106 protein-coding genes, 2 tRNA genes, 2 pseudogenes and 1 other annotated feature (2 of these 111 only partly in view) are annotated in these 112,551 nt (G+C 60.9%); of the genes and pseudogenes, 68 read left to right on the top strand and 42 right to left on the bottom strand.

Annotation, left to right across the window (positions count from 1 at the left end; translation table 11 throughout):
- Together ACRCYW_RS12160 and ACRCYW_RS12155 are read left to right on the top strand one after the other, a co-directional pair.
- A protein-coding gene (locus ACRCYW_RS12160) for a DUF1272 domain-containing protein (protein ID WP_438550344.1) crosses the window boundary here: on the top strand, window positions 1-47 show its end. The gene continues 202 nt to the left of window position 1, outside the view; 47 of the gene's 249 nt are visible here — the last part of the coding sequence; its start codon lies off the left edge, out of view; it ends in the stop codon at window positions 45-47.
- A gap of 133 nt (window positions 48-180) precedes the next feature.
- Window positions 181-846 carry a class I SAM-dependent methyltransferase gene (locus ACRCYW_RS12155; RefSeq protein ID WP_438550343.1) on the top strand — a complete coding sequence of 222 codons (666 nt, stop codon included), beginning with the start codon at window positions 181-183 and terminating at the stop codon, window positions 844-846.
- 91 nt (window positions 847-937) lie between these two features.
- On the opposite strand, the gene ACRCYW_RS12150 is transcribed toward ACRCYW_RS12155, so the two are convergent.
- From ACRCYW_RS12150 to ACRCYW_RS12115, 8 genes are all read right to left on the bottom strand, one after another.
- Window positions 938-1,357, bottom strand: a complete 420-nt coding sequence (locus tag ACRCYW_RS12150; protein ID WP_438550342.1) for a cupin domain-containing protein — start codon at window positions 1,355-1,357, stop codon at window positions 938-940.
- A gap of 201 nt (window positions 1,358-1,558) precedes the next feature.
- A complete protein-coding gene (locus ACRCYW_RS12145) occupies window positions 1,559-1,933 on the bottom strand; it encodes a cupin domain-containing protein (protein WP_438550341.1) in 375 nt (124 codons plus the stop codon).
- 390 nt (window positions 1,934-2,323) lie between these two features.
- Window positions 2,324-2,800, bottom strand: coding sequence for a methylated-DNA--[protein]-cysteine S-methyltransferase (locus ACRCYW_RS12140; RefSeq protein ID WP_438550340.1), 477 nt, complete (start codon window positions 2,798-2,800; stop codon window positions 2,324-2,326).
- Entirely contained in the window at window positions 2,797-4,299 is a 1,503-nt protein-coding gene (locus tag ACRCYW_RS12135) for a DNA-3-methyladenine glycosylase 2 family protein (RefSeq protein WP_438550339.1), read from the bottom strand. The genes ACRCYW_RS12140 and ACRCYW_RS12135 overlap by 4 nt, the downstream gene beginning before the upstream one ends.
- 168 nt (window positions 4,300-4,467) lie before the next feature.
- On the bottom strand, window positions 4,468-5,946 hold the full coding sequence (locus ACRCYW_RS12130; protein ID WP_438550338.1) for a carboxypeptidase M32: 1,479 nt from the start codon (window positions 5,944-5,946) through the stop codon (window positions 4,468-4,470).
- Between the two features lie 115 nt (window positions 5,947-6,061).
- Complete coding sequence (gene smrA, locus ACRCYW_RS12125; RefSeq protein WP_438550337.1) at window positions 6,062-6,643, bottom strand: DNA endonuclease SmrA; 582 nt, start codon at window positions 6,641-6,643, stop codon at window positions 6,062-6,064.
- Between the two features lie 162 nt (window positions 6,644-6,805).
- Complete coding sequence (locus tag ACRCYW_RS12120; protein WP_434666082.1) at window positions 6,806-6,955, bottom strand: DUF3149 domain-containing protein; 150 nt, start codon at window positions 6,953-6,955, stop codon at window positions 6,806-6,808.
- 158 nt (window positions 6,956-7,113) lie between these two features.
- A complete protein-coding gene (locus ACRCYW_RS12115) occupies window positions 7,114-8,001 on the bottom strand; it encodes a TraB/GumN family protein (protein WP_438550336.1) in 888 nt (295 codons plus the stop codon).
- Window positions 8,002-8,087: 86 nt separating this feature from the next.
- Between ACRCYW_RS12115 and ACRCYW_RS12110 the strand changes: the two genes are divergently transcribed.
- The gene (locus ACRCYW_RS12110) at window positions 8,088-8,420 is read left to right on the top strand and encodes a DUF1904 family protein (protein WP_438550335.1); all 333 of its coding nucleotides are present in this window, start codon (window positions 8,088-8,090) and stop codon (window positions 8,418-8,420) included.
- 134 nt (window positions 8,421-8,554) lie between these two features.
- On the opposite strand, the gene ACRCYW_RS12105 is transcribed toward ACRCYW_RS12110, so the two are convergent.
- From ACRCYW_RS12105 to ltnD, 10 genes are all read right to left on the bottom strand, one after another.
- Window positions 8,555-9,385 carry an SDR family oxidoreductase gene (locus tag ACRCYW_RS12105; protein ID WP_438550497.1) on the bottom strand — a complete coding sequence of 277 codons (831 nt, stop codon included), beginning with the start codon at window positions 9,383-9,385 and terminating at the stop codon, window positions 8,555-8,557.
- A 111-nt stretch (window positions 9,386-9,496) separates the two neighbouring features.
- Complete coding sequence (locus tag ACRCYW_RS12100) at window positions 9,497-10,933, bottom strand: OprD family outer membrane porin (protein ID WP_438550334.1); 1,437 nt, start codon at window positions 10,931-10,933, stop codon at window positions 9,497-9,499.
- Between the two features lie 492 nt (window positions 10,934-11,425).
- Entirely contained in the window at window positions 11,426-13,360 is a 1,935-nt protein-coding gene (locus tag ACRCYW_RS12095; RefSeq protein WP_438550333.1) for a methyl-accepting chemotaxis protein, read from the bottom strand.
- A gap of 59 nt (window positions 13,361-13,419) precedes the next feature.
- The gene (locus ACRCYW_RS12090) at window positions 13,420-14,310 is read right to left on the bottom strand and encodes a DMT family transporter (RefSeq protein ID WP_438550332.1); all 891 of its coding nucleotides are present in this window, start codon (window positions 14,308-14,310) and stop codon (window positions 13,420-13,422) included.
- A gap of 85 nt (window positions 14,311-14,395) precedes the next feature.
- The gene (locus tag ACRCYW_RS12085; protein WP_438550331.1) at window positions 14,396-15,901 is read right to left on the bottom strand and encodes a GntP family permease; all 1,506 of its coding nucleotides are present in this window, start codon (window positions 15,899-15,901) and stop codon (window positions 14,396-14,398) included.
- Window positions 15,898-16,848 (bottom strand): D-erythronate dehydrogenase, encoded by a 951-nt coding sequence (denD, locus tag ACRCYW_RS12080; RefSeq protein WP_438550330.1) that lies wholly within the window; start codon window positions 16,846-16,848, stop codon window positions 15,898-15,900. The genes ACRCYW_RS12085 and denD overlap by 4 nt, the downstream gene beginning before the upstream one ends.
- Before the next feature lie 40 nt (window positions 16,849-16,888).
- Entirely contained in the window at window positions 16,889-17,662 is a 774-nt protein-coding gene (gene otnI / locus ACRCYW_RS12075) for a 2-oxo-tetronate isomerase (protein ID WP_438550329.1), read from the bottom strand.
- A gap of 61 nt (window positions 17,663-17,723) precedes the next feature.
- The gene (gene otnC / locus ACRCYW_RS12070; RefSeq protein ID WP_438550328.1) at window positions 17,724-18,356 is read right to left on the bottom strand and encodes a 3-oxo-tetronate 4-phosphate decarboxylase; all 633 of its coding nucleotides are present in this window, start codon (window positions 18,354-18,356) and stop codon (window positions 17,724-17,726) included.
- Window positions 18,349-19,599 (bottom strand): 3-oxo-tetronate kinase, encoded by a 1,251-nt coding sequence (gene otnK / locus ACRCYW_RS12065; protein WP_438550327.1) that lies wholly within the window; start codon window positions 19,597-19,599, stop codon window positions 18,349-18,351. Before otnK ends, otnC begins: the two co-directional genes overlap by 8 nt.
- On the bottom strand, window positions 19,596-20,504 hold the full coding sequence (gene ltnD, locus ACRCYW_RS12060) for an L-threonate dehydrogenase (RefSeq protein ID WP_438550326.1): 909 nt from the start codon (window positions 20,502-20,504) through the stop codon (window positions 19,596-19,598). Before ltnD ends, otnK begins: the two co-directional genes overlap by 4 nt.
- Before the next feature lie 244 nt (window positions 20,505-20,748).
- Between ltnD and ACRCYW_RS12055 the strand changes: the two genes are divergently transcribed.
- The gene (locus ACRCYW_RS12055) at window positions 20,749-21,531 is read left to right on the top strand and encodes a DeoR family transcriptional regulator (protein ID WP_438550325.1); all 783 of its coding nucleotides are present in this window, start codon (window positions 20,749-20,751) and stop codon (window positions 21,529-21,531) included.
- A gap of 26 nt (window positions 21,532-21,557) precedes the next feature.
- Here the strand turns inward: ACRCYW_RS12055 and ACRCYW_RS12050 are convergent, their stop codons facing one another.
- From ACRCYW_RS12050 to ppk2, 3 genes are all read right to left on the bottom strand, one after another.
- On the bottom strand, window positions 21,558-21,689 hold the full coding sequence (locus tag ACRCYW_RS12050) for an entericidin A/B family lipoprotein (protein WP_438550324.1): 132 nt from the start codon (window positions 21,687-21,689) through the stop codon (window positions 21,558-21,560).
- Between the two features lie 40 nt (window positions 21,690-21,729).
- Window positions 21,730-22,800, bottom strand: coding sequence for a PQQ-dependent sugar dehydrogenase (locus tag ACRCYW_RS12045; RefSeq protein ID WP_438550323.1), 1,071 nt, complete (start codon window positions 22,798-22,800; stop codon window positions 21,730-21,732).
- Between the two features lie 117 nt (window positions 22,801-22,917).
- The gene (ppk2, locus tag ACRCYW_RS12040) at window positions 22,918-23,742 is read right to left on the bottom strand and encodes a polyphosphate kinase 2 (RefSeq protein ID WP_438550322.1); all 825 of its coding nucleotides are present in this window, start codon (window positions 23,740-23,742) and stop codon (window positions 22,918-22,920) included.
- A 1,373-nt stretch (window positions 23,743-25,115) separates the two neighbouring features.
- Between ppk2 and ACRCYW_RS12035 the strand changes: the two genes are divergently transcribed.
- Window positions 25,116-26,402 carry a carbohydrate porin gene (locus ACRCYW_RS12035; RefSeq protein ID WP_438550321.1) on the top strand — a complete coding sequence of 429 codons (1,287 nt, stop codon included), beginning with the start codon at window positions 25,116-25,118 and terminating at the stop codon, window positions 26,400-26,402.
- 124 nt (window positions 26,403-26,526) lie between these two features.
- Here the strand turns inward: ACRCYW_RS12035 and ACRCYW_RS12030 are convergent.
- Window positions 26,527-26,603, bottom strand: a tRNA-Arg gene (locus ACRCYW_RS12030).
- 50 nt (window positions 26,604-26,653) lie between these two features.
- On the bottom strand, window positions 26,654-27,808 hold the full coding sequence (locus ACRCYW_RS12025) for a flagellar assembly protein FlgT (protein ID WP_332502471.1): 1,155 nt from the start codon (window positions 27,806-27,808) through the stop codon (window positions 26,654-26,656).
- A gap of 273 nt (window positions 27,809-28,081) precedes the next feature.
- Between ACRCYW_RS12025 and ACRCYW_RS12020 the strand changes: the two genes are divergently transcribed.
- A complete protein-coding gene (locus ACRCYW_RS12020; protein ID WP_438550320.1) occupies window positions 28,082-28,702 on the top strand; it encodes a FlgO family outer membrane protein in 621 nt (206 codons plus the stop codon).
- 13 nt (window positions 28,703-28,715) lie between these two features.
- Complete coding sequence (locus ACRCYW_RS12015; protein ID WP_438550319.1) at window positions 28,716-29,141, top strand: LPP20 family lipoprotein; 426 nt, start codon at window positions 28,716-28,718, stop codon at window positions 29,139-29,141.
- Between the two features lie 129 nt (window positions 29,142-29,270).
- Here the strand turns inward: ACRCYW_RS12015 and pheA are convergent, their stop codons facing one another.
- Window positions 29,271-30,443: a prephenate dehydratase gene (pheA, locus tag ACRCYW_RS12010; protein ID WP_438550318.1), complete on the bottom strand. Its 1,173-nt coding sequence runs from the start codon at window positions 30,441-30,443 to the stop codon at window positions 29,271-29,273.
- A gap of 38 nt (window positions 30,444-30,481) precedes the next feature.
- Window positions 30,482-30,604 (bottom strand) — a sequence feature (Phe leader region).
- Window positions 30,605-30,787: 183 nt separating this feature from the next.
- Here pheA and ACRCYW_RS12005 point away from each other — a divergent pair.
- The 18 genes from ACRCYW_RS12005 to galE all read left to right on the top strand — a co-directional run bounded on the left by ACRCYW_RS12005 (window position 30,788) and on the right by galE (window position 47,390).
- Window positions 30,788-31,387 carry an HAD family hydrolase gene (locus tag ACRCYW_RS12005; RefSeq protein ID WP_438550317.1) on the top strand — a complete coding sequence of 200 codons (600 nt, stop codon included), beginning with the start codon at window positions 30,788-30,790 and terminating at the stop codon, window positions 31,385-31,387.
- Window positions 31,388-31,513: 126 nt separating this feature from the next.
- Window positions 31,514-32,386 carry a hypothetical protein gene (locus ACRCYW_RS12000; RefSeq protein WP_438550316.1) on the top strand — a complete coding sequence of 291 codons (873 nt, stop codon included), beginning with the start codon at window positions 31,514-31,516 and terminating at the stop codon, window positions 32,384-32,386.
- 97 nt (window positions 32,387-32,483) lie between these two features.
- Complete coding sequence (locus tag ACRCYW_RS11995; RefSeq protein ID WP_438550315.1) at window positions 32,484-33,056, top strand: DUF3157 family protein; 573 nt, start codon at window positions 32,484-32,486, stop codon at window positions 33,054-33,056.
- 326 nt (window positions 33,057-33,382) lie between these two features.
- Window positions 33,383-34,012, top strand: coding sequence for an autotransporter (locus tag ACRCYW_RS11990; RefSeq protein ID WP_438550314.1), 630 nt, complete (start codon window positions 33,383-33,385; stop codon window positions 34,010-34,012).
- A 161-nt stretch (window positions 34,013-34,173) separates the two neighbouring features.
- A complete protein-coding gene (locus ACRCYW_RS11985) occupies window positions 34,174-35,133 on the top strand; it encodes a YbgA family protein (protein WP_438550313.1) in 960 nt (319 codons plus the stop codon).
- A 67-nt stretch (window positions 35,134-35,200) separates the two neighbouring features.
- Window positions 35,201-36,058: a MerR family transcriptional regulator gene (locus ACRCYW_RS11980; protein ID WP_438550312.1), complete on the top strand. Its 858-nt coding sequence runs from the start codon at window positions 35,201-35,203 to the stop codon at window positions 36,056-36,058.
- Entirely contained in the window at window positions 36,055-37,509 is a 1,455-nt protein-coding gene (gene phrB, locus ACRCYW_RS11975; RefSeq protein WP_438550311.1) for a deoxyribodipyrimidine photo-lyase, read from the top strand. Before ACRCYW_RS11980 ends, phrB begins: the two co-directional genes overlap by 4 nt.
- Before the next feature lies 1 nt (window position 37,510).
- Window positions 37,511-37,939 carry a nuclear transport factor 2 family protein gene (locus tag ACRCYW_RS11970; RefSeq protein ID WP_438550310.1) on the top strand — a complete coding sequence of 143 codons (429 nt, stop codon included), beginning with the start codon at window positions 37,511-37,513 and terminating at the stop codon, window positions 37,937-37,939.
- Window positions 37,936-38,652 (top strand): SDR family NAD(P)-dependent oxidoreductase, encoded by a 717-nt coding sequence (locus ACRCYW_RS11965; protein ID WP_438550309.1) that lies wholly within the window; start codon window positions 37,936-37,938, stop codon window positions 38,650-38,652. The genes ACRCYW_RS11970 and ACRCYW_RS11965 overlap by 4 nt, the downstream gene beginning before the upstream one ends.
- Before the next feature lie 14 nt (window positions 38,653-38,666).
- A complete protein-coding gene (locus ACRCYW_RS11960; RefSeq protein ID WP_438550308.1) occupies window positions 38,667-39,914 on the top strand; it encodes an NAD(P)/FAD-dependent oxidoreductase in 1,248 nt (415 codons plus the stop codon).
- Entirely contained in the window at window positions 39,911-40,648 is a 738-nt protein-coding gene (locus ACRCYW_RS11955; protein WP_438550307.1) for a DUF1365 domain-containing protein, read from the top strand. The genes ACRCYW_RS11960 and ACRCYW_RS11955 overlap by 4 nt, the downstream gene beginning before the upstream one ends.
- Entirely contained in the window at window positions 40,648-41,904 is a 1,257-nt protein-coding gene (locus ACRCYW_RS11950; protein ID WP_438550306.1) for a class I SAM-dependent methyltransferase, read from the top strand. Before ACRCYW_RS11955 ends, ACRCYW_RS11950 begins: the two co-directional genes overlap by 1 nt.
- A gap of 1 nt (window position 41,905) precedes the next feature.
- Complete coding sequence (locus ACRCYW_RS11945) at window positions 41,906-42,385, top strand: DUF2878 domain-containing protein (protein WP_438550305.1); 480 nt, start codon at window positions 41,906-41,908, stop codon at window positions 42,383-42,385.
- Window positions 42,382-42,600, top strand: a complete 219-nt coding sequence (locus ACRCYW_RS11940) for a TIGR02450 family Trp-rich protein (protein WP_438550304.1) — start codon at window positions 42,382-42,384, stop codon at window positions 42,598-42,600. Before ACRCYW_RS11945 ends, ACRCYW_RS11940 begins: the two co-directional genes overlap by 4 nt.
- A 241-nt stretch (window positions 42,601-42,841) precedes the next feature.
- A complete protein-coding gene (locus ACRCYW_RS11935) occupies window positions 42,842-43,309 on the top strand; it encodes a Dps family protein (protein ID WP_100860823.1) in 468 nt (155 codons plus the stop codon).
- Window positions 43,310-43,540: 231 nt separating this feature from the next.
- A complete protein-coding gene (hcp, locus tag ACRCYW_RS11930) occupies window positions 43,541-45,190 on the top strand; it encodes a hydroxylamine reductase (RefSeq protein WP_438550496.1) in 1,650 nt (549 codons plus the stop codon).
- A 107-nt stretch (window positions 45,191-45,297) separates the two neighbouring features.
- Window positions 45,298-46,293, top strand: coding sequence for an FAD-binding oxidoreductase (locus ACRCYW_RS11925; protein ID WP_438550303.1), 996 nt, complete (start codon window positions 45,298-45,300; stop codon window positions 46,291-46,293).
- An 83-nt stretch (window positions 46,294-46,376) separates the two neighbouring features.
- Entirely contained in the window at window positions 46,377-47,390 is a 1,014-nt protein-coding gene (gene galE, locus ACRCYW_RS11920; protein WP_438550302.1) for a UDP-glucose 4-epimerase GalE, read from the top strand.
- A 190-nt stretch (window positions 47,391-47,580) separates the two neighbouring features.
- Here the strand turns inward: galE and ACRCYW_RS11915 are convergent, their stop codons facing one another.
- A complete protein-coding gene (locus ACRCYW_RS11915) occupies window positions 47,581-48,330 on the bottom strand; it encodes a DsbA family protein (RefSeq protein ID WP_438550301.1) in 750 nt (249 codons plus the stop codon).
- A 198-nt stretch (window positions 48,331-48,528) separates the two neighbouring features.
- On the opposite strand from ACRCYW_RS11915, the gene ACRCYW_RS11910 reads away from it, so the two are divergent.
- Window positions 48,529-48,616, top strand: a tRNA-Ser gene (locus ACRCYW_RS11910).
- Between the two features lie 60 nt (window positions 48,617-48,676).
- Here ACRCYW_RS11910 and ACRCYW_RS11905 read toward each other — a convergent pair.
- Window positions 48,677-49,379 (bottom strand): annotated as a pseudogene (locus ACRCYW_RS11905) (IS3 family transposase); the annotation flags it as partial.
- A 326-nt stretch (window positions 49,380-49,705) separates the two neighbouring features.
- On the opposite strand from ACRCYW_RS11905, the gene hcp1 (ACRCYW_RS11900) reads away from it, so the two are divergent.
- The 12 genes and pseudogenes from hcp1 (ACRCYW_RS11900) to ACRCYW_RS11845 all read left to right on the top strand — a co-directional run bounded on the left by hcp1 (ACRCYW_RS11900) (window position 49,706) and on the right by ACRCYW_RS11845 (window position 61,965).
- Window positions 49,706-50,224 (top strand): type VI secretion system effector Hcp1, encoded by a 519-nt coding sequence (gene hcp1 / locus ACRCYW_RS11900; protein ID WP_438550283.1) that lies wholly within the window; start codon window positions 49,706-49,708, stop codon window positions 50,222-50,224.
- 326 nt (window positions 50,225-50,550) lie between these two features.
- The gene (gene tssI / locus ACRCYW_RS11895) at window positions 50,551-52,404 is read left to right on the top strand and encodes a type VI secretion system tip protein TssI/VgrG (RefSeq protein ID WP_438550300.1); all 1,854 of its coding nucleotides are present in this window, start codon (window positions 50,551-50,553) and stop codon (window positions 52,402-52,404) included.
- A gap of 9 nt (window positions 52,405-52,413) precedes the next feature.
- The gene (locus ACRCYW_RS11890; RefSeq protein WP_438550299.1) at window positions 52,414-52,821 is read left to right on the top strand and encodes a DUF1795 domain-containing protein; all 408 of its coding nucleotides are present in this window, start codon (window positions 52,414-52,416) and stop codon (window positions 52,819-52,821) included.
- Window positions 52,822-52,831: 10 nt separating this feature from the next.
- Window positions 52,832-57,283, top strand: a complete 4,452-nt coding sequence (locus ACRCYW_RS11885) for an RHS repeat-associated core domain-containing protein (RefSeq protein WP_438550298.1) — start codon at window positions 52,832-52,834, stop codon at window positions 57,281-57,283.
- Window positions 57,276-57,755 (top strand): hypothetical protein, encoded by a 480-nt coding sequence (locus tag ACRCYW_RS11880; RefSeq protein WP_438550297.1) that lies wholly within the window; start codon window positions 57,276-57,278, stop codon window positions 57,753-57,755. The genes ACRCYW_RS11885 and ACRCYW_RS11880 overlap by 8 nt, the downstream gene beginning before the upstream one ends.
- 260 nt (window positions 57,756-58,015) lie before the next feature.
- Window positions 58,016-58,237, top strand: a pseudogene (locus ACRCYW_RS11875) (RHS repeat-associated core domain-containing protein); the annotation flags it as partial.
- Window positions 58,238-58,258: 21 nt separating this feature from the next.
- Window positions 58,259-58,627 carry an AHH domain-containing protein gene (locus ACRCYW_RS11870; protein WP_438550296.1) on the top strand — a complete coding sequence of 123 codons (369 nt, stop codon included), beginning with the start codon at window positions 58,259-58,261 and terminating at the stop codon, window positions 58,625-58,627.
- On the top strand, window positions 58,627-58,812 hold the full coding sequence (locus ACRCYW_RS11865) for a hypothetical protein (protein WP_438550295.1): 186 nt from the start codon (window positions 58,627-58,629) through the stop codon (window positions 58,810-58,812). The genes ACRCYW_RS11870 and ACRCYW_RS11865 overlap by 1 nt, the downstream gene beginning before the upstream one ends.
- A gap of 47 nt (window positions 58,813-58,859) precedes the next feature.
- Window positions 58,860-59,129: a hypothetical protein gene (locus tag ACRCYW_RS11860; RefSeq protein WP_438550294.1), complete on the top strand. Its 270-nt coding sequence runs from the start codon at window positions 58,860-58,862 to the stop codon at window positions 59,127-59,129.
- A gap of 405 nt (window positions 59,130-59,534) precedes the next feature.
- The gene (locus ACRCYW_RS11855; RefSeq protein ID WP_438550293.1) at window positions 59,535-60,824 is read left to right on the top strand and encodes an RHS repeat domain-containing protein; all 1,290 of its coding nucleotides are present in this window, start codon (window positions 59,535-59,537) and stop codon (window positions 60,822-60,824) included.
- Window positions 60,825-60,826: 2 nt separating this feature from the next.
- Entirely contained in the window at window positions 60,827-61,249 is a 423-nt protein-coding gene (locus tag ACRCYW_RS11850) for an Imm26 family immunity protein (protein WP_438550292.1), read from the top strand.
- A 476-nt stretch (window positions 61,250-61,725) separates the two neighbouring features.
- Complete coding sequence (locus tag ACRCYW_RS11845) at window positions 61,726-61,965, top strand: hypothetical protein (RefSeq protein ID WP_438550291.1); 240 nt, start codon at window positions 61,726-61,728, stop codon at window positions 61,963-61,965.
- Between the two features lie 547 nt (window positions 61,966-62,512).
- On the opposite strand, the gene ACRCYW_RS11840 is transcribed toward ACRCYW_RS11845, so the two are convergent.
- The 5 genes from ACRCYW_RS11840 to phnR all read right to left on the bottom strand — a co-directional run bounded on the left by ACRCYW_RS11840 (window position 62,513) and on the right by phnR (window position 68,790).
- Entirely contained in the window at window positions 62,513-63,925 is a 1,413-nt protein-coding gene (locus ACRCYW_RS11840) for an FAD-dependent oxidoreductase (protein WP_438550290.1), read from the bottom strand.
- Between the two features lie 17 nt (window positions 63,926-63,942).
- On the bottom strand, window positions 63,943-65,631 hold the full coding sequence (locus ACRCYW_RS11835) for a putative 2-aminoethylphosphonate ABC transporter permease subunit (protein ID WP_438550289.1): 1,689 nt from the start codon (window positions 65,629-65,631) through the stop codon (window positions 63,943-63,945).
- 32 nt (window positions 65,632-65,663) lie between these two features.
- Window positions 65,664-66,728: a putative 2-aminoethylphosphonate ABC transporter ATP-binding protein gene (locus tag ACRCYW_RS11830; RefSeq protein ID WP_438550288.1), complete on the bottom strand. Its 1,065-nt coding sequence runs from the start codon at window positions 66,726-66,728 to the stop codon at window positions 65,664-65,666.
- A gap of 233 nt (window positions 66,729-66,961) precedes the next feature.
- A complete protein-coding gene (locus ACRCYW_RS11825) occupies window positions 66,962-67,981 on the bottom strand; it encodes a putative 2-aminoethylphosphonate ABC transporter substrate-binding protein (RefSeq protein ID WP_332502445.1) in 1,020 nt (339 codons plus the stop codon).
- A 101-nt stretch (window positions 67,982-68,082) separates the two neighbouring features.
- Window positions 68,083-68,790, bottom strand: a complete 708-nt coding sequence (gene phnR / locus ACRCYW_RS11820; RefSeq protein ID WP_100860834.1) for a phosphonate utilization transcriptional regulator PhnR — start codon at window positions 68,788-68,790, stop codon at window positions 68,083-68,085.
- A gap of 187 nt (window positions 68,791-68,977) precedes the next feature.
- On the opposite strand from phnR, the gene phnW reads away from it, so the two are divergent.
- From phnW to ACRCYW_RS11760, 12 genes are all read left to right on the top strand, one after another.
- Window positions 68,978-70,120 carry a 2-aminoethylphosphonate--pyruvate transaminase gene (gene phnW, locus ACRCYW_RS11815; protein ID WP_438550287.1) on the top strand — a complete coding sequence of 381 codons (1,143 nt, stop codon included), beginning with the start codon at window positions 68,978-68,980 and terminating at the stop codon, window positions 70,118-70,120.
- A complete protein-coding gene (locus tag ACRCYW_RS11810) occupies window positions 70,117-71,514 on the top strand; it encodes an aspartate aminotransferase family protein (RefSeq protein ID WP_438550286.1) in 1,398 nt (465 codons plus the stop codon). The genes phnW and ACRCYW_RS11810 overlap by 4 nt, the downstream gene beginning before the upstream one ends.
- The gene (phnX, locus tag ACRCYW_RS11805) at window positions 71,507-72,346 is read left to right on the top strand and encodes a phosphonoacetaldehyde hydrolase (protein ID WP_438550285.1); all 840 of its coding nucleotides are present in this window, start codon (window positions 71,507-71,509) and stop codon (window positions 72,344-72,346) included. Before ACRCYW_RS11810 ends, phnX begins: the two co-directional genes overlap by 8 nt.
- Window positions 72,347-72,876: 530 nt before the next feature.
- Complete coding sequence (locus ACRCYW_RS11800; RefSeq protein WP_438550284.1) at window positions 72,877-73,638, top strand: LuxR family transcriptional regulator; 762 nt, start codon at window positions 72,877-72,879, stop codon at window positions 73,636-73,638.
- Window positions 73,639-73,875: 237 nt separating this feature from the next.
- The gene (gene hcp1 / locus ACRCYW_RS11795; protein WP_438550283.1) at window positions 73,876-74,394 is read left to right on the top strand and encodes a type VI secretion system effector Hcp1; all 519 of its coding nucleotides are present in this window, start codon (window positions 73,876-73,878) and stop codon (window positions 74,392-74,394) included.
- 60 nt (window positions 74,395-74,454) lie between these two features.
- Window positions 74,455-74,673, top strand: a complete 219-nt coding sequence (locus tag ACRCYW_RS11790; RefSeq protein ID WP_438550282.1) for a hypothetical protein — start codon at window positions 74,455-74,457, stop codon at window positions 74,671-74,673.
- A gap of 138 nt (window positions 74,674-74,811) precedes the next feature.
- Window positions 74,812-76,854 carry a type VI secretion system Vgr family protein gene (locus ACRCYW_RS11785; protein WP_438550281.1) on the top strand — a complete coding sequence of 681 codons (2,043 nt, stop codon included), beginning with the start codon at window positions 74,812-74,814 and terminating at the stop codon, window positions 76,852-76,854.
- Entirely contained in the window at window positions 76,854-77,711 is an 858-nt protein-coding gene (locus ACRCYW_RS11780; protein ID WP_438550280.1) for a DUF4123 domain-containing protein, read from the top strand. The genes ACRCYW_RS11785 and ACRCYW_RS11780 overlap by 1 nt, the downstream gene beginning before the upstream one ends.
- On the top strand, window positions 77,708-81,145 hold the full coding sequence (locus tag ACRCYW_RS11775) for a toxin VasX (RefSeq protein WP_438550279.1): 3,438 nt from the start codon (window positions 77,708-77,710) through the stop codon (window positions 81,143-81,145). The genes ACRCYW_RS11780 and ACRCYW_RS11775 overlap by 4 nt, the downstream gene beginning before the upstream one ends.
- A gap of 420 nt (window positions 81,146-81,565) precedes the next feature.
- A complete protein-coding gene (locus ACRCYW_RS11770) occupies window positions 81,566-82,297 on the top strand; it encodes a hypothetical protein (RefSeq protein ID WP_438550278.1) in 732 nt (243 codons plus the stop codon).
- 62 nt (window positions 82,298-82,359) lie between these two features.
- Complete coding sequence (locus ACRCYW_RS11765) at window positions 82,360-83,532, top strand: hypothetical protein (RefSeq protein ID WP_438550277.1); 1,173 nt, start codon at window positions 82,360-82,362, stop codon at window positions 83,530-83,532.
- 303 nt (window positions 83,533-83,835) lie between these two features.
- Window positions 83,836-85,602, top strand: coding sequence for a hypothetical protein (locus tag ACRCYW_RS11760; RefSeq protein WP_438550276.1), 1,767 nt, complete (start codon window positions 83,836-83,838; stop codon window positions 85,600-85,602).
- A gap of 145 nt (window positions 85,603-85,747) precedes the next feature.
- Here the strand turns inward: ACRCYW_RS11760 and ACRCYW_RS11755 are convergent, their stop codons facing one another.
- Complete coding sequence (locus ACRCYW_RS11755; protein ID WP_438550275.1) at window positions 85,748-86,632, bottom strand: LysR family transcriptional regulator; 885 nt, start codon at window positions 86,630-86,632, stop codon at window positions 85,748-85,750.
- A 109-nt stretch (window positions 86,633-86,741) separates the two neighbouring features.
- Between ACRCYW_RS11755 and budA the strand changes: the two genes are divergently transcribed.
- Together budA and alsS are read left to right on the top strand one after the other, a co-directional pair.
- A complete protein-coding gene (gene budA / locus ACRCYW_RS11750) occupies window positions 86,742-87,521 on the top strand; it encodes an acetolactate decarboxylase (protein ID WP_438550274.1) in 780 nt (259 codons plus the stop codon).
- Between the two features lie 27 nt (window positions 87,522-87,548).
- Window positions 87,549-89,195: an acetolactate synthase AlsS gene (gene alsS / locus ACRCYW_RS11745; protein WP_438550273.1), complete on the top strand. Its 1,647-nt coding sequence runs from the start codon at window positions 87,549-87,551 to the stop codon at window positions 89,193-89,195.
- Window positions 89,196-89,321: 126 nt separating this feature from the next.
- Here alsS and ACRCYW_RS11740 read toward each other — a convergent pair whose 3' ends face one another.
- Both ACRCYW_RS11740 and ACRCYW_RS11735 read right to left on the bottom strand, forming a co-directional pair.
- On the bottom strand, window positions 89,322-89,897 hold the full coding sequence (locus tag ACRCYW_RS11740; protein ID WP_438550272.1) for a DJ-1 family glyoxalase III: 576 nt from the start codon (window positions 89,895-89,897) through the stop codon (window positions 89,322-89,324).
- A 32-nt stretch (window positions 89,898-89,929) separates the two neighbouring features.
- Window positions 89,930-90,877 carry a ketopantoate reductase family protein gene (locus ACRCYW_RS11735; RefSeq protein ID WP_438550271.1) on the bottom strand — a complete coding sequence of 316 codons (948 nt, stop codon included), beginning with the start codon at window positions 90,875-90,877 and terminating at the stop codon, window positions 89,930-89,932.
- Between the two features lie 212 nt (window positions 90,878-91,089).
- Between ACRCYW_RS11735 and ACRCYW_RS11730 the strand changes: the two genes are divergently transcribed.
- Entirely contained in the window at window positions 91,090-91,572 is a 483-nt protein-coding gene (locus ACRCYW_RS11730; protein ID WP_010673357.1) for a YajQ family cyclic di-GMP-binding protein, read from the top strand.
- A 117-nt stretch (window positions 91,573-91,689) separates the two neighbouring features.
- On the opposite strand, the gene ACRCYW_RS11725 is transcribed toward ACRCYW_RS11730, so the two are convergent.
- The 6 genes from ACRCYW_RS11725 to ACRCYW_RS11700 all read right to left on the bottom strand — a co-directional run bounded on the left by ACRCYW_RS11725 (window position 91,690) and on the right by ACRCYW_RS11700 (window position 96,877).
- Window positions 91,690-92,505, bottom strand: a complete 816-nt coding sequence (locus tag ACRCYW_RS11725) for an outer membrane protein OmpK (RefSeq protein WP_438550270.1) — start codon at window positions 92,503-92,505, stop codon at window positions 91,690-91,692.
- A 157-nt stretch (window positions 92,506-92,662) separates the two neighbouring features.
- Entirely contained in the window at window positions 92,663-94,066 is a 1,404-nt protein-coding gene (locus ACRCYW_RS11720; protein ID WP_438550269.1) for an AmpG family muropeptide MFS transporter, read from the bottom strand.
- Window positions 94,067-94,151: 85 nt separating this feature from the next.
- Window positions 94,152-94,517, bottom strand: coding sequence for a hypothetical protein (locus tag ACRCYW_RS11715; protein ID WP_438550268.1), 366 nt, complete (start codon window positions 94,515-94,517; stop codon window positions 94,152-94,154).
- A 75-nt stretch (window positions 94,518-94,592) separates the two neighbouring features.
- On the bottom strand, window positions 94,593-95,144 hold the full coding sequence (locus ACRCYW_RS11710; RefSeq protein WP_438550267.1) for a peptidylprolyl isomerase: 552 nt from the start codon (window positions 95,142-95,144) through the stop codon (window positions 94,593-94,595).
- Window positions 95,145-95,159: 15 nt separating this feature from the next.
- Window positions 95,160-95,732: a YajG family lipoprotein gene (locus tag ACRCYW_RS11705; protein WP_438550266.1), complete on the bottom strand. Its 573-nt coding sequence runs from the start codon at window positions 95,730-95,732 to the stop codon at window positions 95,160-95,162.
- An 11-nt stretch (window positions 95,733-95,743) separates the two neighbouring features.
- Window positions 95,744-96,877, bottom strand: coding sequence for a methyltransferase (locus ACRCYW_RS11700; protein ID WP_438550265.1), 1,134 nt, complete (start codon window positions 96,875-96,877; stop codon window positions 95,744-95,746).
- Between the two features lie 208 nt (window positions 96,878-97,085).
- Between ACRCYW_RS11700 and ACRCYW_RS11695 the strand changes: the two genes are divergently transcribed.
- The 9 genes from ACRCYW_RS11695 to nqrM all read left to right on the top strand — a co-directional run bounded on the left by ACRCYW_RS11695 (window position 97,086) and on the right by nqrM (window position 105,001).
- Window positions 97,086-97,394 carry a BolA family protein gene (locus tag ACRCYW_RS11695; protein ID WP_438550495.1) on the top strand — a complete coding sequence of 103 codons (309 nt, stop codon included), beginning with the start codon at window positions 97,086-97,088 and terminating at the stop codon, window positions 97,392-97,394.
- Window positions 97,395-97,822: 428 nt separating this feature from the next.
- Window positions 97,823-99,166: a Na(+)-translocating NADH-quinone reductase subunit A gene (locus ACRCYW_RS11690; RefSeq protein WP_438550264.1), complete on the top strand. Its 1,344-nt coding sequence runs from the start codon at window positions 97,823-97,825 to the stop codon at window positions 99,164-99,166.
- Between the two features lie 3 nt (window positions 99,167-99,169).
- Window positions 99,170-100,399, top strand: a complete 1,230-nt coding sequence (locus ACRCYW_RS11685) for an NADH:ubiquinone reductase (Na(+)-transporting) subunit B (protein WP_438550263.1) — start codon at window positions 99,170-99,172, stop codon at window positions 100,397-100,399.
- Window positions 100,389-101,177, top strand: coding sequence for a Na(+)-translocating NADH-quinone reductase subunit C (locus ACRCYW_RS11680; RefSeq protein ID WP_438550262.1), 789 nt, complete (start codon window positions 100,389-100,391; stop codon window positions 101,175-101,177). Before ACRCYW_RS11685 ends, ACRCYW_RS11680 begins: the two co-directional genes overlap by 11 nt.
- Entirely contained in the window at window positions 101,170-101,802 is a 633-nt protein-coding gene (locus ACRCYW_RS11675) for an NADH:ubiquinone reductase (Na(+)-transporting) subunit D (RefSeq protein ID WP_100857978.1), read from the top strand. The genes ACRCYW_RS11680 and ACRCYW_RS11675 overlap by 8 nt, the downstream gene beginning before the upstream one ends.
- 3 nt (window positions 101,803-101,805) lie before the next feature.
- The gene (gene nqrE / locus ACRCYW_RS11670; protein ID WP_438550261.1) at window positions 101,806-102,402 is read left to right on the top strand and encodes an NADH:ubiquinone reductase (Na(+)-transporting) subunit E; all 597 of its coding nucleotides are present in this window, start codon (window positions 101,806-101,808) and stop codon (window positions 102,400-102,402) included.
- 17 nt (window positions 102,403-102,419) lie between these two features.
- Window positions 102,420-103,643 (top strand): NADH:ubiquinone reductase (Na(+)-transporting) subunit F, encoded by a 1,224-nt coding sequence (gene nqrF, locus ACRCYW_RS11665; protein WP_438550260.1) that lies wholly within the window; start codon window positions 102,420-102,422, stop codon window positions 103,641-103,643.
- A gap of 3 nt (window positions 103,644-103,646) precedes the next feature.
- A complete protein-coding gene (locus ACRCYW_RS11660) occupies window positions 103,647-104,684 on the top strand; it encodes an FAD:protein FMN transferase (protein WP_438550259.1) in 1,038 nt (345 codons plus the stop codon).
- Window positions 104,685-104,776: 92 nt separating this feature from the next.
- Window positions 104,777-105,001, top strand: coding sequence for a (Na+)-NQR maturation NqrM (gene nqrM, locus ACRCYW_RS11655; RefSeq protein ID WP_438550258.1), 225 nt, complete (start codon window positions 104,777-104,779; stop codon window positions 104,999-105,001).
- A gap of 79 nt (window positions 105,002-105,080) precedes the next feature.
- Here nqrM and ACRCYW_RS11650 read toward each other — a convergent pair whose 3' ends face one another.
- Window positions 105,081-105,287, bottom strand: coding sequence for a hypothetical protein (locus ACRCYW_RS11650; RefSeq protein ID WP_438550257.1), 207 nt, complete (start codon window positions 105,285-105,287; stop codon window positions 105,081-105,083).
- Window positions 105,288-105,416: 129 nt separating this feature from the next.
- Here ACRCYW_RS11650 and dinB point away from each other — a divergent pair, with 129 nt between their 5' ends.
- The 6 genes from dinB (at window position 105,417) to rlmM (ending at window position 112,021) form a co-directional block, all read left to right on the top strand.
- The gene (dinB, locus tag ACRCYW_RS11645; protein ID WP_438550256.1) at window positions 105,417-106,469 is read left to right on the top strand and encodes a DNA polymerase IV; all 1,053 of its coding nucleotides are present in this window, start codon (window positions 105,417-105,419) and stop codon (window positions 106,467-106,469) included.
- A 66-nt stretch (window positions 106,470-106,535) separates the two neighbouring features.
- The gene (locus tag ACRCYW_RS11640) at window positions 106,536-108,677 is read left to right on the top strand and encodes a methyl-accepting chemotaxis protein (RefSeq protein WP_438550255.1); all 2,142 of its coding nucleotides are present in this window, start codon (window positions 106,536-106,538) and stop codon (window positions 108,675-108,677) included.
- Window positions 108,678-108,973: 296 nt separating this feature from the next.
- Window positions 108,974-109,894: a transcriptional regulator GcvA gene (locus ACRCYW_RS11635; RefSeq protein ID WP_349921331.1), complete on the top strand. Its 921-nt coding sequence runs from the start codon at window positions 108,974-108,976 to the stop codon at window positions 109,892-109,894.
- The gene (locus ACRCYW_RS11630) at window positions 109,887-110,522 is read left to right on the top strand and encodes an alpha/beta fold hydrolase (RefSeq protein WP_438550254.1); all 636 of its coding nucleotides are present in this window, start codon (window positions 109,887-109,889) and stop codon (window positions 110,520-110,522) included. Before ACRCYW_RS11635 ends, ACRCYW_RS11630 begins: the two co-directional genes overlap by 8 nt.
- 25 nt (window positions 110,523-110,547) lie before the next feature.
- Window positions 110,548-110,934, top strand: a complete 387-nt coding sequence (locus ACRCYW_RS11625) for a DUF423 domain-containing protein (RefSeq protein WP_438550253.1) — start codon at window positions 110,548-110,550, stop codon at window positions 110,932-110,934.
- Window positions 110,927-112,021 (top strand): 23S rRNA (cytidine(2498)-2'-O)-methyltransferase RlmM, encoded by a 1,095-nt coding sequence (gene rlmM, locus ACRCYW_RS11620; protein WP_438550252.1) that lies wholly within the window; start codon window positions 110,927-110,929, stop codon window positions 112,019-112,021. The genes ACRCYW_RS11625 and rlmM overlap by 8 nt, the downstream gene beginning before the upstream one ends.
- Before the next feature lie 91 nt (window positions 112,022-112,112).
- Here the strand turns inward: rlmM and ACRCYW_RS11615 are convergent, their stop codons facing one another.
- On the bottom strand, window positions 112,113-112,551 hold the 3' portion of the coding sequence (locus ACRCYW_RS11615) for a hypothetical protein (protein ID WP_438550251.1). The gene runs 5 nt beyond the window's last position; the window shows 439 of its 444 coding nt (coding positions 6-444); its start codon lies beyond the right edge, outside the window; its stop codon occupies window positions 112,113-112,115.

Raw genomic sequence — 112,551 nt, 5'->3', positions numbered from 1 at the left:
CCGTCAAGCGGGTATTCAACCCGGCGCTGCGGGAGCGAAACAGCTAATCCCCTTTCCCGCCCTATGGCCGTGCCCAAGTCCCACTGGCCTGGACGTAGGCACGGCAGTGATCACCCAGATAGGGCTTTACCTTCTCCCAGCTAGAGCCCTTATCACAAGGGTTCAACCAAGGAGTGAGAGATGACGGAGCGATTCGAAGGGGGGGGGGCGCTGGCCTATGACCAGCGCATTCCCTTGCTGGTGCCGGGTTATGAGCTGCTGCATCAATTGAGCGCAGCCCAGCTGATGACGCGGCTCGGGGAAGAAGCCAAGGTGCTGCTGGTGGGGGTGGGCACGGGCAGTGAGCTGGTGCTGCTCGGCAGGCTCTGCCCGGATTGGCACTTTGTCGTCCAGGATATCTCGGCGGACATGCTGGCCCAGGCGCGTCAGCGGGCCGACGAGGCCGGGATGGGAGACAGGGTTAGCTGGCTGCTGGGGGAACTACCCACAGCCTCTCTGCACTGCAATGCCGCACTCTGCCTGCTGGTATTGCACTTTCTGGAAGAGGATGCCAAGGCGGCATTGCTTGCCGCTATCTCTTGGCAGCTCAAGGCTGATTCCCCGCTGCTGCTGGCGGATCTCATGGTAGCGGCGGATCCCTGGGAGCGCGCCATCATGGGCCAACAGTCGCGGCTAGCCGGTCTGCCGATGGCGGCCAGCGAGCGCATGATGCAGCGGCTCGCCGATGACTTTATCCCCCTCGATGAGGGGCAATTGCAGCGACTGTTGCAAGAGGCCGGGTTCACCGCTGGGCAGCGCTACTTTCAGGCCCTGGGGTTTCACGGCTGGCTGACGATGCGGCGCTGAGGCGGCCGCCAGTCGGAGGGAATGAGGGAGAGGAAGCGCAGGGAAATCGGAGTCCGGCGGGCCCCGAGGGCCCCGCCGTCGATCATACCGTTTATTTCTCAATCACCACATTCCAGGGACCGTCCGCTTGGATGAAGAACAGCGCCGGTTCGGTGCCCTCCACCTTGGCCACATGGGGCACCTTGTCGGTCAGGGCGAAGAAGTCGCCGGGGCCGAGGCGGTGCTCCTTGCCCGCCACCGTCAGGGTGACAGCCCCCGACACCAGGGTCACATAGTGATCCGCGTCGTGGTGATGATTTGGCGTCACCAGTCCCGCCGGATACCTCAGGAAGAAGCGGCTCGGCCCGCTGGCCATGTCGCCGGACACCGGGGCGGCGGCTATGCCGTTGCCCATCTCCTTCCACTTGAGATCGGCCTGGGTCATCACCTGGGCGCCGGCGGTGGCCCAGGAGGGGGTGCCGACCACCAGCAGTACCGACAGCGAGAGGACGACTGCATGCATGAATTTCATCTGCTCTCTCCTTTGCGAGTTGAAAAACCTGTTCAATGCACGGCGAGGCCAAGGTGCAGCCCCGCTCCTCAATCATAGAGCCTGGGAGCTGGTGAAACGGCATCGTGGAAGAGGGCAAGGTGGGCGCTGCGGGTCTGTCTGTGCCGGTGGGCGGGCGCCCACCGGCGGTTCGAGGGCAACGAATGCGTTGCACTCGACACACTAGGGCTTGGCGTATTGATCGGCGCTCAATACCTCGATGCCGACGAACGGCTGATCCCCCTCGACCCAGGCATCGTGCCCCGGCGGTATGGTGTAGGACTCGCCGGCGTTGATGGTCTTGAGGGTGCCGTCCGTCAGGCGGACCGTGATGGACCCCGAGACGGCGTAACCCACGTGGGAGAGCTGGCATTGGTCCGTCTTGACGACAGGTTTGACGCATTCAGACCAGCGCCAGCCGGGGGCAAAGTTGAACCGACCTATGGTGTAGCCATCGAGTTTGACGACCTCAACCCGGGTCTTGTCCGGGGTGCGGACCTCGTCAGGGGAGCCGTGGGATCTCACCTGGAATTTCGTGACGGAGACTGGAGTGGCCATGTTTCCTCCTCGTTTCAAGCAGATCGCAGCCCATGGGCCGCGACCGGATCGCCGGGAAGCAAGCCGTGGGCTCGACAGACTAGCCCGTTGCGCGCGCACGGTGTCATCCCGGTACTCGAAGTATTCGCCCAAACGCTCGTTCTCACCTCGCTTTGATGCCCGTCATGGGCAAGTTTTTACCCCATATGGTCCCCCCCGAACCACGGGTCTGGGACTATCGCGAGAACGTCTTGGTATTCAACCGGTTATGTCCAGGAGCTCGAGGCTATCTGGCCAGGGCGCTTCCATTTGGTGCGGGTGTGGCTGGGGATTGACAGGACCTGTGGCGAGGGACCTGGCCCCTCGCCGATGCGGAGCAATGAACTGCGTGGTGGATGATTGCGTGCGAGATCAGACGGCGATCCCCTCGAGGCGCAGCAGCGCCTGCTTGATGGGCAGGCCCCCGGCATAACCGGTCAGGCTGCCGTTCTGGCCGATCACCCGATGGCAGGGGACTATGATCGACAGCGGATTACGGCCGTTGGCGGCCCCCACCGCACGGCTCGCACTCGGTTTGCCGATGGCCGTTGCAATCTCGCCGTAACTGCGGGTCTCCCCATAGGGGATGTCGCACAGCGCCTGCCACACCGCGCGTTGAAACGCAGTGCCCTGGGCGGCCAGCGGCAGGGTGAAACGTTGCAGCTCCCCCGCGAAGTAGGCCCGGAACTCGGTTAGGTATGGGGCTAGCGCATCCTTGTCTTGCCGCCATTCTGGCCGAGTGGGCAGGGGGCGCAGACCGTCCACGAAGTCCACGTAGCGAAGGCCTGTCTCGTCGATGGCCACCAGCAGCGGGCCATGGGCCGTGTCTAGAAAATCGTAGCGGATCATGATGTTGTCTCCTCGTTGTCCCGTGATATCAGCAGCGCTGGCTGCTCGCTCATGGCATGCCACAGCCAGCTCGCGGCATAGGCGCGCCAGGGCTGCCAGGCATGGCTCAGGCTCTCCACCTCTTTGACCGGCAGCTTCACACCGCCCCCGAGCGCCTTTTGCAGCACCAGATCGGAGGCGGGGAAGGCGTCCGGATCCTGGCCGGTGCGAAGCCGCCAGTACGCGATCGTCCAGGGGCCTATGCCCGGCAGCGCCAGCAACTGTTCATCGCTCGCGGTGCTCAGCATGAGTGCACCGCTCGCGAGCGCCCGGGCCAGGCCCTGCAGCGTGCGGATGCGGCTGCCGGGCATGCCGATGCCATCCAGATCGAGCGTACACAGCTGAGCCGGGGTCGGCAGCGCGCTGACCCCGAACTGCGCCTGAGTGCGCGCCACCAACCGCCCCATGATGGTGATGGCGCCCTTGACCGACACCTGCTGGCCGACGATGGCCCGCAGCATCACCTCGTACTCGTCCCAGCCCCCCGGCAACCGCACCCCGGGCCAGCGTTCTTGTATCCGCGCGAGCCGCGGATCCTGGCCGAGCCGCTCGCCGATCTTCGCCATGTCCGCATCGAGATCCCACATGCGGCGCACCCGATACAGGATGTCCGGCAGCGCCCCCGGCGGGAGGTCGCGCAGCGTCAGCCGCAGCTCGTTGCCCACCCCGGGTTCGATACGGATCCAGCCTTCCTGCTCGCCGACCCGGTGGCGCCGCTCATAGCCCTGCTCGTCGACCCGCTCCAGCCCAGGGATGGCGCGCAGCCGATAGAACGCCAGCATGGTCTGCACATCGAACGGCGGCCGATACGGCAGTTGCAGGGTGAGCGTGGCCCCAGGCTCGGACTGATTTTGCGAGGGCTGAACCCCTTCTCGCTTGCGCAGCGCGCTCGGGGAGAGGCCATAGGCGTGGCTCCAGGCATCGTTGAAGCGGCGGATGCTCGCGAAGCCCGCCGCGAACGCGACGTCGGTAACGGGCAGGTGCGTCTCCGTCAGCAGCCGTTTCGCGAGCAGCAGGCGGCGCGTCTGCTCCACCTGCTTCGGCGAGGCGCCGAGGTGTTGCTCGAACTGGCGCCTCAGCGTGCGCTCCGTGATGCCCGCCTCGGCCGCGAGCATGCCGAGCGTGCTGTCCGCGAGCTCGCCGCGCTCGATGCGCGAGAGCACCCGGGTGACCATCTCCGGCAGATCCTCCCCTTGCGCCGGTGCCAGCTCGGGCCGGCAGCGCAGGCAGGGGCGCAGGCCGTACTGCTCGGCGGCGGCCGCGAAGCGGAAGTAGTGCACGTTGTGCTCGTGGGGTGCGCGCGCCGGGCAGATGGGGCGGCAATAGATGCCGGTGGAGAGCACGCCGGTGAAGAAGCGGCCGTCGAAGCGCGCATCCCGGGCGAGGCGGGCGGCGTGACACTGCTCGCGGGTGAGACCTGGGATGATCTCGTCTTGCTGGGTTGGCTGCTCGCTATGCATGGGTGACTCCACAGGATCGGGTGATGCCCTGAGACTAAGCGGGGAGGCGGAGGCTGACTAGCCAAAAACGGACAGGGATAGGAAAAATAATCGGCGGCGGGATATCGCGGGAAAGAGGGATAAAAACGGCGCCCTCGTTCGGGGCGCCGTTTTTGTGCCGAGGCAAGCTTACTTCAGATAACGCTGCTCGAGGTGCTTGCGCAGCCACTGCGGGTTCAGCGCCTCGCCGGTCGCGTTGCGAATGAGCGTGTCGGTGTCATGCACGCTGCCCTGGGACCAGATGTGGCGGCCGAGCCACGCGAGGATCTCCGGCAACCGGCCCGCGGCGATCAGGTTGCCCATCTCGCCGAGCTCCCGCTCCAGCGCGAAGCGCAATTGAGCGGCATACATGGCACCGAGCGTGTAGCTCGGGAAGTAGCCAAAGGAGCCATCCGTCCAGTGGATGTCCTGCATGCAGCCATTCTGGTAGTTGCCCTTCGTGGACAGGCCGAGCCACTGCTGCATCTTCATGTCCCACAGCTCCGGGATGTCGGCCACCTCGATGCACCCTTCCATCAGATCGCGCTCCAGCTCGTAGCGCAAAATCACGTGGGCGGGATAGGTCACCTCGTCCGCATCGACGCGGATAAGGCCCGGCTCGACGCGGTTGTACAGCTTCACGAGGTTCGCGGGATCGAGTGCCGGTTGATCGCCGAAGTGCGCGCGGATGCGCGGCGCTATCAGCGACAGGAACGCCGGGGAGTGACCGAGCTGCATCTCGCAGAACAGGCTCTGGCTCTCGTGCACGCCCATGGAGCGCGCCTCGGCCACCGGTTGGCCCAGCAGCTGGCGCGGAAGCCCCTGCTCGTAACGGGCATGGCCCGTCTCGTGGACGATGCCCATCAGACTGGAGACGAACTCGGCCTCGCTGTATCGCGTGGTGATGCGCACGTCCGTCGGCACGCCGCCACAGAAGGGGTGGCTGCTCACGTCGAGCCGACCGTGCGCAAAATCGAAGCCGAGCAGCCCCATCACCTCCTGGCCGAGCGCCTGCTGGGTCGCGACTGGGAAGGGGCCTTGCGGGATCAGCAGGGTGTCGCGTTTTTGCTGTTCGCTCACGCGCTGGATAAGGTCGGGCAGCCAGCTCGTCAGATCGCCGAAGATGCCGTCCAGCCGGGCGCTCGTCATGCCGGGCTCATACAGCGCCAGCATGGCGTCGTAGGGGCGCACGTTCAGTGCCTCGGCGCGCAAGGTAGCGACCTCCCGCGACAGTTTCACCACCTCCTTGAGATTCGGGGCGAAGCCGGCCCAGTCGTTCTCCTTGCGCTGACGGCGCCAGGCGTGCTCGCACTTGCTGCCGGCCAAGGAGAACGCCTCCACCAGCTCGCCGGGCAGCAGGCTCGCATCCTGCCAGTGGCGCTTGATCTCCGCGAGATTCGCACGCTGGATAGCGTCCAGCGACTCGCTTTCTGCTTTGGCTATCCAGTCGCCGAGCTCGGGGGCTATGCGTTTCTCGTGGATGAGCACGCCGAGTTCGGCCATGGCCTCGGCTCGCGCCTCGTTGCCCCCTTCCGGCATCATGGCGGCCTGATCCCAGCCGCAGATGGCGGAGAGGTGGGAGAGCCGGTGCAACTGTTGCTGATGTTTTTCAAGCTTTTGATATGACATGGGATTGTCCTTGTTATCGTCCCTGAGAGTATGCACCCCGTACCTGGCATGATCGGGGCGTCATGATGCTAGCACCGGCTTCGGGTGCCTCGCCACTCCAGGGTGTGCAGGGGGCTCAGGGGAGGCGCTTCTGGTGGCGCTCGCGGTTCTCGGCCTTCTTGCGCTCGCTCTTTCGCAGCAGCACATAGAGCGCGCCACTGCCGCCGTGGCGGCGCTCGGCGCTGTGCATGGCCATGACCGCCGGCAGTTGCGGCAGCCAGGCGCTGACGTGGCTCTTGAGCATGGCGCGCGGGGTGCTGCGCTCCCCCTTGCCGTGCAGGATCAGCAGGCAGCGGATGTCCCGCAGTTCGCAATCCGCGATGAACTGCGCCAGGGCGGTTCGCGCCTCGTTGAGGCTCTTCTGGTGCAGATCCAGGCTCGCCTGCAGCTCGTATTTGCCGAGCCGCAGCTTCTTGTAGACCCCCTCCTGCACCCCGTCGCGCTTGAAGCCGGCGATCTCGTGGGGATCCAGCAGCGGTATGGCCTCCATGCTGAGCATGTCCTGGGGCAATGGGCCGGCGCTGGCGGCCTGGCGGCGCGCAAGCTGGGCCTCGGTCGGGGCGCTGTCGCCCCCCTGGGGCGTGATCCGGTCGCTGCGAAGGGGCCGCACATCGGCGACCTCCTGCAGGAAGAGTGAGTATTCGTCGTCATGTGGCACGGCAGGCTCCCCCCATGAAAATGAGGGGGCATTATAGCGGGCTAGGCCCGCGCTTAGAATGACGGCACGGGGGAGGTGGCGCCTGCAGATGGGAGAGGGCGCCCGAACGAGCGCCCGGACCCGTACTTCCCTCGGCGAGTGTGTATCACCCGCATCGCGGGATTACTGCTCTTCCGTCGGCGGCTTGGCGTGCATCACCTTGTAGATGAAGTAGACGGCGTAGGCGCTGATCAGCAGGAAGGTGCCGATTATCACCAGCATGGACATCAGGCCCACGCTGTTGCCAAACATCAGGTTCATCCAGAATTCCATCACATCCACTCCTGTCATCCCTTGGTGACAGGCATGATAGATACCTCTTTGGATGGAAGGAGATGATCCCGATCAAGTCCCGTTGTGGTTATTTAACCGGCAATCCGTTCTGTGAGCGGCCTCTCACTCGGGGCGAGGGGAGGCCGCGGTAAGAAGGTTTATTGGGCCGCGGGCGGGGTCGGCTCGGTGAGGGGGGTGATGCGCCAGCCTTGCCGCTCCAGCAGGGCCAGCAACCCCTGCTCGCCGTAAAGATGCAGGGCGCCTACCACGATAAAGCTCTCGTTGGGCAGGGTCGACCACTTCGCCACCCAGTTGTGGTTGCGCTCCGCCAGCAGGGTCTGCTCCAGCCAGGCCTGCAGCTTGGGTGGCGCCATCTCCTCTTTCAGCAGGTTGATCAGGGTCGCCTGATCGCCGTTTTGCCAGGCGCTCATCACTTCGCCAAAGCCCTTCTCCAGCTCCGGCAGTTCGTCCAGGGTGCTCTCCAGCATCAGGGTCTGGTTGTCGCCGACGCTGGCGAGGTAGCCGAGCTGCTCCAGCAGGGTCTCCAGGCCGACGATGGGTTTGCCCCCCTCGCTCGCCCGCTTGGCGAAGTGTTGATCCACCCCGTATTGGCCGCTGAAGCCGGTGCGTTCCAGGGCCGCCTGGGTCAGGGTGATGGCCGCAAACCAGGGGCGCAGCGGGGTCAGGATGGCTTCATTGAGGCCGTTCTGGCCGGCGGCGATCAGGGTGCGTCGGTAGAGGTCGATGGGCAGGTGATCCTTGAGGGTCTTGCCATCGACGAGCCGGGTGATGGCCCCCATCTCCTGCCACTGCGCCTGGCTGACATGGGTCATGTCGACCTCCATCACCAGGGCGCGGCTCTGTTGCCAGGCGCGCTCCACGGGATCCGGCAAGGGGTAGAGGGAGGGTTTGCCCGCGTGGATGGAGCCCAGCAGCCAGTGTTGTTCACTGCCTTTCTCGATGCGATAGAAGGCCGGGTCGGCGAGGGCCTGCAGCGGCAGCAGCAGGCAGATCAGGAAGGAGAACAGCGGTCGATGGAATCTCATGGGGCTCCTTATATGAACGGATGACTTGGCTTCATGGCAATAAACCCTATGATAAGTCCTCATTCGTCACAGCCAAGAGGTTTCCCATGCCCCACCTTCGCTTTCGGGCAGTTTCTGTCGACACCCTGCAGCAGATAAGCGCCCCTCTGACGGCGGATCTCTGCGCCCTCACCGGCGGCAAGCCGGAGTTTGTCACCCTGGAGTCTGTGCCGAGCCAGTGGGTGCGAGACGGCCAGGTGGAGGCGGGTTTCCCCTTCGTGGAGCTGGTCTGGTTCGAGCGTCCCCAGGAGATGCAGGATACCGCCGCCGCCCTCATCACCCGCCATCTGAAGGCGGTACTGGGGGAGCAGACCTATGTGGTGGTGCAGGTGCTGCCTATCGTCAAAAGCCAGTACTACAGCAACGGTCAGCACTACTGAGCGGGGGACGGGAGAGGGATCCCAGGTGGTACAGGCCCTCTCCATCCTTGTCAAAAGCCAGTGTTACAGCCAGGGCGAGCACTACTGAATGATGCCAGGGTGGACTGGGTTGTGGGCCCAATCCTTGCCCGGAGTCAGGCGGATTTTATCAGCAGCTTGTCCAGCCAGCGGCTCGGCAGCAGGCGGCGCAGCACGGTGAACAGCCTGGTCGGGAAGGTGACGGGGTAGCGGTGTTTCGGCCGCTTGCTCCTGAGTGCATGCAGCAGTGGCGGGATGCAGGCCTCGCTTGGCAGGGTGAAGCCGCGGGCCCCCCCTTCACGTTCCAGCCGGCTCAGGGTCTGCTGATAAGCGGCGCTGTGGCGGCTAGTGTCGGGATCGATGTGGCGCAGGAAGGCGGCGCGGGCATTGGCGCGAAAACGGGTGTCGATGGGGCCGGGCTCTATCAGGCTGACCTGTACCCCGGTGCCCGCGAGTTCGAGGCGCAGGGTATCTGTGTAGCCCTCTATGGCGAACTTGCTGGCGTTGTAGGCGCCGCGAAATTTCATGGCTACCAGGCCGAGCACCGAGCTGTTCTGTACTATGCGCCCCTCTCCCACCGCCAGCATGGCGGGCAGTACCTCGCGAATGAGCTGATGCCAGCCGAACAGGTTGGTGTTGAACTGTTCCCGCAGCGCCGCCGTGGGCAGGTCTTCGAGCGCTCCCGGCTGGCCGTAGGCCCCGTTGTTGAACAGGCCGTAGAGGCGACCGCCGGCCAGGGCCAGCGCCTCGGCGGCCCCCCGGCTGATGCTGGCCTCATCCGCGAGATCCAGTTGCACCGCCAATAACCCCAGCTGTTGCAGCCGTGCCACATCCTCCTGCCTGCGGGCCGAGGCGATGACGGTGAAGCCCTGGTCGCCGAGGGCCCTGGCGGCGGCGAGGCCGATGCCGCTTGAGCAGCCTGTGATGAGCACGAAGGGGTGGGGCATGGGCAGGTGTCCTTGATGACGGTCGAGTCCTGTGATGGGCATGGTAGCCTGCCCCGCCCAAAAACAAAACCGGGCCCAAGGGCCCGGTTTCCGGATGATTCACGCTCCCGATTACAGGATGGTGAACGGCATGATGATGTGGAACTTGACGTCATGCTCGGAGCTGAACATGTTCGGGTAGTACCAGCTGCCCTTGTCGTCCTGCTCGTTGTTGTAGTCGGTGTAGTGCAGCTTGAACAGGGTGCCCTTCAGCTTGCCGTCTTGCACCGTGTACATGACGTCGAAGTTGGCCGCCCACTCTTTGCCGCCTTCCAGGGAGCTGTCGCCGTTGTTGGCATCCCAGCCGTAGGCACCGGATACGCCGACTGCCCAGCCAGGAGCTCCCACCAGATCGTCCAGGGTACGGGTTACGCCGAAGAACAGCGCCTTCTCGTCGTTGTGGTTCCAGTCAGAGCGGGAATCCCACCAGATCTCGTTCGCGCCCTGGGAGTTGCCGTAGCCACGGGTCAGACGGGGCAGGTAGTTGCCCAGATCCCCTTCGGCCTTGGTCCACAGACCTTCCAGACGGAAGCCGTACTGGGCGTAGTTCCAGGAGGCGGTCAGCGCTTGCTGCCATGCCAGGCCATCGTAATCGCTGTTGTCGGTGTCGGAACCGTAGAACTGGTAGCTGGTGGAGAGGCCACCCAGCACGTCAAACTTGTGAGCCAGCTTGAAGTGGTAGCTGTCCATGTAGCCTTCGGACTGACCGAAGCCACCGGTGACCGCGGTGCCGTTCTCGAAGGTGTAGCGAGCGGCCAGACCGTGGATGTAGTCGATCTTGTTCGCGTCGGTGAAGGGATCGCTGGCATAGGGGCTGCTCTTGGAGAAGCCGGCGGTGTTCTTGAACCAGGGCGCCTTGTACTCATCGGCGATGGCATAGGTCAGGTAGAGACCACCGAAGTTGCCTTCGATCTGGCCACCGCGGTAGGTACCGGGTTGATAGGACCAGTTGACGCCGAGGATACCGGGAACGTAGAGCTGGGTGAAACCACCCTTGGCGGTGACAGCACCATCGAAGAATTTCAGTTTCAGGGCGGCGGTGGAGAGGCTGAAGCCATTCTCGGGAACACCGTCACCACCTGAACCCCACTTGTCGCCCCAGAAGGAGAATTCGTTCTCTTCGTTGACGCCGTTGCTCTCGTCGACGGCCAGGTCATAGGCGCCGAAGCCGCCCACGTCGATACCGACCACATCCCAGGCATAACCGGAGTTGAAGTTAAGGGCGGCTTGGGTGGTGGCATGGCTCAGGTTGGAGTGGTACTTGCCATCTTGGGCTGGCACATACTCGCCCTTATCGTTGTAATGGGCATCTTGTGCTTGTTTACGGTCACGTTCACGCTGGAAGTAGAACAGACCGCCGGTGACTTTGGCGTCTTCGGCAAACGCCTCATAGGATTTTCCGTAACCCGGACCCATAGTGTCTTGGGCGGCGAAGGCCATTCCCGGGGCAGCCAGTGCGGCAACCACAGCGGCGCTCAAGGCGGCACGCTTGAAAATCACTTTTTCCATTTTGTATTGCTCCTGATTTTATGGACTTAGCTTTTTTTGTGTCCGGCAGTCAGGCATGGGCCCGCCGCTCGGTAATGGCATTGCAATCAAGGCCCCGCAGGGCAAAAAAGAGTCGTTTGTCTGTGCTGTGCCCCTCCCTGTATGCCTTGGCGCATCAGTGGGGGTATCTGTGTATTTACAATCTTTATTTTTTATGTCCAACCCTTGGCGGCCAGACACCACAAGAGTACGTTCGCGGTGCGAAATATCAACATGAAGTTCCATTGAAGTTTCAAAAATATGACCGAGTGCAAATAATCATGACCCTTGGTGTGGACACTGTGATCCCGCGCATATCGGCGATGACAGCGCTTTCATGGCGCAATGGCCGTTGCCGTGGATGAAACTCGGTGAGGAAGCAGAACTTTCTTTGTTAACCGGCCGGTAACAGATAATTTTGTGACACGAAAAAAGATGGGCCCCGCCAGCCCATGCCGGATCAGTGGCGAGGGATCAGGCCTGCCCCAGGATGCGGGGGATCTGCCGGGCCTGGTGGTGGATGTGCTCCGATACCTGCACCGAGAGCTGGCTGCCCTGACGGGCGTGCTGGCTGATGCGACCGATGAGGGCGGCGAAGCTGGCCAGCCTGTGCTCCTGGCTCCTGGCGTTGTCGGCTCCCTGCAGGGCGATGACGGCGGTGCTGCGGGCCATCTCCCGCACCGTCTGGGTGGTCTGGCGAAGCTGCTCGGCCTGGCGGCGCTGGCCGGCGGCCTCGCTGGTGATCCGGGTCAGCACGGTGGCGAGCTGATCCCCGGCCAGGGTCAGGCTCGCCAGGATCTCGGTGATCTGGCCGAGGGAGCGCTGGGTGTCGGCGGAGAGGTGGCGCACCTCGTCGGCGACCACGGCGAAGCCGCGCCCCTGCTCACCGGCCCGGGCCGCTTCTATGGCGGCGTTGAGGGCCAGCAGATTGGTCTGCTGGGAGATGTGGCCGATGACGTCGACGATGGCCGTGACGTCCTCCACCGAGCGTTTGAGCTGGGTCAGGGCACCGCTGCTCTCGTCGATGGCGAGGCCGGTCTGGGTGGTGGCGGCCAACATGCCCCCCACCAGTTGCTCGCTCTGGCTCATGGAGTGTTCGTTGTGCTGGGCGTGCTGGGCTATCTCGGCGGCGACCTGATGGACCTCGCTGGCGAGCTGGTTCAGCTCGCTCATCATGGTGCCGCTCTCGTCTACCACCTGCTCCGTGGTGCGGGTGCTGTGATGGATCTCCTGCACCCGATCCACCATCTCCTGCAGGCTCAGGGAAACGCTCGACAGCTGCCCCGCCTTCTGTTGCTGATCCTGCTGCAGACGCAGGATGAGGCGGTTGTAGCTCGCGACTATGTCGGCGAGTTCGTTGCGCTCCCGGCCCTCGGGCAGCATCTGCGCCTCGCCGGTGGCGTCGAGTCGCAGGAAGGCGCCGCGAAGTTGCAGCAGCGGCCTCACCAGCCAGCGTCGCTGCACCAGGGCAAACAGCAGGGCCACCACCACCAGGCTGAGGGCGAGGGAACCCAGGATAGCGGCGAGCTCCTTGTTCACTCCCTGACGCTTTGCGGCGAGCCGTTCTCCGAGCGTCTCCCCCTCTTTGAGCAGCAAACGGATGTCCTGCTGCACCATCTGCCGCGCCTCCTGCTGCCGTTGCAACGTCTTGCGGCTGTTTTCCAGCTCCTGGGGGTAGCGCTTGAGCAGGGAGACCAGCTCGGCTCTGGGCTGATCGCCGAGCTCCTTGCGCGCCGGCTCCCCCAGGGTGAACTCATCGGCGGGAGCCTCCTCGAACAGCTTCAGGCTCGGCAGGGTTGCCAGCATGTCCGCCTGCTTTTGCAGGGCGGCGAGCTCGAACTGCAAGCCTTCCAGCAGCTTGGGGCTCCCTTGCTCCATGTAGTTCTGACGCAGGTGGCCGAGGCCGGGCAGGGTCGCCAGCAGGTCGGCGGCCCCCTGCCGATACCGATCGGCACTGGCGGGATCGTCTCCCGTGGCGCCCTGCTGGCCATAACGCAGCAGGGCCTTGGCATGGGTGGTCAGCTCGTTCTCTGCGTTTTGCAGCAGCAACTGGCTGTTGCCGGAGAGCTTGCCCGCCGCCAGATAGTCCCCGTCGATGCGGGTGCCCATCTGTTCCAGCAGGGTGTGCAGGGGGGCGCTCTGCTCGGGATCCTGCTGCTCCAGCTGGCCGAGGGCCTGCTTGCGTACCCCCTGCGCCTCGGTCAGGCGCAGGGGATCGCCGCTGCCGAGGTAGTCGCGCAGCGCCTCTTGCAGGGGGCCGCTGAGCCGCTGTTGCAGTCGCTCGTGCTGGCGCTGGGCCAGTTCGGTCTCATTGAGCTGCTGCCAGCCATGGAACAGGGCCGCGGCCTGAGTGCCGGCGACCAGCAGCAAGACGAGGGAGGAGAGGGAGGCATAATGGGCAATCTTCACGTCAACATCCTGCTTGAACCACGCAATGGCTGCGAGCTTAAGCAGGAGTGATGGCGTTTTTATGACAAGGGTTTGGCAACCCCCTGACGCTTCGGGGATTTCACCAGCAGGCCGAGCAGGGCGCCCCCCATGATGAGGGCCCCCGCCAGCAGGTGGCGGGAGGTGAGTGCCTCGCCGTTCAGCCACACCAGCAGCAGGGTGCTGAGGAGCGGTGTCAGGTAGGCCAGGGCCCCGATGCGGCGGGGATCCCCGTCTCGCAGCGCCAGGTACCAGGTGACGAAGGCCGCCCCCATGGGGCCGAGGGCCAGCCCGGCGATGAGCAACCAGTCCGCCTGGGGGATCTGGTCGAGGGGTAGGGGCCCTTCCAATCCCCGGGCGAGCAGCAGGGCCAGGATCCCGGCGGGCAGGCAGGCGGCGGCGGTGACCACGGCGGGAGCGGGGGGCAGGCGGCGGGAGAGTACCGAGTAGGCCCCCCAGACGATGGCGGCGCCCAGCGCCAGCAGGTAACCGGGGAGATAGGCCTGCTGCAGTTTCAGCTCCCCATCCACCATCACCAGCACGGAGCCGGCGAGGCCCAGGGCCCCCGCCAGCAGGTGCTGGGGCCGCAGGGGATGGCCCGGCAACAGCAGCGGCGTGAACAAGATGATGCACAGGGGCCAGAGGTAGTTGATGAGATTCGCCTCCAGTACGGGGGCATGGCGAAAGCTCATGAACAGCAGGCTGTGATAGAGCAGCAGGGCCGCTATGGTCACCAGCCAGGTGACGGGGCGGGCCCGCCACTGGCGCCAGAACGGCAGGGCGCCCAGGCCACAGAAGGAGAGCACCAGCCCCACCAGCACTAGGGGGGAGACGCTGGTGACTCTGGAGGTGAGGGCGGCGAGGGAGGCCCACAGCAAGATGGTGAGCAGGGCCAGGGCGGTGGATCTATCCCACCAGGAAACAGCAGACATCCAGCACTCCTTGGCAGATGCATGAAAAAGAGGGCCAGTCTAGCAGACTGGCCCTCGTCACACAGCGTTCCCGTGTTCTGTTCGCTTATGACTCCCGGCTCGCCACCGCACCGGTCGCGGGGGCCAGGGACTGGCCCTTGACGTACCAGACGATGAGCGCAAGCACCAGCAGCGGCAGCACGGGGTCAAACCAGGTGCCACCGGAGCCGAACAGCAGGTTCAGCAGGGCGACGCCGGTGCCGCCGATGGCCCAGGCGATGGTGGTGGGGATGGACCAGACGATCATCTGCTGCTTCACGTCCGAGATCCCCATCATGCGGTTGACCACCCAGAACAGGCTGTCGTTGAAGTAGCCGAAGAAGAGGGACCCCATGGTGGCGGCCTGGGCCGCCAGCAGCATGTTGACCCCGGGGATCTGGGCCAGTATGGGGGCCGAGATGGAGGCCGCGGTCACCATGGCCACAGTGCCGGATCCCTGGATGAGGCGCACCAGGGTCGCGACGATGAAGGGGATCAGTATGGGGGAGATGGGCAGCTGGGCGATCTGCTCCGCCAGCTGCTGACCCGCCCCGCTGTCCCGCAGCACGGCACCGAGCGCACCACCGGCACCGGTCACCAGCAATATGATGCCGGCCGATTGCAGCCCCTCTTCCAGGCGGGCGGCGGTGGCGTGCCTGTCCATGTGCGGCACTAGCGTGTAGACCGCCAGCAGCACGCTGATGGCGAGCGCTATGATGGGGGCGCCGATGAAGTTGATGCCCTGCACCAGGGGGTTGGCGGCCAGGCTCTCCATGCCCTCCAAAGTGGCCAGGGTGGTGAAGATGGCCTTGAGGAAGATGAGCACGATCGGCACCAGGATCGGCAGCAGGGACAGGGTCAGGCTCGGCAGGGGCTTGCCTTCCTTCTCCTTGAGGTAGGTCTCATAGGTGGCCTGCATCTCATCCGGGGTCTGGGCGACCTGGGCACTGAACTCGGGGTATTTCTTGTCCAGCCACTGGGCGTAGAAGACGATGCCGAGTACGCAGGGGATGGCCAGCGTCATGCCCGTCAGCAGCATGGCGCCGATGTCCACGCCGAACAGGCCGGCGACGCCGAGGGGACCCGGGGTCGGCGGTACCGTGTGGTGGGTCACCACCAGGCCGCCCGCGAGCGCCACGCCGAGGGTGAGCAGGGAGCGCTTGCCGCTTTTCGCCAGCGCCTTCGCGACCGGGTAGAGGATGACGAAGGCGGAATCCACGAAGATGGGGATGCTGACGATATAGCCCGTGATGGCCAGGGCCCACTCCTCGCGGCGCTTGCCGAGCCACTTGATGAAGCTGTAGGCGATCTGCTCGGCCGCCCCCGAGACCTCCAGCAGGCGACCCATCATGACCCCCAGGCCGATGACGATGCCTATGCTGCCGAGGGTGGAGCCAAAGCCCTGGGTGATGACGGTGAGGGTCTTGTCGATGCTCATGCCGCCCGTGATGCCGGCGATGCAGGCCGCCGCCAGCATGGCGATCAGGGCGTGTACCCGGGTGCGGATCACCAGGAACACCAGCACGAAGACCGCGATGATGAGACCTATGATGGGGGTTGGGATGTCGCTCATGATGCCTCCTGCATGTCATGGGTGATGAAACTGTCGATGATGTCGGCAAACGTCCTGTCTGCTGTGAAGCCGAGGGCATGGGCCCGTTGGTTGTCGATGCGCCCCGGCCAGCTGGCGACGATACGCTCGACGGCCGCATCGGCGGCAAACTGCACCCGTTCCCGGGCCGCGGCGCCCCCCGCATGGCCGAGGGCGTCCAGCATCTCCCCCACGGTCACGCTGATGCCGGGCAGGTTGACGCTGCGCCAGTCACCTGTGGCCGGCAGCCTGGCCGCCAGCAGGAAGTTCGCCACCACGGTAGCCGGGCTGGAGAGCCAGAGCCGCAGTTCCGTGCTCACCGGGCAGATGGCCTGCTCTCCTTGCAGGGGCTCGCGGATGATGCTGCTGACGAAGGACGAGGCCGCCCGGTTCGGCTTGCCCGGCCGCACGCAGATGGTGGGCAGGCGCAGCACCAGACCGTCCACATAGCCCTTGCGGCTGTAATCGTTGACCAGGAGCTCCCCCATGGCCTTCTGGGCGCCATAGGAGGAGGTCGGGGTCAGGGCCGTGCCGTCATCCACCAGGGCGGGCAGGCGACCGCCGTAGACGGCCAGCGAGCTGGTGAAGATGAAGCGGATGCCGGGTTTGGTATGACGGCAGGCCTCCAGCAGGGTGCGGGTGGTGTCCAGGTTCACCTTCCAGCCGAGATCGAAGTCCTGCTCCGCATGGCTGCTGACGATGGCCGCCAGGTGATAGACGATGGCGGTCCGCTCGTTGATGAGGGACTCCGCCACACCGGGGGCGGTGAGATCAGCCTGCAGGCAGCGCACCCTGGCATCGGCGATGGGGGCCTGGGGCAGTTGAATATCCACCAGCAGCAGCTCGGTGAAGGGTTGTGTGCTCTGCAGCAGGGCTTTGGCCAGTTTCTGACCCAGGAAGCCACCACCGCCGGTGATGATGATTTGCATCTCGTTATCCTCAGACTCGTTCGTGTGTAGGGTGTCGTTGTTATTGTTGTGTGAGCCAGCCCAGCCCTTGGTGGGTGCCGGCTCTGGGGTTGTATTCGCAGCCTATCCAGTCGTGGTAGCCGACCCTGGCCAGCGCCTCGAACAGGTGGGGGTAAGCTAGCTCCCCCTCGTCCGGCTCGTGGCGATCCGGTACCGAGGCTATCTGGACGTGGCCGATGGCCGGGCCAAGCTTGCCGATGAGGCGGGTGAGATCCCCGTCCATGATCTGGGCGTGATAGAGATCGAGCTTCACAGCCACGTTGGGTCTGTCTATCTCCTGCACCAGGGCCAGGGCGTCGAGCTGATGGGCCAGGAAGTAGCCGGGCACGTCCCGATCGTTCAGGGGCTCGAGCAGCACACTGATGCCATCGGCGGCCAGGTAGTCGGCGGCGAAGCGGATGTTGTCGACCAGGGTCTGGCGATGGGCCGAGAGGCTATGGGCCGGATCGACGATGCCGCTCATGGCGTGCACCTTCTTGCAGCCGAGCGCCAGGGCGTAGTCCCGCACCCTGGGCAGATGGGCGCGAAATTCCTCCTCCCGCCCCGGGATGGCGGCCATGCCGCGCTCCCCCGCGCCCCAGTTGCCCGGCGGCATGTTGAACAGCGCCTGGGTCAGCTCCTGCTCGCGCAGCAGGCGGCCCAGCTCGGCGGCGGGCCAGTCGTAGGGGAAGAGGAACTCCACCGCCTCGAAGCCGGCGCGGCGCGCCTCGGCGAAACGCTCGAGGAAGGGGACCTCGGTAAACAACATGGTCAGATTGGCGGCAAACTTGCTCATGGCGTGATGTTCCTTCATTCGTTGAATTCGTATCGGGTCAGAGGGGCGCAGCGGGCTCGGCTCATGGCTTCATGCTCCGGAGTTCTTCTATCTCATGCTCACTCAGGTAGCGGATGGACTGGCCGTGCAGCAGCAGGGCGAGACGGGCCGTCTCCTCCAGCTCCTCCATGTTGTTGACCGCATCGACCAGATCCTTGCCTGTCACCACGGGGCCGTGGTTGGCGAGCAGGAAGGCCTTGCCATCTCGGGCCCGCTGACCCAGCTCCTCGGCGATGCGGGCATCCCCCGGCTTGTAGTAGGGGATGAGCGGCAACTGGCCGACCCGCATCACGTAGTAGGGGGTGAAGGGGCGGATGACGTTGGCCGGATCCAGCCCGTCCAGGCAGGAGAGGGCGGTGAGGTGGGTGCTGTGCAGGTGCACCACGGCCCGGCATTCGGGATTGTTGTGATAGAGCGCCAGGTGGAATGCCACCTCCTTGGAGGGGCGATCCCCATCCAGGTGCTCCCCCAGCAGGCTGATCCGGGAGAGGCGTTCCGCACTCAGGCGACCGAGGCAGGAGCCGGTGGGGGTGGCGATCAGGGTGCCGTCCGGCAGCAGGGCCGACAGGTTGCCCGCCCCGCCGGTGGCGTAGCCCCGCTGGAACAGAGAGGCCCCCAGCATCACCATGGTGTCGCGCAAGGCTTGTTCAGTCATGGAAGAACTCCTGTGCCTTGCTGAAGAAAGCCCCGTCACCGAAGTTGCCGGACTTGAGGGCCAGGGACAGGGGGGCATCCGTGGCCCGCACCCAGGGCACGCCGGGGGCGATCTGCGGGCCTATGTGAAACGCCTTCACGCCGAGGGCCTGGGTGACCCTGCTCGAGGTCTCGCCACCGGCGATGATGAAGCCGTCCACTCCGGCGCCGCGCAGCAGCCGGGCGAGCCGGGCGAAGCAGTGCTCTACCGCCCCGCTCGCCGCCTGCTGGCCGTGGCTCTGCTGGATGCGGGCCAGCTCCGCCGGGCTGGTGGTGGCATAGATCATTGGAGCGGGGGAGGAGGGCTGTGCCAGCACCCAGCGGGCGAGCTCCTTTGGGTAATCCGGGCGACCTAGGCAGGCATCTACCTCCAGCGCGAGGGAAGGCGCCTGCTTGCGGTAATGGGCCACCTGGCGGTTGGTCATCTCGGAGCAGGAGCCGGACAGCACCACGGCGCGCCGGGCGCTGGGCCAACCCGCCTCACGGGCACCCTGCAGATCGCCGCCGCCGAGGGCGCGGGCCAGACCGATGGCGAGGCCGGAGCCGCCGGTGAGCAGCGGCAGCGGCAGGCTGGCGGCGGCGATGTCCAGCAGGTGTTGCTCGTTGAGGGTATCCACCACGGCGTAACGTACCCTCTCGGCCTGCAGTTGCACGAAGGCGGTGGCGATGGCATCGGCACCCTGCGCTATGGTGGCGAAGGGCACCAGACCGGCACGGCCGGAGGCCTGGGCTTCCATCAGCCGCAGCAGGTTGCTGTCCTGCATGGGGGTGATGGGGTGGTGGCGCATGCCTGACTCGGCGAGCGGCTGGGGCCCCACGAACAGGTTGCCCTGATAGACGGTGCGGCCGTTGATCGGCAGGGCCGGGCAGATCAGGGTGAAGTCGTGACCCAAGGCCCCCAGCAGGGCATCGGTGACCGGGCCTATGTTGCCCTGGGCCGTGCTGTCGAAGGTGGAGCAGTATTTCTGGTAGATGCGCGGGCAGCCGCGGGCCTTGAGCCATGAGAGCGCCGCCAGGGAGTCGTGCACCGCCTCGTCCACCGGGCAGGAGCGGCTCTTGAGGCTGATGACGATGGCATCCACCTCGGGCAGGTCATGGTCTTTTGGGACGCCAGAGAGCTGCAGGGTGGAGAGGCCGTTCTCAACCAAAAATCCTGCTATATCGGTGGCGCCGGTGAAATCGTCTGCAATGACCCCGAGTTTCATGATCTCTCCTCCTGTCCCGGCAGCTGGATGCCGGAGAACGTCTTGATGACGGCGCTGTCGTCTTCATGTCCGTGGCCGGCATTGCTGGCGGCGAGGAACATGTTCAGGGCCGTGCTGGCCAGCGGCAGCGGGAAGTGCAGCGCCCTGGCGGTGTCTGCCACCAGGTTGAGATCCTTGACGAAGATATCCACCGCGGAGCGGGCCTGGTAGTCGCCGGTGAGCACGCGAGGCATGCGGTTTTCGAACATCCAGGAGTTGCCGGCGGCGTGGGTGACCACGTCATACATGAGATCCAGGGAGATGCCCGCCTTGCTCGCCAGCGCCATGGCCTCGGCGGCCACGGCGATGTGCACCCCGGCCAGCAGCTGGTGGATGATCTTCACCGTGCTGCCCTGGCCGGGGTCACTGCCGACCCGATAGACCCGGCCCGCGACCGCGTCCAGCACGGGGGCCAGCTTGTCGAAGGCGGCCTCGGCACCCGCTGCCATGACGGTCATCTCCCCCGCATCGGCCTTGATGGCGCCGCCGGAGACGGGAGCATCCAGCATCAGCAGCCCGAGTTGCGCCAGTTCGCCGGCGAGGGAGGCTGCATCCGCCGCCGATATGGTGGAGGAGATCATGACGGCGGTGCCCGGTTTGAGGTGGCGGGCCAGCCCTTCCTCCCCCAGCAGGATGCGGCGCACCTGGGCGGCGTTGACCACCAGCAGCAGGACGGCGTCCAGGGTCTCGGCGAGCGGTCTGGCGTCGGCCATGACGGCGGCGGCACCGGCCTGTTGCAGCTGGCTGCGGGCCGATTCACTGAGATCTATGCCGTAGGTGGTGAGCCCGGCCCGCAGGCAGGAGCGGGCGGCGCCCATGCCCATGGCACCCAGGCCGATGACGGCGACGTGGAAGGGAGTGCTCATCTGATGATTCCTCGGTAACGACTGATGAGTCGATAGTAGAGGCTTGCGGCGATGAAATATCAGGCGGTTGTCACAAAAATTAACTTAGTTTGTGTTAATTTTTGTTATTTCATTGAGATTGGATTTGTATGGGTCACACTTTTATGTGAATAAATGTGATTTGTGAGCCCCTTCGAGGTTATTTATCATTTTTTCCCAGATCACTGGGGTAGAATGACCCCTCTTTTCCCAAGGTGTGAACCCCATGATACCCGTAGAGCGACAGCAACAGATCCTGCACCTGCTGGCAGAACGCGGCGTGGTCAGCATATTGGAGCTGACCGAGTTGCTGCAGGTCTCCCACATGACCATACGGCGGGACATCCAGAAACTGGAGCAGATGGGGCGGGTACTCTCTGTATCTGGGGGGGTCAGCCTCTCCCAGCGGATCAAGAGCGAGCCCTCCCACGCTGCCAAGCGAAGCCTGATGCAGGGGGCCAAGCTCGCCATCGCCCGGCTGGCGGCCGCCCAGGTGGCGGAGGGCAGCAGCATCTATCTGGATGCGGGGACCACCTCCCTGGAGCTGGCCCGCGAGCTGGCGCTGCGGGAAGACTTGATGATAGTGACCAACGACTTCATGGTCTGCGCCTACCTCATCGAGCACGGCCGCTGCCGCCTCTATCACACCGGTGGTCAGGTCATTCGTGACAACCAGTCCTGCGCCGGCGAGGCGACCGCCCACTTCCTGCGCAACCTGCACCTGGACATAGCCTTCCTCTCTTCCTCTTCCTGGGACGGGCAGGGGATCTCCACCCCGAGCGAGCAGAAGGTGCCGGTGAAGCGGGCCGTGGTGGAGTCGGCGGCGAGCCGCATCCTCATCTGCGACTCGTCCAAATACGGCAAGGTGGGCACCTTCAACGTGGTGGGTTGGGATGCCATCGATCAGGTCATCACGGACGATCAGCTGCCGCAAAGCGCCCGGGAGCTGCTGGCCCAGCACGGGGTCAAGCTGACCATGGCGCCCCTGACCACGGTGGGCACAGATTAAGGGACTGTCTGGGGGCTGGTCGCTGCTTAGCGAGCGGCTTCGTCTGCCAGCTTGGACGAGTTCTGGATCACCTCGCCCCGACCCATGCCGTGGATGGTGTTGCAGCCCAGCAGCAACAGGCAGGCGCACAACACCAGCAGGTTTTGACACTTGTTCATACATCCTCCTTGTGGTGCCTCGGCCATCATCACATCCGGATCAGGGGGTGAGCTTCAGCAGCCGTCCCTTGCCCGAATCTGTCAGCAGATAGAGGGCGCCGTCAGGCCCCTCCTTGACGGTGCGGATCCGCTCCCCCAGGTCGGTGAGCAGCCGCTCCTGTGACACTATCTTGTCCCCCTCGAGTTTGAGGCGCATCAGGGCCTGGCCGCGCAGGGCGCCGACGAAGAGATCCCCCTGCCACTCCTTGAATAGCTCCCCCCGATAAAACGTCATGCCGGAGGGGGCGATGGAGGGCACCCAGATCCAGAGCGGCACCGTCATGCCGGGGGCACTCTGGCCTGTGCCAATCTTGCCGCCCCCGTACTCCTCGCCGAAGGTGACCCTGGGCCAGCCGTAGTTGTGGCCGGGTTGGATGAGGTTGACCTCGTCACCCCCCTGGGGGCCGTGCTCGTGGGTCCAGAATTGCTGGCTGCCCGGGCGCAGGGCGGCTCCCTGCATGTTGCGATGGCCCAGGCTCCAGATCTCGGGCAGCGCCCCGGCCGTCTTGACGAAGGGATTGTCGACGGGGACCCGGCCATCCCTGTGCAGGCGCACCGTCTTGCCGAGGTGATTGTCGAGGGTCTGGGCCCTATCCCGTTCCGTGTAGCGATCCCCCAGGGTGATGAAGAGGTAGTCATCCATCAGCACCAGGCGGGAGCCAAAATGAGCGCCGCCGCCGACCTTGGGCTGCTGGCGAAACAGCAGTTGCCAGTCTGTCAGCGCATCTTTTTGCAAGCGGGCGCGGGCCACGGCGGTGCCGGCGCCCCCGTCACCGGGCTCGCTGTAGCTGAGATACAGCCAGCCCTCTCCATCCAGGGCGAGATCCAGCAAGCCGCCCTGGCCCTGAGCGGCGATGGGGGGCAGGCCGGAAACCGGATGGCGCACCCCCTTTGCATCAATGCGCAGCAATCGGCCGGGGCGCTCGCTCACCAGATAACCCCCATCCGGCAGGAAGGCCAGCCCCCAGGGATGGGCGAGATCGGCCGCGATCGGGGTCAGGGTCAGTGCCCGCAGCGGGGCCGCGAGGCAGAGCAGTAACAGGGCAAGCAGTCGAACGGGCAGTGGAAACAAGGGGATACCTCCTCTCAATATGCTGGCGTGGTCCAAGCCATCTTGGCTGAAGTGTAGAGGGGAAACGGGTGACACCGGATAGGGCAAGCCCCTGCATGGGCAGGGGCTTGCCTTGGATCAGAACAGGTCGGGCACGTAGCGGAAGGGGTGATCGGTGGGCTTGGCCTTGCCAATCTTGCGCTTGGGCAGCTTGACGTGCTCCACCGGCAGATCCTCGTAGGGGATGTGGGCCAGCAGGTGGGAGATGATGTTGAGGCGCACCTTCTTCTTGTCCTCCGAATGAGCCACGAACCAGGGGGCCCAAGTGGTGTCGGTGGCGGCGAACATGGCATCCCGCGCCTCCGTGTAATCATCCCAGCGATCGAAAGACTTGATGTCCATGGGGGAGAGCTTCCAGACCTTGCGGCCGTCGTCGATCCTATCCCGCAAACGGCGCTCCTGCTCCTGTGGCGTTACCTCCAGCCAGTATTTCAGCAAGATGATGCCTGCATCGACCATGGACCACTCCATCTGCGGCGTGCTGGCCAGAAACTTGTCGCTCGCCTCCGGGGTGCAGAAGCCCATGATCCGCTCCACCCCGGCCCTGTTGTACCAGCTGCGATCGAAGATGACGATCTCGCCGGCGGCGGGCAGCAGGGGTACATAGCGCTGCATGTAGAGCTGGCTCTTCTCCCGCTCCGTGGGGGCGGGCAGGGCCATGACCCGGAACACCCGGGGGCTGACTCGCTCCGTGATGGCCTTGATGACGCCCCCTTTGCCCGCGCCGTCACGGCCTTCGAAGACGATGCAGACCTTGAGCCCCTTGTGCACCACCCAGCGCTGCAGCTTCACCAGCTCCACGTGCAGGCGGCGCAGCTCCTTCTCGTACTCCTTGGTGCCAAGGGGTTTGTTCTCTTGCGCTGGCGCGGCCTGTTCTGCCTTGGTTTTCTTCTTGTTACCCATGATGTTCTTCCTTGGTGCTGGAGTGGTTGAGCGCCGCTGTCCGTGGGCGGCACCGAATGCAAGCAACTGATGGGGAGTGTAACCCATTGATGCTGGGGTGACAGCGGGCGGGCACTGCGGTGGGATTTGGATCCATAAAAGACCCAAACTACGACGATATTCGTGGCTACCCGACTCTGGGAGCGTGTGGACTTAGCCTCTTTTCTCTACCCATTCCACTCCACTTGATGGATGGCTGTTACGGGAGGCTCTCTCAATATATTTGAACGACAGCGATAACAGCCTCTTTAGAGGCTCTTATTTAAGGTGATGACGTACATCAATTGAAATAACGGGTTTTAATAAGTGGGGAAAACGGTCTGATAACGGCCGGATCAATATGAGTCGCGGTGCTTGGCTCACAGGAAGAAGAGCAGTAGTATTGTCAATATATGAGCCTCATTCACCCTGTGTGAATTATCTTTGTTCAGTCACGATTCAATTAAGAATAGGTTCAGCTTTAACAAATTTTTAATTCAGTGCCTATTCAGTTTAAATATCCGCGATATTAAATTTAATATCAGCTTGAGTCCGCTTTAATAAATCATGGATGGAATTGTGTGAACCCGACTGCAAAAAGCAATCCGGCTTATGTAATCGAATACCTACCTTGATATAGTTCGATCCACTCAAGAGGGGTTCCCTTTTACAGATTGATGTCTGAATTGAATGCCATGGGTTGACGCCATCTTCTATCGGCACGCAAGAGTCGGGAATGGTCAAGTTTGCGAGTAACCCACTGCTCAGATGTCGTGCGGCTTTAGCGCTCGCGCGCTCAGCTGTCTGCCGGGTTGGAGAGCCAGCATTGCCAACCTGGTACAGGTTCGCCTTATGGACATTACCGCTCCTTGCGTCAGCCAATAGCACCGTTATTAATACATAGCCATGGGGCTATTTTGATTCCACGCTTGTTAAAAAGGAAAGCCATTACGCCGATTTAAATACGGTTCAGTCAGCCTGATGCTCGCGCTTTTATAATATTGTTTCATCACAATAGCTAGCTGCTTGTTGCGGTACTCCCGTGGGCGTATTTATCACCGATCGGTATGCTTGGTACAGCTTGTATTAATATTTTTGCACCAAGTGTTAATGCACTGAAAATAAATATCTCTCTCGCAACACAAGAGTGCTTATTAACGCGCTGATATGTCTGGCTTGGCTTAAAACCTCTGGTCAAGCGGTTATATAGAGTGACGTTTGAGCATAGTCACGCCCATGTTTTTATTTCCTCCGGCACAAAGAAGTGCCGGGTTTAACCGGTCATGGAGTCGACTCAGCGAGGCACTGATTGCCTTCGGTGTTTCCCAATCAATCGATGTTATAAGGAAGACATAATGAAAACCAAGTGGCTCCCAATTGCAGTCGCCGTCGTGTCGGCACTCTCCGCCCAAGCCGCCGTCTCTGCCGAAGCGGCCGGTTTTGACTACTACGGTTATTTCCGCTCCGGGGTGGGGACTGGCGACGACGGCTCCATGAAAGATGCCGTGGGTGGCAGCTTCCAGAAGAACAAGCTGGGCCGTCTGGGTAACGAATTCGATACCTATGCGGAAGTCGGGTTTGGCAAGGAGCTCAAAAGCGACGACTCCAAGTCGGTCTATATCCAGACCATGTTCAACATGTACGACGGGGACACCAACAGCAACATGGGAGACTCCAATTTCGGTTGGGAAAACCTGAACATGCAACTGCGCAACTTCATGGGGATGGGGGAGACCTCCTGGGTCGGTATTCGCCAGTACAAGAAAGACTTTGTCATCGACTCAAATGATTTCTTCTACTGGAACCAGACCAACGTCGGTGGCGGTATCGAAGACATGCAGCTGGGTCAGGGCAAACTCTCCGTGGCGGCGCTGCACCGTGACATCGCGGACACCTACAACAACAGCGTGGGCGAACCGATTGAAGACATGATCGATTCCAACCAGCTGGACTTGCTCTACACCAATCTGCCCCTGTGGGACGGCGCGACCCTGGCCATGGGATACAAGTTCCTGAAAGCCGATGCGACCGCCGAGCAAATCGACGCGGATCAGGGCAACCATGAGTATGCCGATGGCCATGCCGTGATGCTGGAGCTGAATCAGTCCCTGCTGGGAACGGGTTGGAACAAGACTACCCTCCAGTACTACGCCGGCGGCTCAGCCCTGCAGGGCGTCCTGTTCGGTGCGGCTGACACTCTGAACGGCACCGTCGAGAGCGGTAACGGCTTCGCCATCCGCAACTACGGCAGCATACCGCTGGGGGCTGACTGGGATCTGAGCCATGCGATCAACTACGCCGAGGCAAACGACATCAAGCAGTGGGATGGGGTCGAGGGGGATGTCACTGCCTTCGCCATGAACGCCAAGGTGACCTACCACTGGAGCGATATCACCCGCACCTATGTGGAGGCTGGCTACTTCGATGACGAGAAGACCGAGAACGGTGATCAGGGTTCCCGCAGCGGCTCCAAGTACACGCTCGCCCAGGCCTTCTCCCTCGGCCGTGGTGAGCCTGAGCTGCGGGTCTTCGCCAGCTACCTCGACAGCGACAACAGCGATTGGGATGGCTCCCACTCCTTCGACAACGGCACCGCCGATGACACCTGGACCGTCGGCCTGCAAGCCAACGTCTGGTGGTAAGGGCATCGCCAGGATCAATAGCTGACATCAGTGCTCGGCCCAGAGTAGAGCACTGAAAAAGGCAGGAAAACCGGAATAAAAAAGAAGGGGTTGGCATCTGACGATGCCAACCCCTTGTCTTGTATGGTGTTCCCGACTGGAGTCGAACCAGTGGCCTGTCCCTTAGGAGGGGACCGCTCTATCCAACTGAGCTACGGGAACCTGATGGCGGGCATTATACAAGAAGCGGCCACCTTTTAAACCCTTGATTCCTATTCCAATACGGCCAGATCGCCGACCTGGACGTTAAATGGCGAATATTTGTTCTGACTGCTGATGACGGCGCCATCCTCGAACACCTGCACCACCTCGAACAGGCCATCGGCCGGGTTGCGCATGACCCGGGACTTGCCGTAGGGATCGACGAAGTCGGCGCTGTGCTGGACGCGGAACTGATCCCCGAGCTTGACCCCGTTGCGCCGTCCCAGATTGATGTGGGGGCCGCGCTCGTGCTGGCCGACGATGCGGGCGGTGACAGGGGCGCAGTTCAGCTCGGCGATGATGTCTTGCGCCGCCTCCTGCAACTGATAATTCACCTCCTGGCCGTAACTCGATTGCCAGAACTGGCCGCTGTTGCTGCCCACCTGCTCCCGCTTGGAGAAGGTCCAGTTGGCGCGTCCCTGATACTCCTTGCGACCGAGCAGGCTGCCGTTGATACCGTCGAACAGGTAGAGCTGCATGCGAAAGTTGCGGATGGGATCCTGATACCAGCTGGTCAACTGGTTGCCCTGGGGCTCGAGGGAGAGATCGTCGATGCTGCCGAGCACCAGATACTGGCTGTCGGTGCGCAGGCTCAGGGCCTTGATCTCCTCGAGGGCGCTGCTGTCACCCTGTTGTAGATGGAGCGGGTCGATGCGCAGGTTCTCGTCCAGCCACTGGCGGGCAAGTACCCCTTGCGGCGCCTTGGCCAGGGTCTCGAACAGGTGGCGGGAGAGATCCGCCGGCATGTCGTCGAGAGCCCCCGTGCTGGCCTGATCCGGGTAGCGCATCCGCAAGCGGACCAGCGTCAAATCCTTGGCGTAGTGCTGGGTCTGGCAGATCTGGCGCTCCGCCTGGATGTCGGCCTGCACAGTGATGTACATGCGGCCGTTACGCACCTCTTCCCGCTTGAGCCGATACTGACGGATATCGCCACCGGAGCGGATCTGGATCTGCTCCGAGCGCAGGCTGCCGTTCTCTAGGCGCTGGATGCTGGAGACGGCGGCGCCACTCGCCAGCAGGGCCTGGCGCAGGGCATCCCGGGTCGCCTGCTCACGGGCATAGACCTCGTCGCCACCCAGGATGGCGGCGCTGCCCTGGGCCTCGATGATCTCGGCCCGAGCCGACAGAGTGATCAGCAGCAGGGTTAACGGCAGCACAACTTTCATAGCAAACACCTTGAATAAGCGGAGCTCATCGAACCCGCGCCAAGCGGCGGCAAGGGGCGATAGCAGTCCTGAACAGGGGGCGGTTTGTACCCATGCTGCAAATAAAAGCAAGATCCATGCCTCATTCCCGGTGCCGCCCCCGCCTGGCCCGGGATCCGCGCAGGGGATCCGGGATCCTGAGGGACGGATAACGAGATCCAGGGTGATTCACGCCTCAAGTGTTGGCCGCCGCGACCGATAACAGAGTCAGGTGTAGATACAGGAAAGGTATCCATGAACAGATTTATCACGGCGTTGGCTATCACGCTGGTGCTGACCGGCTGCGGTACTGCCGACCCCATCAACCGGGATCAGGGAGATCCCAGGCAAGCGGCCAAGGGCATGGAGCTCAACTGGCTGGTGGCGCGCATGACCGATCAGCTGATGGAGCGCAAGTCCCTTACCACCCTGAGCGAGCCCATCGCGGTGGCCTCCTTCGTCGATCTCGATACCCTCAAAGACACCAACTGGATGGGGCTGCAGATCGAGGAGAGCTTCATCTACGAGCTGAACCGGCGCGGGGAAGTGGTGGTGGACTTCAAGACCACGGGCAGCATTCAGGTGACCCCCAGTGGCGACTTCGTGATGAGCCGCAACTACCGGGATCTCTCCGCCCGTCTGCCTATTTCGCGCATCCTGACCGGCACCTTCAGCCGCAATTCCCAGGGGATCCTGGTCAACGCCCGCATCATCGATCTGCGCACCAAGATGGTGGAGACCACGGCCCAGAGCCTGATCCCGCAACAATACCTGTCCGGTGCCAGCAACTCGTTTGGCCGGGCATCCGTCAACCGGGGTTACCTGATGCGGGGCGGCCAGAGCGCGTCCGGACATCTGGTCAACCTGACCCCATGACAAGGAGCCATAGATGAAAATTTTACTGGGTTGCCTGATGGCAATGCTATTGACTGCCTGCAGCGGCAATCGGGTCGTGAACTACGACACGGCGCAGAAGCCGGACGATTTTCCTGTGCTCAAAGCGGTCGGCTATGCGGTGATCGACATCCAGCCGGGGCCCTCCCAGTCGGAGAAGATGCTGCAAGCGATCCGGGCCTCCAAGATGGATGCCTACCGGGAGCTGGCGGAGCAGCTCAACGGCCAGCAGGTGCGGGCCAACAGCAGCTACAAGGATCTGACCCAGACCGCCAACTCCCTGGACGTGTCGGTGGCCGGCGTGGTGCGCGGCGCCCGTGTGGTGGCGACCTATCCCCGTGGCAACACCTATGCCACCGAGATGGAGCTCGACACCCGCAACCTCTATAGCCTCAACCAGCTGATGGCGGGTCAGTTCTGACAAGGGGATCCATCGGCTTGTCCAGGCCGTGACAGAGGCTCTGGCCGGCAAAGAGGCAACAAAAAGGCGAACCTGAGGTTCGCCTTTTTATTTGTGCTCGGGGCCGTTGCGTTGCACATGGATCCCGGGTTATTTCCCCATCAGCACAGGCGGTACCGTGGTCGGCTTGACGTCTTCGCTCGGGTAGCAGCCCAGCACCTTGATGTAGCGGGTGATGGCGGTCAGCTCCAGCAGGGCGGCCTGCATCTCCGGATTCTGCAGGTTGGCGGAGACATCCAGGTAGAACATCTCCTCCCAGGGGTTGCCCTGCACCGGGCGGGATTCCAGCTTGGTCATGTTGATGTCATGGCTGCGCAGCACCAGCAGCGCCTCCACTAGGGAGCCGGGCTTCTGGGAGGTGGACATGATGAGGGTGGTCTTGGCCGGGATCTGGGACGCCACGTCGATGGGCTTGCGTGCCACCACGATGAAGCGGCTGTAGTTCTCCTTCTGGTTCGCGAGCTGCTCGGCCAGCACATCCAGGCCGTACAGTTCGCCGCCAGCGGCGCTGCCGATGGCGGCGGCCTCCGGGCTCCCCAGCTCCTTTACCTTCATCATGGCGCTGGAGGAGGAGTCGCAGATCTCGTGGCGCGCCCCGTCCAGCTTGCTCAGGTAGTGGGAGCACTGCTGGAACACCTGGGGATGGGCGTAGAAGGTCTTGATGCGGGACAGCTCGGTCGGTACCGCCGTCAGGATGCAGTGCTCTATGGGATAGGTCAGCTCACCGACGATGGAGAGGGTGGTGTGCTGCATCACGTCGTACACCTCGTTGATGGAGCCCGAGCTGGTGTTCTCGATGGGCAGCACCCCGAAGGCGGCGCGGCCGGACTCCACGCTGTCCAGCACCTCGCGGAAGTTCTGGCAGTTCACCTCGATCACCTGATCCTTGTAGCGTGCCAGGTACTTGCGGGCCGCGAGGCTGGAGTAGGAACCGCGCGGGCCCAGATAGGCGACGCTGGTCATGGGCTCCTGCTGCTCAGGGTTCAGCAGACTCTGCAGATAGGCCTGCTGGGAGAGCACAGAGTCTTCGATGATGGTGTGGTAGATGCGGGTGATGTATTGGGCATCCAGGGCGAGGGGGCGCCCCTTCTGGATGAGGGCCACCAACAGATCCTGTTCGCGCTGGGTGTCGCGGATGGGACGGGGGTTGGCCTGCTTGGCCCGGGCCACCTCGATGCTGAGGGCCTTGCGCTTGGCCAGCAGGGCGAGCAGCTCCTCATCCAACTGGGTAATGTCCTGTCTGATCTCGTCGAGCGTAGCCATTGTGGTTCCCTATCCAAGTATTCGGTGATGGTGAATGCAAAAAAAAGCCTCCGCTAGGGGAGGCTCGATTCGTCTTTGTTTTCTGTTCATGCGACGACAGGGCCTTCCCTCATGTGGGCCGGATAAACGAGAAAACGAAGAAGAATGGTGCGTGCATGGGCTTGTCCTTGAGGTAACGCCATAAGCATTAAGGGATTTGGCGGCGCGATGCAAGTAAAACTTGCCCGGGCCCCGCGTTGAAGGCAGGGTAGGGAACCAGGGGTGGGGCAGTATTGGCGCCGTAAAGGTCCCTTTGCAACATCCGATTTCATCGGTGCCCTATACCGAACGCAGGAGGTGAGACGATGGCGATTATCTTCGATCTGGGACGAGTGGTGGTGAGCTGGGATCCGGTGGCCATAGTGCGCTCCGTGATGGGCCCCGCGGATGCCGAACTGCTGGCCGAACGGCTGTTCAACCACCCGGACTGGCTGGAGGTGGACAGGGGCACCCTGTCGCTGCACACCATGGCGCGCCAGGCCGAGGCGCGCACCGGGCTCTCTGCGGCGCAAAACCTCGCCATCCTGCAGGCGGTGCCCGCCTCCCTGCTGCCGGATCCCGCCATGGTGCGCCTTATCGAGGAGCTGCACGGCGCCGGCCACGCCCTCTATGCCCTCTCCAACATGGGCCACGCCAGCATCGACTGGCTGGAGCAGCATCAGCCGTTCTGGCGCTTCTTCAGCGGCAAGGTGGTGTCGGCGCGGGTGCGCATGATGAAGCCGGAGCCGGACATCTACCGCTACCTGCTGGTGTCGTTTGATCTCAGGGCCGAGGATTGCCTGTTTATCGACGACAGCCCGGCCAATGTCAGGGCTGCCGAGGCGCTCGGCCTGCGCGGTCTGGTCTTTACCGACGCAAAGATGTGCCGCGACCACATGATTGAGCAGAAATTATTGCCGGCATGAGGTGGCGAGTGGGTCTTGTTGCGGTGCGTTCTCCTAGCATAAAAAGCATTGTCGATAAACCTTTTGGAAATAAAAAACGGTTTTATCCTTATTCTTTAAGGGTCTATTCAGCTTTCTAACAACAAAATGGCATCCAATTCATCATCCGGAGTTGTTGTAATGGATGCCAATGTTGTCGTGCTGAATCGGGGATACGATCAGACCTTTCAGGCCAGGGAGCAGCGCATCATCGAGACGCTGGCCGGCCATGATGAGCTGCTTGTCTCCTTCTCGGGTCGACTGGCATCTTGCTACAGCATGGAGCTGTGCCGGGCCAGCGGGGCTCGCATTCGGGCTATCACCCTGGACAGCCCGACCCTCAGCCGCCAGGCGGTGTCACGAGCCAAGCGCTATTGCCGTCATTACGGCATCGAGCAGAAGGTGATCAAGACCGACGAGATCCTCATCTGCAACTATCCCGGCCACTTTGGCAAGGTGCTCGACCCCATTCGCTACGTCTGCCAGCTGACGGCGCTGGAGAGCAACTGGGGCCACCAGCCCATACTGCTGCCCGCCTCCGCCGAGGAGCAGCGCTGTTATCTGCAGCGCTTCGACAGCCTGCCGACCAACACCCTCTGGTGTTTCGCCGAGCAGGGCATGACGGACCGGGATTTTCGCTACGGCTTTCACAAGCGGCAGCTGGATCTCTGGGGCAAGGGGGGCAATGGCTGCCTGAGCAGCCGCTTCCCCGACCCCGTCACCCTGGACAGGCGTCACCTGCGCATGGTGGACATGGCCGAGCAGATGCTGAGCGACATGGGGCTGGAGGAGGCGCAGGTCTTCTTCCACACCCTGGCGGACAGGGTCACCACCCTGGCCAGGGTACAGGTTCCCCAGCGGTTGCGAGCCCGGGTCTTCGACATGCAGAGCAGCATACTTCACGCCCTCAAGAGCACGGATTTCGATCTGGTGACCCTGGACATGGTATCGGCGGAAGAGCCGCTGCTGATGGCGACCTGAGCGGGCGGCGGGGATGATGACAACGTGAGTCGAGTCATAGGCAAGTCGGGGCCAACTCTTTATACTTGCCCATCCTATTCCTAGCGAGCACTCGCCCATGAAGCCCCTGTCCCGACTGCTGATCGCCCTCAGCCTCTCCCCCCTGCTGGCACAGGCCGCCCCCCTGACCCAGGTGACCCTGCCGGATGGGCGCCAGATCCAGCTCAACGATGACTACACCTGGGAATATCTGCTGGTCAAGCCGGCCGCCCCGGCCGAGTTGACGACGGGAGTCAAGGGCGCATCGGCCGCGGCCGTGGTGGCGGCCCCCGTGCTGACCGAACAGGCCCTGAGCAACCCGGAGCTGCTCTCTCAGGCGACCCGGGACGGCATCAACGTCAAGCTGGAGCTGGTGGAAGGGGATGATCCCCTGCAGCTGCATTTCAAGCTGAGCAACAGTGGCACCCGCAACGTGGTGCGGGTCAATGGCAGCGTCACCCTGTTCAGCGAGCAGGGCACCCAGCTGGGCACTCAGGAGGTCCGTTTCTGGGCCGGTGAGAACCGCCTGCCAGAGTCCTATCTGCGCAAGGGGGAGCAGCGCCCCTCCCGCGCCATCGAGGTGGCGCGTCCCGCCGGGCTGAACAGCAAGCCGCTGGTACGGGTGCAGATCGATGAGGTGGAATTCCGCTAAGGGCCTCCCTCATTGACCGCTGGTTCGCGCTTTTATAGCGATACCGACCACGGAAAAGGAACTGATGCCGATAAACCGCGGTCACAGTGTCACCCTCAGGCCGGGGAGATCGACTCCCGGCGCCTGAATAGGGCCTGGACTGCGATGAACCAAGGGGGCCGCCGGCCCCCTTGTTCGTGGATTGTTGCTCCGGTAACTGACTGCAATATTTGCTTACATCTGCAATGCTTTGGCAACAGCTTGCCGCTCGGCACCACAGGCTTTGCCCGTCACAATGACCCCATACCAGTTAGCGCATCGCTAGCTCAACAAATGGAGTCAATCTCATGCAAAAAGTCGCACTCTCAATCCTGGTTCTGGCCGGTCTCTCTTCCACCTCCGTCATGGCACAGGATGCGTTCAGCTACGCCAAGGGCGCCGCCACCTGGGCTCACACCAAGTCCGACTTCGTCGGTGGCAAGGACAGCAACAACCGTGATTTCGGCGGCCTGAGCCTGGATCTGTCCAAGAGCTTCGGTTCCAACTTCTACGGCCGTCTGGGCTCCGAGTACACCTCCCGCAACAGCGGCAACGACAGCATGGGCATCAGCAGCCTGGGTGTGGGTGTGTTCACCCCCCTCAGCACAGGCCTGAACCTGTACGGTGAAACCGGCCTGATGGGGTACAGCATGGAGCGCGAGCTGGCCAGCAACGTGAACGACTCCGGTTGGGACAACATCACCCGCAAGCAGAGCGGCAGCCTGTACGGGGAAGTGGGCCTGCGTTATGACATCGGCGCGGTCGAGCTCTCCACCGCCTACCGCTACGCCAACATGACCGACGACATGCACGATTTCAAAGTGGGCGGTGCCTACAAGCTGACCCAGAACCTGGCGCTGACCGCCGACTACACCTACCGCCACTGGGATCTGCAGCAGGGTTCCATCTCCAGCCTGGGTGTGAAGTACAGCTTCTAATCTTCCTTCCTGTAGTAGTGTCTTGGTTTTTGCCCATGGTTTCGGCCATGGGCTTTCTTGTTTATGCCTGCCCGCTTTTTTCTCTCGTTTAACCTTGTACAACTTTACCTATCTTGTACAACTGCTATAACTGATCCAATAGTTATACGCAGGGTGCATCTATGTACAAGATCAAGGTAGGGATCAGCGCCTGTCTGCTCGGTCAGACGGTCCGCTTCGATGGGGGTCACAAGCACTCCCACTTCTGCGAGCGCGAGCTCGGTGCCCACTTTGACTTTCACCCCGCCTGCCCCGAGATGGCCATCGGCCTCGGCGCCCCCCGCGCCGCCATCCGCCTGGTGAGGCGAGACGGGGAGGTGCGGGCCCAGAGCAGGGATGGCACGCTGGACGTGACCGAGCGGCTCATCGCCTTCAGCGAGCAGCAGGCCGGGCGCCTCGATTCTCTCTCAGGCTACATCCTCTGCGCCAAGTCCCCGAGTTGCGGCATGGAGCGGGTGCGCGTCTATGCCGTCAATGACAGGGCGCCGGGTGGGGAGGGGGGCGCCAAGGAGGGAGTTGGCCTGTTTGCCCAGGCCCTGATGGAGGCCAACCCCCTGCTGCCGGTGGAAGAGGATGGTCGCCTGTGCGACCCCGTGCTGCGGGAGAACTTCGTGCTGCGGGTCTTCGCCTACCACGACTGGCAGCAGCTCTGTGCCCGGGGCCTCAGCGCCGCCAGCCTCACCGGCTTTCACGCCCGTTACAAGTATCTAGTGCTCTCCCACGCCACCCGCCATTACCAGGACCTCGGCCGCCTGCTGGGAGGGCTGGGGCGAGAACCTCTGAATGAGATCGCGCAGCGCTATATCCAGGGGCTGATGGAGGCCTTGCACCTGCGGGCCAACCGGCGCGGTCACACCAATGTGCTGATGCACCTGCAGGGCTACTTCAAGCGGGTGCTGACCCCCTCCCAGAAGCAGGAGTTGTGCGAGCTCATCGACAAGTACCGCCTCGGCCTGGTGCCCCTGCTGGTGCCCCTGACCCTGTTGCGTCATCACCTGCGGGAGCATCCGAACCCCTATCTGGCCCGGCAGGTCTACCTCAACCCTCATCCGGAATCACTCAGGCTTCGATATGGCCTGTGAACGGCGGGCGCCCCATGGCCACCGGCCCAGCACCTGACCCCGGTTTCTCACATTGAACGGACTATTCATGCAACAACAGAACGATGACAAGGGGCTATACCCCATCCGCGAGGTCGCTCGCCTGACCGGGGTCAATCCCATCACCCTGCGGGCCTGGCAGCGGCGCTATGGCCTGGTGCAGCCTGCCCGCACCGAGAAGGGTCACCGCCTCTACAGCGAGCAGGACATCCGCCAGATAGGCGAGATCCTGAGCTGGCTGGAGCGGGGGGTCAGCATAGGTCAGGTCAAGGGGCTGCTGAGCGAGCCCCATCGCCCCCTGGCCGGGGATCACTGGCAGCAGACCCTGCAGCAATGTGGGGAGACCATGCTCGCCTTCAACCAGCGCAAGGCGGAGGCGCAGCTTCAGGATCTGCTCAGCAGCTACCCCTTCGAGCTGGTGCGCGAACGGGTGTTGCAGCCCCTGCAGGCGCAACTGCTCGGCCTGTGGCGCGAGCGTCCCGATGGGGAGTGGCTGCAGCGCTACTGGCTTGGCTGGTTGCAGGCTCACTTCGCCCGCCATCTCATCGAGCAGGAGAAGGGAGCCCCCATTTGTCTGGCGAGCTGGGGCCAGGTCGGCCCCCTGGATCTGCTCTGGTACGCCTATGAGCTGATCAATCAAGGCTATGAGGTGCAGCTGATCGGTCCTTGTGACCCCAGGGGGGCCGCCCTGCTGGCCGGACGGGTGCCGGATGACTGGCGGGTGCTCTTGGGGGCGGGGCTTGGCAAGGGGGAACTGGCCGAGCCCTGGCCTGCGTCCTGCCAGCTGTTCGGCCCCCTGGGCGCCCTCTATGAGCCGGACTGGCTCTTCGCTCACTCCTGGTCTCCCACCCTGCGCGCCCTCGCCGGGCAGGAGTCCGGGCGCGGTGAGCGCGGGAGGCAGCCATGAGGCTGGTCTGGTTTAGAAACGATCTGCGGCTGGCGGATAACCCGGCCCTGCGCCATGCCTGTGCCACTCCTGGCGATACGGGCGGAGAGGAGGGCGAGGGAGGCGGGGTCGCCGCGCTCTTCGTCATCAGCCCGGCCCAGTGGCGAGCGCACAAGATGGCCCCTATCCGTCAGCGTTTCCTGCTGGCCCAGGTCGATGAGCTCGGCAAGGGGCTGGCGGCCCTCGGCATCCGCCTGCACCTGCTGCGGGTCGAGACATTTGCCGAGGTGCCGGCCGAGATCTCAGCCCTGGCGAGCCGACTCGGGGTGCGCCAGCTCCATGCCAATCAGGCCATAGAGCTCGACGAGCAGCGCCGGGATCTGGCGGTGAGTGAGGCGTTGCAGGGGCAGGGAGTCCAGAGCCACTGGTTCAACGGCTGCTGCGTGCTGCCCCCGGGGCGGGTGCTGACCGGTAGCCAGGAGATGTTCAAGGTGTTCACCCCCTACTGCCGGGCCTGGCTCAAGGCCCTGGAGGAGGATGGCTTCGTCATCCATCGCACCCCGGCGGCGCGGGGGGCCCCCTTGCCCTGGGCACCGCTCGCCGAGACCGGCCTGATCGAGGAGATGACGCGGGCTCCAGAGGAGGTGGCGCGCTGGCCGGTGGGGGAGGCCGAAGCCCAGCGCCGCCTGCACACCTTCCTGGAAGAGGCCGTGCTCGACTATGGCCAGACCCGGGACTTCCCGGCCCTGGCCGGTACCTCGGTTATCTCCCCCTATCTGGCGGCGGGGATCCTCAGCCCGCGCCAGTGCGTGGCGGCACTGCAGCAGAGGCTCGGCTACCGACCCCAGTCCAGGGCACAGCCGGGTTTTGTCTGGCTGAACGAGCTCATCTGGCGGGAGTTTTATCGCCACCTGCTGATGCTGGTGCCGAGCCTCTCCATGAACCTGCCGTTCAAGGCCGAGACCCGGGCCCTACCCTGGGGCTGGGATCCGGCGGCGCTTGCGGCCTGGAGCGAGGGGCGTACCGGCTATCCCATCGTCGATGCGGCCATGCGTTGCCTCAATGCCACCGGCTGGATGCACAACCGGTTGCGGATGATAGTGGCGAGCTTTCTCACCAAGGATCTGCACCTGCACTGGCGGCTCGGGGAGGATTACTTCATGAGCCGGCTGGTGGACGGGGATCTCGCTGCCAACAATGGCGGCTGGCAGTGGGCGGCAGGCACGGGCGCCGATGCGGCCCCCTATTTTCGGGTGTTCAACCCCACCACCCAGGGCCAGCGCTTTGATCCGGACGGGGAGTTCATCCGTACCTGGGTGACAGAGCTCGCGGATGTGCCGACCCCTCAGTTGCACAGGCCCCACGAGTGGTTGCAGCAGCATGCTCGATATGATTACCCGGCTCCCATGGTGGATCATGCCGTTGCACGGATAAGGGCTATCGAGATGTTCCGGGAACTGGAGAGAAAATAGGATGAACGAACCGCTGGCCCACTTCATCGTCCTCTACCTACAGCTCGACAGGCAGCAGCTGCATCGGCTGCCGGAGATCTATGCGGAGCAGGTGGTGTTCATGGATCCGGCCCACCGGATCGAGGGGTTGGCGGCCCTCACGCGTTATTTCGCTTCCCTCTATCAGCGGCTCGATCACTGCCGTTTCGAGATAGTGAGCCAGCAGCAGCAGGGCAACGAGGCCTGGCTCAGCTGGATCATGACCTTCGCCCATCCACGCCTCGCCGGCGGCAAGCCGGTGCGGGTGGAGGGGGCGACCCGGCTGCAGTTCGACCCCTGGGGCAAGGTATGTCTGCATCGGGACTACTTCGATCTCGGCGCTATGTTGTACGAACAGTTGCCCCTGCTGGGGCCCCTCATCCGCGCCATCCGCGCAAGGCTGGGCGCATGAGTGGCCGGGTGCTGATCACGGGGGCCAGCTCGGGCCTCGGCCGCGCACTGGCCCTTGCCTACCGGCAGGCGGGCTGGCAGGTGTGGGGCTGCGGTCGTGACGCTGGGCGGCTGGCCGAACTCGCGGTTGCCGGCGTCACCCCGCTGCGCTTCGATGGCCGCGATGGCAGCGCCACCGCCGCGGCGGCTGTCGGCTTGCCACCCCTGGATCTGCTGATCCTCAACGCGGGGAGCTGCGAATACATCAAGGATGCCCACCATTTCGATGGCGCCCTCTTTGCCCAGGTCATCGAGACCAATCTGGTGGCCACCGGCCACGCCCTCGCCGCCTTCCTGCCCCTGCTCGGCAAGGGCTCACGGCTGGCCATAGTCGGCTCGGCGGTGAGCTGGCTGCCTCTGCCCCAGGCCGAGGCTTATGGCGCCTCCAAGGCGGGGCTCGACTATCTGGCGGCCAGCCTGTGCCTCGACCTGCGAGGGATCGGCATAGGGGTGACCCTGATCCGGCCCGGCTTTATCGATACCCCATTGACCGCCCGCAACCACTTTCCCATGCCCTGCCTGCTGCCGGTCGATGAGGCGGCGCGGCAGATCCTGAAGGGGCTGGCAGCTGGTCGGGATCAGATCCACTTCCCGCTTCGTTTCATAGGGTTGCTGCGCCTGCTTGGGGCGCTTCCCGTGGGCATCTGGCTACGCCTTGCCCGCCATCTCACTTAGCAAGGATGCCGAGCATGAAGAGAAGGATCGCCATCGTGGGGTCGGGGATCTCCGGGTTGACCGCAGGCTATCTGCTGCACCAACACCATGAGATCACCCTGTTTGAGGCAGCCCCCGTGCTGGGGGGGCACACGGCCACCGTGGACATCAGCCAGGAGGGGCGTCATCACGCCATCGACACCGGCTTCATCGTGTTCAACGACAGAACCTATCCCCACTTCCTGAAGCTGCTGGCAAGGATAGGGGTGACCCGCCAACCCACCGAGATGAGCTTCTCGGTCAAGAGCGAGGGGCTCGAGTACAACGGCCACTCCCTGGCCAGCCTGTTTGCCCAGCGCGGCAACCTGCTGCGGCCGCGCTTCTATCGCTTCATCGCCGAGATCTTGCGCTTCAACCGGCTGGCCCGCCGCTGGCTGGCCCAAGAACCCCGGGAGCTCGATCCGACCCTGGGGGACTTCCTGCAAGAGGGGGGCTTTAGCGACTACTTCGCCCGCCACTACATCCTGCCCATGGGGGCGGCCATCTGGTCATCCACCCTGGCGGACATGCGGGTCTTTCCCCTCGGCTTCTTCCTGCGTTTCTTCGAGCATCACGGCCTGCTCAGCGTCACCAATCGCCCCCAGTGGTACGTGATCCCGGGGGGATCACGCGAGTACATAGCCCCCCTCACGGCGGGCTGGCAGAGCGGGATCCGGCTGGCCTGCCCGGTGCAGGGGATCCGGCGGCAGGGGGAGGGGGTGCGGGTCTGCAGCCAACATGGGGAGGAGCAGTTCGATGAGGTGATCCTCGCCTGCCACAGCGATCAGTCGCTGGCCCTGCTCACCGATGCCAGCGAGCAGGAGCGGCAGATCCTCGGCGACATCGCCTATCAGGCCAACGCGGTCTGGTTGCACACGGATGTGGGCAGCCTGCCCAGCCGGCGCAAGGCCTGGGCCAGCTGGAACTATCGGCTCGATGACGATGAGCAGGCCAGGCCCCTGGTGACCTACAACATGAACATACTGCAGGGGTTGCAGGGGTCGACCCCCTTCTGCGTCAGCCTCAATCCCGCCGGCAGGGTGGATGAGCGCAAGGTGCTGCGCCGTTTCGTCTACCACCACCCCGTGTTTAACGGGATCGCGCTGGCGGCGCAGGTGCGGCGACACCAGATCTGCGGGCAGCGCCATACCCACTTCTGCGGCGCTTACTGGTACAACGGCTTTCACGAGGATGGGGTGCGCAGCGCCCTGGATGTGGCCAAGCGCTTCGGAGCCAGGCTATGAGCACCGCCCTCATCAGCGCCATCTGGCAGGGTTCGGTGCGCCATCGCCGCTTCACGCCGCGCCCTCACGCCTTCGCCTACCCGCTCTTCATGCTGGGGCTGGATCTGGACGAGTTGCAGGGCTTGCGGCTGGGGGGCTGGCTCGGGGTCGAGCGGATCGGGCTGCTCTCGTTTCGGCGAGCCGATTACCTGAGAGGCAGCGAGGGCTCCCTCAAGCAGGCTGTGTGGGACAAGGTGGCCGCCCTTGGCGGAGAGCAGAGGGAGGGGCGGGTGCTGCTGCTCGGCAATGTGCGCTGCCTCGGCTTCTACTTCAGCCCGGTCAATTTCTACTTCTGCTATCAGGGCAGCGATGCCCGTTACCTGCTGGCGGAGGTCTCCAACACCCCCTGGAACGAGCGCCACTACTACCTGCTGGACTTGGCGGCCCTGGTGCCCCACGACAAGGATTTCCACGTCTCCCCCTTCATGGCGCTGGCCATGCGCTATCACTGGCGTATCCGCCCTCCCGGGGAGGAGACCCTGATCCACATCGAGAGCCATCCCCAGAGCGGTGAGCCCAAGTTGTTCGACGCCACCCTGGCGCTGGCCCGCTCACCGCTCTCCAGACGTGGGCTCTGCGCCCTGCTGCTGCGCTGGCCCTGGATGACCATGCGGGTGTTGCTCGGCATCTATTGGCAGGCGCTGAGACTCTTCATCAAACGGATCCCGCTGTTCGCTCACCCGGAGACTCACTAATGGAACTGGTGCAATCCACGACATCTCTCTCCCTGCCGGACCGTTGGGCACGGCAACTGGTGATCAGGTTGCTCGGCCACCTGCAACAGGGTCAGCTGTCACTGCGTGACGGGGAGGAAACCTTGACCTTCGGGGTGGCGGGTACGGATCTGCAGGCCGAGGTGAGGGTGCTGGATCCCGCCTTCTACCGGCGCCTGCTGCTGGGGGGCAGCATAGCGGCGGGGGAGACCTGGGTGGAGGGGCTCTGGACCAGTCCGGAGCCAGTGACCCTGGTGCGGCTGCTGGCCCGCAACGTGGCACTGCTCGACAAGCTGGAGCGGCGCTTTGGCTGGCTCAGTCTGCCGCTCAACAAGCTGCGCCACTGGGGCAGCCGCAATACTCAGGCAGGTTCGCGGGCCAACATCGCGGCCCATTACGATCTCGGCAACCGCCTCTATCAGGGCTTCCTCGACAGCCATATGCAGTACTCCAGCGCCCTCTACCCGGCGGACGATGCCACCCTGGAGGAGGGGCAGCAGGCCAAGCTCAGAACCATCTGCGAGCGGCTGGCGCTGGGGCCGGACGATCACCTGCTGGAGATTGGCACCGGCTGGGGCGGGCTCGCCATCTACGCCGCCCGCCACTATGGCTGTAGGGTCACCACCACGACTATCTCCCAGGCGCAGTACGATCACGCCAGGGAGTGGATCGCGGCGGCCGGACTCGAAGATCGCATCACTCTGCTGCAACAGGATTATCGCAAGCTGGAGGGGCGCTACGACAAGCTGGTCTCCATCGAGATGATAGAGGCAGTGGGCCACGCCTTCCTGCCGGACTACTTCAGGCAGCTGTCGCGCCTGCTGAGACCCGGCGGCCGATTGCTGATCCAGGCCATCACCATCGCCGATCAGCGTCACGACCAGTATGTGCGCGGCGTCGACTTCATCCAGCGCTACATCTTCCCCGGTGGCTGCCTGCCGAGCGTCGCCCAGATGGCCGGCCTGCTGGCCCGGGAGACCGACATGCAGCTGGTGCGGCTGCACGATCACGGCCTGCACTACGCCCGAACTTTGGCCCACTGGTGCGAACGTTTCCTGGCGCTGGCTCCCGAGCTGCCGAGGTTGGGTTACAGCCAGGACTTCATCCGGCTCTGGCACTTCTACTTCGCCTATTGCGAGGGGGGATTTCGGGAGCGGGCCATCAGCCTGGTGCAACTGGAGGCGGCCAAGCCCGGCCCGGATGGCTGGTCGGGGGATGGCCCCGTGAGCCGGCGCTGAGATGTGGCCCTGGGCCCAGCTGCTCGGCTTCAACCTCTACTGGTGGCTAGCGGTGAAGGTGCAGCAGCCTGGCCCCCTGCTGCTGATGCTGGCGCTCCACCTAATCTGCTCCCCGAGCCGCTCTCGGGATCTGCGGCGCTGGCCGCTGGCTCTGGCGGGCTGCCTGCTTGATGCCCTGCTCTGGCAGCTTGGCATGTTTCGCTTCGATCAGGGGTTTCCCCTCTGGCTGGGATTGCTGTGGTTCGGATTTGTATTGACCCTGGGCCAGGGGCTGCGCTGGCTGCTGGCCTTGCCCCGCTGGCAGCAGGGAGTGCTCGGCATGGTGGGGGGAGCGGGTTCCTATGTGGCGGGAGCGACCATGGGATCAGTACACTTGTCTTGGGGCATCGGGATCAGCGCCCTCGTCCTCGCGCTGATCTGGGTGTGGTGGTTACCCGTACTGCTGTGGGTAATGGTCAAGCTGGAGGGTGAGCCAAGATGAGCACCTTTTCGACCGACACGCTGCTGTTTTCGAAGTGGACCAGGGAGGGCCAGCAAGGGCCGAATGCACACTTCTATCTGGTGGTCTCCTGTCAGCGGGATGCGCAGGGCCAGCTGGCTCGCGTGGTGCTGCAGGATATCAACACCCTGCAGGAACAGGAGCTGGATTGCCATGAACTGGAAGACGCGGCTCGCTGGCACATGGGTTGGAATTAGCCTGCTGCTGGCAGGCTCCCTGGCCCCGGTGCCAGCGAATGATGGGGTCCAGGCATCGTCACCTCCCTGGCTGCAACTGTTCGCGACCCTGTGGCCGGGCGTGAGTACTCGCTCGTTGCCCCAGAACCTCTATCGATAGGCATTCACTATGGATAAACAAGGGAAAGTCGATTGTCCTTTGAGTCTGTGCGGGGATATCCTAGCCCTGTTCCCGAATTTGATGCCCACCTGGAGGTGAATGATGAAGAGCCCAATCGGTCTTGATACCGTTCAATCACAAGCCCTGGCCGCCGAGCTGAACAAGTTGCTGGCCAGCTACCAGATCCTCTACATGAACGTCCGTGGTTTCCACTGGAATATCCGCGGCAACCAGTTCTTCGAGCTGCACCTGAAGTTCGAGGAGATCTACAACGACCTGCTGCTGAAAGTCGATGCTTTGGCCGAGCGCATCCTGACACTGGACGGCGTGCCCATGCACAGCTTCAGCGACTACCTGAAAGTTTCCGCCATCCCCGAGCAGAAGGGGCTGCACGACGGCCGTGCCTGCGTTGAATCCCTGCTGGACAGCTTCCGCGAGCTGCTGGTGGCCCAACGCCGCATCCTGGGGCAGGCCGCCGAGGCCGGTGACGAGGGGACGGCCTCCATCCTGTCTGACTATGTCCAGCAGCAGGAAAAATTGGTCTGGATGCTGCGCGCTTACCTGGCCTGATAGTTTGAACAGGGGGGAGCAGTGCGTCTATCCGGCCTGCTTCCCCGCCACCCGAATCCTGAGTTGTCTCTCCTTTATGCACCCAGTTGCCGCCCTTTCGGGCGGCTTTTTTGTTTTTGATCTGCATCAATGAAACCTTAATTGGTAAATTGAATGTCTATTAAGTTTTGAACCAGAAGCATAGAATCGCCACAAAACAAGCAACTGAAATGTCCAATTAGGAGAGGCATGATGTTTTGTGTGCAATGTGAACAGACAATTCGTACCCCGGCAGGCAATGGCTGCGCTTACGCACAAGGCATGTGCGGCAAGACGGCAGAAACCTCGGATCTGCAGGATGTGTTGATCTATACCCTGCAGGGCCTCAGTGCCTGGGCGCTGGCCGCCCGCGAGCACAACATCGTCGATGACGAGATCGACGCCTTCGTGCCCAAGGCCTTCTTCGCCACCCTCACCAACGTCAACTTCGACTCCGCCCGCATCGTGGCTTATGTGAACCAGACCCTGGCCTACCGCCAGCAACTGGCGGCCAAGCTGGCCCCCTTGGCCGTGCAGCAGAGCGAGCTGCCCGCCGCCGCTCGCTTCGAGCCGGGTAGCGAGCTGCTGGAGCAGCTGGCCCATGCCCCCCAGACCGCGGTCAATCGCGGCAAGAGCGAGGTCAACGAAGATATCATGGGGCTGCGCCTGCTCTGCCTCTACGGCCTCAAAGGGGCCGCCGCCTACATGGAGCACGCCCGGGTGCTGGATCAGCAAGATGCCGGTGTCGCGGCCGAATTCCACCGCATCATGAGCTGGCTTGGCACGGATCCCAGCGATCTGGATCCCCTGTTCAAGTGCGCCATGGACATAGGCCTGCTGAACTTCCGTGTCATGGAGATGCTGGATCTCGGTGAAACCACCGCCTTCGGCCATCCGGAACCGACCCAAGTCCGGGTCACCCCTGTGCCGGGCAAGTGCATCCTGGTCTCCGGCCACGACATGGTGGATCTCAAGCTCATCCTGGAGCAGACCGCTGGCACCGGCATCCATGTCTACACCCATGGTGAGATGCTGCCGGCCCTGGCCTATCCCTTCTTCAAGCAGTACCCGCACCTGGTGGGCAACTACGGCTCCGCCTGGCAGAACCAGCAAAAAGAGTTTGCGAACTTCCCCGGCGCCGTGGTGATGACCTCCAACTGCATCATAGATCCCAACGTGGGCAACTATAGCGACCGCATCTTCACCCGCTCCATCGTCGGCTGGCCGGGCGTGACCCACCTGGAAGGGGAAGACTTCTCCGCCGTGGTGGCCAAGGCGCAGGCGCTGGATGGCTTCAAGCACGTTGAGCTCGAGCACTTCATCACCATCGGCTTCGCCCGCAACGCCCTGATGCAGGCCGCTCCGGCGGTGATCGACAAGGTCAAGGCCGGAGAGATCAGCCACTTCTTCCTGGTGGGGGGCTGCGATGGCGACCGTGCCGAGCGCGCCTACTACACCGAGTTTGCCAAGGCCATTCCGCAGGACAGCCTGCTGCTGACCCTGGGCTGCGGCAAGTACAAGTTCAACAAGCTCGATTTTGGTGACATCGGCGGCATCCCTCGCCTGCTGGACGTGGGCCAGTGCAACGATGCCTACTCCGCCATCCAGCTCGCCCTGGCCCTGGCCGAAGCGTTCGAGTGCGGCGTCAACGATCTGCCCCTGACCCTGGTGCTCTCCTGGTTCGAGCAGAAGGCCATCGTCATCCTGCTCACCCTGCTGGCGCTCGGCGTGAAAGACATCCGTACCGGCCCGACCGCCCCCGCCTTCCTGACCCCGGCCCTGCTCAAGGTGCTGGAAGAGCAGTTTGGTCTGAAAGGTACCACCACGGCCGAGGCCGATCTGGCCGAGATCCTGGCGGCCTGATCCAGACTCCCTGTGCCTGACGTATTCAGCATGTTGTAAGCCTTTGGCGAGCCTGATGGCTCGCCTTTTTTTCAAGAAGATCGCTATCAGACAAGAGGAGCCTTGCGATGACCTCCACCTCTTTCACCCTCAGATGCATCGGTCGCCGGGCGGACACCCACGATGTGGCGAGCTGGCAGTTCGCACCGCTGGCGGGTGACCTACCTCCCGTGCTGGCGGGCCAGTGCATCACCCTGCACACGATGATCGACGGTCAGCCCCAGTGCCGTGCCTATACCCTCTCCTCCAGCCCGCAGGATGCCTACTGGCAGGTTACCATCAAGGACGTGGGCCTGGTCTCCCATCACCTGCACCAGAGCCTGCAGGTTGGGGACGAGATCCGGGTCGACGGCCCCTTCGGCGACTTCAACCTGAGTGCGCTCCCCTGCGAGCGGCCGCTGCTCTTGAGCGCCGGTTCCGGCATCACCCCCATGTGGGCCATGTTGCGGGACGAGCTTGCCAAGCGACCGGACGCCGACATCCGCTTCATTCACAGCGCCCGCTCGCCGGAGGATGTGATCTTCGCAGACGATCTGGTCGCCCTGGCCGAGGCCCACACTGGCGTACGCAGCGCCCTGGTACTGGAACAGGCCCCGGCGGCTCATCCCTGGGTCGGGCGCCTCAGCCCGGACATGCTGAGGGAATTGGCGCCGGACCTCCTGAGCCGCCACGTCTACCTGTGCGGGCCAACCCCCTATATGGCGGCGGTGAGCGCCATGCTGGCGGAGCTGAGGTTGCCTGCCGAGCAGTTGCATCAGGAGTCGTTCGGTCTGCCTGCTGCGGCGCCGGTTGCGGCTGGCAGCGACCACTTCTGGCTGACCCTGAAGAAGAGCGGCAAGAAGGTCAAAATACTGCCGGGTCAGACCCTGCTGGCGGCGCTGGAGGGGGCGGGGGAGACCATGATGGCGGCCTGCCGCGCCGGGGTGTGTGGCGCCTGTCGCTGTACTACCACGGGCGAAATCGAGCGTCAGAGCGTGATGACCTTGAGTCCTCAGGATCTCGAGAACGGAGTCGCACTGGCCTGCTCCTGCACCGCCAAGGGGGATCTCAGCCTGGATTATTGATGGTGTCATCGGAGCCTCGTGCTTTTCTCGCATCGGCCCGGCGGGTACACTCAGCCCAGTTTCATCAGAACACGGGATTAGACATGACAATATTGGTCACAGGCGGCGCCGGTTATATCGGCTCCCATACCCTGGTCGAACTGCTGGAGGCCGGTCAGCGCGTGGTGGTGCTGGACAACCTCTCCAACGCCTCGCCGGAGTCCCTCAAACGGGTCGAGCGGATCACCGGCCAGGCGGTCACCTTCGTCGAGGGGGACATTCTGGACAGGGCCAGTCTGCAGCGCCTGTTTGCCGAGCACAGGATAGAGTCTGTCATTCACTTCGCCGGCCTCAAGGCGGTGGGGGAGTCCAGCCAGATCCCGCTCACCTACTACCAGAACAACGTGACCGGCACCCTGGTGTTGTGCGAGGAGATGGCCAAGGCGAGCGTGTTCCGGCTGGTGTTCAGCTCGTCCGCCACCGTCTACGGCGATCCCGCCTCCGTGCCCCTGCGGGAAGATTTCCCCACCGGCGCCACCAACCCCTATGGCCGTTCCAAGCTGATGGTGGAAGAGATACTGCGGGACCTTTCCAAGTCCGACCCACGCTGGGCCATCGTGCTGCTGCGCTACTTCAACCCGGTGGGCGCGCACCAGAGCGGCCTCATCGGCGAGGATCCCAACGGCATCCCCAACAACCTGCTGCCCTACATCAGTCAGGTCGCGGTGGGGAAACTCAAAGAACTGGGGGTGTTTGGGGATGACTACCCGACGCCGGATGGCACTGGGGTGCGCGACTATATCCACGTGGTGGATCTCGCCATAGGCCACCTGAAGGCGCTCAAACGCATCGAGAGCGACACCGGCGTGTTCACCTACAACCTGGGTACCGGCCAGGGTTACTCAGTGCTGGAGATGGTCAAGGCGTTCGAGGCGGCCAGCGGTCGTCCCATCCCGTATCGGATCAAGCCCCGCCGCCCCGGCGACATCGCCGAGTGCTGGGCCGAGCCGACCCTGGCCCGGGACGAGCTGGGCTGGCAGGCAGAGCGGGGGCTGGAGCAGATGATGGCCGACACCTGGCGCTGGCAAAGCCAGAATCCGGACGGTTATCAGGCCTAAGCTGCGAAGCCGTGATCAAGGGTCATGCGCTGCTCGGAAACCTCATTTATTCATATAAACTCGGGTCCCTGCGCTGCTCTTCGCCTTGCTGACAGCTTCTCGCGACGGCTCATCAGGCCTGATGGTTTGCAGCATGAATAGCAAAACGCCCCGACATAGCGGGGTGTTTTTTTATGGGCGAGAGGCTGGCTTACTGGATGCTCTTGCCCGCGCGCACGTCTTTTACTATGGCCTGCAGGCTCGCCAGATCGCGGGGGGCGCCGCGCAGGATCTGGTCGCCGATGATGAAGGCCGGGGTACCGGAGATGCTCATGGCTTCCGCCAGGGCGCGGTTGGTGCCGAGGTTCTTGTCGATGCTGCCATCCTTGATCTTGGCCTCGACCTTGCTCCAGTCCACGCCGGCGGCCTTGGCGACCTCTTTCACCTGTGCCTCGTCAGACAGCGGGCCCTGATGGGCATACAGCTTGTCGTGGAAGGCCTGGTACTTGTCAGGCTGACCGAGCTGTACCGCCAGGGCGGCGCGGGCGGCGTAGTAGGAGGTCTCGCTCAGGATGGGGAACTGCTTGTAGATGTAGCGAATGTCCTTGTCCTCGCCGAGCAGCTGCTTGACCAGGGGATGGGCGCGCTTGCAGTAGCCGCAGTTGTAGTCGAAGAACTCCACCACGGTCAGGCTGCCCTTGGGATTGCCGCTCTCTGCATCGTTATTGCCATAGAGCTGCTTGGCATGGGCCTGGATCAGCGCCTTGTCACTCTCGGCCTGCTGGCTCTCCTGCTTGGCACGCAGGGCGTTGGACATCTCGACCAGTATCTCCGGATTCTTGACCAGATAGTCGCGCACAATCTGCTCGACATCGCTCTTGGTCAGCTCACTCGCCTGCAGCGGGGCGGCAAGCAGGGTTGCGCCGGTCAGAGCGGCGCACAGGGCATGTTTGATTCTCATAAGTCCATCTTGCTGGGGATATGGTAGTGGTCCCTATAGTGGGTGAGTCTGTTTTCAAGTCAAGTTATCCGGTTGAAAAAGCGCGGCTTATGCCCAGTTTGCAGGGTTTGTGCGTCATTTAGGCCAATAAATCGGCAAACGGACGGGGCGGGGATTTACAAGGGGGGTAGCGATGGGTAGTATTCGGCGCACTGCTGCGGAGGGGTGGCAGAGCGGCTGAATGCACCGGTCTTGAAAACCGGCGATGGGCGACCATCCGTGGGTTCAAATCCCACCTCCTCCGCCATCTATAGGGCCCAACTGATTTATTCGGTTGGGCTTTTTTATTTGCGTTTTTGGTGTGTCACTAGGGTTGATGTAGTGGTCCACTAAATCCGGATACGCAGTTAAGCCGCTTTTCGGCTTCTGCTGGCGGTATTCCACCCGGGTACTGCCAGTTGTAGCAATCCATCAGGTAGTAGCTGAATATCCCGCTTCGCTTCCCGCAGGCTCATGTAGCCCGTAGCCCGTAGCCCGTAGCCCGTAGCCGGGAGCCATTTCGTCTTGAAGCTTCTGAACAACCGTTCCATCGCCGCGTTATCCCAGCAGTTGCCAAGCCGACTCATGCTCTGGGTCATGCGATAGCACCACAGCCGTTGCCGAAATACCCGTCTGCCCGCTGAGCCTCGGCTCTTGTTGAACTGGCGCCGCAGCTCGCTTCGTTGTTGTATCCGCTCTCGGTCAATGGTGCGGATACGAGTCAGATAGTCGTAAAAACAGGAAGTTGGGATACCGAAAGCGCAACAGACCAGGGTAGTGGGGCTTGCTCCCTAATTCGGTCTATCAGCGCGTACATTCGAGCTCGTCCGCCATCAAGAGAGCAGTAGCTTTTTTAGAATTGCCTTTTCGCGTTCAGGTAGGTTGATGCGGGTTTCCAACTCCTGGATTTTCTGTTGCTCTGGGGTCAGCGCCTTGCTGATAGGGGTTGTGCCAGTTCGTTCGGATTGAAGTTGCTGAATCTATCGGCGAAGCACTGTTTCGCCGACATCCCGTGAGCGGGTCGGCTTCGGAAACTGATTGTTGAGAGACATACTGCAGATCCTTACTGGAACGTAGCCAGGAGTTCGATTCAATGAGATTGCATGAGTGGAAAACCAATAACGCTGGTTAATGATCCCAACTTGCGCAATGCATTGCCCTATCGTTAGTTTTAATCTCCATTTGGGTCTTTTTTGCGATGCATGTAAGCTGTTTGAGCAAAGATTTGCTCAAGGTAAAGCAATTGAAACGGGTTGTGTTGGTAAGTGATTGATAAGTAATGTGGTGAATAGTTGGCATGGTCGCTGCTGTTGGCTGGTTGAGTGTCATTACCGTTCAACCAATCAGGAGCATACTCATGCCAACTCCATGTTATATCAGCATCGAAGGTAAAACCCAGGGCAACATCACCGCCGGTGCCTTCACCTCCGATTCCGTCGGCAACATCTTCGTGCAGGGCCACGAAGACGAGATGCTGGTGCAGGAATTCCAGCACGTCGTCACCGTGCCGACCGACCCGCAATCCGGTCAGCCTGCCGGCCAGCGCGTCCACAAGCCGTTCAAGTTCACCGTGGCCCTGAACAAGGCCGTGCCGCTGATGTACAACTCCCTGGCCTCCGGTGAGATGCTGCCGAAAGTGACCCTGAAGTGGTACCGCACCTCCGTCGAGGGCAAGCAGGAGCATTTCTTCAGCACAGTGCTGACCGATGCCACCATCGTCGACATCGACTGCCAGATGCCCCACTGCCAGGATCCGGCCATGTCCGACTTCACCCAGCTGATCCAGGTCTCCCTGGCCTACCGCAAGATCGACTGGGAGCACACCGTTGCCGGTACCTCCGGTGCGGACGACTGGCGCGCGCCGATCGAGGCCTGATCCTCGCGTTCTTACCTTGCTATCCCTTGTAAGTAGTCTCGAATGTTGTGGCCGGTGTACACCGGCCTTTTATCCCGTATTTCTCCGGGCAGTCTTGGGCTGCCGGAGTCTTTATGTTTTGCCATTCCCCTGCCTGGTAAGTTGAAGCCGTGTTGGTGAGTGCGGAGTGATGGCAAAGCAAAAGGGGTGTTCTGTTATGCAGACACAAACAGCGTATTACCCGTCATGTTGCTTCTCTTTGGTGACCGCTTGTGTACCAGGGAGGGCGATATCGCGGTGTTTTGACAGGTTTCGGGCCCAGTTTCGAGAGGTGATAGGGATATATCATGGCTAATCAGACCGGATTGCAGTTCACCGTTAAGGTAGGTGCGCTGCCCGCTCCCACCTTTGTGGTGGCAAGTTTTGAGCTTAACGAGGGGCTCAATCGTCCATTTGATCTTCATCTCGAGCTGGCCAGTCTACTGAGTGACATTGACTTCGGTGCCGTGTTGGATCAGCCCTGTGAACTGCTGGTGTGGTACGAGGGGAGTCTTCAGCGCCGTGTCAGTGGCGTGGTGGCGCAATTTGCTCAGGGCGATACCGGGTTTCGCCGTACCCGATACAGCATGGTGGTGAAGCCTGCACTATGGCGGCTCTCCTTGCGTACCAATGCCCGCATCTTCCAGGCGCAGAAGCCTGAAGAGATCCTCTCCATCTTGTTGCAAGAGCACGGTATTACCGACTACGCCTTTGCCCTGAAAAACGAGCATGCCCAGCGTGAATACTGCGTTCAGTACCGTGAGAGCGATTTGGCTTTTTTGGACCGACTGGCGGCTGAAGAGGGGATGTTCTACTTCCATGAGTTTGAAGCAGGCAAGCACAGGATCGTTTTTGCCGACGATGCTGCTGCGTTGCAGGAAGGGCCTGCCCTCTTTTTCAATCTGGCCAATCAAGGGTTGCAGCAGGGGGCGTTTGTGCGCCGGTTCCATTATCAGGAAGCGGTGCGTCCGAGCGATGTAGAGCTCAAAGACTACAGCTTCAAGACCCCGGCTTATGGCCTGTCTCACAAAAAAATGGGGGCTGAGCTGGAACATCAGCGCGATAGCTACCAGCACTTCGACTATCCCGGTCGCTTCAAGCAGGACCCGAGCGGCAAGGCGTTTGCCCAACATCGATTGGATGCGCTGCGAGCCGACGCGGTGACGGGCAATGGGCACTCGACAGAGGCTGGGTTGATGCCAGGACTGAGTTTCGCACTATCGGAACACCCTGCACCTGCACTCAACATTGCCTGGCAAGTGGTGCATGTGACACACACCGGCAAGCAGCCTCAAGCATTGGAAGAAGAAGGCGGTAGCGAGCCCACGGTGTATTACAACTATTTTGGGGTGGTAAAGGCCACCACCACCTGGCGTGCGCAGATGCCTCATAAACCCCTGGTTGACGGGGCGCAGATTGCCACTGTTGTGGGGCCAGCCGGGGAAGAAATCTACTGCGATAAATATGGCCGTATCAAGCTGCAGTTCCCCTGGGACAGGTATGGCGCCAGCGATGAGCACAGCTCTTGCTGGGTCAGGGTCGGTCAGGCCTGGGCCGGAGGTGGCTATGGCATGATGGCCATTCCGCGTATTGGTCATGAAGTGATTGTGTCTTTCCTTGAAGGGGACCCTGATCAGCCCATCGTTATTGGCCGCACTTATCACGCGACCAGCCTTCCCCCTGAAGGATTGCCTGCCAATAAAACCCGTATGTCACTGCGTAGTAATACCTACAAGGGTAAGGGGTTTAACGAGTTTCGTTTTGAAGACAAAGCGGGTCAGGAAGAGGTGTTCCTCCACGCTCAACATGACATGAACACTGTGGTGCTCAACAACCGCTCAACCTCTGTTAATGCCAATCACACGGAACAGGTGGGTGGGAGTCAAACCGTGGCCGTTCAGGGTAACCAGACAATGTCGGTCAAGCTGGACCAGGTGACCGAGGTGCAGGGTGAGCAAACCGTGGCGGTCACCAAGAATCGCAGCACCATGGTCAATGACAATGAATCGCTGCAGGTGAAGAACAATATCGCCATCCAATCGCAGGATGGGGACATTCTCATTGCCACAGCCGGTGGTTATATCGCCATCGACAAAGAGGGCAACATCGCCATTACCGGCAAAGGCCTCGTGTTGAACGGCACCCGCATTGATTTGAATTAAGGATGTGACATGTATCAGATGAATGAAGGTGCGCTGCTGATACCCCAGCAATGGCGCGATGAGTCCCTCCATGTGTTTGTATTGCCGGGCGATACCGTCAATCTGGTGGTCAATCGTTCACCGTTCGAGTTTGGATTGGCACCAGAGACAGTCTATCAACAGACGCTTTCGCAATTTGCGGCTCACCTCAAGGGCTATCAGGAATTGGCCAGCTGGGAAACACAGCTGGATGGGCAGGCCGCTCCAGCCATCGAGTACACCTGGCGCTCGACCGAGGGGCCGATGCACCAGGTCGTGGTGATGCAGGTGAGGGGGGCGTTGCTGCTGACCTTTACCATCACGGCAGCCGGTACCTTGCAAGACGAGCAGAAACAAGCCCTGCTCGACGTGATTGCCACCTTTAAAGCCGTGAGCTAAGGGAGGGGGCATGCTTGGCGATATCTTAACGCGGGTAGCGCGAGTCGGCGCTATGCATGCGGGCAACCGCCCCTCGCCCCCCGCGGATAGACCCAAACCAGGTGAGGGCAAGCCGCCCACGTCTCCTGGAAAAATGATTAAGCACAAGAGTTTCTTGGGCGCCTTGGCGGGGGCGATAGCCGGTGCCCTGGTGGCGGCGGCAGTCTTTGCTGTGGCTGCTGCGGTAGTAACGGCAGCCGTCGCATTGACGGGGGTGACTGGCGGGATGGGGCTGGCGTTGGTGGTGGGGGTCGCCAAGCTTGGCCTGGGCATTGCTGCCACCATAGGGGCGGGGGATCTTATCGCCAAGGTGTCAGGAAGTGTGTCTGGCATGGTTGATAGTGCGTCCCCGTCCTTCGGTCCGGTTGCCACTGGCTCTGCCAATGTGTTTGTCGAAGGACAACCGGTCTCCCGTGCATTGGTTGATACCGTCGCGTGCACCAAGCACTCGGTTCCGCCCATCATTGCACAAGGCAGTGAGTCTGTTTTTGTCAACGACAGCCCCGCCGCACGAGTGGATGACCAGACAGCCTGTGGTGCCACCATCAAGGAGGGCGCTTCCACCGTGTTCTTTGGCTCAGGCCAGGGAACCTATGCCGACATAGCAGATGAGTTCAGTTGGTGGGAAAAGGGGCTGCTGATTGCGGTCGAGTTCCTGGTACCTCCCAGTCGTGGCATGTTCAAGGGGATAGGCAAGCTCTTTACCAAGGGACCGCGCACAGTATTGCGGGGAGCACTGGTTGGGGCCAAAGTGGCGGTGCGCCAGTTCAAGCGGACTGCGCTTCGCTGCATGAGCCAGGGGTTCAAAAATAACAAGGGACTGGCTCGTTTCAAGGAAGCCGCCAAGGGTTTTCTTAAAGACCCCGTCTATATCCCCAGTGGTGAAGTCATCGAATCCCGGCTGGATGTCGAGTTGGGGCAAACCTCGCCGCTGCGCTTTGAGCGCACCTACCGCACCGCATCCGACCATACGGGGCTGCTCGGTAAGGGGTGGCATGACAGCTGGAGCGAAGTGGCCAGCGTCACCCGGCAGGGGCTCAATACCCTGGTGAACATCACCCTGGCACAGGGCTATGACATTGATTTCACTTTCCATCAAGACGTGAGCCGCGTCTATTGCCCGCACTATCCCCAATTTACCCTGACGCGAACCGAGCACGGTTTTCTGCTGTGGGACAGAGACAGCCAGCAGACCCGTCATTTTATCCATCAACAGGGGGGGAGATACTGGCTCGGAGCACTGTCAGACCGCCATGACAATCGCATTACCTTGGTACGCGACCAGGCCGGCAAACTCTGCCGGGTGCGCCACAGCGATGGCATCGAGCTGGCGCTAGCTTGGCAAGATGATTATCTGCAGCAAATTGTCCGGGTAGATGGAGGCCAGCAGACACGCTTGGCCCACTACACCCAAAACCGCGCCGGGCAATTAGTCGAAGCGGATGCCAGCCATCACTACCACCTGTTTTACGAATACGATGACCAGGGGCGGCTGACGCGTTGGCATGATAACGACCAGACCTGGGCACGTTATGAATATGACGTGCAAGGGCGCTGCGTCTACACCACCTGTGCCGATGGCATGCTCACCGCACGCTTTGACTATCAGCCAGGCAAGGTGGTGATGACCGACGGGTTGGGTCGCCACGAGTATGAGCTTAACGAGCTTGACCTGGTGAGTGCGATCCGCACCCCCCTTGGCCATGTGACCCGCTTTGACTACGACGAATTTGGTAACCTGCTGCGGGAGATTTCCCCTGCCGGGCGGGTGGTCGAGTTTGAATACCTGGATGACACCGGGTTGGTGACCCGCTTTGTGGACGGCAGCGGCCACGCCTGGCACTACGAGTATGATGACCAGCAGCGGCTGTGCGCCGTCACTGACCCGCTCGGGCGCAGTTGGCAGTGGCGTTTCGATGAAACGGGTAACCCGGACAAACTGACGGGGCCGGATGCCAGCGAAGTGCATTTTAGCTGGAACCGTTATGGACTGCTGACGGCGGTCAGCGACCAGAGTGGCAAGGTGCAAGCACGCCTGCAGTATGACCACCGCCAGCGTCTGTTGAGCCAGACCGATGCCGAGGGGCGCACCGAGCAGTGGCGTTACGATGGTCAAGACAGGGTCGCACAATGGCAACGTGCCGACGGCGCTCGCTATCAGTTAGGCTATCGCCGCCCCAGCTGGCAACTGCCAGAGCAGCTCAAACGACCCGATGAGGTAGAAGAGCTGCGCCGTTACGATCGCCACAAAAACCTGACCGACTATGTCGATGGTAATGGCCTGCACTGGCGCCAACGCTTCGGGGCCTTTGACCTGCTCCTTGAGCGCACCGATGCCAGTGGCCGCAGTTGGCGCTATCAATACGACCGCGATACCCAGCAGCTGATTAAAGTCATCGGGCCCGACCAGCAGGTGTGGCAGTGGTGGCTCGATAACGATGGCCGGGTGGTGCGCGAGCAAGACATGGCCGGCACTCAAACCCAGTACCGTTATGACGAAGATGGCCACTGCATCGAAGTCCGCAATGGCGAAGATCAGGAACGCCGCTTCCTGTTTGATGGCCGTGGCCTGCTGCTGCGCGAAACCTGTGACGATGACTCCATACATTATCACTACGACGGGGCAGGCAGACTGCTGGAAGTGTCGTCCAACACCAGCCATCTACGTTTTGAATATGACACCCGCGACCGGGTGGTACGTGAAGGGCAAAACGGCGCCACCATCAGCCGCAACTATGATGAGCAGGCCCACACCCTGACCCGAACCCTGAGCTGGCCTGAGGGACACGAAGGGGATAAGGAGGACGAACCGGCCCCACTGACCACCACATTTACTGTAAACAACGTCGGTGAACTGACCCGTGTTGGCTTGCCAGATGGCGCAGAGCTGACCCTGGGACACGACCTGGCCGGCCGGGAGGCGCAGCGTCAGGGCGGCGCCTTTGGTCTGACGCAAGAGTATGACGTACTAGGCCAGCTTACCCGCGCCCAAAGCGGTCAGCTGCAAGAAGGGCGCTTGCTGGCGGGGCTCACCCGTGAGTACGGTTATGACCGTGCTGGCAACCTGATTGGCGAACGGCGCGGACGCGAGGCGCAGGGCTATCGGCTCGATGCCTGTGGCCGGGTGCTGGAGACCCTTAGCCAGCATCCCAGCGCCGGCCAACAACGGGAGGCGCAATTTAGCTACACCCGTCAGGGGTTGCCATTAGCAGACGGTGAACACACCCGGTGGCAGCAAGGGCGGGTCAGTCAGCGCGGTGATACCCACTACGACTATGACAAGGCGGGCCGGCTTATCAGCAAACGCCAGCTGCGTCCGGGTTTTCGGCCAGAGCAGTGGCACTACCGCTGGGACAGTCGTAACCAGCTGAGGGTGGTCACCACCCCCGAAGGCTCTAACTGGTTTTATCGCTACGACCCGTTTGGTCGGCGCATCAGCAAACGCTGTGAGCAGACTGGCGAAGAGGTGCGTTACCTGTGGGATGGCGACCAGATAGCCGAGGTGCGTCATTTCAAGCAAGGGCAGTTACAGGCCCGCCGCCACTGGATCTGGCGTGGCTGGGAATTGCTGGTGCAGCAGCGTCATATGACGCACGCTGGCGCGGCGAGTCTGCCTCATGCCTCCACTGTCTATATCGAACAAGGCCGACAAGCCGCCGCAGAGAATTGGCAGACCGATTTTGCCGTCAGCCAGCAAAATGGCGAACTGCTGGGGCTCTATAACCCACAAGGGGAGCTGCACTGGCGACCGACAAAAACCAGTCTGTGGGGCCAGCGGTTAAGCAATCATGCTGATATCCGTGACCCCGGTCTGGTATTCGCGGGCCAACTGCGTGACGACGAGAGTGGACTTTGCTATAACCGTTTTCGATACTACGACCCGCAAGGTGCTTGCTATATCTCCCCCGACCCGATAGGGATACTGGGCGGTGAGAATAACTATGGGTATGTGAATAATCCGCTTGGGTGGACTGATCCATTTGGGTTGTCGAAATGCTCTGTGCTTGATGATATTATCAAAGATGCAAATAAAGTGGCTTCACCGGGTGGTGCTATTACATCAAAGCAGGCTGATATTTTAAGAAATAATCTCCCGGTAATCCAGCGACGTACTGTTTTCCAAAATCAAATGGCTAGGAAAGAATTTGTAAAAAGCCAAGATTATTTAATGAGGCAATGGGAGTCTAACATGGGCGTATCATGGCCGACTGGGGCCACGCCACATCATATAATTCCGTTGGAAAGTGGTGGTGCGAATAAATGGTGGAATTTAATGCCAACTAACGGAACATTACCTAATCATTCACTTCCCGGAGTACCTGGTCCTCATGCTGCCGGAGGAACACTTCGTACAACGATTCAACAAGGGCGCAAAGCCTTGCCCCCTGGAACGATAACTGATTTAAGGTTGCCATATGGTTGATATAAATGAAGAGATAAAGAAAATAAAAAATTCTAGTTTTTTCGAAAAAATGGGTGTTGATAATCTCCATGAAGGTGATGTGATTTTAATTGAAAATGTAAGAAAGGTGTTTATTGAGCCATCGGATGATGATTTCAAAGGATTATATAAAAAAACTGAGTGGCTTCCGACCTCACCCACTCAAGATGATCCATTTTATGAAAAACAAATCAGTCCCAAAGAGCTTATTGAGTTACGCAAGGAGATAAATCAATGCATCATAATCGCAACAAGAAATCTTGATAAAGGTCGATTTGTATCCTCCCCGCACGACTTTAGTGTTTCGGCAAGAAATGCGATTTGCTTTGCGTTTAGACAACTTATTACTGAGAGGTATTTTTCTCTTGGGGGCCGTTGGGAAAGAATTACCGACATTTATTATTCTGGCCATTGGCCAGTAGGTTTTACAAAAGAAAGATATATAGTAATTTAAAAATTATCTGATCGCTACCTCCTAAAGGTACATAAGACTATTTATATCTGCTGTTTATCATGTTGGCTGTAGATGTGAATGAGGAAGTTTTAGAATGTAGGTTGGCGTTGAACGTTGAACGTTGAACGTTGAACGATGAGCGAAAAGCTTAAACTATAAGCTCGACTACGACCTGTAATCGGGCTTTTTATATCGAGTAAGGCCCGTATGCTGCCAACTGCTGGCAAACTGACTTTGCAGTCAGCCAATAAAATGGTGGACTGCTGGGGCTCTATAACCCACAAGGGGAGCTGCACTGGCGACCGACCAAAACCAGTCTGTGGGGCCAGCGGTTAAGCAAGCATGCTGATATCCGTGACCCCGGTCTGGCATTCGCGGGCCAACTGCGTGACGATGAAAGCGGACTCTGCTATAACCGTTTCCGGTACTACGACCCGCAAGGTGCTTGTTATATCTCCCCCGACCCGATAGGTATTTGGGGCGGTGAGAATAACTATGGGTATGTGCATAATCCCCTTGGGTGGATTGATCCGTTGGGGCTTTCAGCTTGTGCACCTACTCATCATCTAGCTACAAATAAGCATTCAACTTGGTCTGACCGATTCAGAGAGTTATTTAAGAAGAATGATTTAGGTAAGTTTAAGAATGATAAGTGGAGAAAGGACGTTCTTAATGATCCTTTAAATAAAAGCGATGTTCCAGGGCATAAAGGTCCTCACCCGCAGGATATGCATCAAGAGATTTTTGATCGCCTATCTGCTGCTAGTGATAGAGGTAAAGATGCCTTTATAAAAGAAATTGAAAAATTTATAGTCGAAGCTATTACTCCTGGCTCTTGGCTTAATGATATATTGACTAAGGTTGGCAAATAATGAATTACTACAAGCTAGGAATCAATTCTGAAAGCAAAAAATGGAAGGGGTATATGAATCCAAGTTCATTCCTTACTGATAGAAAAGGGAATGAATTAAGTGATGTGAAACTATCAATGCTCCAAGAGGGATTTAGCGGAGACTTATATTTTGATGTGTTAAAAAACGGAAAAGCCCCCCTGTAGTATCAATAGGCTCTAGGCATTTGGCATTTAGTAATGACATTTTTCGTGTGAATGATATTAATGCTTGCGGTATCCAAACAATACCACTTATAAACAGGGTGTTTAACTTGGAATACATATTTATGCATATTTTAAATTATGTGAATTGTGTTGATTGGGAATCTTCTAAAGTTTATCTCTGGCCTCAGGACTATGTTCCTGAAGCTTGGGAGTCAAAACGTGGTCGCTTTTTTATAGAGCCAGTTATCCATAAGGATAAAATACCTAATCATTTAGATGTATTTCGTTTGTATGAGTGGGGGGGGCATTTAATATAGTAATATCTGAAAGTTTCAAAAGTAAATTGTGTTCTATAAAATTTGACCACACATTTCTTTATTTTAAAGCATTATCTCTTAAATAAAGCCAGTGGGCCCAACTAACTAAGCGTAATCGGGCTTTCGCGATTTATCGTTGCCGGTATTGCAGGTAATGACCGCGACGATTCCTTTCATCTCCCATATCACGACCAGGGTCAGCTTACCCGCGCCCAGAGTGGCCAGTTGCAAGAAGGGTGCTTGCTGACCCGCGATCTCGTATGTTGGGCTAAACCGTAGGTTGGTGCTGAACGAAGTGAGGCCCAACGTTTGCCGAGGCAACATCTCGCTACGACCGGGCAGCCAACCTGATGGGGGCGGCGCGAGCGCGAGACACACGGCTATCGGCTCGATGCCTGTGGCCGGGTGCTGGAGACCCTTAGCCAGCATCCCAACGCTGGCCAACAACGGGAGGCGCAATTTAGCTACACCCGTCAGGGGTTGCCATTAGCAGACGGTGAACACACCCGGTGGCAGCAAGGGCGGGTCAGTCAGCGCGGTGATACCCACTACGACTATGACAAGGCGGGCAGGCTTATCAGCAAACGCCAGCTGCGCCCGGGTTTTCGGCCAGAGCTGTGGCACTACCGCTGGGACAGTCGTAACCAGTTGAGGGTGGTCACCACCCCCGAAGGCTCTAACTGGTTTTATCGCTACGACCCGTTTGGTCGGCGCATCAGCAAACGCTGTGAGCAGACTGGCGAAGAGGTGCGTTACCTGTGGGATGGCGACCAGATCGCCGAGGTGCGTCATTTCAAGCAAGGGCAGTTACAGGCCCGCCGCCACTGGGTCTGGCGTGGTTGGGAATTGCTGGTGCAGCAGCGTCAGATGACACAAGCTGGCGCGGCGAGTCTGCCTCATGCTTCCACTGTCTATATCGAACAAGGCCGACAAGCCGCCGCAGAGAATTGGCAGACCGATTTTGCCGTCAGCCAGCAAAATGGCGAACTGCTGGGGCTCTATAACCCACAAGGGGAACTGCACTGGCAACCGACAAAAACCAGTCTGTGGGGCCAGCGGTTAAGCAATCATGCCGATATCCGTGACCCCGGTCTGGCATTCTCGGGCCAACTGCGTGACGACGAGAGTGGACTTTGCTATAACCGTTTTCGGTACTACGACCCGCAAGGGGCTTGTTATATCTCCCCCGACCCAATAGGGATACTGGGCGGTGAGAATAACTATGGGTATGTGCCCAATCCCGTAAACTGGATTGATCCTTTGGGGCTTACTCCTTGTATGGGAATACCATCTAGCCGTAAATCTGGTGGCTTTGGTACAAATTATGATTTCGTAAAGGGTCAAGGATTGTATGTGTTACATGATGGAAGAAATATTATATATGTTGGTCGAGGAGATGCTCCATCCCGTTTGAATATTCACGCAAACACCCCCGGCAAATCTCATTTGAGGCAGTTTACTGTGTTTGATAATAATTTGACCAAGGCCGAAGCTAAATTCTTAGAGCAAAAAATTATGGATCTTCATGGTGGTGCGCAATCTACAAATCCGGTAACTAATCTGCTCAATAAAATTCGGTCTTACAGCCCAAACAATCCTAATGCAGGGTCATATGATATCGCTGGTTATAGTAGTGATTGGGGTGATAAAGTGTTGGATGATGCTCTTTCTATTTTGAGAGGTAAAGGATTGTGAAAGTGAAATATAAAGAAGGTGATATCTTTATTATTCCTGTAAAAGGTAAGTTTGTCCTCTGCCAAGTTGTTTTTTCCCCAAGAGGTAAATTTAAGAAAGTAATTGGTTTTTGCGTTGTTTTTGTGCAAGATAGTAAGGTTTTTAAAAATGACGGAATTCTTACCCCTATTCCTGTTATGGATATGGGGGGAGAGATGACAGTCATATTTACAGGGAATCAAAAGATTGAGGATGGTTCTTGGGAAATCATTGGTCATGCAGAGCTGGCCGAGGATAAAGAAGAACTTAAAATATTTAACTATGCTGGTGGTCTATATAAAGGAGAGGAGGAAATAAAGCGAATCCCTGTTTCCGAGTATAATAAATACACCATCATGGAGGTGTATGGTTTCGAGCTTGTTAATAGCCTGCTAGAAAGCCTGTAGTACCTCCTTTTTATCAGCTATAATCTCGTATTTTTGGCTAAACCATAGGTTGGTTCTGAACGAAGTAAAGCCCAACATTTACCGTGGTAATTTCAGTTTAAAAATTCAACCATAGGCCTGATTACGACGCGTAATTGGGCTTTCGCGATTTATTGTTGCCGGTATTGCAGGTAATAATCGCGATATTTCTCCTTTCATCCCCCATATCACGACCAGAGCCCGCTCACCTGCGCCCAGAGTGGCCAATTGCAAGAGGGGGGGCGTGCTGACGGGGCTCACCCGTGAGTACGGTTATGACCGTGCTGGCAACCTGATTGGCGAGCGGCGTGGACGCGAGGTTATCGGCTGTGGGGACTGTAGATCCTCAAGCCCCGCTTTATGTCCGCCATCAGGTTGCGGAAAAGAATGATTAGACAGTCCGTAAGTCGGCAGCTCTTCATCCACGACTAAATTTTCACTACTCGAAGAATATTGTCATGAAATACATAGTGTTATGGATGACGCTGGCAACCAGAATGCTTGCAGCCTGTTCTTCCACAGCGTCACTCGCTGATGGTGAGTTATCTCAAGCCGCAAAGCTGGGGAATGGTCGCACTAAATATGAGCTGGCCAAATGCTTGGCGACCCAGCCTGATTATCCCAATGCCATGCACTGGATATTGCGCCAATGTGGTTATCCATTGTTTGCCATGTTTAGGGTTTTTCCGGTCTGGTAGCAAGCTTCCGTATACAAGTTTGGCTAATGCTTCCAGCGTCGGGAACTTCGGCTTGCTCTGCTCCTGCAGCTGGTGGACCCTTCGTTGATCCAGATTATTCGCCAACTGTTTCCGGATTGTCTGCACGTCTCGAGCAGCATCAGTGATCGAGATCTCGGGTAAGTCCCGAAACCTGCGTTACATCATTTCTTCGTCAGTGGGCTAACATAGCGGAACACCAACAGCCTCTGCCCTGATGGTAGAGGGGGTAGCCTCAACCCTGTGATGTCACTGTGAGCAAGGGATTTATCTTCAGGCTTGATGCTACGGGCTTTGGTATCGGTGTTTCGTTTTCTCTCTCTTTCATCACTCTGCATCTCGTACCCCGAGAACTGGCTTGGTCCGGTTCTGGTGCCAGGGCCTTCGATCGCCAGGCGGCTCCACTCTGCGGATAGAGGTCAGTGCGGGGTCCCGTCATGCATCAGATGAATGGCTATTGGGTTTTCATCCATGGGTGAATAATGGCCATGTCATGGCCGGGAGCTCGGCTCTACCGGTGCTGTGCTCGCTACTTGTCGGCCTTACCGGCGGCGTCGGCGAGGCTCGCCAGCCGTTTGTCGAGCCAGCGCACTGGCCTCCCTGCATCTTCGGCCCTCTCCTTGCGGCGAATGGCGTTGCGCACCAGCATGGCTCCGAGCCATCGTATGGGCTCGGGCGGGAAATAGCCGCGCGGGCCCCCCACCAGGGCGCACCGGCGCCAGGGCTCATCCTCTGGCCGCTTATCGCCTCTAACCATGGCCGCCAGGATGCGGCCGCCGATCCAGCTCTGGGCCACCCCGTTGCCGGAATAACCCAGGCCGTAGACAATGTTCGGCTGCCGGCGCCAGTGGCCGAAGAAGGGCAGGCCGTCCACGGAGCGGTCCGAGGCGCCGCACCAGCTGGCGGCGATGGGCACGTCTTTGAGGGCCGGGAAAAAGCGGCGCAGGGCCTGGGTGAGGGGCGTCAGGTAGCGGCTGGGCTCATCGAATTGGGCCTGGTGGCGGTTAGCGAAGGCGAAGGTGTTGCCCCCCTTGCCGAGCATCAGGCGCCCGGCCGGGGTCGAGCGCGCATAGTAGACGAAGGTGCGGCCATCCACCGTGCTGCGGCCGTGATCCATCTGCTGGGCGGCCAAGGCGTCGGGGGCGGGTTCCGTGATCACCATGTCGGAGGAGACCAGCACTATGGCTCGGCGAAATTCGCGAAAGTGCTCCACCATGGCGCCATTCATGGCCAGCACCACCTTGTCGGCGTTCACTATCCCTTGCGGAGTCTGGATCCGGGCGGCTTGCCCGGCTTCCAATCGCTGCATGGGGGTCTGCTCATAGACTTCCACCCCGAGCTCCCGGGCGACCCGCAGCAGGCCGCGCACCAGCAGGGCCGGCTGCACCGAGCCCGCGTGGGGGCTGAAGACTCCCTCCAGATGCGCCACCGAGCCGCATTGTCCCGCCAGATCCTGCGCCGCTATGGGCTGCCACTGGTTCAGCCCCGCCTTGTCCAGTTTCGCCATGATGGGGGCCATGGCACCGCGCTGAGCCTCGCTGGTGGCTGTGTAGCAGGTGCCCTCTACCCGCAGCTCTGCTTCTATGCCATGGGCCTCGCAAAACCGGCCTATCTCATGCACCGCTTGCTCCGAGGTGCGCACCAGCCAGGCGGCCTGTGCCTCGCCGAATTGCTTGCACAGGCTGGGGTACTTGGCGGACCAGGTGAGCAGGCAGCCGCCGTTGCGACCCGAGGCGCCACCGCCGCACAGCCCCTTCTCCAGCACCAATACCCGTAATTCGGGGTCAGCCTGTTTGAGATGGATGGCGCACCAGAGCCCGGTGAAGCCGCCGCCGACGATGCAGATGTCGGCATCATGGCGACCCTGCAAGGGAGTGGGGTCTGCGGGTTGCTCGGCGGCCAGCGCCTCGGCCAGCCAGAAGGGGAGTTGAGTGTGAGGCATGTGTTCTCCGTTGAGAGTCAGGGTTGGCGCCAGCGCTGGGTGTGGGTCAGCAGGGTACGGCTGAGACCAAGTTGCAGCAGCTTGACGCTGGCGGCCGCCAGCAGGATCAGGGTGGCCATGGCGGCGGCGGCGGCTGTGTCGCCGGAGTCCTCCATGTTGAGCACGGCGATGGAGGCGAGCACGCTGTCGCTGGAGTAGAGGAAGATCACCGCCGAGGTGGTGGTCATGGCGTTGACGAAGAGGTAGATGAAGACCTCCAGCAGGGCGGGCAGGCTGGCGGGCAGGGTGACGCGCCAGAACGCCTTGATCAGCGGGATGCGCAGGGAGATGGCGACCAGCTCCAGCTCCCGCGGCAGCTGCTTGAGGCTGGTGAGCGCCGTCATGTGACCCACAGTGTAGTAGTGGATGATGCAGGAGAGCACCATCAGCGGCAGAGTGCCGTAGAGGCTGCCGAGCAGGCTGTCCGGTCGGTTGAAGAAGAAGATGTAACCCAGCCCCAGCACCATGCCCGGCACCGCCAGGGAGAGCATGGCAAGCAGGTGCATCAGTTGACGCAGGGGGGCGAAGTGGCACCCCTTCTCCTGGGCCCAGGCCAGCACCATGATGAGGCCAGTGCCAAAGATGGCGGTAAGGGCGCCGAGCTTGAGGGTGTTGGTGAAGGGTTGCCAGCCGTAGACGCTGTTGCTGTCGAAGGCATAGTGCTCCAGGGTCAGGCTGAGGTTGTAGGGCCAGAACTGCACCAGGGAGCCATAGACCGCCATGCCGACCAGGGCCAGGAACAGCAGGGCCCAGAGCCCGCACCAGAGCAGCGCCAGCAGATCCCGCACCTTGTGCGGGGTGGGGCGGTAAGGCACGGACTTGCTGCTGCTCTGCTCCTGCATCTTGCTGCGCACCCTGTGCTCGAGTGCGAAGCTCAGCAGGGCGGGCAGCAGCAGGGTGACGCTGGCGACCGCTCCCAGGGAGAAGTTCTGCATGCCGATCACCTGGCGATAGATGTCGGTGGCCAGCACGCTGTACTGGCCGCCGATCACCTTGGCCACCCCGAAGTCGCAGATGGTCAGGGTGAATACCGCGATGGCGGCACTCAGGAGGCCGTAGCGGGCGGTGGGTAGGGTCACGGTGAGGAAGGTGCGAAGGGGCGAGCTGCCGAGCACCCTGGCGGCCTCGTACAGGCGGGCGTCGCTGTGACCAAGGGCCGTGATGAGGATCATCAGGGCGTGGGGGAAGCACCAGAAGCCGAGCCCCATCACTATGCCGATGGGGCCATAGATGCTCTCTCCCCCCAGCAATTCCTTGGCGATGCCCTGATTGCCGAACCAGTAGACCAGGCTGATGGCGGGCAGCAGGGAAGGCATCAGCAGGGGAATGAGGCCGATGAGCCGAAACAGCCCCTTGCCCGGCATGCAGGTGCGGGTGAGGGCATAGGCGTAACCGAAGGCGACAGTGACCACCAGGGGCGTGATGAGCAGGCCGAGCCAGAGGGTGTTGCCTATGGTGCGAGTCAGGTTCGGGGAGAGGAAGTAGTCCCGAAAGTTGGTGAGCCCCACCCAGTTACCGTCCAGGTCCTGCAGGCTCTTTTGCAGCATGGCGAGCAGGGGCAGCAGCAGGCCGCCGGCCAGCAGGGTTATGCCGAGCAACAACAGCACGAGCTGAATGAGGCTGTCCCGGCTCCAGCCCGTTAGGTGCTGGCGCCATCCGTTAGCCATTCGGGTTGCCCCGAACGTCTTGGATTGCAGCGTCATAGGGCCTCCCCGTCGAAACACTGCACGGCATTTGCGGGCCAGTGCAGGGAGCAGAGCATGCCGGTGCGCCACTGGGTCCGTTCGTCGTTGGGGCCTTGTACCAGCACCTGCTGAGGGCCGAGGTAGGTCTGGGCGCTGCAGATGAGGCGCTGGGTGGCGCCGAGAAACTCCACCTGCGTCACCTCGGCCTGCAAGCCGTTCTGGGCCGGGGGGGAGAGGCTGATGGCCTCGGGGCGAATGGCTATCTGCAGCTTGCTGCCGGCCGCGGCCCGGTTGGCCAGCGCCAGGGGCTGCTCGTTCAGGCGTACCTGCTGCGGGCTCAGCACCAGGGCGTCGAGGAAGTTCATGGTGCCGACGAAGCTTGCCACGAAGCGGCTCGCCGGCCTGTGGTAGATCTCCTGGGGCGTGCCCACCTGCACGATTCGGCCCCCCTCCATCACGACGATGCGATCCGCCATGGTCAGGGCTTCCTCCTGATCGTGGGTCACCATGATGGTGGTGATGCCGAGGCGTTGTTGCAGGGCGCGGATCTCGCTGCGCAGGTGAGTGCGCACCAGGGCATCGAGGGCGCTCAGAGGCTCGTCGAGCAACAGCAGACCGGGGGAGAGGGCCAGAGCCCTGGCCAGCGCCACCCGCTGCTGCTGGCCGCCGGAAATCTGGCTCGGGTACTTGTGGGACTGGGCCTCGAGGCCGACCAGCGCCAGCCAGTGCTGCACCTTCTGCTGGATGCTCTCCTTGTCCTGCCTCTGGTTCTCGAGGCCGAAGGCGATGTTCTGGGCCACCGTCAAGTTGGGAAACAGGGCGTAGGACTGGAAGACGATGCCAAAGTCCCGCTGCTGGGGCGGCAGCTGGGAGATGTTGCGCCCTCCCTGCCAGATCTCGCCGCCGTCCGGCAGATCCAGGCCGGCGATGGCCCGCAGCAAGGTGGTCTTGCCACAGCCGGAGGGGCCGAGGAAGCAGACGAACTCTCCCTGCGCGACGGCGAGGGAGATCTCTTTCAGGGCCTGAAAGCTCCCGAAGTGCTTGTTGAGGTGCTGGATGTCCAGGTAGGGCCGGCTCATGGTCTGACTCACTGCTGATTTGGTATATACCAGTTTGCGATTGAAGTGTGACCGTGCCATGACAGAAAGATGACGGGAGCGTGATGGTCGGGGGTCATGGCTGCGGGGTCAGGGCAGAGGGGCCAGGGTGAGCGCCTTGGCAGGCATCGATGATGAATCTGGCTCCTGCCATCAACGACAAAAGGCCGACTAGGGTCGGCCTTGTTGATGCGTCATGCTCGCCAGGATGGCGCTTACTGCTTGGCCTCTGACTTGCCGTCGAAGCTGGCGGTCCACTGGCTCAGGATCTGGTTGCGCTCGCGGGCTGCCCAGGCGAAGTCGTTCTCGATCATCTGGCCCTTGATGTCGGCGGGGTATCCGTCCCTGGCCTTGGCGACCTGGGGAATGGCGACCACGGCGAAGGACTTGTTGTACAGGCTGTTGGCCTGCTCGGTGGCGGCGAAGTCCAGCAACTGCTTGGCCGCTTCGAGTTTGGGGGTGCCCTTGAGGATGGCGGCGGCTTCCATGTCCCAGCCTGAGCCTTCGCTCGGGAAGATAACGTCTATGGGGGCGCCCTTGCCCTTGAGGCTGGTGGCGGGGAAGTCAAAGGAGATACCGACCACAGTCTCGCCGCTGGCCGCCAGTTTGCACGGGGCCGAGCCCGAGTGGGTGTAGCGGTCTATGTTCTGGTGCAGGCCTGTCATGAACTGCCAGCCCTGCTGCTCGCCCATGCTCTGCAGCCAGCCCGCCACGCTCAGGAAGCCGGTACCGGACGAGCTGGGGTTTGGCATGATCACCTTGCCCTTGTAGATGGGCTTGGTGAGGTCGCTCCAGCTGGTGGGCGCCGGGATCCCCTGCTTTTCGGCCTCGACCTTGTTGAAACAGATGGCGCTGAAGAAGGCATCCAGCCCGATCCAGTGCGGCTCCGCCTTGGGGTCACGGAAGCGGCTGTCGAGCTTGTCCAGCCCCTTGGGCGCGTAGCCTGCCAGCATCTGCTGCTGATCGAGCTGCATCAGGCTGGTGGCCGCCAGCCCCCACACCACGTCCGCCTTGGGCTGGGCCTTCTCGGCCAGCAGCCGGGCGGTGACCACGCCGGTGGAGTCCCGCACCCACTTGATCTGGATGTCCGGGTGCTGGCGCTCGAAGGCGGTCTTCAGCTCGGTGAGCTGCTCCGGCTCGAAGGCGGTATAGACGGTGAGGTCGGTCGCGGCCATCACCGGGGCTGTCATGGCGGCCAGCAGTGCGCTCGCCAGCAAGGGGGTTCCCTGTTTCATCCTCTGTCTCCATCGAAATTGGTATAAACCAGATTGGTCGAGAGAGAGGCTAGGGGAGGATTATGACGTTCAAGTGACGGCCCCGTGACGTTTTGATGAGGCTACTCCTCGGTATCCACCTCTATCTCCAGGCTGTCGTGGCGCCAGTATTCCAGATCGAAGTCGAGCACCCGGCCGTGCTGATCGAAGTTGAGTCGCTCCAGGCGCAGGGCGGGTAGCCCGGCGGTGGCTCCCAGCGCCTTGGCCACCTCGTCCGGCAGGGCGGTGGGGAAGAAACGCACCTGCATGCGGGCGTACTGCAGGCCGTAATGGGCCTCGTAGATCTCGGTCAGGCTGCCGTTGAGATCCAGCTCAAGCAGGCCGGGCACCCGTTCGGGCAGGCAGTGGTTCTCGCAGTAGCAGAGGGCGCGCCCGTTGGCGTAACGCAGCCGCTTGAGCAGGAACAGGCTGTCGAACGGCTTGAGCTGCAGCCGCGCCATCAGGGCCGGAGGGACCGCCTGGCGGCTCTTCTCCAGCAGCTCGGTGTGAGGCTCTCCTCCCTGCTCGCGCACTATCTGGTGGAAGTTGGAGGTGCGCCTCGGGTTCAGGCGAAAACGGGGTGGAGTGACGAACCAGCCGCGCCTGTCCTCCCGGTAGATGAGACCGCTTGCCTCCAGTTGCACCAGGGCCTCGCGGATGGTGACCCGGGTGGTGCCGTAGAGCTCTCCCAGCAGCCGCTCCGAGGGGAGCTTGTCGTTGGCCTGCAGTCCGCCCGCCTGGATCTGGGTGGCGAGGGCGTCCTTGATCTGCAGGTATTGGGGTTTGCTCATGGTGATCCTTGTGGACGAAACGATACTTGGTAGAGACCAGTTTTGGTCTCTGGCTCAGGATCCCTAGATTATCGCGAGGATGACGCCGAAAATGAATTTTTTGTTGCACGATGGGGCACCCCTTTGACCCGGGAGGAGGAGATCACCACAATAGGCTCTATCTGGTATATACCAAATGGAGCAAGCCATGACCCACATCCCTGCCGCCCCAACTGCCGTCGACTACCTGCTGTTGACCCCGGGCCCCCTTTCGACCACCCCCACGGTGCGCGCCGCCATGTTGCAGGACAGCTGCACCTGGGATGCGGACTACAACCTGGGGGTGGTGGAGCCCATCCGCCACGAGCTGGTGCGCCTGGCCATGAGCCCGCAATATGTTGCCGACTACAGCACCGTGCTGCTGCAGGGCAGCGGCAGCTACGTGGTGGAGAGCGTGCTGGGTTCGGCGCTCGGGCCTGATGACTGCCTGCTCATCATCAACAACGGTGCCTACGGGGCCCGCATGGTGGAGATGGCGATCTGCCTTGGCCTGCGCCACCTAGAGCTCGACTGCGGCGAGACGGCGCGCCCGGAGGCGGCGGCCATCGAGGCCCTGCTCGGCCAGCACCCCGGGATCACCCACCTGGCCATGGTGCACTGCGAGACCACCACCGGCATGCTGAACCCGCTGGAAGAGGTGGCGGCGCTCTGCCAGCGCCGCGGCATCCGGCTCATCGTCGATGCCATGAGCAGCTTTGGCGGCATCCCCATCGACATGGGGCGCCTTGGCATCGAGTTTCTCATCAGCTCCGCCAACAAGTGCATCCAGGGGGTGCCGGGTTTTGGCTTCGTCATCGCCCGCCGCTCGGCTCTCGCGGCCTGCGCCGGTCGGGCCCGCTCCGTCTCCCTCGATCTGCACGCCCAGTGGCAGACCATGGAGCAGCAGGGGGGCAAGTGGCGCTTCACCTCGCCGACCCACACCGTGCTGGCCTTCGCCCAGGCGCTGCGGGAGCTGGAGGAAGAGGGGGGCATAGCCGCCCGCTACCGCCGCTATCAAGAGAACCAGCGCACCCTGGTGAAAGGCATGGCCGCCCTCGGCTTCGAGCCCCTGCTACCCGCGCCCTGGCAATCCCCCATCATCACGGCTTTTTACTCCCCCACCCATCCCGACTATCGCTTCGTCGATTTTTATCAGCGCCTCAAGGCCCAGGGCTTCGTCATCTATCCAGGCAAGGTCTCCCAGGCGGATTGCTTTCGCATCGGCAACATAGGGGACGTGACTCCGGCCCGGGTGCGTGGGCTGCTGAGCGCCATGGCCGGCGCCTGCTACTGGCAGGAGGGGGCGCGATGAGCCGCCATCCGGCCCTGCCCGGCGGCGGCCTCGCCGACACCGAGGGGGACATCAACCTGGGGGAGGCGCGCCTGCGCTGGTGGGCGGGGCAGAGCGAGCCGGTGCGTGATGGCCTGGCCGAAGATGGCCGCTATTTCCTCCATCAGGCCCTCTCCAGCCCCTGCCTCGATCTGTTGACGGGGGCGCAGGGGAGCCGGCTGACCAGCGCCTCCGGCCATCAGTATCTCGATTTTCACGGCAACAGCGTGCACCAGCTCGGCCACGGTCACCCTAGCGTGGTGGCGCGGGTGCAGCAGCAGCTGGCGGATCTGCCGTTCGCGCCGCGCCGCTACACCCATAGGGTCGCCATCGACTGTGCCCGCACCCTGGCGGAGCTGGCTCCCGGCGATCTCAATCGGGTGCTGTTTGCGCCAGGGGGCAGCGAGGTGGTGGGCATCGCCCTCAAGCTCGCCCGCTTCATCACGGGCAACAGCAAGGTGGTCTCGCTCTGGGATGCCTTCCACGGCGCCTCCCTGGATGCCATCTCGGTCGGCGGTGAGGCCTGTTTTCGCGCCGGGATGGGGCCTCTGCTCCCCGGGGTGGAGCGGATCCCGCCTCCCACCCGTTATCGCGGGGCCTGGTATCGCGGCGAGGGTGAGGATCTGCACTACGCCGACTACCTCGAATACGTGATTGAGAAGGAAGGGGGCATAGGCACCTTCATCGCCGAGCCCATCCGCAACACGGACGTGCAGGTGCCATCTCGTGCCTACTGGCAGCGGGTGCGGGAGATCTGCGATCGCCATGGGGTGCTGCTCATCGTCGACGAGATCCCCAATGCCCTCGGTCGCACCGGCCACTGGTTCAGCTTCGAGGAGTTCGGCATCGAGCCCGACATCATCTGCCTCGGCAAGGGGCTGGGGGGAGGCATTGTTCCGTTTGCCGCCCTCATCACCCGGGATCGCTTCAATCAGGCGGCCGCCATCTCCCTGGGCCACTACACCCATGAGAAGAGCCCCATCGGCTGCGCGGCGGCCCTGGCCACCATAGCCGTGATCCGTGAAGAGGGGCTGCTGGCCAAGGTGCAGGAGGACGGCCGCTTCATGGCCGCCGAACTTGGGAAGCTAGCCGAGCGCCACCCCCTGATAGGTCAGGTGCGCGGCATCGGCCTCCTGTGGGCGCTGGATCTGGTGGCAGATCACCAGAGTCGGACCCGGGCCAGCGCCGCCGCCGAGCGGCTGCTCTATCGCTGCCTCGCGCTGGGCCTGAGCTTCAAGGTCTCCCAGGGCAACGTCATCCAGCTCTCACCCCCCCTCAACATCAGCCGCGCCGATCTGGCGCAGGCCATTGCCATCCTCGATCAGGCCCTCGGCGAGATCGAAGCCTCACAAGAACAGGAAAACTCACATGACTGAGACACAGATAGCCATTCACAGCGCCACGGACGTCCAGGGGCTGATCCTCGATTGGGCCGGCACAGTAGTGGACTTTGGCTCCTTTGCGCCGACCTCCATCTTCGTGGAGGCGTTCGCCCGGGCTTACGATTTCGAGGTGACCCTGGACGAGGCGCGCCAGCCTATGGGCCTTGGCAAGTGGGATCACATCGCGACCCTGGGCCGCCTGCCCTCGGTGGATGCCCGCTGGCAGGCCCGCTTCGGCCACCCCATGAGCCGTGAAGAGGTGGATCACCTCTATCACACCTTCATGCCGCTGCAGGTAGCGGCGGTGACCCGCTTCGCCGCCCCCATCCCGGGCGTATTGCCTGTGCTGGCGAGCCTGCGGGCCCAGGGGCTTCGCATCGGCTCCTGCTCCGGCTATCCACGCCCCGTGATGGAGGCCCTGGTGCCGGCGGCTGCCGAGCTGGGCTATCGCCCGGATCACTGGGTTGCTACCGACGATCTCGGGGCCGGCGGGCGCCCCGGCCCCTGGATGGCGTTGGCCAATGTGATTGAGCTCGGGCTAAGCGCCGTGCATCGCTGCATCAAGGTGGACGACGCCGCGCCCGGCATTGACGAGGGTCTGAACGCCGGCATGTGGACCGTGGGGCTCTCTGTCTCCGGCAACGAGTTTGGCGCCACCCTGGAGGAGTTTGCGGCCATGGGGCAGGAGGAGATAGCCGCGCGGCGCGCCCCCGCCGAGGCCAGGCTGCGCCAGGCGGGGGCCCACTATGTGATCGACACCCTGGCGGACATAGCCCCCGTGGTCGCCGACATCAACCGCCGGCTGGCGCTGGGGGAGCGTCCCTGAGAGACGCTGTTATCAGACTAGGGGAGAGACTCAATCATCTGAGCCCTAGCCGTGCGGCCTGTGAGCCGGATCTCGGATCCGGCTTAATTTCCATATCAGCCACCTATATAAACCATTGATATCAGCACCTATATCCCTGCCCGGTACCAGCAGGCCCGGGTTTCTGATGGGGATGGGCTTGTATGGGGTTTCATCGGTGAAGATGAGCGGCTACTCCGCCCAAACGGGGTCAGAACGGCAAGATGCGGCAGTTTAATATGCTGAGTTTTGCAGATTTTAATTGTGTAAAATATGTCAATTGGAGTTTTTATTTACTAAATATATTAATAATTAGGTCTGTTCCCGTTTTTATGGGATGGTAGGTTTGGTTTCGAGTGGTTCCGACCATTCACTCATATGGCCCAGCTGACTCACGTCACCGGGTCTTTTTGTTTTTGTAGCCTGGCTGTTGCTATTTGTTAACGGTCGGTTCAGCGTCCATTGGGGTTGGGGCTGAACAATGTGGCTAACGTTTCAAGCAAGATAATGACATGGATACAACTGACGCATTAGACCTCATCTCCCAGTTCGACGGGGCCAAGGATGAACGCACCATAGTGGCGCTGCTACGCAAACTGACGGCACAAATGGGGTTTGATCACTTTCGCATGGCCCTGATCTTCCCCAATACCATACAGCGGCCGGATGTCATCATTTTCAATGGCTGCCCCCAGGCCTGGGTGGATGCCTATACCCAGGCGAACTTCTTTGCCATCGATCCCGTGGTGCAGCGCGGCATGGTACAGAGCACCCCCATCCTGTGGGCGGATCTCATGGGGGAGGGAGTGTGTGACGAGCAGAGCCTGGCGGTCATGACCCTGGCCCGGGAGGCGGGGTTGTGCGATGGCATCACCTTCCCCTGGCACGGGGCCAACGGTCATGTCGGCCTGCTCTCGCTGATCGCCAGTGCGCCGCGCACCGAAGCCCGGTGGCTGGCGGATGTGCCCTCCCTCACCTGGCTCTCCATGCACATCTTCGAAGCGGTGGCGCGGGTCTGCTTGGTGGGCCTGTCGCCCCACGATGCCCTGAGCCTGCGGGAGCTGGAGGTGTGCCGCTGGGCCGCCGAGGGCAAGCAGACCAGCGACATTGCCCAGATCCTGGGGATCACCCCGCGCACGGTGACGTTCCATCTGAACAACGTGGTGACCAAGCTGGGGGCGAACAGCAAGTGTCAGGCCATCTCCTGGGCACTCAAGCAGGGGGTCGTCAGGCTGAATGTGGAGCTGGCGTCGGTCGCCAATGTGGATGAGTAGCAGTGGACTCGTCGGTCTGGCGCAATTAATTGCCCGCCAGACAGATGAATGTGCTGATAATGCAATGCTTTACGGTTTAAGTGGTTGGTGAATGCGGTTTGTTGCGCTACTTGTGCTGTCTGGTGCTGGATGATTTCTTCTAGCCCATTGAAATATAAGCATTAAATAAGATGGCATGGTCGCTGCTAATGGTTTCGGTTGAGTGTCATCACCGTTCAACCAATCAGGAGCATACACATGCCAACTCCATGTTATATCAGCATCGAAGGTAAAACCCAGGGCAACATCACCGCCGGTGCCTTCACCTCCGACTCCGTCGGCAACATCTTCGTGCAAGGCCACGAAGACGAGATGCTGGTGCAGGAATTCCAGCACGTCGTCACCGTGCCGACCGACCCGCAATCCGGTCAGCCTGCCGGTCAGCGCGTCCACAAACCGTTCAAGTTCACCGTGGCCCTGAACAAGGCCGTGCCGCTGATGTACAACTCCCTGGCCTCCGGTGAAATGCTGCCGAAAGTGACCCTGAAGTGGTACCGCACCTCCGTCGAGGGCAAGCAGGAGCACTTCTTCAGCACTGTGCTGACCGATGCCACCATCGTCGACATCGACTGCCAGATGCCGCACTGCCAGGATCCGGCCATGTCCGACTTCACCCAGCTGATCCAGGTCTCCCTGGCCTACCGCAAGATCGATTGGGAGCACACCGTCGCCGGTACCTCCGGTGCGGACGACTGGCGTGCGCCGATCGAGGCCTAATTGCCGCGATCGCGCTGATCGAGGGGGCCGAGGCCCCCTTCTTTGACTGGAGGAAGGATCATGCCCAAAGAGAGTTTCTATCCCGACCATAAAGAACCCCATGTGCACCTGCACAAGGGGGGCGCCACCTTCACCGACGTGGGTCACAACCACCGCACACTGCAAAATGGATCCGTCCTCTACCGCGGTGTGGTGCGCGAAGTGATCGCCGATCTGCAGACGCGGGGGGATGATCGCAGCCGGGAACTGGCGACCTACATCCATCGCAACTTCTCCTGAATCCACCGGGCCGCTTGTCGGCCCGCTTGCGTTTCTCCCGTTCGGTGAGCGTCGCGTGCGGCGTTCACCCAACTTGAGATGACCGACGGCGCGCCGCTGAGCGCGCCAGCCACGGCACGAACAGACAAGGGGCTCACGATGGCCAACAGCACGGGATTACAGTTCACGGTGAAGGTGGGGGCCTTGCCAGAGAGCACCTTCGTGGTGGCGGAATTTGCGCTGGAAGAGGCGTTAAACGGCCCCTTCCAGCTGAGGCTGGAACTTGCCAGCCCCCAGCCGGACGTGGACTTCGGCGCCGTGCTGGACCAGCCCTGCGAGCTGCTCATCTGGTACAACGGTGAGCTGCAGCGCCGGGTGTGCGGTGTGGTGAGCGATTTTTCCCAGGGGGACAGCGGTTTTCGCCGCACCCGCTATCAGCTGTTGGTGCAGCCGGCCCTGTGGCGCCTCTCATTGCGCCAAAATTCCCGCATCTTCCAGGCCCAGAAGCCGGACGAAATCCTCTCCATCTTGCTGCAAGAGCACGGCATCACCGACTACGCCTTCGCGCTGAAAAACGAGCACGTCCAGCGGGAATACTGCGTCCAGTACCGAGAGACAGATCTCGATTTCGTGAACCGGCTCGCCGCCGAAGAGGGGCTCTTCTACTTCCACGAATTTGAAACCGGCAAGCACCGTATCGTCTTTGCCGATGATGCCGCCGCGCTGACCGCGGGCCCCGAGCTCTTCTTCAACCTCGGCAACCGCTCCTTGGAGCAGGGCCCCTATGTGCGCCAGTTCCACTATCGGGAGGCGGTGAGGACGTCGGATGTGGAGCTCAAGGACTACAGCTTCAAGACCCCGGCCTATGGTCTCTCCCACAAGCAGCGCGGCGCCGAGCTCGCCCATCAGCGCGATACCTATCAGCATTTCGACTCCCCAGGCCGCTACAAGCGGGATCCGAGCGGCAAGGCCTTTGCCCAGCATCGGCTCGATGCCCTGCGCAACGACGCCGTCACCGGCCAGGGTAAGTCCAACTGCGCGGCCCTGTCGCCGGGTCAGACGTTTTCCCTCACCGAACACCCGAACGGCGTGCTCAACGCCGACTGGCAAATCGTGCACATCAGCCACACCGGCCAACAGCCCCAGGCGCTGGAGGAGGAGGGAGGCAGTGGCCCGACCGTCTACCATAACGAATTCGGGGTGGTGAAGGGGAATACCACTTGGCGCGCGCGCATCGGTAGCCCTGAGGCCCCCCACAAACCCATGGTGGACGGCCCGCAGATCGCTATAGTCGTGGGGCCAGAAGGGGAAGAGATCTACTGCGACGAGCACGGCCGGGTGAAGCTGCAGTTCCCCTGGGACCGCTACGGCAGCTCAAACGATCAGAGCTCCTGCTGGGTGCGGGTGAGCCAGGGCTGGGCCGGCGGTCAGTACGGCATGATGACCATCCCGCGCATCGGCCACGAGGTGATAGTGAGCTTCCTGGAAGGGGATCCGGATCAGCCGATTATCACGGGCCGCACCTACCACGCCACCAACCGTCCGCCCTACGAGTTGCCGGTCAACAAGACCCGCACCGTGCTGCGCACCGAGACCCATCAGGGGGAAGGGTTCAACGAGCTGAGATTCGAAGATCAGGCGGGCAAGGAAGAGATCTATATCCACGGTCAGAAAGACCTGAATTGGCTCATCGAGAACGACGCGGCCTGGCACATCAAACACGACGAGCACAGGGACATCGACAATGAGCGGGTGACCCGCATCAAGGCCAATGACCATCTCACCGTGAACGGCGAGAAGCGGGATCAGATCAAGGCAGACTATTCGCTCACCGTGGATGCCTCCATGCACCAGAAGCTCGGGCAATCTTTCCTGGTGGAGGTGGGCACCGAGGCGCACCACAAGGCGGGGATGAAGATAGTGATGGAAGCGGGCGCCGAGTTGACGCTCAAGGTCGGTGGCAGTTTTGTCAAAATCGATCCGAGCGGTGTCACTCTCTCTGGCGGCTCCATCAAGATGAACTCCGGCGGCAGCCCGGGATCCGGTTCCGGCTGGGCGGGGCAGATGCCTATACAGCCCGGTGCAGTTGAGGTGGTAGCCCCACCTCCCCCCATGGAGCCTGCGCGTCAAATCGCGACGCTGAAATCGGCAGAACCGGTCTGTGAAATTTGTGAACAGCTGGCCAAGGGGGAGAGCCAGTAATGGTTTTGCCCGAGTTTGATTTGGCCAAAGGAGATCACCTCTATCTGCTGCTCGATGGCGGGCAGATCCCCGAGCTTGAACGGCAGTTGTTTGAGGTAACCGATAGCCCTGCCTATCAACCTATATATCTCTATGCACCTTGGGATGCCCTGCGAGAAGCCTCTCCCTGCTTGGTTGAGGCGTCACCAGCACTGCTCGATTGGTATGCCCACGGAGAAGAGGGGTGGGGATATCTCCTTTCCTCTCGTCTCCCGTTATTACCACTCGCGGAGCGGCTACGCCAATTGATCGAGGTTGAAAGTTCTTACGGTAGTCGCATTTTGCTCAAGATGGCTCAACCCGATGGCATGTTCCGCCTACTGCTCGATGACGAGCCTTGGCTTTGGCAGGCTATTGAGCAGGTATGGATCCCTGTGCACAAGTTGCTGCGCCCAAACTCCCCTGCCGAATGGTGGAACAAAAAGGTTTCCACGTCGGAACTGCCAGTTGGCAAGTTGCTACGTCTGAGTGATGCCCAGTGGACACGTCTTGGAGAGGTAACCTGGTTGAACACCCTAAATGATATCTGGCGCCATATGGAGAAATGGTTCCCCGAACGTCTGGGTGAACAGCTTGATGCTCGTCAGTGGGTCGCAGAGTGGGCTGAATGGGGCTATGGCAAAGGGTTCGAAAGCCCAAGGGACCTGTTGTTTTTCTTCAATGTACTGGGTTACCTCGGCACTGCCTGGAAGGAGAGTGACGCTTATCCCGCCATTACAGCACTGCTCATGTGTACTTCTTCACTCACCCCCTCACAGAGAATTGAGCGAGCCGCCGAGCTCGCCGAGACACAACATAGAATGGGAACTGAGATATGAGTGCTAATCAAGACGCTGCAGCAGCAAGCAGTGCCAATGCTCAGGGGAGCACTAAAGCTTGCCCATTGAAGAAGAACAAGATTCAACTATTACCGGTTCGTTATGCGTTGGTTGAACAGAAAACGGTCCATCCAGCCATAGCCAGCAACCATGCTGCCAACATCAAGTACCGCCCCGTCGGGATCCGATTGATTGACGAGACGAGCTATCTCTATGTGATCCACAGCAAGCGCCCCGATATCATCCATGCCTATCAATTGGCGGAGAACGGGGGCGTTGCCAAGCTGGAGCAGAAAGGACTGGCATCCGCCTCAGGCAAGGAGGCGTTTGTTTATCAGGAATCGGACTCTACCATAGTGGTCAGTCGTTCCGGTTCTGTGCAGGTGCTTTACAGTCGCACCAAGATCTCGCCCAAGCTGCAAGGCCAGCTGCTGCGCTCCCCCAAGCTACGTCAAAAGATGATGCAAACCTGCCAGTTGGGCGGTTTTGATTGTCAAAATGGGTCTCGACATCTGCTGCCACCTGAGCAGCTTGAGAAGCATCTTGCAGAGGTACACCCGCAGCAAAGCACTCATGCCAAAACCGATCAGTGGTGTTGGTTGACCCAAACGCCAAAAACGCAAAGTGCTAGCGTATTGACCAGCAAAATACTGCCTGCTTACCAGGGGGAGGCCGCCATCCTGCTGCTGGAGGATCCGATCGGTCTGATGACAGAGTTGGCCAGCGCCTATCAGGCGATGGTGGAGCAAGAAGAACAATGGATGACCGAAGGTTATAACCGGGCGGATTACTTTGCTGCCGCTCAGTTGCTCCAACTGGTTGAGATGAGCGACGACCTCTTGTTGATGCAGTCGGCGGACAATCAAAAGTTGGCCGAGTACAGCAAGGCCCATCCCAATGCGTTGGAGAATCGCTATCGCGACTATTGGAAGGCCAAGCAAGACTATGAAGCCGCATTGGAGAAGATGAATCGCCCCAGCGCCTCGCCGTTTGGCGATAAAAAGACGTTCGAAGCCTATCGTTCCGAGCTGGCCAAGAACGACGTGATGGCAAAGGAAGCAGGCGTCTCCAGCCAAGAGTTAAAGGCGATGTTTGACCGCGCCGGTGAGCAGAAGAAAGACCTGCTCTACGGCGAAAGCTGGATGGGCATGCGGATAGCACGAGGGATCCTGGAGCGCATCGATGAGGAGGCCATGCGCGCCTGGTACGGGCCGGCTCAGGCCAAGGTCACCCATTGGCGGGAAAGCTGTTTCCAGCTTGAAACCGACAGGGTTGCCATGCTGCCAGCGGCCTACACGGCCATTCCCGTCTATGACAAAGAGGTGCAGGAGCAGTTCAAACGTCGGCTGGATGAGGAGTATCACTGGTTGCTTGGTCTGGGAGACGATCCGGAACACAGGCAGAAAGTCAGTGTATTTTTCGCCACCTTGGGTGAGCAGAACACCCATCTCTGGGTTTCCAACGCCGACAATATTGCTACCGTTGAAGACTATGACGGGCTTGAAGGGGACATCAACAACGCGCTGGGGGTGAAGGACAGTACCAGTGCACTGATCGATGGCCTGGCTGGCCTCAAGGAGTTTCAGGCACAGATGGCAGGGGTGCATCTCAAGCTCATAGACAGCGTCCCTGCACAGTTGCAAGGCTCCATGAGCAGGCTGGCGTCGGAACTCGGCCGTCTGGCGATCCCCGAGCTGCAAAAAATGGCTGAACGGATACATGCGGCCCAGGGGCAGGCAGATAGCCTGCTGCGCCATGCCAGACCCGGCACCATTGCCATGCTGTTGGGTCAGGCGAAGAATGCGGCCGTCACCCTGGATATCGGCACTCAGAGTGATGCTGGTTACACGCAGTGGCAGCAGAAAACCTTGGGTACGTTGGGGACGCTGCGCAAACGCGCTGAGTCTGCCACCAGTGAATACAACAAGGCGAGCAAGAGTACCGCCACCGACAGCAAGATTAGAGCTCGCGCCAATGCCGAGTGGGCCGCGGTGCAGCGTGAAAGTACGGCGCTGCGCGAGCAGGTGTTTGCACACAGCCAGCCGGTGGCCCGCCCCGGCGAGCCTCACCCTGTATCCCATATCGTGGTCAAGGCCAGCGGCGCTACCCTGACCGAGATAGAAGAGCACTTGCGTTTGAGCCGCGCCGCCTTGCGCAACCAGGTACTGTTTGGCAATGCGGCCAGACCCGCCTTGGGCGGGGCAACCCTCAGCGGCAGCCTGGGCCTGGTAGTACTAATGGCCAACTGGTTCAACTTTGCCAAGACGGTGGGGGATCTGGCCCATAAGAGTGAAAACACAGGAGCACAGAACTTTGACTTATGGTCTGCCACGTTGGGGTTGATGGGGGCTGCATTGGCGCTTGGTGTCGAGGTGGTGCGCACTTCCGCCTATTGCCGCTGGCTCAAGGAGGGGGCTGAGAGCAGCCTAAAGGCGACCGGCCGGGTGGTGACGCTAGGGACCACTTTGGTCGCTGTTTTGGGTACAGGGTCAGCATTGTTTGATGGTTATAAGCAAGCCTCTCAGATAGGTCGTCATTGGCGCCGGGGGGAGTGGGAGCCCATGGTCGCCTCGGCCATCACCTTGAGTGGTGATGGCCTGCAAGCCTATGCCAGCGGAAAAGTAATGTTGGCTGGGACCCGGCTCGGCATGGCTGCCATCGCCGGGGAGATCAGCTGGCAGCGGGCCGCCGCCGTTACGCTGCGCTTCGCGGTTCGATTGAATCCTTATATGTGGCTGGCCAGCGCCCTGATCTTCGGTGGCGAGCTGGCCTATAACTTCCTTACCTCGACCCCGCTGATGCGCTGGGTCAGCGAGTCTCGCTGGGGCAAGCGCGGCATGCTGCCATTTCTGCACGCCAATCAGGAGTGGGAGTACGATATGCAACTGCGCAAGTGGCAGGAGGTGATGCAGACCCCGCGCCTGAGGATTAAGTACAACACCGAGACCAAGACGCAGCAGAGGCTGATGGTGGGCACCATCGTCGATGTGCCGGTACAGCAACGGGTGTTGACCCAGCTGCGCATTCTGCTGCCCATGACAGCCCCCGAGCAGGTTAAACTCGCCGTCCTGGTAAAGAGCGAGGGCAAGCTGGTCGATTTCACCGACCACTTTCGCCAGACCGCACCTGTGGCACAGGAGGGGTTGTATACCCGCCTCGACTTCGACTGGCCCCAGGATGAAGTCAGTAGACGGCGCATGGCGTGGCTGCATCTGGTGATCTCGGTCACCACGGCGGAAGGTAACCAGTTGTTTGAGGAGCAGGGGGGGCTGCGCTTTTCCCTTAATCTGCAGCAGTTGCAGGGGCAGGAAGAGGCCAAGCTGGCCGGTGATGAGCCGGGTTGGAGCCAGGTGGAGGCACTCGACGAGGATGACAACTTCCCCCTGACCCGTGGCAAGATAGTGGCCCAGTTGCAACCCCTGCTGAACCGATAACGAGGACCTATGAAACATTCCCCATTGCCGTTTTTTGCCGGCCAGCACAGGCAGGAGCGCCTCGGCGCCCGTACCGTATTCAGCCCCTTGCCGGTGATGACCAATGTGCCGCCGGTGCGCCGCGCCGATTGGTTGACCCAAAAGCATCCCCACTATATCGAGCTGGGAGGGGCGGGTGGTTCCCTCTTTCAAACTCAAATACTCTATTCGGTCTGGGTGCTTGGCCTACTCATCTTTGCTGGAATGTTTTGGGGGCCTCCTGGAAATGGGATGAGCAACGGGCAAGGCTGGGCTGGCGTCTGGACTGGATTGTATGAGGAGGTCTGGATCGGGGCGAACCAATGGGCGATGGAGTTTAGCTGGGAGAATCTGCTTGGCACCATTTTATTACTTGGAACGATGCCTGGTTTAGCTTTGTTTTTGACAGTCAAGATACTGAGAGAGCACCAACAGCAACTTCGCCGAGTATTGCCATTTCGCTTTCACCGCCAGCGTCGCGAGGTGATGCTGTCGCGCTGGGACAAGCGCACCAAGCGCACCGAAGTCCGGATATTCCCTTGGGAAGAGATGTGCGCCATGGTGGGAGAGGGCTCAGCCGTCTCGGTCAGCGGTGTCATGACCATGGCAAGCCTGTTTTTCGGTATCAACTCGGACGAGCGACCCGGCCACTTCTGGTCCGGCATGAACGTCGGCACCCTTAGCAAGGAGGTGGGGGCCGGTGAGTGGGAGATGATCCGCCGCTATATGGAAGAGGGGCCCGAGGCCATCGATGAGCCGGCCCCGGTCACCTTTGACGGCATGATTGAGGAGTTCTGTCGGGAACGCAAGATACCCCGCAGCGCCTTCTCGCCCCTGCGTCGCCTCTGGTGGGAACTGAACGGTACCCGCTTTGGTATATTGCGCATCAATATTCAGAGCCGCTTGCAGCAGCGCTTCGCTGAGCGCTACTTCGCTGCCCATCCCGAGTTGGCAGCCTGGAGTGAGCCATTGCCACCCGAGCAGTGGGCCAAACCGAGCGAGCGGCTGACCCGTTGCAACCAGCTGCTGGCGGAGCAATATGCCCAGGGTCGGAACATCTTCACCGTAGGTGACGTGCGTGAGTTGCTGGGGGAAGAGATAACCCCGCAGGCCGCTCAGGCGTTGACACCCTAATGGATACCATCGTTGGTGGGATGTGACTGCCACCCACCTGACAGCATCGATATAGAGAACGGATGAAACACTCAGCATTGCCGTTTTTTGCCGGCCAACACCGCCAGGAGCGCTTCGGCGCCCGTACCGTATTCAGCCCCCTGCCGGTGATGACCAATGTGCCACCGGTGCGCCGCACTGACTGGCTGACCAAAAAGTACCCCCACTATATCGAGCTGGGGGGGGCGGGAGGCTCTCTCTTTCAAACACAAATCCTGTATATGTATTGGATCATGGGATTGGTCGTTTTTGCTGCATTCTTTTGGGGGCCGCCCGGTCATAATGGGTTGAGCGACGGGCAGAGCTGGGCTGGCGTTTGGGCTGGCAACTATCAGGAGGTCTGGGTAGGGCACAACCAATGGGTGATGGAGTTTAGCTGGATGAATCTGCTGGGTGCCGTTGTGTTACTAGGAATGGGGCCCGGTTTTGCCTTGTTTTTGACATTAAAAATGTTGTGGGAGCATCAACAACAACTTCGCCGAGTATTACCGTTCCGCTTTCACCGCCAGCGCCGCGAAGTGATGCTGTCGCGCTGGGACAAGCGCACCAAGCGCACCGAAGTCCGGATTTTCCCTTGGGAAGAGATGTGCGCCATGGTGGGAGAAGGCTCAGCCGTCTCGGTGAGTGGTGTCATGACCATGGCGAGCCTTTTTTTCGGTATCAACTCGGACGAGCGACCCGGCCACTTCTGGTCCGGCATGAATGTCGGCACCCTCAGCAAGGAGGTGGGGGCCGGCGAGTGGGAGATGATCCGCCGCTATATGGAAGAGGGGCCCGAGGTCATCGACGAGCCGGCCCCGGTCACCTTTGACGGCATGATTGAGGAGTTCTGTCGGGAGCGGAAGATACCCCGCAGCGCCTTCTCCCCCTTGCGCCGCCTTTGGTGGGAACTGAACGGCACCCGTTTTGGTATACTGCGCATCAATATCCAGAGCTGCTTGCAGCAGCGCTTCGCCGAACACTACTTCGCTGCCCATCCCGAGCTGGCAGCCTGGAGTGAGCCATTGCCACCCGAGCAGTGGGCCAAACCGAGCGAGCGGCTGACCCGTTGCAACCAGCTGCTGGCGGAACAATATGCCCAGGGCCGGAACATCTTCACCGTGGGTGACGTGCGTGAGTTGCTGGGGGAGGAGATAACCCCGCAGGCCGTTCAGGCGTTGACCCCTTCAACCCATGAGTCGGTTTGCTCTGCCTAAGTGGGCTCTATCTGCTTCGCAAGGCGAGATGGAAAGATGCCTGAAGTTGCTACTATCACTGCCAGCTCGCTTGTTCTAGTAGAGAACTGGACTCCAGGTTATAGACCGGGCCATGACCTGCATAGGTGGTGCAGTAGATCATGAAGCAGATTAGTTATGGGATGAGGATAACTTGGCAAGATATTTTATATCCCATGATGTTTTAGTTTTTACTATTTAGACTCTTAGAGTTGCAATATATATTGTTGTCAATGTCAGGCTTTTATTTTCTCTCACTCCAAGCATCACATCAAGGAGATGTCATTGTTAAGCTATTTTATACCTATCTTAATAAGCATTATCAAGGCCATAGCGTTGCTTTGTTGGTGGTCAGATAACTCTTTGCGCCAGAAGGAAAGGGATGACGCAATTGCTCGATTGAAGGTGAGGAGTAAAACTGCTGATGAGTTATCTGATGCGGATCTGGTTTGGCTGAGAAAGATATATAAACGACGATTTACCGACAGAACTATCTATCAACATGAAGGTCTTTATAACGTACGTGAATTGGCGCCAGGGTGGCGGCAACGGTGGCAGGATACCTGTGTTGGTGATGTGAGGGTGGAGTCCGTTTACTGGCCGCCAGCCACTTACTGCAAGGATTCACCCCGTAGTGTTGTTATCCGGGGTCTTATCTATAAAGATGCGCTCTACGCCGTCAGTGTAGACGGCGCTTTCCTTGTTTCTGAAGTCCGTAAGTCAGAGGAACTGTCCAAACAGTGGGTGCCCAGAGAATTTGATGTTGTCTATCTTGAGGCCTTACATATCATTTTTCCTATATTTTCAATATTTACTTTTGTTTCCTCTTTGGAAAATAGTATCCCCACTTTGTTGATATTAACCATCTTAATGCTCAGTATGTTGGGCGTTTATTCATGGATGGTCTTAAGATTGCACCGTTTGTTTGTGCTTGATGGACGCTGCTTGCTCCTGCCAGCTAATAACGTATTTGGCGAAAGGAAAGTTATCAATGGGTACCTGGTTAGTGACCCCGCAAAGAAGTTGCAGCCAGGGGAGTGCTATAGACTCCATTGCCAGCGCACTCACCGTGAATTATTTTTCTCCCCAGAGCGAATAAATAATAAAGAATATGTAGACGGTGCTCAATCCCTACTGTTTGGTTCTCGTCAATTTAACTGTGCTCTGGCATTGTTTTTTTTGATTGCGCATATTGTTTTGCTTCAAAATCTATACCAGTCGCCTGCTTACCAAGTCCACGCTGGACTTACAGAATACAATAGGGAAATAGCAATCGATGGAAAAAATTTTTCTACATTATACGATGTTTCACCACAAGACTTTATTCATGTAAGTGGTACTCTAGCCATTGCAAATGGGGCTGATGATATAGTTTGTCTTCGTGATAAGAGTTCGATTGACATCGAAGATATAAAAGATTCCTTTCAGCATATCATTGGTATAGATTACAGTGCCAAGTCTGACTTTGAGGGCACTTTATCAGAGCGTTATCCTGAACTTTATGAATACCTTGTAAATATGAAGGCCAGTAAGAAGGTGAGTTGTCCGATCACTATTCGCGTAACTGGAAAAAATAAATATGATTTTGACACATCTCCAGCATTCATCCTTGAATACATTTCAAAATATGTGGTTGATGATCCTGAGACTTTAGGGAGAAGGATTTATGAAAATTTTTATGGTCCAGCAGAGTTGGTTACGTCATCATCTGCTAAAAGACAAGAAGTAAAAAAAGTAATCAGTCCGATGATTAGTCGCGATGTCATTGTTAGTGGTGTTTCACACTATGTTTATGGAGATGTAATTCCAGGCAGACATTCGCTTTCTGGCTTGGTTTTGAATATAGAAAAAAAGCCAGATGGAAGTGTTATTGTTTTTTTGAATGATGAATTCAATCCAACTTCGGAAGAGGAAATTGAGAGTATTTACTATAAGATATTGATCAATATCATCTTGGTTTTCACCTATTTCATTACGTTTATGGGGTTCCTGATTGGATGGTTCAGGGCGTCGGGAGAATCTCCCTGCATGCCGTCTTCCCGCTCCACATAATCGCTGATTAGCCAAATTGAGCCGGCAAAATCTAGCATTATGAGCGCCAAGTCCAAGCTGATAGAGGTGTGGTGTGGCCATGAAATCGACAGATCCTGTCTCTAAAGTTCCCCTCTTTAATCATCAAGTTCTGCATGACGTTGAGTCAAGGCTGGCGCGGGATCAGCCCAATCAGATGCTGCAGGCTTTTCTGGCGGGGATGGCGGCGGGTGGCGAGGCTGATGCGGGTGGTGAGCGGCTCGGTGGCGATGGGGTGATAGCTGACGCCGTGGGGGTGTAGCTCGCTCACCGAGCGCGGGATGATGGCGACCCCGAAACCGGCCTGCACCATGCCGACGGTGGAGATCACCTGCGGGCTCTGACTGCCGAGGCGGGGGCTGAAGCCGGCCCGTTGGCAGCACTGGGTGATGGCGTCGTGCAGCCCGGGTCCGAGCTCGCGGGGGAACAGGATGAAGGGATCCTGCGCCAGCGCTTCGATGGGGATGGCGCCACTGCCGGCCAGCGGATGGTGCGGTGGGAGGGCGATCAGCATCTCCTCTTCATCGATCAGGTGGTGGGCCAGTGCCGAGCTGCTACTGCAGGGCAGGCGCAGGATGGCGGCATCCAGCTCCTCGCTCACCAGATCGCGCACCAGGTTGGGCATGCTGTTCTCGATGGGGTGCAGGCTGACATCCGGCCAGGCCTGGCGAAAGTCGTGAATGAGTTGCAGCACGCTCGGGTGCAGCACGGTGGAGCCGGCAAAGCCGAGGCGCAGCGAGCCCAGCTGGCCGCGAGCGATGCGCCTGGCCTTCTGCATGGCCTGTTCGGTCTGCACCAGTATCCCCTTGGCATCTTGATAGAGGCTCAGCCCAGCTTCGGTCAGCTCCACACTGCGGGTCAGCCGGTGAAACAGCGGCGTGCCCACCTCCTGTTCGAATTTGCGGATCTGCTGGCTGAGCGGCGGCTGGGCCATGCCCAGCGCCTCGGCGGCGCGGGTAAAGCTCTGTTTGTCTGCCACGGCCACCAGGTAGCGCAGGTAACGGAATTCCATATCTGGTACGTCTCGAAGCTGATGGGTTTGGATATTGGTATCAAATTGTGATCTTGGTCACTATTGAATCCTGAGTTGCCAACCTAACAGGATTAGAGGTGAAATCCAAATGGAAACCAATTCATCATGTGACTGCGCCATCGAGATAAGCCAGCAGTTTGCCCGTTGGCAGGCTCGCCAGGGGGGCGGCGAGGTCTATCAGAGCTCCCTGATGAGTGCCCTGCTGGCGGGGGTTTACGAGGGGGAGACCACCATGGCCGACCTGCTGCGCCACGGTGACTTTGGCCTCGGGACCTTCAACCGGCTCGATGGCGAGCTGATTGCCTTCGAGCGCCAGATCCACCAGCTCAAAGCCGATGGCTCGGCCCGCCCAGCCAGGGCCGAGCAGAAGACCCCGTTTGCGGTGATGACCCACTTTCGCCCCTGTCTGCAGCGCCGCTTCGATCACCCCTTGAGCCGCGAAGAGATCCACCAGTGGGTGGCTCGGTTGGTGGGCACAGACAACGTCTTCGTCGCCTTTCGGCTCGACGGCCTGTTCGAACAGGCGCAGGTGCGCACCGTCCCCTGCCAGACCCCCCCCTACAAGCCCATGCTGGAGGCCATCGAGGCCCAGCCGCTGTTCTCGTTCAGCCAGCGGCGCGGCACTCTGGTCGGTTTTCGCTGCCCGCCCTTCGTGCAGGGGATCAACGTGGCCGGCTATCACGAGCACTTCATCACCGAGGATCGCCGGGGGGGCGGCCACATCCTCGACTACGCTATGGGCCACGGCCAGCTGCAGCTGTCGGTGGTGCAACACCTCAATATCGAGCTGCCCCGCAATCCGGCCTTTCAGCAGGCCGACCTCAATCCCGCCGATCTGGACCGCGCCATCCGCGCCGCCGAAGGCTGAGCCCTTCGCTTAACAAGGAGTGACATCATGGAAAATCAACACTGGGCCTGTGGGGCCGAACTGGTGGTGCGCCATCTGGAGGCGCAGGGGGTCAAGCAGGTATTCGGCATTCCCGGGGCCAAGATAGACAGGGTGTTCGATGCATTGGAGGATTCCCCCATCGAGACCATAGTGGTACGCCACGAAGCGAATGCCGCTTTCATGGCTGCCGCCGTCGGCCGGCTGACCGGCAAGGCAGGAGTCGCACTGGTGACCTCGGGTCCGGGTTGCGCCAACCTCATCACAGGTCTGGCGACCGCCACCTCGGAAGGGGATGCCATGGTGGCGCTGGGAGGTGCCGTGCGGCGGGCAGACGGCCTCAAGCTGACGCACCAGAGCCTGGATACCGTCAGCCTGTGCCGGCCGGTTACCAAGTTCAGCGCCCAGGTGGGCACCGGCTCCGCCCTCTCCGAGGTGATGGCCAACGCTTTTCGTAGTGCCGAGCTGGGACGGCCCGGAGCAGCCTTCGTCAGCCTGCCGATGGACATCATCAACGAGCCGGCCGATGGCACTATTCTGGTGCCGAGCGCCATCCCAGAGCCGGGAGCGGCTGACGAACGCGGCATCGATCGGGCGCTGAGTCTGCTGGCGCGAGCTCGCAAGCCGGTGGTGCTGCTCGGTCTGCTGGCCAGCCGGCCGGAGAACTCCCTCGCAGTGCGTGCCTTCCTCGACAAGAGCCGGCTGCCAGTGACCGGCACCTATCAGGCGGCCGGGGTGGTGGATACCCACCATTTCGATGACTTTGCCGGGCGGGTGGGGCTGTTCAACAACCAGCCAGGGGACAAGCTGCTGCAGGATGCGGATCTGGTGGTCTGCATCGGTTACAGCCCCATCGAATACGACCCTGTGCTGTGGAACGGCACCGGCGAGCGCCAGCTGCTGCACATCGATGCGTTGCCGGCGGAGATCGACAGCAGCTACTGCCCGGCGGTGGAGTTGGTGGGCTCCATCAGCGCCAACCTGGCGCGGCTGACCCGGATGTTGCACCAGCCGCTGGCGCGGGATCCGGCCATTACCGCGCTGCTTGGCGAGATCCGTGCCCAGCGCCATCAGCTCGCCGAACATGCCGGCCGGTTGGGAGGCACACCCATCCATCCGCTGCGCATCGTCAAGGAGTTGCAGGACATCATAGGGCAGGACATGACCCTGTGCGTGGACATGGGCAGCTTCCACATCTGGATTGCCCGCTACCTCTACAGCTTCCGGGCCCGCCAGGTGCTCATCTCCAACGGCCAGCAAACCATGGGGGTGGCGCTGCCCTGGGCCATCGGGGCAGCCATGGTGCGCCCGGGGGAGAAGATCATCTCTGTGTCCGGCGATGGCAGTTTCATGCAGTCGAGCATGGAGCTGGAGACGGCGGTGCGGCTCAAGTCCAACATAGTGCACATCATCTGGGTCGATAACGGCTACAACATGGTGGCGATGCAGGAGGAGAAAAAGTACTGCCGTAGCTCCGGGGTGAGTTTCGGCCCCATCAATTTCAAGGCCTATGCCGAATCATTCGGGGCAGCCGGGTTTGCCGTCACCTGCGCCGAGGATTTGCGACCGACCCTGCGCGCCGCCATGGCGGTGAGCGGGCCGGCGGTAGTGGCCATCCCGGTAGATTACAGCGATAACCACCTGCTGATGGAATAGCTCAGACCTCAAATGCTGAGTTGAGTCGATTTTGAGCCGGCGGGCTGCTAAGCGGCCTTCCTAATACAGAGCGCCCCTTGCCAATCAGCAAGGGGCGCTCTGTCATTGCGAGAGGGGGAGGGGTCTCTAGGACGTGAGCGAGGGGGGCATTACCATGGGGTCTGCCACCGCACGGGCAGCCTCGTCACCGCGCAGCACCCGCACGATTTCGAGGGCGAACTCGATGGCGCTGCCGGGGCCCTGGCTGGTGATAAGGCGGTGCGCTTCGTCTATTACCACCCGCTCCGTGCTGAGTTGAGCGGCGGGAAGTTGGGCTTGGAATCCCGGGTGGCAGGTGACCCGCGCATCCCCCAGCAGGTGGTGGTGCTGCAACACCACCACGGGGGCCGCACAAATAGCGGCGCGCCAGCGGCCAAGCAGAGCCTGCTCCTTGAGCAGGTCGATGGCAAGCGGCGTATCGCGAATGACTTCGCTGCCGGGCAGGCCGCCCGGCACGACGATGGCCTCGAAGTCACGGCTGGTCAGCTCGTCGATATGGCAGTCGGCTACCAGTTGCACCCCGCGGGAGGCACGGATCTGGCGCTGACCCGCCGGGCAGCAGGAGGCGAACACCACCTCGATGGAGGCCCGCACCAGGGTATCGACGATGGCGACCGTCTCGATCTCTTCCGAGCCGGGGGCGACCAATATCAAGACGCTCATCGCTCACTCCTCTTAAATGGCGTTAGCCGAGTTTATTGCTTCTCTCTGATGGCCTGGTAGAGGCCCTGATTGACCGGCACCGCGATACCGTGCTGTGCGGCCCTGGCCAGCAGGAAACCGGTGATGGCCTCGATCTCTGTCTCGCGCCCCAGCTCCAGATCCTGATACATGGAAGAGTAATTGTCGGCGGTCAGCTCCACCACCATCATGGCCCGGCGCAGCAGTTCCTCCTGGCTGGTGGGTTGGCCTTCTGCCGTCATCACATCCGCCACCTCCACACAGATCTGCTGCAGGGCATCGGTGAAGCGGGGGCCGGCGAGCTCGCCATTCTTGACCTTGTACAGTGCCGTGAGGGGGTTGATGGCGCAGTTGACGGCGAGCTTCTGCCATTGGCGGTTCAGGATCTGCTCATCCCAGCCTGCCTGACCGAGGGCGCGGGCGAGTTCATCCGCCAGATGGGCGTGGGCCTTGGCCACCTCGTTGACCGGGCCGAGCCAGGTTTCCCCCTTGCCGGTGTGGCGAAACACGAAGTGACCGCCTTGCATGGCACCGTGGCTGGTGACACCGGCGATGACGGGGTTGTGGGGGAAGAGTTGCACCACCTGCTCGGCGACCCCCATGCCATTGTGCAGCAAGACGATGGGGATGCCGGCGGCCAGTTTCCCGACCAGCGGGCTCAGGGCCGGGACAACCTGACCTGCCTTGGTCATCACCAGCAAGCGCTTGATCTGGCCGGGCTGGTTGACGAAGCCACGCTCGATGGCGAGCAGCTGGGTGTGGCCATCGAGGGAGGTGAAATCGATGCCGGGATGCAGGGTCGCCCGGTGCCGTTCGCGCAGCAGGACGCGGGTCGATTGACCGCTCAGGGTCAGCAGGGAGGCAAACACGCCACCCAGGGCGCCACAGCCCAGCAGGGTCCATTGAGGGGGGAGAGGGTGTCGGCTGGTTTTCAGGTTGTTGTCGCGTAATCCGCTTGGCATGGAGAGGCTCAGTCTGGGTAGGGGTCGCATTCCAGTCAACCGGCTACCGGGATAAGGGAGATGTCGCTTGGCGGACGCTAACGGGTCTCGCCATTCCTGTGCGGAGGGAATTCTAGCAGAGCCCCTCCATCGAAATCAGCAAATTTGCCCGTTTTCTGGTAGATTTGCGCACCTATAAGTACAACATACAGCACAGCATGAGGAGCCCGGCTATGCCGTCATTCGATATTGTCTCTGAAGTCAAAATGAACGAGGTGTTGAACGCCGTCGATAACGCCAATCGTGAACTGGCGACCCGTTTCGATTTTCGTGGGGTGGAAGCCAGCTTCGAACTGAACAAAGAAGAGGTCAAGCTGGAGGCCGATGCCGATTTCCAGCTCAAGCAGATGGTCGAGATCCTGCGCGGGGCCCTGCTCAAGCGCCAGATCGAGAACAGTTCCATGGATGTGGGCGACAGTGTTCACTCCGGCAAGCGCTTCCACCTGACCGTGAAGTTCAAGCAGGGGATCGACAAGGAAGTGGCCAAGAAGCTTGTGAAGCTTATCAAGGACTCCAAGATCAAGGTGCAGGCTGCCATCCAGGGTGACGAGGTGCGAGTCACCGGCAAGAAGCGTGACGATCTGCAGGAGACCATGGCGCTGGTACGCGGGGCCGAGTTGGGCCAGCCGATGCAGTTCCAGAACTTCCGCGACTGATGATGGATGGGGAGGGCTCGGCCTTCCTCATTATTTCGCGACAGAGAATTCGGCGAAAACGCCATAAAAAAACCGGAGCAGCTGCTCCGGTTTTTTGTTTCTGCGAAACCCGTTCGATTAGAACTTGTAGGTCACGGAGAAGTAGTGGCCGAAACCAGTGGATTTGGTCAGGTCACTGTTGTTCAGACCGTAAATTTCGTTGAAGTACTTCAGGCCATAGCCGACAGCATAACGATCAGAGTGCCAGTAAATACCGTGGAAGTTACCCAAACCATCGGAGTGGTAGAAGTCTGAATCGGTAGTTTTCATGCCCCAAGTATAATCAAGGTAACCTTGGTAAGAGATGAAGCTGCCGTTGGAGAAGGTATAGAATGGTTTGAACCAGTTCATGGAGAACTGTTGGCCATTCCAGCCTTCCAATTCTCCTTCGTTGACATGGCGCTTATAGAGATTCATGCCTACTTTGCCGAACCAAGGAACCTGGACATCGGTACCAATACCAACAAGGCTCTCATTGAGACCTTCAGACCCGCCGATGTTAAACAGGGTTGCAACATAAACTTCTTGTACCGGGCCGAAGGAGAGATCCTGACCAGTCAGTGCATCTAAAGATATACGGGGAGCAAACTTCAAGAACAGATTGTCACCACCATGTTTATCATCGTGTCTGGAGTCGAAGATATCGAATACGTCGACATAACCGTACAGATCGAAGATACCAGAACGGCCACCAAACTCCATTTCCAGATAGGTATCGTTGTAATGACCATCTTCAGTGAAAGTTGGGCGTTGGTCGATGGTGTGCATCACGTTGAACTGCATCCACTTGTAGTCGTTCTTGTGGATGTCACCGCTGTAGTCGGCAGCGAAAGCCGGGGTGGCGGATGCAGCCAGCAGACCGGCAGCGATCAGAGTCTTGGTAAATTTGGCCATTTTATTGGTCTCTTGTGTGTTTAGTTGAGGTTTTCCGTAGCCTGCCCACAAGGAGCGGGAGGGATTCTAGCCAAATAATTTCAACGGATAAACAAGAGCCAGGGAACTTTGTCAGGATTTGTGAATCTAATCACCCCCTCATTTAGGCAAACGCTTGCTATTTGTTCGTTTGTGGTGACAAATGCTTGCTCCGTTTGGCAACCATGATGATCAGCACCATCACGGGAACCCCGAGCAGGCTGGTGCCGATGAAGAAGTTGCTGTAGCCAAACAGCTCGACGAAGCGACCGGAAAAACCCGCAAGCAGCTTGGGCAGCAGCAACATGATGGAGCTGAACAGCGCATACTGGGTTGCCGAAAACGCGACGTTGGTCAGGCTCGACAGATAGGTCACGAAGGCGGCGGTGGCGATACCTGCGCTGAGGTTGTCCAGCGAGATGATCAGGGTCAGCAGCTCCAGGTTGTGGCCGACCTCGTTGAGCAGGGCAAACAGCAGATTGGTGCTGGCGGTGAGCACGGCGCCGAGAAACAGGATGCGCAAGGTCCCCAGCCGCATCACCAGCACCCCTCCCAGGGCTGCCCCTACCAGGGTCATGATGACGCCGTACACCTTGGTGATGGTGGCCACCTCCGTCTTGCTGAACTGCAGATCCACATAGAAGCTGTTGGACATCACCCCCATCACCACGTCCGAGATGCGGTAACAGGCGATGAGCCCCAGGATCAGCAGGGCCGAGCCACCGTAGCGGCGGAAGAAATCGGCAAAGGGGCACCAGATGGCCTCATAGATCCAGGCCCCCAAGCCAGCCAGCAGGCTTGGCCAGCCCTGATGTTGCAGCTGTGCCTTGCGCTCCGCCTGCTGTTCGTTCTGGCGGGCCAGATCGATATCGGGTTCATGGCAGAGCAGAGTGGTGAGGATGCCGAGGGACATGAGCCCCGCCATGCACAGATAGGTGAGCTGCCAGCCGCGATAGTCGTAGCCGCTGTTGCTGCCGAGCCAGGCCGCCAGCGCCAGGGCGCCGGCGCCCGCCATGATCATCGCGAGCCGGTAACCCGTCATGTAGGAGGCCGCCATGGCCGCCTGCAGCCGTTCGGGGGCGGACTCGATGCGGTAGGCGTCGATGACGATGTCCTGGGTGGCCGAGGCAAACGCCACCAGCAGGGCGAAGAGGGCGAGCTGGGCGAGCTGGGTCTTGGGATCGCAGTAGGCCATACTCACCAGAGCGAGAGCGGTCAGCAGCTGGGAGAGCAGCATCCAGCTGCGCCGTCGCCCCAGCAGGCGGGAGAGCAGGGGCAGCGACAGACGATCGACCAGGGGGGACCACACCCACTTGAAGCCGTAGGCCAGGGCTACCCAGCTCATGTATCCGATATCGGTCAGGCTGACATCGGCCTCTCGCAACCAGAATGAGAGGGTGCCGAATACCAGCAGCAGTGGCAGGCCGGAGGAGAAGCCCATGGCGAACAGGATGAGTACCCGGGCCTCGAGATAGACGGCGAGGGCATCTCGCCAGCTGGTGAGGCGGCCCGGGTTGCGGCTGGGCGGGCGGAGAGTGTTCAAATGCCTGACTCCTCGGGGAAAAGGTGGCTATTTTGTCAGGTTCGAGGGGGATAGCCAAGGCAAGCCGAGGGGCGTTCTTGGCTCCTCAGGGCCGTGAGCCGACGCAATGAGGCGGGCAGGGGCCCTGTTCGACGAGAAAGTTGGCACAGGCCATCAGCTGCAGACGCAGCCAGGGATCGGCACCGATCTGCTGTTCGTCCCATTGATGCAGGCTGTGCAGCAGGTGCCAGAAGACGGATTCACGCTGATTGGCCGGTTGTTTGTCGGCGCTGTGGGGCAGGGCTTGCCAGTGGGAGAGCAGTTGCCAGCTCAGATCTTCCAGCTGTCGGTAGGGAATTTCCCGTGCCAGGAAGTGACGAACCGCCTGGGCCAGCGGCATCGCGTGTTGGGTTATGTAGGTCTGATAGATCACCGGCGCCTCCTTCTTCTCCTCTGGGGATGCCCCCGGCATGGGGGCAAGGCCAGAGTATAGAAAGGGGCGCCGGCGACCTTGGCAGTGATGGGGCAGGATGTGATCCTGTCCGCGTTATTTCTCCGCCAGCAACACGACTTTCTTCAGGATGATCGGGCTGGTGGGCACATCGTTGGCCCGCAGGATGGAGCTGTAGCCCGTCTGCACCTGGGCCAGCTTGTCCAGCACCTCCATGCCTTGCACCACCTGGCCGAATACGGTGTAACCGGCGCCCGCATTTGCGTTGAGGTTGTCGTTGTCCGCCAGGTTGAAGTAGAACTGGCGGGTGGCGCTGTCGACGGCCTGGGTGCGGGCCATGGCGATGCTGCCACGCTTGTTGGGCAGACCGCCCCTGGACTCGTTCACCACGGGGTCGAAGGTCGGCAGCGGCTGGAACTGCTGGTTGTAGCCCCCGCCCTGCACCACGAAGTTCTGGATCACCCGGTGGAACAGGCTGCCGTCATAGCTGCCGTCCGCCACGTAGCGCAGGAAGTTCTTCACCGTCTGCGGCGCCTGCTTGGGAGTCAGCTCAACGACGATGTTGCCGTGGTTGGTCTCCATCCGTACCTTGGGGCCGGCGAAGGCCAGGGGGGCGATCAGCATGGCCAATAACCAGAGTTTCTTCATCTATCTATCCCTCGCTTAGCTCGGCTGACCCTTGAGATAACCGCGCAGGGCCTCATCGGCCATTATCTGCTGCAGCACGCTACCCAGTTGTTGGTTCAGGGTGGACTCCAGATCGGCCATGCTCGGCTCACCCGGTTCCTCCTTGCTGGAGGACATGTTGAACTGCTTGGTCAGCTTGCTGCCCTGGAAATCGGCGATCACCTGCAGACTGACCTTGGACTTGGTCACATAGGTGAAGGTCTTCTCTTCCACGGTGACGGCGGCGGTGGAGATGGCCAGGGTCAGGTTGGTGGTGCCGCTGTTACCCACTTCGAGCCCCTGGCTGCGCAGGCCCTCGGCCAGCTTCTCCGCCAGCAGGTTGTTGAGGGGCTGGGCGCTGTTGACCAGCACGGGGGCCTTCTCTTTCTTCTTGATGGAGAAGACATAGGCGGCTTCACGCTTGTCCACCCCTTCCATGGTGATCCGGTTGCCGGAGTAATACTGCTGGTTGGCGGGGATGATTTGCGGATTGAGCAGGGCGGTCTCCGGCCAGTGGGTGGCGCAACCACCCAGCATCAGGGCGGCCAGCAGCAAGAGTGACTTTTTCATCATGGTTTCCTTTAGCGTTTGATGGCTTTCAAAATAACGAACTTGCTGTTCGATGCAACCACTTGTGCGTTGGCAAACAAGCGCTTGAGTTTGTTGTGATAGTCCAGATGACGGTTGCCTACTATCCAGAGTTCCCCTCCCTGAGGCAACACCCGGTGCGCATCGGTGAACATCTGCCAGGCGATATGGTCGGTGATTGCCTGCAACTGGTGGAAGGGGGGATTGCAGAGGATGCGATCGGCCGCGCCCGATTCCATCCCATCGAGACAGTTATTGACCAGGAAGTGGGCGCGGGGCAGGGCATCCGGCAGGTTGTGCTGGACGTTCAGCCGCGCCGAGTCCACAGCCATATGGGACTCGTCGATGAAGGTCACCTCCACCTCGCTGTCCCGTGCCAGCAGGGAGAGCCCCAGCACGCCGTTGCCGCAGCCGAGATCGATCACTCTGCGCGCACTGTGGATGGGCAAATTGTCCAGCATAAAGCGGGCGCCGATATCCAGACTGGTGCGAGAAAACACGTTGGCGTGGTTGTGGATCAGCATGTTGCTGCCCTCCAGCGGCCAGGTGGTGGGGAAAGGGTTGGCCAGTGCCGGGCGCTCGGAGGCGGGCGTGCAGTGAATGAGGCGGGCCTTCTTCCAGGCGAGGGAGGTGCGGGTCTCGCCCAGGTATTTCTCGAACAGCTTGAGGGTGGAGGAGTGAATATCCTTCGCCTTGCCCGCCGCCAGGATCCGGGTGGCCGGGGTCACCACCTGACGCAGGGCCAGCAGCTGCTGCTCCAGCAGCGCCTGATATTTGGAAACCTTGATGACCACCAGCGCGGGAGCTGCGGGCAGGGGGGCCAGCGCATCCTGCATGCGGATGGGGTGGGGATCCAGGCCGTTCTCGGCCAGATTCGCGAGAGTCGCCCGCTCGCTGATATGGGAGTCGGTCACGCAAAGGGGGACATGGCCGTGCAGATAGGCGGTCAGGGCTCCGAAGCCGTCGTTCATGATGATGACGGGGCCGTCCTGTTCGAGCGGCGACTCGGCGAGCTCGTTGATGAGATACTCGTCTGCCGCATCCCAGGCCTGCAGGGGATCCTGGCTCTGCCGCGGATACCGGTAAAGGGTCAGACGACAATGAGCCGTGTCGAGTAGGGTCAGCATAAGAGAAGGGTCCAAGGTGATGCTTATATATGGCAACGACAGCCGGCGGCGGTCCTGTCGTTGAAGTGGCGCTATTCTAGCGGGGACGCAGAATTTCACCAGCCCGGTGCGCGGGGGATCTGCCCCCGTGGTCGTCGACGCGATTTATCCGGGGTCGGCTCTGGCTTACAATGGCCGCACATCCATCTTGGGAGTTCTTGTCGTGAGCATGCAACAACAGATCGAGGCCAAATTGGCCGCCGCCTTGTCCCCCAGCTACCTGGAGGTGATCAACGAGAGCTACATGCACCGGGTGGCACCGGGTTCGGAGAGCCACTTCAAGGTGATAGTGGTGAGTCAGGCGTTCGAGGGGCAGCGACTGCTGAGTCGTCATCGTCAGGTCAACGGGGTGCTGGCCGAGGAGTTGGCCGGGGCTATTCATGCGCTGGCACTGCATACCTATACCGACGCTGAATGGCAGCAGCGGGAACAGGCGCCCAGTACGCCGAGCTGCGTCAGCAAATCCCCCTTCGCATGACCCATTGACGTTTTCATTACCTAATCCTCGACCAATTAACAAAATTATCACGAACTGAGCCTGCTGACGGGGTGTAACCTGCCGGCGGGCCAGGATTATTTTTTCTAATCCATCGCCTGCCACCCCAAAAATACCTCCATAGGGTTAGTCAAACAAAAAATCCTTTAAAACCACGGGTTGCAGGGGCAGGGAGGAAATATTCAATGAAGGTTAATTTTGTGATAGCGCGGGGATTTTCCCCATTTGGCGTGGCAGCTGAGTCGCCTAAGGTGGTAAACTCAGGCGCTTTTGAATGATCCTGTATGTTGCTAATTTGTTTGTTTTTTCGACATTTTGTCGCGATATGGACGGGCTCATTCAACAACTCGTCGTGATGTATTTCTCGGCGCTAACCAACCTGTCTTCCCTTAACGGTAGTGCAAGTGAGTATGATTACAATTAAAAGAGGACTGGACATCCCCGTGCTGGGTGCTCCGGAGCAAGTAATCTACGATGGCCCGGCCATCACCCGTGTTGCTACACTCGGCGAAGAGTTCGTGGGGATGCGTCCTACTATGTTCGTCAAAGTAGGTGATCGCGTCATTAAAGGTCAGGAGCTCTTCGAAGATAAGAAGAATCCCGGCGTTAAATTCACGGCCCCTGCCACCGGTGTGGTTTCTGAGATCAACCGTGGTGCCAAGCGTGTTCTGCAATCTGTCGTCATCGATCTCGATGGCTCCGACGAGCAGGTAACCTTTGAACACTTTGCGTCTGCCGAGCTTGCACAGCTCGAGCGCAGCAAGGTGCAGGAGATCCTGGTCGCATCAGGTCAGTGGACCGCACTGCGTACCCGTCCATTCAGCAAGGTGCCGGCCGTGGGTTCCACCCCTCGCGCCATCTTCGTCACCGCCATGGACACCAATCCGCTGGCCGCCAATGCCGAGCTCATCATCAAGGAACAGGCCCAGGCCTTCCTCGATGGTCTGGCCGTGCTGAGTCGATTGACCGATGGCACCGTCCACGTCTGCAAGGGCGAGGCCAGCCTGCCGCACGCCTCCCTGGCACAGGTCAAGGAAGCCATCTTCGTCGGTCCGCACCCTGCCGGTCTGCCCGGTACCCACATCCACTTCCTGGACCCTGTCGGTGCCAAGAAGGTGCAGTGGCACATCAACTATCAGGACGTGATCGCCTACGGCAAGCTGTTCACCACGGGCCAGATCTTCACCGACAAGGTGATCGCCCTGGCCGGTCCGAACGTGATCAAGCCGCGCCTGCTGCGCACCCGTCTGGGCGCCTGCATCAGCCAGCTGACCAACAACGAGCTGCGTGCGGACGAAAACCGTGTCATCTCCGGTTCCATCCTGAGCGGTGCCAAGGCGGCAGGGGTCCATGACTACCTGGGCCGTTATCACAATCAGGTGAGCGTGCTGGGCGAAGGCCGCGAGAAAGAGTTCCTGGGCTGGGTCAACCCCAGTGCCAACAAGTTCTCCATCACCCGCACCACCCTGGCACACCTGGTGAAAGGCAAGCTCATCAACTTCACCACCACCACCAACGGCAGTGATCGCTCCATGGTGCCTATCGGCAACTACGAGCGCGTGATGCCGCTCGACATCCTGCCGACCCTGCTGCTGCGGGATCTGATCTCCGGTGACACCGACAACGCCCAGGCGCTCGGCTGTCTGGAGCTGGATGAGGAAGATTTGGCGCTCTGTACCTTCGTCTGCCCCGGCAAGACAGAGTACGGCCCCGTCTTGCGTGAGTGCCTGACCAAGATAGAACTGGAAGGTTAAGCGATGAGTTTCAAGCAACTTCTTGAAAATATGGAACATCACTTCGAGCCGGGCGGCAAGTACGCTAAGTACTATGCCCTGTTCGAGGCGGCGTACACCCTGTTTTATACCCCCGGGTCCGTGACCCGCAATGCCGCCCACGTCCGTGACGCCATCGATCTGAAGCGCATGATGATCATGGTGTGGCTGGCCGTGTTCCCGGCCATGTTCTGGGGCATGTACAACGTCGGCAACCAGTCCATCGCCGCCATCGCCCACCTGGGCAGCGCGGCCGGTGCCGATACCTGGCAATACACCCTCGCCACCCTGCTGGGGGCCTCGCTGGATCCGGCCGTAGCCGGCATCGGCAGCAAGATGCTGATCGGTGCGGCGCACTTCTTCCCGATCTACATCACCGTCTTCATCGTCGGTGGTTTCTGGGAAGTGCTGTTCGCCATGGTGCGCAAGCACGAGATCAACGAAGGCTTCTTCGTGACCTCCATCCTGTTCGCCCTGATAGTGCCGCCCGAGCTGCCCCTGTGGCAAGCCGCCCTCGGCATTACCTTCGGCGTGGTGCTGGCCAAGGAAGTGTTCGGTGGTACCGGCAAGAACTTCCTGAACCCGGCGCTGGCGGGTCGTGCCTTCCTGTTCTTCGCCTACCCGGGTCAGATCTCCGGTGATGCGGTCTGGGTGGCCGTCGATGGCTACTCCGGCGCGACTGCACTGAGCCAGTGGGCCCAGGGCGGCCAGATGGCGCTGATCAACGGTGCCACCGGCGAAGCCATCAGCTGGATGGATGCCTTCCTCGGCAACCTGCCCGGCTCCATCGGTGAAGTCTCCACCCTGATGATCCTCATCGGTGCGGCCATGATCGTCTACATGCGGATCGCCTCCTGGCGCATCATCGCCGGTGTGATGATCGGCATGGTGGCGACCTCTTTGCTGTTCAACGTCATCGGTTCCGATACCAACCCCATGTTCAACATGCCGTGGCACTGGCATCTGGTGCTGGGTGGTTTCGCCTTCGGTATGGCATTCATGGCGACCGATCCGGTCTCCGCCGCCTTTACCAACAAGGGCAAGTGGTGGTACGGGGCCCTCATCGGCGTCATGGTGGTGCTGATCCGGGTCGTGAACCCCGCATTCCCGGAAGGCATGATGTTGGCCATTCTGTTTGCCAACCTGTTTGCCCCCTTGTTTGACCATTTCGTGGCGCAGGCGAACATCAAGCGGAGGATCGCACGTGGCGTTTAATAAAGACTCTACTATCGGCACCCTCACCGTCGTGACCGGTCTGTGCCTGGTCTGTTCCATCGTGGTCTCCGTGGCCGCCGTGGGGCTGCGTCCGGCTCAGCTGGAAAACAAGGCGCTGGACAAGCAAAGCAATATCCTGTCCGTCGCCGGTGTCGATGCCAGCTCGGTGGCCAAGCGTGACCTGGCCCAGTTGTATGGCAATCAGATTGAAGCGCGCCTGGTGGATCTCGCGACCGGTGAATTCGTTGACGGCGACGCCGACAACTTCGACACCAAGGTAGCCGCCAAGGATCCGGCCCAGAGCATTCGTCTGGCTCCCGCTGACGACAAGGCCGGCCTGCGTCAGATCTCCAAGCTGGTTCCCGTGTTCTTTGCCAAGGATGCCGACGGCAAGGTCGACAACATCATCCTGCCGATCTACGGCCAGGGTCTGTGGTCCACCATGTATGCCTTCGTCGCGGTCGCGGCCGACGGTCAGACCATCAAGGGCATCACCTACTATGATCACGGCGAAACCCCGGGTCTGGGCGGTGAGATCGAGAACCCGGCCTGGCGCGAGCTGTTCGTCGGCAAGAAGCTGTTCGATCAGAACGGTCAGCCGGCGCTGCGAGTGATCAAGGGCCATGCTCCGGCTGGTTCCGAGCATGAAATCGATGGCCTGTCCGGTGCAACCCTGACCGGCAATGGCGTACAGCACACCTTCGACTTCTGGATGGGCCCCAAGGGCTTCGGTCCCTTCCTGGCCAAGGTACGTGCAGGAGAAATCAACAATGGCTGACAAGAGCGAAATGAAAAAATTGCTGTTGACGCCTGTGCTCGGCAACAACCCCATCGCACTGCAGGTGCTGGGTGTCTGTTCCGCGCTGGCCGTTACCAGCCAGATGAAGACAGCGTTCGTGATGACGCTGGCCGTTACCGCGGTCACCGCCTTCTCCAACCTGTTCATCTCCTTGATCCGCAACCACATTCCGAACAGCGTGCGGATCATCGCCCAGATGGCGGTGATCGCATCCCTGGTTATCGTGGTTGACCAGGTGCTCAAGGCCTATGCCTATGACATCTCCAAGCAATTGTCGGTGTTCGTCGGCCTCATCATCACCAACTGTATCGTGATGGGTCGTGCCGAAGCCTATGCCATGAAGAGCGCCCCGCTGCCCTCCTTCCTGGACGGCATCGGCAACGGTCTGGGCTATGGCGCCGTGCTGCTGGCCGTGGCCACGGTGCGTGAGATCCTGGGCTCCGGCACCTGGTTCGGCATCGAGCTGCTGCCGCTGGTGAACAACGGTGGCTGGTATGTGCCTAACGGCCTGCTGCTGCTGCCGCCGAGTGCATTCTTCATCATTGGTCTGATCATCTGGGGCGTACGCACCAAGGATCCCAAGCAGGTGGAGGCAAAGGATTAAGGTATGGAACACTATCTGAGTCTGTTGATTCGTTCGATCTTCATCGAAAACCTGGCGCTCTCCTTCTTCCTGGGGATGTGTACCTTCCTGGCGGTGTCCAAGAAGGTCAAGACCGCCATGGGTCTGGGTATCGCCGTCATTGTGGTACAGACTGTGGCCGTGCCGGCCAACAACATGATCTACAACTACGTGCTGAAAGACGGCGCCCTGGTACAGGGCCTGGATCTGAGCTTCCTGAGCTTCATCACCTTCATCGGGGTGATCGCGGCCCTGGTGCAGATCCTGGAGATGGCGCTGGACAAGTATTTCCCCGCGCTCTACAACGCGCTCGGCATCTTCCTGCCGCTCATCACGGTGAACTGCGCCATCTTCGGTGGCGTCTCCTTCATGGTGCAGCGTGACTACAACTTCGTGGAGTCTGTGGTCTATGGGGTTGGCTCGGGTGCCGGTTGGATGCTGGCCATCGTGGCGATGGCGGGGATCCGCGAGAAGATGAAGTACTCCGATGTTCCGGAAGGCCTGCGCGGCCTCGGCATCACCTTCATCACCGCGGGTCTGATGGCGCTGGGCTTCATGTCCTTCTCTGGTATTTCCCTGTAATCGGAAAGGAAATATAGATGGAAATTATTCTGGGTGTGGTCATGTTCACCGTGATCCTGCTGGCCCTGGTGGCAGTCATTCTGTTCGCCAAGTCCAAGCTGGTGACCGCGGGTGACGTGACAATCAGCATCAACGGCGACCCGGCCAAGGCTGTCACCAGCCCGGCGGGTGGCAAGCTGCTCGGCGTCCTGGCCGGCAGCGGTATCTTCGTCTCCTCCGCCTGTGGCGGCGGCGGCTCCTGTGGTCAGTGCAAGGTGCGGGTGAAGGCCGGCGGCGGCGACATCCTGCCGACCGAGCTGGACCACATCAGCAAGGGCGAGGCCCGTCATGGGGAGCGTCTGGCCTGTCAGGTCACAGTGCGCTCCGACATGGACATCGAACTGCCCGAAGAGATCTTCGGGGTGAAGAAGTGGGAATGTACCGTCATCTCCAATGACAACAAGGCCACCTTCATCAAGGAACTCAAGCTGCAGATCCCGGATGGCGAGAGCGTGCCGTTCCGCGCCGGTGGTTATATCCAGATCGAAGCCCCTGCACACCACGTGCAGTACAAGAACTTCGATATTCCCGAGGAATATCGCGGTGATTGGGATCGCTTCAAGATCTTCGAGCTGGAGTCCAAGGTCAATGAGCCGATCATCCGTGCTTATTCCATGGCCAACTATCCGGAAGAGTTCGGCATCATCATGCTGAACGTGCGGATTGCGACCCCGCCGCCGAGCAACTGGACTGCGCCTCCCGGCCAGATGTCCTCCTACATCTTCAACCTGAAGGCAGGGGACAAGGTGACCATCTCCGGTCCGTTCGGCGAGTTCTTCGCCAAGGACACCGACGCCGAAATGGTGTTCATCGGCGGTGGTGCGGGCATGGCGCCGATGCGCTCCCATATCTTCGATCAGCTGCGCCGTCTGAAGACCAAGCGCAAGATGAGCTTCTGGTACGGTGCCCGTTCCAAGCGCGAGATGTTCTATGTCGAAGACTTCGACATGCTGGCGGCCGAGAACGAGAACTTCACCTGGAACGTCGCCCTGTCTGATCCGCAACCGGAAGACAACTGGGACGGCTACACCGGCTTCATCCACAACGTGCTGTTCGAGAACTATCTGAAGAACCACGAGGCGCCGGAAGATTGCGAGTTCTACATGTGCGGGCCTCCCGTCATGAACGCGGCCGTCATCAACATGCTGAAAAACCTCGGCGTTGAAGACGAAAACATCCTGCTGGATGACTTCGGTGGTTAATCCATGCACAGCGTTGTAAAGACCTGGCTAGCCTTCGGGCTAGCCTTTTTCTTGACTGGGTGCGGTCAGGAAACGGTCCAATCCAAGCCGGAGATCCACATCACCGGCAGCACCATGGGTACCTACTACTCCATCAAGGTGGCGGATGACGCCGTCAAGGATGGAGCCAAATTACAGGCCGAGGTCGATGTCCTGCTGGAGCGGGTCAACGACCAGATGTCCACCTACAGGCCGGACTCCGAGCTGTCCCGCTTCAACCAGCACAGGGACAACACCCCGGTGGTGGTCTCCCGGGACACCGCGCGGGTGGTGACCGAGGCCATGCACATCGGCCGCGAGAGCCGCGGCGCGCTGGACGTGACCGTGGGCCCCCTGGTCAATCTGTGGGGCTTTGGCCCGGACGCGAAACCGACCAAGGTGCCGTCCGATGACCTGATCAGCCAGATCCGCCAGAAGACCGGGCTCGGCAATCTGCACGTGATCACCTCCGCCGATGCGGATACCCTGCAAAAAGACATCCCGGATCTCTACGTGGATCTCTCCGCCATCGCCAAGGGCTTCGGGGTGGACAAGGTCGCCGAGTATCTGGAATCCCTGGGGGCGCGCAACTACCTGGTGGAGATCGGTGGCGAGCTGCGCCTCAACGGGGTCAACGGCAAGGGGCACCCCTGGCGGGTGGCCATCGAGAAGCCGACCGCCAATGCCGGCACCGTGCAGGAGGTGATCCAGCCGGGGGACAATGGCGTGGCCACCTCGGGGGACTATCGCAACTACTACGAGCTGGATGGCAAGCGCTTCTCCCACACCATAGATCCGCTGACGGGCAAACCCATCCAGCATCGCATGGTGTCGGTGACCGTGATCCACCCCTCCTGCATGACCGCAGACGGGTTGGCGACGGCGCTCACCGTCATGGGACCGGAGAAGAGTCTGGCCTATGCCAAGGAGCAGGGGCTGGCGATCTTCGTGATCACCAAGACGGATACCGGCTTTGAAGAGTCCTACTCGGATGCCTTCAAGCCCTATCTGGTGAAAAAGTAACGGACGGCCATCCCCCGGGGTGGCGGTTTCGACGCATTCAATGCACGGGTGTCGCCAGGCGGCATCCGGTTAAACAGTAAGGGGGTAATAGCATGCAGACTTTTCTGATCACCTTCGGGGTGTTTCTGGCGGTGGTGGTGGCCATGGCCATCGGCTACATCTTCCAGAAGAAGACCATCTCCGGCTCCTGTGGTGGCCTCGGCACCATAGGGATCGAAAAGGAGTGCGACTGCCCGGAGCCCTGTGACAACCGCAAGAAGAAGATGGCCAAGGAAGAGGCCCGTCGCAAGATGCTGGAAGAGCACCGCATCATCTGATCCGCGTTGTCGCGATGAAACCTGTGATGGCGAGCCGACCCCGTGGTCGGCTCGTTTCTTTTGGGGCAGGGAGCCAGGGTCAGTAATCGTATTGCTTGCAGGATTTTTTATTGAATTCGGCCTTCCTGCGGGCCAGCTCCTCCCGGGTACCCAGCTCATCCCCCTGCGCGATGGCCTTCTCCAGTATCTCGATGCGCTCGAACAGCCAGCTGCATTCGGCGGTCGGGTAATCTTTTGCGATCCCCAACAGCGGCAACAGGCAGAGCGCCAGCCAGATTGCTTTCATCCTTCCCCCTCCTTGAGTCTCGTATGGATGGTGCCTTAGGAGTCTATGTCCCTCCCGTGCCTCCGTGACTGGCAGAAATAGCAGGGCTGGGGTAGCATGGAGATGTTTCCTGTCTATTTATACAGTGGTATGCGCAAGATCATTCACATCGACATGGACTGCTTCTTCGCGGCGGTGGAGATGCGGGACAACCCGGCCCTGAGAGAGGTGCCGCTCGCCATCGGCGGCTCCGCCGATCGGCGCGGCGTCATCTCCACCTGCAACTATGTGGCGCGCCGCTTCGGGGTGCGCTCCGCCATGCCGAGCGGCCTGGCCAGGAAGCTCTGCCCACCGCTGGTGCTGATCCCGGGTCGCATGGCGGTCTACAAGGAGGTCTCCCGCCAGCTGAGGGCCATCTTCCTGCGCTACACCGAACTGGTGGAGCCCCTCTCCCTCGACGAGGCCTACCTCGACGTCACCGACAGCCCCCATTGCGGCGGCAGCGCCACCCTGATGGCCGCCGAGATCCGTGCCGCGATCAAAGCCGAGCTGGGGCTGACCGCTTCCGCCGGGGTGGCCCCCAACAAGTTCCTGGCCAAGCTCGCCTCCGAGCAGCGCAAGCCGGACGGCCTGTTCGTGATAAGGCCCCAGGAGGTGGACGAGTTCGTGCGCCAGCTTCCCCTGGCTAAGTTGCCCGGTATAGGCCGCAAGACCGCCGATCGGCTGGAGTCCCAGGGGCTCTACTCCTGCGAGGATGCCAGGGTCATGAGCCACGAGGAGCTGGTCGCCCGCTTCGGCAAGCTGGGGGAGATGCTGACCGGCCGCATCTGGGGTCAGGACGATCAGCCGGTACAGGCCTCAAGGGTGCGCAAGAGTGTCGGGGTGGAGACCACTCTCAGCAGCGACGTGCTGGACGAGGAGGCCTGCTGGGCCGTGCTGAGCCAGCTTATTCCCGAGCTGGAGCTGCGCTTTGCCAAGGCCTGTCCCGCCGAGATGCTGATGGGGCAGGGGATCAAGCTGAAATTCGCCGACTTTCAGCAGACCACCGTCTATCGCAAGGGCAGCTATCAGGCTGCCCGCTTCCACGATCTGCTGCACGAGGGACTGCATAGGGCTCAAGGAAAACCCATTCGCCTGCTCGGCCTGGTGGTCGGGCTGCCGAGCGCCGGGGAGCGCAATCAACTTAGTCTGGATCTCTGCTGATTTAGTTAAGTTTCTGTTTCCAAATCCGATACAGTGGTTACATCTGTAGAAGTTAGGAAATCATGCATGAGTTCTCTTTCTGTTCAGGGACGGATCACCCTGATCGCCGGTTGTTGCCTCCTGGCCAGTGCCGCCGCACTGGTCGCCTCATCCCTCTTCAACGCGGCCCGTATGCAGGAGCAGGTGCTCGCTTCCACGACCCAGGAGGCGCAGCACGCGGCAGAAAACTGGATGCAGGCCATGGGCGCCACACAGGCCGCCCGGGTGACCAGCTATCTCGACGAGGCCTATTTCCGCGCCACCCTGCTGGCCGAAAATATCCTGTTCCAGCGCAAGAATGCGGCTGACAACTTCGTCCATTCCGAGGCGCTGCGGGGTGCCGTGAATCAGCAGCTGCAGGATGCGGCGGAATCCTCCGCCAACCTGATCGGTGTCTATGGCGTGTTCGAGCCCAATCAGCTCGACGGCGAGGATGCGAACTATCAGGGCTCGACCGCCCTCGGGGCCAACGACAAGGGCCGCTTCTCCAGCTATTGGGCCAGGGTGGATGGCAAGGTGACTCTGGAGGTGATGAACGAAGCCGTGCTGGCGGATGCCAAGCCGAGCGCCAACGGTCATCCCGAGAACGAGTGGTACAGCTGCAGCATCCAGTCCCGCGCCCTCTGCCTGCTGGAACCCTATCTCGACGAGGTAGGGAGCCAGCAGGTGTTGATGACCTCGGTGACGGCCCCCCTGCTGGAAGAGGGCAATCTGCTCGGCATGGTGGGGGTCGATATCTCGCTGACCACCTTGCAGAGCCTGGTGGAGGAGATGGACAAGACCCTCTATAACGGCCAGGGCAAGGTGTTGCTGCTCAGCCACGAGGGGCGGGTCGCCGGGGTGGAGGGCTTCCAGGTCGCGCCTGGCAGCACCCTGGGTGAGCAGGACAAGGAATTGGTGGGCGATCTCACCGGCTGGCTCGCCAAGGGGGAGGTTGTGACGCGCTGGAGTCCGGACGGCGCCCTGCTGCAGACCTTCGTGCCGGTGCGCATGCGCGGCACGGATCGCAAGTGGGGCATCTACATCGAGCTGCCCCGCGCTGTGGTGCTCGCCTCCGCCCTGCAACTGCAGGGGGATCTCGAGAGTCAGTCCGATCGCAGCGTGGCTTCCCAACTGCTCATCGGCGGCGTCATCTCGCTGCTCGCCCTGCTCTGCATCTGGTGGATGGCGCAGCGCATCGTCGCCCCCATCCGCACCGTGGTGGCCCGCCTCAAGGACATAGCCAGCGGGGAGGGGGATCTGACCCAGCGTATCAACTTGCAGCGGGACGACGAGATCGGTGAGCTGGCCAAGTGGTTCAACAACTTCCTGGACAAGCTGCAGACCACCATCAGCCAGGTGATCGACACGGTGGCGGGCACCCGGGCCAGCGCGGTCCAGGCGGCGCAGGGGGCGGATCGCACCAGCGCCGGCATGCAGGCCCAGTATCAGGAGGTGGATCTGGTGGCGACCGCGTTCGAGGAGCTGAGCGCCACCGCCTTGCAGGTGGCGGGGGATGCGAACTCGGCGGTACAGGCCGCGAATCAGGCCGACCGGGCCGCCCAGGAGGGCAAGGCCGTGGTGGCGGATACCCAGGATGCCATGTCCAGGCTGATGGTGGTCATCAGCGATGCCAAGCCGGTGGTGGAGCGGCTGGCGGCCAACAGCGACAACATCAACGACATCCTGGCGGTGATCCAGGGCATCGCCGAGCAGACCAACCTGCTGGCCTTGAACGCCGCCATCGAGGCGGCACGGGCCGGGGAGCAGGGCCGCGGCTTCGCCGTGGTAGCCGATGAGGTGCGCAACCTGGCGGGACGCACCCAGAACGCCATCGTCGAGATCCAGAATCTGATCAGCCAGTTGCAGTCGGGCACCGAGGCCGTGGTCAAGGCGATCATGACGGGCCACAGCCAGGCGGACGTGACCCTCACCAAGGTGGAGTTGTCGGTGAGCGTGCTGGAGCAGATCATCCAGGCTGTCAGCACCATCCATCAGATGAACGAGCAGATCGCCACGGCGGCCCAGGAGCAAAGCGGGGTGGCGGACGAGATCAATCGCAACGTCAGCAACATCCGCGAGGTGAGCCACAGCATCCGGGCCGAGGCGGCGACCTCAGCCGATAACGGACGGGAATTGTCGCAACTGGCGGATAAGCAGCAGCAGCTGGTGGGGCAGTTCCGGGTGTAGTGAAGAGTGTAGGGATTACAAAAAAGGCGCCATCCAGATGGAGGCGCCAAACACATTCAGATGACAGACTGGGTTAAATCGCATTGATTTAGCCCTTTCTTCCCGCAGAGGAAGAAACACAACACCACAATCGTTGTCGGCCCGCTCACAAAAACCACATGTAAACCAACATGGAAGCAAAGAATGCGAGCCATATGGCAACGGATTGCGAGGCGAATTATGTTTATTCACTGGTCGACCCGCAACCGACAATTTATAATGCGCCCCATTAGAAAAATTCATCGTCGGCCGATCCCATGTCTCGTCGTTTACCTCCGCTCAATGCACTGAAAGCGTTTGAAGCCGCGGCTCGTCACCTGAGCTTCACCCGGGCAGCGGAAGAGCTGTTCGTGACTCAGGCCGCCATCAGCCACCAGATCAAGGCGCTGGAAGAGTATCTTGGCATCAAGCTGTTTCGCCGCAAGAACCGCTCCCTGCTGCTGACCGAGGAGGGGCAGAGCTACTTCCTCGACATCAAGGACATCTTCGCCTCCATCTCCGAGGCCACCGACAAGCTGCTGGCTCGCAGTGCCAAGGGGGCGCTCACCGTCAGCCTGCAGCCGAGCTTTGCCATCCAGTGGCTGGTGCCCAGGCTGGTGAAGTTCAGCGAGCGCCACCCGGACATAGACGTGCGGATCAAGGCGGTGGACATGGACGAGGGGTCCCTCACCGACGACGTGGACGTGGCCATCTATTACGGTCGCGGCAACTGGCCCGGGCTGCGCTCGGACAAGCTGCACACCGAATACCTGATCCCGGTCTGTGCCCCCTTGCTGCTGAGCGGCCCCAAGCCCCTGCGCACCCCGGAGGATCTGACCCGCCACACCCTGCTGCACGACACCTCCCGCCGCGACTGGAAGGCCTGGTTCCGCCAGCTGGACATCGATGCGCCGAACGTGAACCAGGGTCCCATCTTCAGCCACTCCACCATGGTGATCCAGGCTGCCATCCACGGCCAGGGGGTGGCGCTTGGCCACAGCGTGCTGGCCCAGCCGGAGATCGAGGCGGGCCGCCTCATCTGCCCGTTCGAGCAGGTGCTGGTGAGCAAGAACGCCTTCTACCTGGTGTGCCAGGAGCAGCAGTCCGATCAGGGCAAAATCGTCGCCTTCCGCGACTGGATGCTGGAGCTGGTGGAGCAGGAGGAGGCCCGCCGGCGGGCCCGACTCGCCGATGGTTGAGGCACTGGATGTGATCCGGGAGGGGGCGAGCGATGCCCCCGTTCGCATTCTGCTGGCCCATGGCGCCGGTGCCGGCATGGAGCACGACTTCCTCTCCCGGCTCTCGGCCCTGCTGGCGGGACCCCAGATCGAGGTGGTGCGCTTCAACTTCCCCTACATGAGCAAGCGCGCCCAGGATGGCAAGCGTCGTCCGCCAGACCGGCAGCCCGTGCTGCTCGCCCATTGGCGGGAGATGGTGAAGGCCTTTGCCCACCCCAGGCTGTTTGTGGCGGGCAAGTCCATGGGCGGGCGCATGGCGGCGGAAATTGCCGACGAGATGAATGCTGCAGGATTGCTCATTCTCGGGTATCCTTTCCACCCCCCGGCCAAGCCCGACAGCTGGCGGGGCGAGGTGCTCAAGCAAATACAGACGCCGACCCTGCTGTTGCAGGGAGAGCGCGACACCTTCGGCAGCCGCGCCGAACTGGTCGATTTCCCCTTCTCACCCAACCTATCGGTCCACTGGCTGACCGATGGTGACCATGGCTTCAAGCCGAGGAAGGCGAGCGGCCTCAGCGAGCAGGATAACCTGCAGCGGGCGGCAGACAGGATAATCGACTTTATCGCCGGGACCCCTAACCTGGGTTGATGGCGAGGAGAACAAGGAGAGAGGGATGCATATCCAGCGACACTGGCTGGTACTGGCCGGGTTCTTCGGCCTGACGGCGACCATGCTGGGGGCCTATGGGGCTCACGGACTGGTGGCGACCGGGATCACCCCCGAGCGTCTGGCGGCCTTTCACACCGCCGTGCAATATCAATTTTTTCACGCGCTGGCCCTGCTGATCCTGGGTTGGTGCGGCGTGCGTGGCAAGGTGATCACCTTTGCCGGCACTGCCTTCGTGCTGGGGATCCTGGGATTCTCCGGCAGTATTTACGCCATGGCGCTGCTCGGCAGCAAGGGGCTGGGGCTCATCACCCCGGCCGGTGGCCTCTGTTTTATGTTGGGATGGGCGGCTCTGACCTGGGCCGGCTGTCGTCTTGGAGGAAAGAATGAATAATCTGCTGCTGTATTGCCGCCCGGGTTTTGAGAAAGAGGCGGCGGCAGAGATCACCGAGCGTGCCGGCAACATGCAGTGCTACGGTTTCGCCCGGGTCAAGGACGACAGCGGTTATGTGATCTTCGAGTTATATGACGAGGAGCAGGCGGATCTGCTGGCTCGCAAGTTGCCGTTCCGCGAGCTCATCTTCATCCGCCAGATGCTGGTGGTGACCCATGAGCTCAAGGATCTGGATCTCTCGGATCGGGTCACTCCCATCATAGAGGCGACCCAGGAGTACGCCATCTGCGGGGAGCTGCGGGTGGAAACCGCCGATACTAACGAGGCAAAAGAGCTGTCGGCCTTCTGCCGCAAGTTCACCGTGCCCCTGCGTCAGGCCCTGCGTGGCAAGGATATCCTGACCAAGAAGGAGACGCCGCACCGCCCTGTGTTCCACGCCTTCTTCCTGGCGAACGACCATTTGATGCTGGGTTACTCCTACTCGTTCAACAACTCCGAATTCCACATGGGGATACCGCGCCTGCGCTGCCCGGCGGACGCCCCGAGCCGCTCCAGCCTCAAGCTGGAAGAGGCCTTCTACGTGTTCGTACCGAAGGAAGAGTGGGATCTGCGCCTCACCTCCGGCATGAAGGCGGTGGATCTCGGCGCTTGCCCCGGCGGCTGGACCTATCAGCTGGTGCGCCGCGGCATGATGGTGACCGCGGTGGACAACGGCATGATGGCCCAGTCCCTGATGGACACCGGCCAGGTCAAACACATCCGTGACGATGGCTTCGTCTGGCGGCCGAGCAAGAAGAATATCTACTGGCTGGTGTGCGACATGGTGGATAAGCCGGCCCGGGTAACCCACATGGTGGCCGACTGGTTCAGGGAGAACGACTGCCAGGAGGCGATGTTCAACCTCAAGCTGCCGATGAAGAAGCGCTATGCCGAGGCGGTGCACAACATCGAGGTGTTGCGCGGCCTGCTCAAGGAGATAGACAACGCCTTCGTCATCCAGGCCAAGCAGCTCTATCACGACCGCGAAGAGATCACCGTACACGTCTACAACAAGTACTGGGTCTCCAAGCTGGAAGCCAAGGCATAAGGCATTCGCCAGCGCGCTAGCCGACATGGCATAAGCCGCAAAAACGAAACCGGACGGGGAGACCCGTCCGGTTTCGTGCTATCTGGGGTGTTCAGAAGCGATAGTCGACGCGCATCATGGACTCGTCGTCCGTGATCTTGAGCTCCACCTGCAGGGGAATGGTCTTGTCGCTCGGGTTGAACTGCATCTTGACCCCGTCACCCCGCAGCTTGACCGCGGTGTTGATGCCGCTGACATTGAACTTGATCCTGGGTTTTTGCTTCTCGAAGGAGAGGGTCACGCTCTTCTCGGCGGTCAGGTTCAGTTTCTGGTAGGGGGTAATACTGCGGGCGCCATTGCTGTCGGTCATGACGTCCACGCCGAAGGAGAGCGGTTTGGGAGCCTTGAGCAGGTCGTTGGTATCGATCTTGGATTGCCAGACTTGTTTGGCAGGCTCGGCACTCTGGGGCGGTGGCGTCAGCCAGGCATTGTCGATGGGCCTGTCCAGGGCCATGGCTGCGCTGCTGAAAAACAGCAAGATGAAGGTAGCA

The sequence above is a fragment of the Aeromonas sp. genome, assembly GCF_051657805.1.
In the GTDB taxonomy this organism is placed as follows: domain Bacteria; phylum Pseudomonadota; class Gammaproteobacteria; order Enterobacterales; family Aeromonadaceae; genus Aeromonas.
This window is presented reverse-complemented; position numbering and strand designations above follow the sequence as displayed.

What these genes read in the sequence shown, in the direction of transcription:
- ACRCYW_RS12155 (WP_438550343.1), top strand. Translation starts at nt 181, where the DNA reads ATGACGGAGCGATTCGAAGGGGGGGGGGCGCTGGCCTATGACCAGCGC.
- ACRCYW_RS12150 (WP_438550342.1), bottom strand. Translation starts at nt 1,357, where the DNA reads ATGAAATTCATGCATGCAGTCGTCCTCTCGCTGTCGGTACTGCTGGTG.
- ACRCYW_RS12145 (WP_438550341.1), bottom strand. Translation starts at nt 1,933, where the DNA reads ATGGCCACTCCAGTCTCCGTCACGAAATTCCAGGTGAGATCCCACGGC.
- ACRCYW_RS12140 (WP_438550340.1), bottom strand. Translation starts at nt 2,800, where the DNA reads ATGATCCGCTACGATTTTCTAGACACGGCCCATGGCCCGCTGCTGGTG.
- ACRCYW_RS12135 (WP_438550339.1), bottom strand. Translation starts at nt 4,299, where the DNA reads ATGCATAGCGAGCAGCCAACCCAGCAAGACGAGATCATCCCAGGTCTC.
- ACRCYW_RS12130 (WP_438550338.1), bottom strand. Translation starts at nt 5,946, where the DNA reads ATGTCATATCAAAAGCTTGAAAAACATCAGCAACAGTTGCACCGGCTC.
- ACRCYW_RS12120 (WP_434666082.1), bottom strand. Translation starts at nt 6,955, where the DNA reads ATGGAATTCTGGATGAACCTGATGTTTGGCAACAGCGTGGGCCTGATG.
- ACRCYW_RS12115 (WP_438550336.1), bottom strand. Translation starts at nt 8,001, where the DNA reads ATGAGATTCCATCGACCGCTGTTCTCCTTCCTGATCTGCCTGCTGCTG.
- ACRCYW_RS12110 (WP_438550335.1), top strand. Translation starts at nt 8,088, where the DNA reads ATGCCCCACCTTCGCTTTCGGGCAGTTTCTGTCGACACCCTGCAGCAG.
- ACRCYW_RS12105 (WP_438550497.1), bottom strand. Translation starts at nt 9,385, where the DNA reads ATGCCCCACCCCTTCGTGCTCATCACAGGCTGCTCAAGCGGCATCGGC.
- ACRCYW_RS12100 (WP_438550334.1), bottom strand. Translation starts at nt 10,933, where the DNA reads ATGGAAAAAGTGATTTTCAAGCGTGCCGCCTTGAGCGCCGCTGTGGTT.
- ACRCYW_RS12090 (WP_438550332.1), bottom strand. Translation starts at nt 14,310, where the DNA reads ATGTCTGCTGTTTCCTGGTGGGATAGATCCACCGCCCTGGCCCTGCTC.
- ACRCYW_RS12085 (WP_438550331.1), bottom strand. Translation starts at nt 15,901, where the DNA reads ATGAGCGACATCCCAACCCCCATCATAGGTCTCATCATCGCGGTCTTC.
- denD (WP_438550330.1), bottom strand. Translation starts at nt 16,848, where the DNA reads ATGCAAATCATCATCACCGGCGGTGGTGGCTTCCTGGGTCAGAAACTG.
- otnI (WP_438550329.1), bottom strand. Translation starts at nt 17,662, where the DNA reads ATGAGCAAGTTTGCCGCCAATCTGACCATGTTGTTTACCGAGGTCCCC.
- otnC (WP_438550328.1), bottom strand. Translation starts at nt 18,356, where the DNA reads ATGACTGAACAAGCCTTGCGCGACACCATGGTGATGCTGGGGGCCTCT.
- otnK (WP_438550327.1), bottom strand. Translation starts at nt 19,599, where the DNA reads ATGAAACTCGGGGTCATTGCAGACGATTTCACCGGCGCCACCGATATA.
- ltnD (WP_438550326.1), bottom strand. Translation starts at nt 20,504, where the DNA reads ATGAGCACTCCCTTCCACGTCGCCGTCATCGGCCTGGGTGCCATGGGC.
- ACRCYW_RS12055 (WP_438550325.1), top strand. Translation starts at nt 20,749, where the DNA reads ATGATACCCGTAGAGCGACAGCAACAGATCCTGCACCTGCTGGCAGAA.
- ACRCYW_RS12050 (WP_438550324.1), bottom strand. Translation starts at nt 21,689, where the DNA reads ATGAACAAGTGTCAAAACCTGCTGGTGTTGTGCGCCTGCCTGTTGCTG.
- ppk2 (WP_438550322.1), bottom strand. Translation starts at nt 23,742, where the DNA reads ATGGGTAACAAGAAGAAAACCAAGGCAGAACAGGCCGCGCCAGCGCAA.
- ACRCYW_RS12035 (WP_438550321.1), top strand. Translation starts at nt 25,116, where the DNA reads ATGAAAACCAAGTGGCTCCCAATTGCAGTCGCCGTCGTGTCGGCACTC.
- ACRCYW_RS12025 (WP_332502471.1), bottom strand. Translation starts at nt 27,808, where the DNA reads ATGAAAGTTGTGCTGCCGTTAACCCTGCTGCTGATCACTCTGTCGGCT.
- ACRCYW_RS12020 (WP_438550320.1), top strand. Translation starts at nt 28,082, where the DNA reads ATGAACAGATTTATCACGGCGTTGGCTATCACGCTGGTGCTGACCGGC.
- ACRCYW_RS12015 (WP_438550319.1), top strand. Translation starts at nt 28,716, where the DNA reads ATGAAAATTTTACTGGGTTGCCTGATGGCAATGCTATTGACTGCCTGC.
- pheA (WP_438550318.1), bottom strand. Translation starts at nt 30,443, where the DNA reads ATGGCTACGCTCGACGAGATCAGACAGGACATTACCCAGTTGGATGAG.
- ACRCYW_RS12005 (WP_438550317.1), top strand. Translation starts at nt 30,788, where the DNA reads ATGGCGATTATCTTCGATCTGGGACGAGTGGTGGTGAGCTGGGATCCG.
- ACRCYW_RS12000 (WP_438550316.1), top strand. Translation starts at nt 31,514, where the DNA reads ATGGCATCCAATTCATCATCCGGAGTTGTTGTAATGGATGCCAATGTT.
- ACRCYW_RS11995 (WP_438550315.1), top strand. Translation starts at nt 32,484, where the DNA reads ATGAAGCCCCTGTCCCGACTGCTGATCGCCCTCAGCCTCTCCCCCCTG.
- ACRCYW_RS11990 (WP_438550314.1), top strand. Translation starts at nt 33,383, where the DNA reads ATGCAAAAAGTCGCACTCTCAATCCTGGTTCTGGCCGGTCTCTCTTCC.
- ACRCYW_RS11985 (WP_438550313.1), top strand. Translation starts at nt 34,174, where the DNA reads ATGTACAAGATCAAGGTAGGGATCAGCGCCTGTCTGCTCGGTCAGACG.
- ACRCYW_RS11980 (WP_438550312.1), top strand. Translation starts at nt 35,201, where the DNA reads ATGCAACAACAGAACGATGACAAGGGGCTATACCCCATCCGCGAGGTC.
- phrB (WP_438550311.1), top strand. Translation starts at nt 36,055, where the DNA reads ATGAGGCTGGTCTGGTTTAGAAACGATCTGCGGCTGGCGGATAACCCG.
- ACRCYW_RS11970 (WP_438550310.1), top strand. Translation starts at nt 37,511, where the DNA reads ATGAACGAACCGCTGGCCCACTTCATCGTCCTCTACCTACAGCTCGAC.
- ACRCYW_RS11965 (WP_438550309.1), top strand. Translation starts at nt 37,936, where the DNA reads ATGAGTGGCCGGGTGCTGATCACGGGGGCCAGCTCGGGCCTCGGCCGC.
- ACRCYW_RS11960 (WP_438550308.1), top strand. Translation starts at nt 38,667, where the DNA reads ATGAAGAGAAGGATCGCCATCGTGGGGTCGGGGATCTCCGGGTTGACC.
- ACRCYW_RS11955 (WP_438550307.1), top strand. Translation starts at nt 39,911, where the DNA reads ATGAGCACCGCCCTCATCAGCGCCATCTGGCAGGGTTCGGTGCGCCAT.
- ACRCYW_RS11950 (WP_438550306.1), top strand. Translation starts at nt 40,648, where the DNA reads ATGGAACTGGTGCAATCCACGACATCTCTCTCCCTGCCGGACCGTTGG.
- ACRCYW_RS11945 (WP_438550305.1), top strand. Translation starts at nt 41,906, where the DNA reads ATGTGGCCCTGGGCCCAGCTGCTCGGCTTCAACCTCTACTGGTGGCTA.
- ACRCYW_RS11940 (WP_438550304.1), top strand. Translation starts at nt 42,382, where the DNA reads ATGAGCACCTTTTCGACCGACACGCTGCTGTTTTCGAAGTGGACCAGG.
- ACRCYW_RS11935 (WP_100860823.1), top strand. Translation starts at nt 42,842, where the DNA reads ATGAAGAGCCCAATCGGTCTTGATACCGTTCAATCACAAGCCCTGGCC.
- hcp (WP_438550496.1), top strand. Translation starts at nt 43,541, where the DNA reads ATGTTTTGTGTGCAATGTGAACAGACAATTCGTACCCCGGCAGGCAAT.
- ACRCYW_RS11925 (WP_438550303.1), top strand. Translation starts at nt 45,298, where the DNA reads ATGACCTCCACCTCTTTCACCCTCAGATGCATCGGTCGCCGGGCGGAC.
- galE (WP_438550302.1), top strand. Translation starts at nt 46,377, where the DNA reads ATGACAATATTGGTCACAGGCGGCGCCGGTTATATCGGCTCCCATACC.
- ACRCYW_RS11915 (WP_438550301.1), bottom strand. Translation starts at nt 48,330, where the DNA reads ATGAGAATCAAACATGCCCTGTGCGCCGCTCTGACCGGCGCAACCCTG.
- hcp1 (WP_438550283.1), top strand. Translation starts at nt 49,706, where the DNA reads ATGCCAACTCCATGTTATATCAGCATCGAAGGTAAAACCCAGGGCAAC.
- tssI (WP_438550300.1), top strand. Translation starts at nt 50,551, where the DNA reads ATGGCTAATCAGACCGGATTGCAGTTCACCGTTAAGGTAGGTGCGCTG.
- ACRCYW_RS11890 (WP_438550299.1), top strand. Translation starts at nt 52,414, where the DNA reads ATGTATCAGATGAATGAAGGTGCGCTGCTGATACCCCAGCAATGGCGC.
- ACRCYW_RS11885 (WP_438550298.1), top strand. Translation starts at nt 52,832, where the DNA reads ATGCTTGGCGATATCTTAACGCGGGTAGCGCGAGTCGGCGCTATGCAT.
- ACRCYW_RS11880 (WP_438550297.1), top strand. Translation starts at nt 57,276, where the DNA reads ATGGTTGATATAAATGAAGAGATAAAGAAAATAAAAAATTCTAGTTTT.
- ACRCYW_RS11865 (WP_438550295.1), top strand. Translation starts at nt 58,627, where the DNA reads ATGAATTACTACAAGCTAGGAATCAATTCTGAAAGCAAAAAATGGAAG.
- ACRCYW_RS11845 (WP_438550291.1), top strand. Translation starts at nt 61,726, where the DNA reads ATGAAATACATAGTGTTATGGATGACGCTGGCAACCAGAATGCTTGCA.
- ACRCYW_RS11840 (WP_438550290.1), bottom strand. Translation starts at nt 63,925, where the DNA reads ATGCCTCACACTCAACTCCCCTTCTGGCTGGCCGAGGCGCTGGCCGCC.
- ACRCYW_RS11835 (WP_438550289.1), bottom strand. Translation starts at nt 65,631, where the DNA reads ATGGCTAACGGATGGCGCCAGCACCTAACGGGCTGGAGCCGGGACAGC.
- ACRCYW_RS11830 (WP_438550288.1), bottom strand. Translation starts at nt 66,728, where the DNA reads ATGAGCCGGCCCTACCTGGACATCCAGCACCTCAACAAGCACTTCGGG.
- ACRCYW_RS11825 (WP_332502445.1), bottom strand. Translation starts at nt 67,981, where the DNA reads ATGAAACAGGGAACCCCCTTGCTGGCGAGCGCACTGCTGGCCGCCATG.
- phnR (WP_100860834.1), bottom strand. Translation starts at nt 68,790, where the DNA reads ATGAGCAAACCCCAATACCTGCAGATCAAGGACGCCCTCGCCACCCAG.
- phnW (WP_438550287.1), top strand. Translation starts at nt 68,978, where the DNA reads ATGACCCACATCCCTGCCGCCCCAACTGCCGTCGACTACCTGCTGTTG.
- ACRCYW_RS11810 (WP_438550286.1), top strand. Translation starts at nt 70,117, where the DNA reads ATGAGCCGCCATCCGGCCCTGCCCGGCGGCGGCCTCGCCGACACCGAG.
- phnX (WP_438550285.1), top strand. Translation starts at nt 71,507, where the DNA reads ATGACTGAGACACAGATAGCCATTCACAGCGCCACGGACGTCCAGGGG.
- ACRCYW_RS11800 (WP_438550284.1), top strand. Translation starts at nt 72,877, where the DNA reads ATGGATACAACTGACGCATTAGACCTCATCTCCCAGTTCGACGGGGCC.
- hcp1 (WP_438550283.1), top strand. Translation starts at nt 73,876, where the DNA reads ATGCCAACTCCATGTTATATCAGCATCGAAGGTAAAACCCAGGGCAAC.
- ACRCYW_RS11790 (WP_438550282.1), top strand. Translation starts at nt 74,455, where the DNA reads ATGCCCAAAGAGAGTTTCTATCCCGACCATAAAGAACCCCATGTGCAC.
- ACRCYW_RS11785 (WP_438550281.1), top strand. Translation starts at nt 74,812, where the DNA reads ATGGCCAACAGCACGGGATTACAGTTCACGGTGAAGGTGGGGGCCTTG.
- ACRCYW_RS11780 (WP_438550280.1), top strand. Translation starts at nt 76,854, where the DNA reads ATGGTTTTGCCCGAGTTTGATTTGGCCAAAGGAGATCACCTCTATCTG.
- ACRCYW_RS11775 (WP_438550279.1), top strand. Translation starts at nt 77,708, where the DNA reads ATGAGTGCTAATCAAGACGCTGCAGCAGCAAGCAGTGCCAATGCTCAG.
- ACRCYW_RS11765 (WP_438550277.1), top strand. Translation starts at nt 82,360, where the DNA reads ATGAAACACTCAGCATTGCCGTTTTTTGCCGGCCAACACCGCCAGGAG.
- ACRCYW_RS11755 (WP_438550275.1), bottom strand. Translation starts at nt 86,632, where the DNA reads ATGGAATTCCGTTACCTGCGCTACCTGGTGGCCGTGGCAGACAAACAG.
- budA (WP_438550274.1), top strand. Translation starts at nt 86,742, where the DNA reads ATGGAAACCAATTCATCATGTGACTGCGCCATCGAGATAAGCCAGCAG.
- alsS (WP_438550273.1), top strand. Translation starts at nt 87,549, where the DNA reads ATGGAAAATCAACACTGGGCCTGTGGGGCCGAACTGGTGGTGCGCCAT.
- ACRCYW_RS11740 (WP_438550272.1), bottom strand. Translation starts at nt 89,897, where the DNA reads ATGAGCGTCTTGATATTGGTCGCCCCCGGCTCGGAAGAGATCGAGACG.
- ACRCYW_RS11735 (WP_438550271.1), bottom strand. Translation starts at nt 90,877, where the DNA reads ATGCCAAGCGGATTACGCGACAACAACCTGAAAACCAGCCGACACCCT.
- ACRCYW_RS11730 (WP_010673357.1), top strand. Translation starts at nt 91,090, where the DNA reads ATGCCGTCATTCGATATTGTCTCTGAAGTCAAAATGAACGAGGTGTTG.
- ACRCYW_RS11725 (WP_438550270.1), bottom strand. Translation starts at nt 92,505, where the DNA reads ATGGCCAAATTTACCAAGACTCTGATCGCTGCCGGTCTGCTGGCTGCA.
- ACRCYW_RS11715 (WP_438550268.1), bottom strand. Translation starts at nt 94,517, where the DNA reads ATGCCGGGGGCATCCCCAGAGGAGAAGAAGGAGGCGCCGGTGATCTAT.
- ACRCYW_RS11710 (WP_438550267.1), bottom strand. Translation starts at nt 95,144, where the DNA reads ATGAAGAAACTCTGGTTATTGGCCATGCTGATCGCCCCCCTGGCCTTC.
- ACRCYW_RS11705 (WP_438550266.1), bottom strand. Translation starts at nt 95,732, where the DNA reads ATGAAAAAGTCACTCTTGCTGCTGGCCGCCCTGATGCTGGGTGGTTGC.
- ACRCYW_RS11700 (WP_438550265.1), bottom strand. Translation starts at nt 96,877, where the DNA reads ATGCTGACCCTACTCGACACGGCTCATTGTCGTCTGACCCTTTACCGG.
- ACRCYW_RS11695 (WP_438550495.1), top strand. Translation starts at nt 97,086, where the DNA reads ATGCAACAACAGATCGAGGCCAAATTGGCCGCCGCCTTGTCCCCCAGC.
- ACRCYW_RS11690 (WP_438550264.1), top strand. Translation starts at nt 97,823, where the DNA reads ATGATTACAATTAAAAGAGGACTGGACATCCCCGTGCTGGGTGCTCCG.
- ACRCYW_RS11685 (WP_438550263.1), top strand. Translation starts at nt 99,170, where the DNA reads ATGAGTTTCAAGCAACTTCTTGAAAATATGGAACATCACTTCGAGCCG.
- ACRCYW_RS11675 (WP_100857978.1), top strand. Translation starts at nt 101,170, where the DNA reads ATGGCTGACAAGAGCGAAATGAAAAAATTGCTGTTGACGCCTGTGCTC.
- nqrE (WP_438550261.1), top strand. Translation starts at nt 101,806, where the DNA reads ATGGAACACTATCTGAGTCTGTTGATTCGTTCGATCTTCATCGAAAAC.
- nqrF (WP_438550260.1), top strand. Translation starts at nt 102,420, where the DNA reads ATGGAAATTATTCTGGGTGTGGTCATGTTCACCGTGATCCTGCTGGCC.
- ACRCYW_RS11660 (WP_438550259.1), top strand. Translation starts at nt 103,647, where the DNA reads ATGCACAGCGTTGTAAAGACCTGGCTAGCCTTCGGGCTAGCCTTTTTC.
- nqrM (WP_438550258.1), top strand. Translation starts at nt 104,777, where the DNA reads ATGCAGACTTTTCTGATCACCTTCGGGGTGTTTCTGGCGGTGGTGGTG.
- ACRCYW_RS11650 (WP_438550257.1), bottom strand. Translation starts at nt 105,287, where the DNA reads ATGAAAGCAATCTGGCTGGCGCTCTGCCTGTTGCCGCTGTTGGGGATC.
- dinB (WP_438550256.1), top strand. Translation starts at nt 105,417, where the DNA reads ATGCGCAAGATCATTCACATCGACATGGACTGCTTCTTCGCGGCGGTG.
- ACRCYW_RS11640 (WP_438550255.1), top strand. Translation starts at nt 106,536, where the DNA reads ATGAGTTCTCTTTCTGTTCAGGGACGGATCACCCTGATCGCCGGTTGT.
- ACRCYW_RS11635 (WP_349921331.1), top strand. Translation starts at nt 108,974, where the DNA reads ATGTCTCGTCGTTTACCTCCGCTCAATGCACTGAAAGCGTTTGAAGCC.
- ACRCYW_RS11630 (WP_438550254.1), top strand. Translation starts at nt 109,887, where the DNA reads ATGGTTGAGGCACTGGATGTGATCCGGGAGGGGGCGAGCGATGCCCCC.
- ACRCYW_RS11625 (WP_438550253.1), top strand. Translation starts at nt 110,548, where the DNA reads ATGCATATCCAGCGACACTGGCTGGTACTGGCCGGGTTCTTCGGCCTG.
- rlmM (WP_438550252.1), top strand. Translation starts at nt 110,927, where the DNA reads ATGAATAATCTGCTGCTGTATTGCCGCCCGGGTTTTGAGAAAGAGGCG.